Origin of the sequence: Roseibium denhamense, from assembly GCF_009711415.1 — a bacterium.
Lineage (GTDB): Bacteria > Pseudomonadota > Alphaproteobacteria > Rhizobiales > Stappiaceae > Roseibium > Roseibium denhamense.
The window spans coordinates 116,852-232,194 of the sequence record NZ_SMLZ01000114.1 but is presented as its reverse complement, the minus strand read 5'-3'; the positions used below and the strand labels follow the sequence as shown (position 1 = coordinate 232,194).

Below are 115,343 nucleotides of genomic sequence, written 5' to 3'. Positions count from 1 at the left end.
TTCGTTCGGCTTCACGAAGATGGGGAATTCATGAGCGTCTGCAAAATCGAGGATATGGCTCGGCGGACGCTGACGATTCCGCAGTGACTTGCTCTCCACGAACAGTGTTTCTGGCACCGGAAGGCCTGCGGCCTTCAAGAAGGAAAGCGCATATGCCTTGTCCGCCGCAATTTCAGCAGCGCCCTGCGGGTTGATATCGAAACGGGTGCCCTTGAAAAGCCAGCGCTTTCCGTCCGGATGATCGACCGAACCCGCATGGCCATGCGGATCGGCCGCTGACAGTCGTAGCCCGTTTTCCCGGCAGTAGTCCGACAGAAGCCGGAATACCAGAGATTTTCCGGCTTCGCTTTGGCCCTTGCCGGCCGGTTCCTGTCCCGCCGCGGTCAATTGTTTCCTTGATGCTGGCGCGCGTTTGCCAGGTAGTCGATCTTGAAAAGATCCGGATTGGTCGGCCCGTTCGAGACGACATTATAGACCGCGACCGAGGTGTCGTAGCCCTGTTGATCCGTAACGGTCCATTGCTTCAGGGAGAAGTCTTCCGCATCGAAGATCAGCGTTAGAGTGCCGGAGTTGAAGCGGGTGTCATCGAAAATCGTGATCGTCACCAAGTCTTCCTCAACCAGCACATTGGTGACGTTGGTGTCTTTCTGAAGATCAATATTGTCGGACAGGAGAAACCGGAGCGGTGTTTGGCCGAGCGGCCAGATGTCCTGGGTGTTCAGCTTGCGGTCCCGCACGGAGACCGACTTGCCGTCGGCAACAATGTCGAGAACCGAAGGCTTGTTGTAGTAAAACCGCACCTTTCCAGGCCGTGCCATATAGAACTTGCCGTCTGATTGGCTTCCGTCCGGCCCGAATTGAATGAAATCGCCATGCATCGTCTTCACGGAATTGAAATAGGCATTCAGGTCCGTCAGCGTTTTTTGTTCCTTGGCGGTGAGCGCATGGGCGGGCAGCAGCAAGGCGGCCATAAGAGCGGCAGTCAGCACCGGCCGGATGAAGAAATCGGACAGGCGATGTGCGAGGCGTTTCAGCATGTTGCTATGTCCCAGTCATTTTTGCGTCGATTTTCATCAGGCTTAATCCCGGTGTGTGGCAAAGCTTTGGCACCGCCCGCTCAGAATTCTTCGTCATTGCCGTTTTGAACTAGAATTTCGCGTTTCCCTGCGTGGTTTGCCGCGCTGATTAGCCCTTCCTGTTCCATCCGTTCAATGAGCGATGCCGCCCGGTTGTAACCGATGGAGAGTCGGCGCTGGACATAGGAGGTGGACGCTTTCTTGTCGCGCAGGACGATTGCGACGGCCTTGTCATAAAGGTCGTTGCCCTCCTCACCGCCTGCAAGGCTGCCGCCGTCATATGGGCTTTCCCCGGCCTCGTCCTCTTCAGTGACAGCTTCCAGGTATTGAGGTGTGCCCTGAACCTTGAGGTGTTTCACAACGTCTTCGACTTCGTCGTCGGAAACGAAAGGCCCGTGCACGCGCTGGATCCGGCCGCCGCCGGCCATAAACAGCATGTCACCCATTCCAAGAAGCTGTTCTGCGCCCATTTCGCCAAGGATGGTGCGGCTGTCGATCTTTGAGGTGACCTGGAACGAAATCCGGGTCGGGAAGTTGGCCTTGATTGTTCCCGTAATAACATCGACTGAGGGGCGCTGCGTTGCCATGATCAAGTGAATGCCCGCGGCACGGGCCATCTGCGCCAGACGCTGGATGGCGCCCTCGATATCCTTGCCGGCGACCATCATCAGATCCGCCATCTCGTCAACGATGACGACGATGTATGGCATCTGCTCGAGCGGCAGCTGTTCTTCTTCGTAGATTGGCTCGCCGGTATCGCGGTCAAAACCGGTCTGCACCGTGCGGGTGAAATCCTCGCCCTTTTCAAGCGCCTGCTTGATCCGGGTGTTGTAACCGTCAATGTTGCGGACGCCCATCTTGGACATCTTTTTATACCGGTCTTCCATCTCCCGGACGGTCCATTTGAGCGCGACAACCGCCTTCTTCGGATCAGTGACGACCGGCGTCAGAAGATGTGGAATGCCGTCATAGATCGACAATTCTAGCATTTTCGGATCGATCATGATCATTTTGCACTGGTCTGGTGTGAGCCGGTAGAGCAGCGACAGGATCATGGTGTTGATGGCAACCGACTTACCAGATCCGGTTGTACCGGCGACAAGCAGGTGTGGCATGCGTGCAAGATCGGCAACGACACCTTCGCCATTGATCGTCTTACCGAGGCCAAGCGCCAGTTTCGACTTTGATTTCTCAAAATCCTGGGCGGCAAGCATTTCCCGCAGATAAACGGTTTCCCTGCGGGCGTTCGGCAGTTCGATACCAATCGCATTTTTGCCCGGAATAACCGCAACACGGGCGGAAATCGCGCTCATGGAGCGGGCAATATCATCTGCAAGGCCGATGACGCGCGAGGATTTTATGCCCGGAGCGGGCTCGAGTTCGTACAAGGTCACCACAGGTCCGGGCCGGACCTCGATGATTTCACCGCGGACACCGAAGTCTTCCAGGACGCCTTCCAGAATGCGGGCATTTTGCTCCAGCGCATCTTCGGACAGGCCGGGCACCTTGCCTGCCGCCTTCGGTTCGGCGAGCAGCCGCAAAGGCGGCATTTCATATTCTTCCGGGGCGCCGAGGAAAGATGGCTGAGCTTCTTCCATGGCCCGCTTGCTTTGTTTTGGCCTTGGGGCCTGGGGAATGACCCGGCCGGTTTGCGGGTTTGGTGCGGCTTGGCGGATGCTGTTTTGCGCGGGAGCCTCCGGTGCGGCAATGCCGACCGGAACGGCAATATCACCCGGCAGCGGCTGGCCCGACACCGGGCCCTTGTCGATTAGAAGCTCATCGGGCGAAAAGCTTTCGCCCTCGTCAAAATATGGATCGCTGTCATGGAGCTCGTCACCGTCGTAGTGGCCGTCTTCGGTGTCGCTGCGGCCATAAAACGCATCAAGACCATCATCGTCCTCGGGCATGAGACGACCGGCAAGGGCACGCCGGATGGCCTTGAGCGGTCCGGGCTTCTGCGTTTCCTCGGTCTCAAAGTCTTCCTCTTCCGGATCCCAGTCCTCGCCTTCGTCGGCAGGACGGCGCTTCAGACCTGCCGTGCGGCGGAAAAGGCCAGCCCCTTGAAGACGCCAATGGTCCAGCTGGCCCATCACCATGCTGGCAAAGATGCTTAGACGGGTCTCTCCATCTTCGTCGTCAAGGCCGAGATCTTCCTCAAGCGACCGGCCGTGGCCTTTTGCCTTTTGAGCAGGCGCTGCTTCCGGCTCAAGGCGCGGCTGGGGTTCGCCGGCCGACCCAAGCCAACCGGCCGAGGCTAGCAGACACAAGGTTGCCGGAAGGCCAAGGCCGAACGCCCCGATGATTGTGGCTGCGCCGCCGGTCATGTTGGCGGTCAAAAGACCTGGAATATGATGCACATAGTCCCCGACGAACCCGCCAAGCCCTGTCGGGAGCGGCCAGCTTCCGGGTATCGGCAGCGCGGCCAGGGCACCGGCGGCAAGGCCGGTTCCAGCGCTCCAATACAGAATGCGCTTGCGGCCGATGCGAAGCTCGTGGCCGGTGACAAGGCGCCAGCCCCACAGGACGACAGGTACCAGGAAAATGGCCGTGGCCAGACCGATGGTCTGCATCAGGATATCGGCCAAAATGGCGCCGGGTGTCCCCAGCGCGTTTCGCACCGGGCCGCCCGTAGCGTGGTTCAGGCTCGGATCATTGACCGACCAGGTTGCAAGTGCCGCCGCAAGCGCCGCGACAAGAGCGATCAGGCAAAGACCGGCCGCGCCTACAAGGTTCCGCCGTAAGAAGCGCTTGAGCGGGCTTTCAGTATCCAGAAGATCGACCGAAGCGCGCCGGCTGTTGGCGCGCACTGCGTTCGCGCGTCTCATGCGGTGTCTCCCAACCAGTTTGCCAATCTTTCAAGAGCCGTTTCCGTTTGTGCCAGCGGCGCGCACAGCCCCACTCGGATGTAGTTCCGGCCTGGATTGCTGCCATCGCGTTGATCGGATGCCAGAAATGCCCCCGGCAGGACCTTGAGGCCCGTATCGCGCCACAGTGCCTTGGTCACCGAAATGCCGTCGCCCCATCTGGATACATCCAGCCACAGAAAAAATCCGGCTTCGGGCGTGACTTTTCCCATGATCGGTCCGAGATGCCGCTCGGCTGCTTCGAACTTTTCGTTGTAGAGCCGCCGGTTCTCGATGACGTGTGCCTCGTCCTGATATGCCTTGACGGCAACGGCCTGCGCGGGCAGCGGCACCTGCGGTGCTGCCAGTCCCCGGAACTTTGCCCATTTTTGAAGAAACTCCGGGTCACCGGCCGCGAAACCGCAGCGCAGGCCCGCCAGATTCGACCTCTTGGAGAGCGAATTCAAAACGATAATGTTGGCAAAGCCGTCGTCTGTTTGCTGGGCGGCCTGCAGGATCCCGGGAGGCGGTGTGTCGCGGTAGATTTCCGAGTAACACTCATCGGCAAAAACATAAAACCGGTGTTTCCGGGCAAGGGTTATCAGCTTTTGCCAGTAATCAAGCCCTGCGACATATCCTTCCGGATTTGTCGGCGAGGCGACGTAAAATGCCACGGTCCGGTCGAGCAACTCAGGATCCAGGCTGTCGAGATCCGGCAGAAAGTTGTTTCCGGGAACGGCGTCCAGTAGCACTGCCTCGCAATCGGCGACATGGGCTGCGGCGGCATAGGTCTGATAAAACGGGTTCGGGAGAATCACGACCGGATGTTCGATGCCCTTGGCCAGCTGATCGCGCGCGGCAATGGCGCCAAAAGAAAGCCCTTCCCGTGAGCCGTTCAGCGGCAGTACGCCCCGTTCCGGATCGATGGCGCCCGCCAGGCCATACCGCTTGTCCAGCCATGCAGCGATTGCGGCTCGAAACTCCGGGCTGCCATTGATCGGCGGATACCGGCGGAAATCGTTCATGTTTTCGGCCAGAACACCAGCCGTGAAGTCAGGAATGGCATGCTGCGGTTCACCAATTGTCATGACAATTGGTTCTTTTCCCGGCTCTTCACCTGACAGAAGCTCTGCAAGGCGCTGGAACGGGTTGGAGCTCGGCAAGACGGCGCCGCGGATATAGTGAGGTGAGCTGACAGTCATCAAGGGTCCGGCAGTCGTTACGCATAACTTTGCCCAGACCCTATCTCCGCCTTGGTAAATCTCTTATTAACCAAGCGGGCAGGGCGGTGATTTTCCGCCCGTCATCCACAATGGCGCGAGCTAAAAGCGAAGGCATGGAACCTTTGTAAATGCTGACGGCGGCCTTGGTGGGCATCAAGTCAATTGAGCCGAATAGCGCCTTGGTCTACTTTCCCTATCAATTACTTATTCGACCTGCGGGGGGCCTGATGGCAAACGAGCCGGTAAATGTCGTTTGTTTCGGCGATTCTTTGACCTGGGGTTTTAATCCAAGAGACAAATCCCGCTATGGCCACGATGTGCGCTGGACACGGCTGCTGCAGAAGGAATTGGGGCCGGGCCACTATGTCATTGAAGAGGGGTTGAACGGCCGGACGACCGTGTTCGAGGACCCTGTGCGCGGAGACAAATGCGGCTTGTCCCATCTGATGACGATCCGCAAGACACATATGCCGATTGACATCCTGATCCTCATGCTTGGGTCCAACGATCTTCAGGACCGGTTTGGCCTTAGCGCGGAGGCAATCGGCCTGGCCATGGCCCGCTTGCTTCATGCCGCATCTCTGCCAACCGATAATGTGGAAGGAAGAGCGCCCAAGCTGCTCTTGATGGCACCACCGCCCCTCGGAGATTTCACCGGAAAGGAATATGCAGGCGTTTACTCAAATGCGCATGGCGGGGTGCAATCAAAGCGTTTGGCCGCTGTCTACCGGCAACAGGCGCAGGTTTATGGTGCTGCTTTTTTCGATACCGGAACCGTGATCGCGGCCAGCGACATTGATGCCATTCATTTCGACGCAAAGCCGCAAAAGGACTTGGCTACAGCGATCGCAGAAGAAGTTCGCAGGCTGACCTGATCAAGTATGGATATTCCCACTTGGTTGTTTGTTTAATTTCAAAACCATTAAATTGTGCTGGCCGTCACAACGGTGCATGCGATTGAACCCTAAATCTGTCTTCCGCGGAGTGGTCATTTGTCACTCGCGTGCCATGCATTGGAGTTCAGGAGATCGCGGCTATGAGCGATATGGATGATGTTTTTTCAAGTGTTTCATTAGAGGAAATTCTAGAGAATACCGACCCAGAAGACTTGTTTAAGGAAGAGTATTTTTCTTCCAAACCAAAAGAGGAACTGGAAGGCTTTGTTTTCACTGCCGAACATTTGAGTTTGCTTCGAAATGCCAGATTTACCTGGGATGACTTGGAAAATGGAGCGCCGAAAATCCTTGCCGACAGGCCATTTGGTTACGAGAATCCGCTTGCGGCCATGACAGAATTTTTTGGCCAGGAAACGCTGGAAGGCCAAGCACATGCTTATGGCCGCCTGGAGCTGGCGATGAATTTTTTTCTAGATAACGGCGAATTAAAACCAGGATTTTACCCGCTTAAAAATATGCCGCCAGAACAACTTCTCATCAATTTCGAAGATATCGAGTTTGAGGGAAACATGATTGATCTGGGTATTAATGAGGACGGAACAATCACCGTCGATGAAGACAGTCTGAAGATCATCCGGAACATGCGGTTTTCTTGGGACAGCTTTGATAATATGGAGGATGGCCTGGATGAATTTGAATGGCCTGTCCCCCTTGTCAATGGCAAACGGCCTTATCTGGAATCCAGTTACCCGGAAACGGACATCTATGAAATACTAACCGGTGAAGAGCCCGGCTACTCCGAATCAGGAGCGCCTGTTTTCACGCTCATAGAGGAAGACATCCTGACAAGACTGCATCTGCGGACGCTGCCGGTCATGCAGGTGTTTTTTGAGCACGCAACACTTCGGACCAGTTCTTGAGCGTGCCGACCTGCCAAGAAATGCTCTCTAAAAATCGACCGTCAATCCCTTGATTTCCCAATCATCATAACGGGTTGGCTCCAGACCACCGCGGCCATCGACTTCCTTTTCCATCGAATTGTGGCGGTCATCTATTTCCTTGCGGCGGGCCTCCGCTTCCTTCAATGCGCGCTGCGCGGCAGGTGGGAGGTCCTCGAAGTTTTTTTTCGGAACCTCTGCAGGGTCGCTCTTTAACGAAGGCGCTTCGGCCGAAGTATAGTGGGGTGTTGTCACGTCTTTGCTGTCGGTCATGGGTCCGCTGTCAGGCAAAATTCAAAACTTTGACGCTATATAGGGTGAGCTTGCCAAGAATGGCAGTCATACCCATCTCAGGGAAGAGGTTTTTGTGGGGCCGCAGCGGTCCCGCTTCTTCAAACGAACGGAACCAACCAGCTATGAACTACATTCGGACAGCCATGTTGCTGGCGGCCATGACCGCTTTGTTCATGGGGATCGGATTTATGATTGGCGGCCAGTCAGGCATGATGATTGCCTTGGCGATCGCGGCGGCCATGAACCTGTTCAGCTATTGGAATGCGGACAAGATGGTCCTGCGCATGCATCATGCAAAGGAGGTCGATGAACGGTCCGCTCCGGATTTTTACCGCATGGTCCAGCGCCTGGCCCAGAATGCTGACCTGCCGATGCCGAAGGTCTACATCATCAACAATCCGCAGCCGAATGCCTTTGCAACCGGCCGGAACCCGCAAAACGCGGCCGTTGCGGCAACGACGGGCTTGCTTGATATGCTGACCCCGGAGGAAGTTGCCGGTGTCATGGCACACGAGCTGGCGCATGTGAAAAATCATGACACATTGATCATGACCATCACCGCGACGATTGCCGGTGCGATTTCCATGCTGGCCAATTTTGCCTTTTTCTTCGGGGGCAACCGGAACAATCCGCTGGGTTTCGTGGGGGTTATCCTGATGATGATCGTCGCCCCGATGGCGGCCATGATTGTTCAAATGGCAATCTCCCGGACGCGGGAATATGCAGCTGACCGGATGGGCGCCCAGATTTGCGGTGAGCCAATGTGGCTGGCGTCCGCTCTGGCCAAAATCTCCGGAGGCGTTGCGCGGATCCACAATCCGGATGCGGAAGCCAACCCAGCAACAGCGCACATGTTCATCATGAACCCGCTGTCCGGGGAGCGTATGGACAATCTGTTCTCAACGCATCCGAACACGCAAAACCGGATCGACGAGCTCCGGAAGCTCGCGCAATCCGGAATGGGAACCGGTGGCGGCAGCTCTTTTTCTCAAACACAGGCGGCTTCCAGCGGTCCATGGGGCGGGCAGCCGCGTCCGTCAGCCCGTCAGCCGGAAAGGCCGAAAGGTCCTTGGGGCTAGGCCATTTGGGCCGCGGACAAAAAGCTTTGCCACGGCGGTCTCTAGGTTTAGACTGCCAAAAATTCGCGCCGCAGCCGGTCACCCGGTCTGCGGCGCTCGGTTTTCAGTGCACAGCTGACTGATGTCCCGACGAAGGATCCCCTTTTGAGCAAGCCGCCGTTTAAGACCAAAAACAAGAAAACCGGACCAGAGCCTCAGGAAACGCGGGACAAGCCTGGCTTTGCGGCCCGCAAAGTGGCTGCCGACATACTCGGAAATGTGGTGCACAAAAAACGCCCGCTGGATGGGGAGCTTGATGTCGCTTCCGGGCATTCGGGGTTTCAAGCACTGGCCGGTAACGATCGCGCGCTTGTACGGGCAATTGTCGGCGCAGCGCTACGCCATCGCGGCGAGATCGCCGAAGTACTGAACCGGCTTCTGGATCGCGATATCCCGGAAAAGACGGGGCGTATCCTTGATATCCTGCATGTGGCGATTGCTCAGATGCTGTTTTTGGATATTCCCGACCGGGCTTCTGTTTCGCTTGCCGTTGATCACGCGGGCACCGACCGGCGAGCAAAACCCTACAAAGGCCTTGTGAATGGTGTGCTCAGGAGGCTGGGCCGTGAGCACGACGAGATTGTTGCAGATCTCGATCCCCTGCTCTTGAACACGCCGGACTGGCTCATGGAAAGCTGGACCACCGCTTATGGCGCGGAAACCGCCCGGAAAATCGCTGCCGCTCATGCCGATGGAGCGGCGCTCGATCTTACTGTAAAATCCGATCCCGAAACTTGGGCGGAGCGGCTGGACGGCCAGGTGGTCGGTTTTGGCAGTGTGCGGCTGCCGCGCAAAACGGTTGTTGAGACGCTGGAGGGGTTTGAAGCGGGAGACTGGTGGGTTCAAGACGCTGCCGCAGCTCTGCCTGCCCGGCTTCTTGGGGACATCAGCGGCAAAAAAGTTGCCGATCTATGCGCTGCTCCTGGAGGAAAAACAGCTCAATTGGCGGTAGCCGGGGCAGAGGTGACGGCCGTGGACATTTCGAGCGGCCGGCTTAAGCGTCTGTCTCAGAATATGGACCGGCTTGGCCTTTCCGTCGTCACAGTGACATCGGATCTGCGGTCTTATGAGCCGGAAGAGCTTTTTGATGCGGTGCTTCTGGATGCACCCTGCAGTGCGACCGGGACAATTCGGAGGCATCCGGACGTTCCGTGGATTAAGAAACCTTACGATATTGAAAAACTGACGGAAATTCAGTCTTCGCTGCTTGATCGTGCTATCGATTGGGTGAAGCCGGGCGGCATGATCATTTATTGCACATGTTCTTTGGAAGCGGCCGAAGGCGAGGCCCAAGCGGGCGCATTTCTTGCCCGTCATGAGGGCAAGGTGGCCCTGAAGCCTGTCGCCGCCGCTGAAATTGGCGGTCTCGATATGTGTGTCACACGGGATGGATATCTTCGGTGTTTGCCGGGCCATCCGGTGACCCTTGATGGCGAAACGATTGGCATGGATGGATTTTTTGCCGCGCGCTTTGTCCGGTCTTAACGCGGCATAAACCGTTCCATTGCAATGATTCTCTAAATGAAATGCTAACCTTAATGGTTCGTTTCCGCTGTTTTTGAACGGAGAAATCCCATAATCGCACGGATACCCTCAAAGCCGGGGGTGGTTTGGTGAATATAACAGCCTTGTCCGAAAGAGGCCGCATCTGGCGTCTGGTGGCACTGTATATTTGGCAACGCACCCTGAAATGGATGCATGGCGGACCCATTTTCCGCTTGCAGCCGTTTTCGGCCGTGCCGTCGCGACTGCTGATTGCGCCTCAGGATCTGCGGACCGCCGATGCGACCAATGCGGGCGATATCTATGGCGGACGGTTTCTGTTTTCAGGACATCTGGTTGAAACGCAGGGCCGGTCGCCGTTTGAACTCAATGCGGTGCACCCGGACTGGCAACGCCAACTGCATGGTTTCGGCTGGTTGCGGGACTTGCGGGCGGCCGACAGCCAGATCGCCCGCCAAAACGCCCGTGCCCTTGTAGAGGACTGGATCCGCTATTGCGGCAAGCGCCACCCTGTCGGGTGGGAGGCGCCGGTGGTTACCCGCCGAATCTTGTCATGGCTGGCGCATTCGCCCTTCATTCTCCAGGACGGCGAACATGATTTCTACCACGCCTTCATCAAGTCATTGGCCCGGCAAGTCCGCTTCCTGCGCCAGACGATCAATGAGACGAATGACGGGGTAGAGCGGCTGCAGGCGGCGCTGGCCATAGCTTCCGCCTGCATCTCCATGGCAGGGCAAGGCCGGTTTGCGCGTCAAAGCATCCGCCGTCTTGATCAGGAGCTGATGCGACAGATCCTGCCGGATGGCGGGCATGTGTCGCGCAATCCGAAGGCCATTATCGAGATCATGGCCGACCTTTTGCCGGTCCGTCAGGCCTTTGTCGCCCAAGGGCTCGAGATCCCGCAAGGAATGGTCGAATCCGTCGACAGGATGATGCCTTTGCTGCGCTTTTTCCGCCATGGCGACGGCGCTCTTGCCCATTTCAACGGCATGGGCTCAACACCAAGCGACCTGATCGCGACCATTCTGGCCTATGATGACGCGCGCGGCGCTCCGCCGAGCAACGCGCCCCACTCCGGCTACCAGCGCCTTACCGGCGGCGACAGTGTTGTTGTGATGGATACCGGCAGTGTGCCCGAGCTCACTCTGTCCGGCGATGCGCATGCTGGCTGTCTGTCTTTCGAGTTTTCTTCCGGAGCGCACCGCATTGTGGTCAATTGTGGCGTCTCCGCGAAATCAAATGCCATATGGCGCAAGGTGAGCCGGTCAACCGCTGCGCATTCCACATTGACGGTCGACGACACGTCCTCGTGCCGGTTTCTCGCAGAAAAGCCTTTCGGCCACTTCCTTGGTGCGCCCATTATCTCCGGTCCGACCCGCGTAGCCCTCGACCGGGAAGATGATCCTGCCGGGTCCCGTGTATCCGCATCGCACAATGGGTATGCGCCCGAATTTGGTATCAACCATGCCCGGGAGTTGCGGCTTGCCGCTGATGGAACCGTTCTGGACGGGATCGATTTGCTTGAGCTGGAAGGCGCCGTCGACCCAGACCTTTCCTTTGCGATCCGTTTCCATCTTCACCCGGCCACCCGTGCATCGGTTATAAGAGGCGGGACGGCAGTCCTTTTGGTGTGCCGGGATGGCGAAGCATGGGAGTTCGATGCGCCAGGCCTCGAACTGTCGCTTGAGGAAAGCATCTACTTGTCGGATGTCTATGGGCACCGCAAGACCGAGCAGATCGTGATTGCCGGTCTGGTTCAGGAGATTCCGTCGGTTACCTGGCAGTTCCGCAAAACGGCCACCGCTAAACTAAGCCGCCGAGGGACAAGCGATTTTGACGAAATCGGCGAACTGCCTTTAGAAGACTGACGCCAGAACCTTCCGATTTCCGCCAAGACGTGATAGGGCGACGCCACATTTCCCGGATCGATCCCAATTGCGAGGCAGAAGTCATGGCCATTGTGTCCAAAGCCGTTCCCGTTCCCGAACTGGTTCCTGTAAAACGCGCCCTATTGTCTGTCTTTGACAAAACCGGCCTGGTTCCGTTTGCGAAGGCCTTAAGCGAGCGGGGCGTTGAGCTGGTTTCGACGGGGGGGTCCTATAAGGCTTTGAAAGAGGCCGGGCTGACTGTGCTCGACATTTCCGAAGTGACGCACTTTCCTGAAATCATGGACGGGCGTGTCAAGACGCTGCACCCGAACGTTCATGGCGGTCTTCTTGCTATCCGGGACGATGCGGATCACGCAGCGGCAATGTCTGCGCACGGAATTACCGGGATCGACTTGTTTTGCGGCAATCTTTACCCGTTCGAGGAGGTTGTTGCGTCTGGTGCGGATTACGCCACGGGGATCGAAAACATAGACATTGGCGGGCCCGCCATGACCCGTGCCGCCGCCAAGAACCATGCCTATGTGACCGTCGTGACCGATCCGGCGGATTATGACACAGTCATTGGTGAACTCGACGCCAATGGCGGTCAATCGCCGATTGCGCTTCGTAAAGAGCTCGCATTGAAAGCATTTGCCCGTACGGCTGCCTATGATGCGGCCGTCTCCAATTGGCTGGCGGACCAGCTTAACGAGGCGACCCCATCGCACCGGGCCGTTGGCGGCCAGCTTGCTGAAGTCATGCGCTACGGTGAAAACCCGCACCAGACCGCGGGCTTTTACAAGACCGGTGAAAACCGGCCCGGAGTGGCGACGGCGACGCAACTTCAGGGCAAAACGCTTTCCTACAACAACATCAATGACACGGATGCGGCCTTCGAGCTGGTCAGCGAATTCGATCCTGAGCGCACAAGTGCGGTCGCAATCATCAAACACGCCAATCCATGCGGCGTTGCAGAAGGGGCCAGCCTGCGCGAAGCCTATGAAAAGGCTCTGCGCTGCGATCCGGTGTCTGCGTTCGGTGGCATTGTCGCCTTGAACCAGAAGCTGGATGCTGCTGCGGCCGAAGAGATCGTGAAGATCTTTACCGAGGTTATTATTGCCCCTGATGCGGATGATGCAGCCAAGGAGATTATTGCTGCCAAGAAGAACCTGCGCCTTCTGGTCACGGGCGGTCTTGCCGATGCACGGGCCAAAGGCTTGTTTGTCAAATCGGTTGCCGGCGGGCTTTTGGTGCAATCCCGGGACAATGGGGTGGTAGATGACCTTGATCTGAAGGTTGTGACCAAACGCGCTCCAAGCGACCAGGAACTTGCGGATCTGAAATTTGCATTCCGTGTTGCAAAGCATGTCAAATCAAACGCAATTGTTTATGCCAAGGACGGGGCAACGGTCGGGGTTGGCGCCGGTCAGATGAGCAGGGTTGATTCAGCGCGCATTGCCGCTCGGAAAGCACTCGATGCAACCGAAGCCGCCAGCCTCAAGGAACCACTGACAAAAGGCTGTGTTGTTGCATCCGATGCGTTTTTCCCTTTTGCCGACGGCCTTTTATCCGCGGCAGAAGCTGGTGCCACAGCGGTTATTCAACCTGGCGGCTCCATGCGCGATGAAGATGTGATTGCTGCGGCGGACGATGCAGGTCTTGCAATGGTCATGACGGGTATGCGTCATTTCCGTCATTAGGAGTGTCTGTACAGACACCAGACCTTTTTCCGGTCCGGCAGCCATGCCGGACCGTTTTTATTTGAAATTTTTTTAAAACATGCGGCATCCTGCGTGCCCATTTAAAAGCGCCACCCGTTTTACTGTCATAAGTACTGATATACGTCTTCTGAATGCATAAAATTTGAAGGGCTTGTTAACGGAACTTCGATAGCGTGAGGCAAGCCAGAACAGGTACCCACCTGTCTTCATTGATAATTTCGGAGCGCATCGGTGTTCAAAAAAGCCAAAGTTACAACAAAGCTTATCGGCGTAAGTGCGGCGACCCTGACGGTGGCGCTGGTCATCGGGATCAGCTTCATTGGTTGGCAAGCATCCAAGATCACGCAAGAACTTGCGCGTTCAGAGGCGGAAACAGTCGCCCGGGAGCAGGCCGAGTTCGTTCAACGCGGCCTCGAGAAGGGCCTGAAATCGGCTCAGGCGCTGTCCAGCGCCCTGGGCGGAATGAAAAACGCCAGCGTTACAGACCGTGAAGCCTGGAGCGCGGTTGTTGAAAATATCGCTCTTGAGAACAAAGATTTGTCTGGCGCATGGGGCGTCATTGTAGAAGATCAGCTGGACGGAAAAGACGAACAGTTTGTCGGCAACGAAAGATGGGGCGACAAAGGCGAATGGCGTCCATACTATTTCCGGAAAGCAGATGGAACATTAGCGTACCGGTCCATTGAGGCAATCGATGTCGGCAATATGAACGATGCTAGCCAGCTATGGTTCAATGGGGCGTTTGTTTCCGGCAAAGACTACATGACAGAGCCTTACAGCTGGGAAGCCGATGGAAAGACTGTCACTGGGGTGTCGTTTAGTATTCCGATCCGGCACAAAAATGAAGTTATTGGCGTAGCTGGCGGCGACATTCTTTTGACGCCGCTTTCGGATGTTCTGGGCCAGCAGAAACCATTGGATACGGGGTCAGTTCATCTTCTGTCACAAAATGGCGTTTGGATTGCACACACAGACCCTGCGGTTCTTGGAAAAGAGTGGGCCGAAGGAAGCCAGGAAACTGACTTGGCGTATAAAGACCAGCTTCTCGCTGCTGTGCAAGAAGGACGGCCCTTCGAGTATACCGGTTATTCTGCGACGCTTGGAGAGCCAGTTCAACGGATCGTCATGCCGGTTGCTGTTGAGGGAACCGATGCGAAACTGGCTGTAGTTGTCAATGTGCCGGTGTCCACCCTGCAGGCGGCTTCAACACAGATCCTGACACTCACAATCGCTGTGGGTATTGCTTTGTTGCTGGTCGTGGCTCTGTCGATCTATATGGTTGGGAACGCGATCGTGCGGCGTCCACTGGAGCGGGCCGTTAGAAGCATCCAGGCCCTTATCGACCGCCGTTATGAAGAGCCGATCCACGATACGGATCGTGAGGACGAAATCGGCGAAATCAGCAAGGCGCTTGAAGTCTTCCGTGAGAAGTCCAAACAGGCAGAAGCTCTTGCAGCTGAGCAGGAAGAAGCCCAGCGGCTGCAGCTTGCCCGCGCAGAGCAGATTAGCGAATTGTCTCAGAATTTTGATCGTCAGATTTCCGAATTGACTGGGACGGTCATGAGCCAGGTGCAGGACTTGAATGCAGCCTCTGTTACGCTGACCGCAGGTGCGGATGACACAAGCGACAAGAGCACGGCCGTGGCTGCGGCTTCCGAAGAAGCGTCTTCCAATGTCGAGACGGTTGCTTCTGCTGCCGAGGAGCTGCTTGCCTCCGTCGGCGAGATCACCCGGCAAATGCAGCAATCGACAGAAATTGCGGGCCATGCGGTGGACCAGGCGCAATCGACAAATGCCAAGATGGAAGGTCTTGCGGATGCGGCCAACCGGATCAGCGAGGTCTTGAAACTGATCACGGATATCGCTGAGCAAACGAACCTTTTGGCCCTGAACGCAACGATTGAAGCGGCACGGGCCGGGGAAGCCGGCAAGGGTTTTGCCGTCGTTGCTGCGGAAGTTAAGGAACTTGCCAATCAGACCGCAAAAGCGACCGAGGAAATCTCGCTGCAGATCCAGTCGGTTCAGACCGAAACAGCAGGTTCTGTCGAAGCGATCAAAGGCATTTCCAAGACGATCGAACGGATGAACGAAATTTCCGAAAGTATCCAGGATTCGGTCGAGCAGCAGGGTATGGCAACCAATGAAATTGCCCGGAACATCCAGGAAGCGTCCAACGGCACCCAGGAAGTTGCCCAAAACATCGTGAAAGTGGCGGCCTCTGCCGACGAGACCGGAACAGCCGCCCGTCAGGTCAGCGCATCCGCCAATGTTCTGCAATCGGAGGCCGACCGTCTCAAGCAGGAAGTCGAAGGCTTCCTTGTCGGTGTCCGGGACGTGGCCTGACCGCCGACCGACACTCAAACGGTTTCAAAGCGCTGGGCGTCACCGCCCGGCGCTTTTTTCTTTGACTGTCATTAGCAGCATCAGCCCGAGGCCAAAGAAAATGAGAACGACAGACATGCCCGCAGGCTGGCTGCTAGTCAGCGATGTGACGAGGCCGACGGCGAGCGGCGCCAAGAAGCTGGTGACCTTTCCTGACAATGCCAGAAGCCCGAAATACTGAGTGACTTGATTTGGCGGAGCCAGACGGATGAGCAGGCTTCGGCAGGAGGCCTGCAATGGGCCGGCAACGGCTCCGATAATTGCACCGAGGACGATGAACATCTGCTCTGGCAGGGAGCCGAACAATACGCCCTCCTCACCAGGCGGTGTTTCAATGACAAACAGGATCGTCGTTTTGTCGATCGAAATCATCCCGAGCCCGGATATCATCAGAACGATAAGGCAGAAGATGATGATGAGTTTGGCGCCGAAGCGATCATCGAGCCGTCCGCTCAGCAACAGTCCGAGTGTTCCGGTGATCGTAAGGATTATTCCGAAGGTGCCGATTTGGATCGACCCCCAGCCGAGCTGCCCGGCGGCGTAGATGCCGCCAAAGGCAAAAAGCGCGACCAGTCCGTCATTGTAAATCATGTTGGCGATCAAGAAGCGGAACACGTTCTTGTTGGCCCGCGCATGGGTCAGATTGGTCTTCAGATCGTTGAGGCCAGTGCGTAGTGCCTCGCCGAACCGGCTTCTTTTGGGAGCGTCCGGCACAAAAAGAAGCATGGGCAGAAGAAATACCACATACCAGATGGCTGAAAACGGCCCGACCGCGCGGTCTCCCTCCAAAGTGGTGGGGTCGAGACCCAGGACGGGCGTGAACCCAAGCAGCGTTTTGCCGGTTTCCGGACTGGCCGCAAAGAAGCCAAGTGCGATCACAAGCGTTGTCAGGCCGCTGGCATAACCAAGTGCCCAGCCAAGGCCAGATAGCCGGCCGATCCGGGCCGGGGGGACTAGGCTAGGCATCATGGCGTTGTTGAAAACCGTTGCGATTTCAATGGCCACGGTTCCGACCGCAAAGGCTATGAGAGCTATGAGAACGCCATTTTGTGCGCCTGGAGCGGCATACCAGAATGCCCAGCAGCAGATCACGAACGGAACCGAACAGACGAGGATCCAGGCTTTCCGGCGCCCGGTGGCATCTGCAACAGACCCAAGGATGGGTGCCAGAAGTGCGATACACAATCCTGCAGCGGCCGTCGCATATCCCCAAAGCGACTGCCCCTCGGCCGGCGTTGCTGCCAGCACTGAGGAGAAGTAGGGCGCGAAGACAAACGTCGTAATCAGGGTGAAAAACGGCTGGGCTGCCCAATCGAAGAAGGCCCATGAGAAAACGGCAAGCCGTCCGGAATAGACTGGCATACGATCAGCGTCTGTTGCCATGAGGCCAGCCTCTCTTTAAGGAACCATTGGGTGTCTGCCCGCGTTCCGGAGCTCGCGGGCAGTGTGGTAATGCCGCCGCGTCTTGGTGCGCATTCGGCCGGTTTCTTGTGGTGGTGTACCGCCGTAGCCCGTGGATCGGGCGGTACATTCACCTCCTTAATCGTGTGACCCGCTGATCTCGGCAAGCAAACTGGCTGCAACCGAAAACTTGGAGACGCTCAGTCCGCCGTCCATGATTTCAGCAATTGCCCTTTGCGTGCGTGAAATGATCTTTGCGTGTTTTTCGGACCAGATTTCAAAGCCGCCGCATTTAATGGCATCGACGGATACGGCGCGGTGCGCGGCCACCAGCGTTGCCCGTGCCCGGTCCAGTGCAAGCCCGTCATAATAGTCCTGAACATCGAGTTCGCCTGCGAGTTCATGCATTGCGCCAATCCGGAAACCATGGGCGACCTCAAAGAATGCCTTGGCAGCAGTCTCCAGATTTGCGTCCGTTTCTTCCGCGATTATGACGATATCCGGGATTGCGCTTTCTGCCGGAAGCCACGCAATTCTTTTGGCGAGCGCTTCTGGTACGCCCGCGATGGCGTAGGCTTCTGCCTTGCCGTTCAGAAATGCCGATTGTTCCTCCGGCAGGATTGTATCCAGCTGATCTCTAAGTGCCGTAATTCCGGTCTGGAAGCGCTCCACAACGGCGGACAGGCCGCTTTCAAACGAAGCATTCCGTTTGAACCAGACCACACGCTCCAGCAGCAATGTCTGGATTTCCGTGTAGAGTTCCAACTGCATGGCTCCGTCAATCTTGGTGTCCAGGGCATCGATCTCAGCATTTAGATCGGTCAAGTCAAAGCTGTTGCGGACGGCAACAAATCCTTGAGCGATTTCGGTTGGAGTGGCGCCGGTCTGGTCCATGAGGCGGGTCAGGAAGGTTGCTCCACCCCGGTTGATCATCGAGTTTGCCAGCATCGTTGCGATGATTTCCCGGCGGAGGCGGTGACCATTGATTTCGTCCGCGTAGGACGCGGCCATCTGATCCGGGAAATAGCGGAAGAGTTCGCGGTTCAGATAAGGATCATCCGGAACGGTGCTTTCCAGCAGCGAGTCGAACAGCGTGATTTTAGCGTAAGCCAGCAACACACCCAGCTCGGCGCGCGTCAGAAGTTGTCCGGCCTTGCGCATGTCGTCCAGTTTGGCTTCATCCGGCAGCTGCTCCACCACGCGATCCAGGTGCCCTTCTTGCTCCAGTTGGCGCATCATCCGGACTTGATAGCCAAAGTCCTCCATGCCGCGAAGGTGGGTCATGGAGATCGCCAGCGTTTGGAGATAGTTGTTCCGCAGGACAAGGTCGGCGACCTCATCCGTCATTTCGGCAAGCAGTTCATTGCGGTCCGCAATCGTCAGTTTGCCGGACTTTACCGCTGCGCCCAGCGCAATCTTGATGTTGACCTCCATATCCGACGAATTGACACCGGCGGAGTTGTCGATTGCATCGGAGTTGCTGCACCCGCCCTTCTTGTTGAATTCGATCCGGGCCAGCTGCGTGAGGCCTAGATTTGCACCCTCCCCGATCACTTTCGCTCCGACTTCAGGCGCAGTGATGCGGATCGGGTCGTTTGCGCGGTCTCCGGCATCGGCATCCGTTTCGGTTGTCGCGCGGATGTAGGTGCCGATGCCGCCGAACCAGAGGAGGTCGACGTTCATTTTCAAGATGGCCGTCATGACCTCCTGCGGCGTGGCGCTGGGCTTTTGCAGATCCAGTAAGTCCCGGATTTCCTGTGACAGCGAAATGGATTTCAGCTGCCGGGGGAAGACGCCCCCGCCCTTGGAAATCAGATCGGTGTTGTAGTCCTTCCAGGATGACCGGCCGAGGTCGAACAGGCGCTTGCGCTCGTCCCAGGTCTTGGCCGGGTCGGGATCGGGATCAATGAAAATGTCCCGGTGATCGAACGCCGCAACCAGCCTCGTTGCTTTCGACAAGAGCATGCCGTTTCCGAAAACATCGCCGGACATATCGCCGACGCCGGCGGCCGTGAACGGTTCGGTCTGGATGTCCCGGTTCATTTCCCGGAAGTGCCGTTTGACCGCTTCCCAGGCGCCACGGGCGGTAATGCCCATTTTCTTGTGGTCATAACCGGCGGACCCTCCAGAGGCGAACGCATCGCCAAGCCAGAAATTCCGGCTCTCCGATATTCCGTTGGCCGTATCTGAGAAGGTCGCCGTTCCCTTATCGGCGGCGACGACAAGATAAGGATCATCTCCGTCGAACCGCTGAACCCGCTCCGGCGCCAGGATCTGATCTTCTTCAAGGTTGTCGGTGACATCCAAAAGCGCGTTGATGAAGATTTTGTAGCTTTCCGTTCCTTCCGTGAACCAGGCGTCCCGGTCCGTCATCGGCGGAAGCTGCTTTGGAACAAAGCCACCCTTTGCGCCAACGGGAACGATCACCGCGTTCTTGACTTGCTGGGCTTTCACCAACCCCAGCACTTCCGTCCGGAAGTCTTGCGGCCGGTCAGACCAGCGCAATCCGCCGCGCGCGACCATGCCGAACCTCAAATGAACCCCTTCCACCCGCGGGCTATAGACGAAGATTTCGCGGAATGGGCGGGGTGCCGGCAGATCGACAATGCTCCTGCTGTCGATCTTGAAGGCAAATGTGGGTTTGGGCAGGCCCTTGTCGCTCAACTGGTAGAAGTTGGTGCGGAGAATGGACTCGATCGCATTCTGGAACCGGCGCAGAATCCGGTCGTCATCAAGGCTCGCGACTTCATCCAGTGAGGCTGTGATTTCTCCCTCGAACCGGTCCGTTCCCTGGCTCCGGTCTTCTTCAGTCACGTCCGGATTGAAGCGCAGGCGGAACAGCTCAACCAGTTTGGCCGTGATGGCTGGATAGTTGTTCAATGTGTTCCACATGTAGTCTTCGGAAAAGCGTATGCCCGCCTGCCGCAGATATTTGGACAGGGACCGGACAACAGCAATGTCCCGCCAGGCGAGATCTGCGGTCAGGACAAGACGGTTGTACCCGTCATCTTCGGCCTGACCTGTCCAGACCGCCATGAACATGCTTTCCAAGCGGGTTTGAAGAGGGCCGGTGAACTCGATGTCATTGCCAGACCGGGCCTCGAGTGTCATTTCGTGTAGATAGGAAAGCGGCGCGTCCGCCGGGGTAATCCGGTAGGTCCGCTCGTTGATGACCTTGAAGCCCATGTTTTCCAGGAGCGGCACGCGCGCGGACAGGGGAATTGGCGACCCGCGGTGATAGACCTTCAGCTGAAGCCTGTTAGCCGATGTTCCTTCACCCCTGTGGAATGTGATCGTGGTGTCGTGCGTGTCGGAAAGCGTTTCAAGCTGGACGATATCGAACAGCGCCGACTGTGCGTTGTAGACTTCCTTGTAGCCGCCATGAAACGACAGCGCATACCGGTCGGCGAGCTTACGGGCCTGGGCTGCCGCAAACTCGTTCTTCAAGGCATCGCGGACGCTGTCCGACCAGGTTCTCACCATATCTGCGACGGCTGTTTCCAGCTCGTCCTGGTCCGGTGCCGGTGTCTCTCCCTTGTCCCTTCCGATGATGTAATGAACCCGGGCCAACGGTCCTTCTGGATAGGTCACATACCAGGCGGACAAGCGGCCCTCGAAAATCGAGGCGAGATAAGTCCCGACATTCAGGCGGACTTCCGTCGTGTACCGGTCACGGGGGACAAACACCATGATCGAGACATACCGGTCGAACTTGTCTGCGCGCGCCAGGACACGGATCCGAGGCCTTTCATCCAGTTGAAGGATGGCAATTGCAAACTCGTATAGTTTCTCGCGGTCGATCTGAAAGAGTTCGTCCCTTGGAAAGGCTTCGAGCACGTTTTTGAGCGCGCGTCCGGAATGGCTCTCAGAATCATAGCCTGCACGTGCAAGTACACTTGCCACCTTGCGGCGCAGGAACGGAATTGTGTTCGTGGGCTCTGTATAGGCGGTTGAGGCGAACAGGCCGACAATGCGCAATTCACCAGCGAGTCTGCCGTCATCGTCATAGAGCTTGGCGCCCACATAATCCATGTGCACCCGGCGGTGAACCGTGCTCTTTACGTTGGCTTTCGCAATAATCAGCGGTTCGGGCTTCTTTAGGAATTCCCGGATTTCCGGAGTGATCTGCACAAACTCGGAGCCGCGGCGCAGAACGCGCACGTCCGGGTCGGACAACAATCCAAGCCCGGTCCCTTCATGTGGCGATAGCTCGCCTTCCTCTACGCCGCCATCAAAGGTGTATTCGCGCATGCCGAGGAAAATGAAGTTGTCGTTCTCCATCCATTCAAGGAAGTGGATAGCCTCCCACAGCTCGTCGCTGGAGCCGGGAATTTGCGTTGTTTTGTAGGTGTCGATTGCTTCGGCCAGCCGTTCCTGCATCGGCTTGAAGTCGTCGACCACAGACCGGACATTTTTTAAAACCCTGTCGAGTCGGTTTGTCAGCGCCTGGCGATCATCGTCGGATTCAATACGCGTCACATGGATGTGGATGACGCTTTCCTGCCGGTCCTTGCGCTTGGGCGGCTTCTTTCGGGCAACGGCTGACAGAAGTTTGCCGCCGCTGTCACGCTCCACAATGAAGATGGGATGAAGAACCAGATGAACTTCGAGCTTGCTGTCCTGGAGCTCGTCCATAACCGAATCGACCAGAAACGGCATGTTGTCATTCACAACTTCGATGACGGTTAGGTTTCTCGCCTTCGTACCCTTCGCCTTGAAGGCCGGATCCACAAGACTGACCCGGTGGGTCCCGAGATCGTGGGTCTGGAAATCCTGCCAGGCTTCCCGTGCGAACCCTTGCAGCTCTTCGGCCGAATAAAGGACCAGATCCTCGGCAGCGGCGCGGTCGTAAAAGGCAGCCGCGAAATCTGCGAGAGCCGGATCATCTTCGGCAAGGCTTGCGTGGACCGCGTCGATGAGTTGTTTTTTCTCGACGTCGTATTTGTCCGGCATGGTCATCCCCCGAGGCGGTTTATGGTTTGGCTCTGTCGCGTGGTAGTCTTTTGTAGAATAGCGACATCATTGGTTTCATGACGGGAGGAACAAATTGTCAAGCAAAGTCACAGCCTTGCAAATCGATTCAAATGAAAAATTGAGTGAAAAGACCCAGGCATATTTCGATTTGTGCAAGGAAAAGCTCGGTTTGGTGCCGAATGTGCTCAAGGCTTATGCCTTCGATGAGGTCAAGCTGCGCGCCTTCACGGATATGTATAATGACCTGATGCTGGCTGAATGCGGACTGTCGAAACTAGAGCGCGAGATGATTGCCGTTGCGGTTTCGGCGGCGAACCGCTGTTTTTATTGCCTGACAGCTCACGGGGCCGCTGTACGTGATCTTTCAGGCGACCCAGTTCAGGGCGAACTCATGGTCATGAATTACCGGGTGGCCGACTTGAGTGCACGCCAGCGGGCGATGCTGGATTTTGCGGTCAAACTGACCGAGCGCCCGGCGGAAATTCTTGAAGAAGACCGCCAGCTGTTGCGTGATGCCGGTTTTTCGGACCGGGACATTTGGGACATTGCATCTGTTGCCGCCTTCTTCAACATGACCAACCGGGTGGCGGCTGCGACCGATATGCGTCCGAATGATGAGTATCACTCAATGGCGCGTTGAGCTCACCGCAGTGCCGGAAGCGGTGACAAGGCGGGTATTTGGGTGTAAGAAGCGTCGCACTTTCAAACACTCGCACATGAGGAGAGGAGCGGGCCATGACCGCGCGCGTATTTATTGATGGTGAAGCCGGTACGACGGGTCTGCAGATCCGTGAGCGCCTTGCCATGCGCCGCGACATCGAGCTGCTCTCCATTCCGGACGAGTTGCGCAAGGATGCGTCTGCCCGCGCAGATTATCTCAACAAGGCCGATGTTGCGATCCTGTGCTTGCCGGATGCGGCCGCCAAAGAGAGCGTCGCCTTGATTGAGAACGACACCACAAGGGTGATCGATGCCTCCAGTGCCCACCGGGTCTCGGACGGTTGGGCCTATGGTTTTGCCGAAATGGACCCCGATCAGGGTGATGTCATTGCTGCGGCCATGCGGGTTGCCAATCCGGGCTGCTGGCCGCAAGGGCTGATTGCGTCCATCCGGCCGCTGATTGCAGGCGGACTGCTGCCTGCGGACTTCCCGCTCGTGTATCATGGCGTGTCCGGCTACTCCGGCGGCGGAAAAGGCATGATTGCCGACTATGACGCGAAAGGCCATGTGGCAAATGTGCTGGCGCCTTATGGGCTGGGCTTCAATCACAAGCATCTGCCGGAAATGACGGAGTATGGCCTTCTTGACCGAGCTCCGCTGTTCACCCCCACGGTCGGCAACTACTACAAGGGCATGATGACGGTCCTGCCCCTGAATCTCGCCGGCCTGGCAACGGTTCCGGCTGGCGCCCAGCTGCATGCTGCGCTTGCCGACCATTTTGCAGCGGCATCCAACGGTTTTGTTGAAGTGGCTCCACTGGAGGCGCTTGAGCGCTCCGACGGGCTTGATCCGCAGGCGCTCAACGACACGAATGGCTTGCGTCTGCATGTGTTTGCCAATGATGCACGTGCGCAGGCTGTGATCATTGCGGTCTATGACAATTTGGGCAAAGGCGCATCTGGCGCCGCGGTCCAAAATCTCAATTTGATGCTCGGTGTCGATCAGACCACAAGCCTGGCTGCTTAAGCCGCTTGAGGTGGCCGGCAGAGCAATCTGCTTTCAGGAGAGGAAAGAATGGAAAAATTTGAGACGCTGACCGGTGTCGCCGCGCCGTTGCCGATCATCAACATCGACACGGATATGATCATTCCGAAACAGTTCTTGAAGACGATCAAGCGCACAGGTCTTGGAACGGCTCTGTTTCATGAAATGCGGACCAACGATGATGGATCTGAAAACCCGGATTTCGTCCTCAACAAAGCCGCTTACCGGGACGCCAAGATTCTGATCGCGGGTGACAATTTCGGCTGCGGATCCTCTCGTGAGCACGCTCCATGGGCGCTCCTTGATTTTGGCATCCGCTGTGTGATTTCGACCTCCTTTGCAGATATCTTTTACAATAACTGTTTCAAGAACGGCATTTTGCCGATCCAGGTTTCGGAAGACGAGCTGGAGACGCTGATGCACGCCTCAGAGCGCGGTGCCAATTTCACACTGACCATCGACCTGGAGAACCAGGAAATCAAAGGCCTGGAAAGCGGTGACATTGCGTTCAAGATTGACCATTTCCGCAAGCATTGCCTGATCAATGGGCTCGACGACATCGGCCAGACCATGGAAAAGGCCGGTCAGATCGATACATTTGAAGGCAAGATGAGCGAAAGCCGTCCCTGGGTGTAAGGCCGGCGTCAGCCTTTGGAAAACACAACCTCGGCGCAATCCGCCGGGGTTTTTTGTTTTTGCGCGTGTCGCATCAATTAGAATTTATCATGTGTCGTCTTTTGCGTTGAAATCATTGATTTCGGACAGTGAAAGACGACACCGATTACATGCGATATGCGCTCGCTCAACAATTAGCAAGATCAGGTATAGCTGCGGGCTTCAGTTTTCGTCTTTGTCGAACCGGGATTCGTTGAGGAGATCGAGTTCGGCCATCTTGGCCCCCAGTGGTTTCAGGCGCGAGACTGTGGCGCGGAAACGGTAGGCATGCTGATCGAAAAGCTGCTGCGCCAAATCGGGGTACTCTGAGATCATCCGTTTGAAAAGCGCGCGGCGGATCCGGATGATCCGCACGCCCTCGAGGGCTTCGGCCCTGCAAGGGCGTTTTGCTTCGATCAGGAGCGCGCTTTCGCCTAGAAGCGTACCCGGCCCGGCCTGGTCGACGTCCTGAAAACCGTCCGGGGTGCGTTGTTTCAAGGCCACGGTGCCTGTGGTGATCACGAGCCCGCCGTCGGCGCGGTCGTCCTGATCGAACAACTGCTGCCCTTTGCTGAAGTCCATGCTTTCGGCACTGAAAGCGAGCAGCCGCAGCTGATCGTCAGAAAAATCCGAGAGCATCGGGACCTGTTTGAGAATCGCAATATCTTGGGCAAGGCTCATGCCCAAGATTTACGCCGAAACGGTGAGGACGCACAAGCACATAAGCGGTTAAGGAACGAGCTTATACCCACCGGCTTCCGTGACCAGAAGCTCTGCATTGGAGGGATCACGCTCGATTTTCTGCCGCAGCCGGTAGATATGGGTTTCCAGGGTGTGTGTGGTGACACCTGAATTGTAACCCCACACTTCGTGCAACAGCACATCCCGGGTCACGGGCTTCTCACCGGCACGGTAAAGAAATTTAAGGATCGAGGTTTCCTTTTCCGTCAGCCGGACCTTGGAACCATTATCTTCTTGCATCACCTTGGCAGCCGGCCGGAACGAGTAGCGTCCGATGGCGAAGGTCGCATCTTCGCTTTGTTCATGCTGGCGCAGATGCGCCCGCACGCGCGCAAGCAGAACTGCGAACTTAAACGGCTTGGTCACATAGTCATTGGCGCCGGCTTCAAGCCCAAGGATTGTGTCGCTGTCGCCGTCGTGGCCGGTCAGCATAATGATTGGCGCCTTGAAGCCGTTTTTCCGCAACAGCTTAACGGCCTCGCGCCCATCAATGTCCGGGAGCCCGACATCCATCAGCAGCAGATCGACGTGTTCTTCCTTGGCCATGGCAATGCCTGTGGCGGCGGTGTCGGCTTGGATGGTTTCAAATTCATCATAAAGCGAGAGCTGCTCGACAAGCGCCTCACGCAGTTCAGTATCATCATCGACAATCAGGATGGTGCGGGCGGTCATATTGTCGGGTCCTCGCCAAATTTCTAAGTGATCACGCGGGTTTGTATAAATTACACAACCACGTTCCGGTTCCTATGTGCGCGGGAAAGTGTCGCCTTACAAGCGGGCCTCCGTCAATTCTTCTTCACGCGGGCTTTAGCGCTGGTTTATCAAGGTCTCCTTGGGCAACAGGCAGGCAAAGGGTCGGTGATATGAGTGGCGGTGGAAAACTGGCGGATATCCTAGAGGTTCATGCACTCGCGCGGGATCGGCGTAAGGGTGTGCTGCACTGCGGCTCGATCACGGTTCCGTGTGCATTGGGCCGGTCCGGCGTGATTGTGCGCAAGAAAGAAGGTGATGGAGCAACGCCGGCCGGGTCCTTCGAACTCATGCACATTTACTACCGGATGGATCGTGGTCCGCGGCCGCGAACCCTGCTCCCGATGGAAGCGATAACGCCGGATCTCGGCTGGTGCGATGATCCGGCGTATGCCCGCTACAACCGCCCGGTCAAGCTGCCCTTTTCCCTAAGTCACGAGAAAATGTGGCGCGATGACCGGTTGTACGACATCGTTGTAGTGCTCGATTGCAATATGTATCCGCCGGTCAAGGGCCAAGGCAGCGCCATCTTCTTTCACATCGCGCGCGAAGACTACCGGCCGACCGAAGGATGTGTGGCCATCGCACCGGATCACATGCGCTTGCTGCTGTCCGTGATCGGACCCGGCGCCGTCATGACCATACGCCCTTGAGGGTAAACGACAGCTGCTCAGGAACCACCGTGCTTCACTTTTGAGGCCGGTAGATCGTGTACGACCCCGAAATCCTGACCGTAAACGGCTCATCGTCATAGATATCGGCTGTGCGGATGTAAAAACTGTTCCTTTGCACATTGTGGCTGCCATTCACGTTGGCTTCCAGAAAGGTGGCGTTGCCGAAGAGATCGACACGCACCAGTATGGCTGTGTGGCGGGGCGCGCCGCGTGTCTTAACCTCCCAGCTACCGTCTTCACGCTCGACGCGGCTGCGAAAGTTCCGGAACTGGAAAACATCGCCCGGGCGGGCGTCGCTTAGCCGGACTTCCCGGCCCCAAATGTAGGTCGCGCCGGGCTTGTGAAAATTCAGGTGCTGGAAACCGTTATTGACGAGCGTCCAGCACTCTCCGTTGCCTTCCACCTGATTGAGCCGTTGCTCGGCAAAGGCGATCAGACGCTGAGACTCTTGTGCGGTAACATCATTGGGCATGATTTCTTTCCTTAAGATGTGCCCCTTGACGCGAGATCTACGGGAAGTTGTCTTGCTGCGATGTAATGCAGGTCACAGCTTTACCCGCTAACCCTACGGCGCGCTGAATCCGTATCGGATCTGGTAATTCGCGATGATTTCAGCCATACAGAGCACAAGACAGGCGCTCCGCGCCGTTTACTCCCAAGAACACCCGAAGAAGTGCACACTGTAATGGCGTCTGACGTCAGACCCTTTTTGAAGATGAACGGCCTTGGCAACGATTTCGTGGTCTGGGATGCGCGGCAGAAGCCGTTGCAGCTGGCCAAGGATCAGATTGCCCAGCTCGGCGATCGCGGACACGGCATCGGTTTTGATCAAATGATCACGGTCGAGCGCTCGGCTTATGGTGTTGACGCCTTCATGCGCATCCACAACTGCGACGGCAGCCAGGTTGACGCGTGCGGCAATGCCACACGCTGTATCGGCCGTTTGCTGATGGAAGAAGCCGGCAAGGATATGGTGACCATCGAGACCAATGCAGGCTTACTCCATGCGTTTGATGCAGATGGCCCGCGCACCGTGACCGTCGATATGGGGGTGCCACGGCTCGAATGGGACCAGATCCCGCTGGCCGAAGAGTTTGCGGATACACGAGCGATTGAGCTGCAGATCGGCCCGATTGACGAACCAATCCTCCATACGCCGGCCGTTGTGAACATGGGGAATCCTCATGCGATTTTCTGGGTCGACGATGTCGAAGCCTACGATCTCGCGCGCGTAGGGCCGCTCCTGGAGCATCATCCGATTTTTCCGGAAGGCGCCAATATTTCGCTGGCCCATGTGTTCGATGAAAATCAAATCCGTTTGAAGGTGTGGGAGCGCGGAGCTGGCTTGACGCTCGCCTGCGGAACGGCGGCGTGCGCGACCGCAGTTGCCGCGGTCCGCGACAACAAGGCAGGCCGGAAGACCACCATTCATCTGCCCGGCGGGCCGATTGACATTGAATGGCGGGAAAGCGACGGACACGTACTGATGACCGGTCTCACCGAGATCGAGTTTGAGGGGGAGGTAGATCTGGCAACCCTCTCCTGGCGGCGGACGGAAGACGGCGATGTGCCGGTGGAAGCGGGTGCGGCATCATGAGCATTGATGTTGTGACGTTCGGCTGCCGCCTGAATTCCTATGAATCCGAGGTAATGAAGCGCGAGGCGGAGGCCGCAGGCCTCAAGGATGCGATCCTGATCAACACGTGTGCCGTGACCAATGAAGCAGTCCGTCAGGCCCGTCAGGCCGTGCGCAAGGCCAAGCGCGACAATCCGGATGCCAAGGTTATTGTCACAGGCTGCGCGGCTCAAACGGAGACGGAAACCTTCTCCAATATGGATGAAGTCGATTTGGTGCTCGGCAACACCGAAAAGCTGGAGCGCAAGTCCTACGCCGATGTCGCTGCCTTTGGCATTTCCGAGACCGAGAAGGTACGCGTCAACGACATCATGAGTGTCGAGGAAACTGCTGGTCACTTGATCGATGGCTTAACCGGCCGGTCGCGCGCTTTCGTTCAGGTTCAGAACGGATGTGATCACCGCTGCACGTTCTGCATCATTCCTTATGGCCGGGGCAATTCGCGCTCCGTGCCGATGGGCGTTGTCATTGATCAAATCACACGTCTGACCGGCAACGGCTACAATGAGATTGTGCTGACTGGTGTCGATATCACCTCCTATGGTGCAGACCTCCCCGGAACACCGAAACTTGGCACTTTGACCGCTAAGATCCTGAACATGGTTCCGGACCTCAAGCGCTTGCGCCTGTCGTCCATTGATTCCATTGAGGCCGATGAGGATCTGATGCAGGTGATTGCAGACGATCACCGTTTGATGCCGCATTTTCATCTGTCGTTGCAGGCGGGTGACGATATGATCCTGAAGCGGATGAAGCGTCGGCACCTTAGAGCCGATACGATCCGTTTCTGCGAAGACGTCCGCAAAATGCGCCCGGATGTGGTCTTTGGTGCCGATATCATTGCTGGCTTTCCGACCGAAACCGAAGAAATGTTCCAAAATTCTCTGCGGATCGTGGATGAGTGCGGCCTCACACATCTTCATGTTTTCCCGTTTTCTCCCCGTCCGGGCACACCGGCCGCGCGCATGCCCCAGCTTGACCGGAGCATCATCAAGGAGCGCGGCGCCCGTTTGCGCGAAAAAGGGGCGCAAGTCCTCGCGCAGCACCTGGCAACGGAAGTTGGTAAGGTCCGGCCCGTTCTCATAGAGAAGGAAGGCCTTGGCCGCACCGAACAGTTCACTCAGGTCGAACTAGCCGGTGGAACGGCTGGAGAGATTGTCGAAACGAGAATTATCGGCCATACCGGACGCCATCTGTTGGGCGAAGCCCTTTCCAAGGCGGCTTGAGCGGCGGCCGAGTTTTTTAAGGCGGATTTATGAGCGAGAAGAAGCGCGGGTTTTTTGGGCGGCTCTTTGGCGGTAAGGATGCGCCTGATGAGCCTGAAACCCCAGCTGTTGATGCGCTAGAGGAAACTTCTCCAGCCGCGGAAAAGTCGGACGAGACGCCGACACCGGTGGAGATGGAAGTTGCGCCCGTTGCCGCACTGGGCAGCGAGCCAAATGTTCTGTCTGCACAGACCGGCCCGGATTTGTCGCCGCAGATCGCTCCAACAGTTCCGCCGGTGCTGCCTGAGGTCGGTATTTCGACTGATCTTGGTGCAGATGAAAAAGAACCCGACCTTCCGGACGAACTGGTTGAAAGCCCCTCGGACGAAACAGCCTCTACCGACGCATCGGACGTTCCAGCGCCGGCAGAAGACGCTGAAGAGCCAGCTGAGATCGAACCGGAAGCAGAGGTTTCTGCACCCGGGGTGCCTGTCGCGGCTACACCTGCTCCGGCACCCGTTGAGGAAGAAAAACTCTCCTGGTTCCAGCGGCTGAAAAAAGGCCTTTCGCGCTCCTCCTCAGCACTGACGGACGGCATCTCTTCGATCTTCACCAAGCGCAAGCTTGATGCGGCCATGCTGGAGGAGCTGGAAGATATCCTTATCCAAGCGGATCTGGGTGTTGATACGGCGATGGCGATCACCGACCGCCTGTCTGATGGACGCTACAACAAGGAAATCTCTCCGGAAGAAGTGCGCGAGATCCTCTCCGAAGAAGTCGAGAAGGTTCTAGCGCCGGTTGCTCAACCTCTGGATCTGAATTCAGGGAAAAAGCCGCATGTGGTGCTGATGGTCGGTGTCAACGGCACCGGCAAGACCACGACGATCGGCAAACTGTCCAAGAAACTGCGCGAAGAAGGCAAAACGGTCATGCTGGCCGCCGGCGACACGTTCCGCGCAGCTGCCGTGGAGCAACTCAAGATCTGGGGGGAGCGCACCGGTGCTGAAGTCATTTCCCGCGATACCGGGGCGGACGCTGCTGGTCTTGCTTTCGACGCCATGAAGGAAGCGACTGAGAAGGGTGTTGATGTTCTCCTGATAGACACTGCGGGCCGGTTGCAGAACAAGGCCGAGCTGATGGATGAGCTGGAGAAGGTCATCCGTGTCATCAAGAAACACGACCCGGATGCGCCGCACACCTGTCTCCTGACTTTGGATGCGACAACAGGCCAGAACGCGCTCAATCAGGTCGAGATTTTCGGCAAGGTTGCTGGTGTGACCGGGCTGGTCATGACCAAGCTCGACGGCACGGCCCGCGGCGGCATCCTGGTGGCCATTGCCGCCAAACACGGCTTGCCGGTTCATTTTATCGGCGTCGGTGAAGGGGTCGAGGACCTGGAGCCGTTCTTGGCCAAGGACTTCGCATCGGCAATCGCCGGGCTGGCCTAACCCCTGTTTGCCCTTACGTCAAAAATTGTGTTTGCTGAAGGAAGCAGCCGGTTTTGGCGTTGGAGGGCGGAATGAAGGCCATCGTTTCATCTACCTTGTTTTTGATCGCTTCCACCCAAATGGTGGAAGCCGGTCCGTGTGCGGACAAATTCATAGCTCTGTTCACGCAGCCTGATCAGGGCGTTGCGACAAAGACTTTGGCGACGACGGAGTTCAAGGGAGCTCCGCCGATGACCAATGAGTTCCACTTTCTATCGCTAACCCACAACATGACTGTCCCCATCAGCCCGCCGCAACCTTGGGTCATGACCTATGAAACGGTGATGTATCAATCTTCCGACAAAGGTAATACCTGGACAAAGGTGCGGGATCTGGAGGCACCGGCACCCGAGGCGGTGCTGGAGCAGAAGCTCACGGACGCTCAAACCCTGCGCAACACGGACTGCGCCTTGGAGGAAATTGACGGTGTTGCCTATGAGCGGATTGCCGGTGACATCACCCTGTCACAGGGCATGGTGACCGAGAACCGTTACACTTACTTTGTGCGGCAGTCCGATGGGTTCATCGCCAAGGCCATCTACGATACCAAAGCGCCAAATTTCGAAATGGTGATTACCCAGGAGATCGAGCCGGCGCCCGATCTGCAATTGCCGGTTCCCGATTAGCATTCGCATCGGGACACGTCCTGATAAAATCAGTTGCGATTAGAGCTTATCCCGCTGGCCAACGTTCCATCTTTGACCGGTGGCGGTTGCCGTCTGGCTCGACTTGACGGCGGCACGTGATCACGTTCCCGGTTCCCACCCCTCCGGGGCCATTTCAAAACCCTCGAACTGGAATCCCGGCGCGACGGTGCAGCCGACCAGCGTCCACGCGCCGAGCGAGCGGGCCTGTTGCCAGGCATCGCGGGGGACAATGCCTTGGGGGCGTTCTCCTGCCATGAGATCAGTACCAAGGGTCAGGACGTCTTTGCTGGTGCCGTCCGTGCTGACGGACAGTTCAAGCGGGCTGCCCGCATAAAAATGCCAGGTTTCAACGGCATCGACCTTGTGCCAGCGGGAGAGAACTCCTTCCGGCAGCAAAAAATAAATCAAGGTGGAAGCCGCCCGGCCGGTTTCATCGGCAATCGGATCGCGAAAGGTCTCGACAAAATACCCGCCTTCGGGATGCGGCTGCATGCCCAGAAGGTCGATCACGGCATCGGCGGAAAGTGTGGTTGGCAAGGACATAACGGACCTATCAAAATTCGATTTTACAACCTTGTAACAGGTTCGATCCGGTCCGGTTTGAAAATCAATTGGATTTGCTGTCTGAGCAGAATGCGATGTCGTCAACAGTCTCGCGCAAGGCTGCGACCACTTCCTCGTAAAGTACCTGCATGTCCAGCTTGTGTCCGCCGCCATAGGTCACCGGAATTGGTTCCGCCTGACTTAAAATGCGTTGGACAACGTCCCGGGCGCGCTGTTCCGGTGTTCGTGCGGAAAAGGCATCGCGGTCTTCTAATGTCATGGTGACTGCCCCGTCATATTCGAGATGACTCCCATATGGGGGCAGTTTTCCTGATTTTAAGCGGGGAAATTGAAGAAATACTTGCGCATTTTCACCAATTCAGTGCCGCGCATTACGCATTGTCTTTTCTGGTGCGGATTTCCGCAAAGACTTCTGCTGCACCGGCTCCACGCATTCCAAGACTGTCCGCGACACTTGGCGCGGCGGCCCTGAGGAACGGATTGGTGGCTTTTTCCTGCGCCATTGTGGTCGGCAAGGCAGGCTTTCCGGCTGCCCGGAGTGCTGCCACCTCCTTGGCCCGTGCCTGCAAGGCCTCGTTGTCCGGCTCTATGGTGAGCGCGAATGCCGCATTGGATTCCGTATATTCGTGACCGCAATAAATTTCCGTGTCATCCGGCAGATGATGGGCAAGCTTTTCCAATGAGGACCACATCATCTCCATGTCGCCTTCAAACACGCGGCCGCAGCCGAGCGAGAACAGTGTGTCGCCGGTATGGGCCATCTTGATCGAAGGAATGAACCAGGAGATCTGATCGAGCGTGTGTCCTGGTGTTGCGACCGCCTTGATCTCGTAGGGGCCGCACATCACGTCGTCGCCGTCCTCGACGGTTTGCTCCAGTTCTGAAATCTGCTGCCGGGAGCGTTCCGGGCCGATGACAGTTGCGCCGGTCTGCGTTTTCAGGGCGCCCAACCCCTGAACGTGATCCCAATGATGATGGGTGATCAGGATATGGCTCAATGACCAGCCCGTCTCTTTCAGGACATTTGAGTAGGCATCTGCATCAGGAACATCAATCGCGATTGTGGTCCCGCTCTTCCTGTCATGGATCAGCACTCCGTAATTGTCGTTAAGGCAGGTGAACTGCCTGATTTCGGTGGTGTCGATCAAAGCCATGACGTTTGTTCCTCTCCGGTCATTGGATTCAGTGGCTAAAGTGGCAAAGACCGTTTCGCGCGGCAAGTTCCAGCCTTGCGCTTTTTGCATGTTCCATGTTCAATCGCCGCCCGGATTGGCTCCGCAAGGCAGGATTGATGTATCTCGACGTTGTGCATTTGCGCGCCTTTTATGATTTGCCGCTCGGGCGGCTCTTGCGCAGCCTCGTGGGCGCGCCCATTCGCAAGATGTGGCCGGACCTGAAAGGCCAAAGCCTGCTGGGGATCGGATATGCCGGGCCGTTCATGAGGCCGTATCTGGACAATGCAGAACGGGCTATTGCGGGCATGCCGGCACCGCAGGGCGCCATTCCCTGGCCGCCGGAACGGGACAGTGCCTGTGCCTTGGTCCAGGATGGGGCCTTGCCATTCCCGGATGCCTATTTCGACAGGGTAATGCTGGTCCACGCGATTGATCATTGTTCGGATCCCTCCTCCATGCTGAAGGAAGTCTGGCGGGTTCTTGCGCCCGGTGGGCGGGTCATCGCCGTCGTGCCGAACCGCCGGGGCCTGTGGGCCCGGTCCGAACATTCGCCGTTTGGATATGGCCGCCCTTATTCAAGCGGCCAGCTCAAGGAGCTGATGAAGAACAGCCAGTTCAATGTTCTGGACGACCGAGAGGCAGTGTTCATGCCGCCGAGCAAGTCGCGTTACATTGTTCAGGCGGCACGGACTTGGGAGAGCGTCGGACGTCGGATCTGGCCCGCTTTCGGTGGTATCCTTATCATGGAAGCTGAGAAAGTGATTTTCCGCAGCATTCCAACAGGGGGTGAGAAGGCGCGTCTTCGCGTCCTGCGTCCGGTCTTTATTCCCGAAGGCGTGGCAACCGGGCTCAAACCCGTTCGCGCCGCCCGCCCCAGGGTCATGAGTTTGTGATCAATCGCGCTTGAGCAGAAAAACGGCTTGCTCGGCGACAATGTTCCAGACCCACCAGGGCGCATTGATAGGGATCTTGTTTCCTTGTGCGCTCAAGGCGACCGCCTTTTCGACATCCGCATCCAGTTCCTTGCACAGATCAACAAAGTCGCGCAGCGAGCAAAAGTGGATGTTCGGGGTGTCATACCATTCGTAAGGCAGATATTTCGTGACCGGCATGCGCCCACGCAGCAGCAGCTGAACCCGGTTACGCCAATGGGCAAAATTGGGGATCGAGACCACCACCTGCTTGCCGATCCGCAGAAGCTCGCTCATCACCTTTTTCGGCTCCCGGGTCGCCTGTAGCGTCTGACTCAGGATCGCAACGTCAAAGGCCTGGTCCGGATAGTCGGTCAGGTCGGTATCAGCATCGCCCTGAATGGCGGACAACCCGCGGGCAACGCAGTTGTTCACACCTTCTTTCGACAATTCTATACCCCGACCGTCCACCTGGCGTTCACGCACAAGAAGGTCCAGCAGGGCACCATCCGCGGAACCCACATCCAGAACCCTGGCATTTTGCGGAATAAGGGACGCGACAACCTTGTGGTCGCCCCTGACCGTTCCGGCCAAAAGGGCATTGGGGTCCAAAATCATGATGTTGCCCCTTCGCCCGGAGCAGGTATCCCGCGTGCGTTGGCCGCACCGGTGATAAAGCCGCGAATGGTTTCAAACATTTCAGGCACGTCGAGCAGGAAGGCGTCGTGACCCCGGTCGCTGTCGATTTCAACGAACGAAACGTTCGCTGCGGCAGCGTTGAGCGCCTGAACGATCCGCCGGCTTTCCGACGTCGGAAACAGCCAGTCCGACGTGAAGGACATGACGCAAAACCGGGTTTTGGTCTCCTTGAAGGCGGCGGGGAGAGACCCGCCGAACTCGTGGGCCAGATCGAAATAGTCCATTGCCCGCGTAACATAGAGATAGGAGTTGGCGTCAAACCGGTCGACGAAGGTCATGCCCTGGTGCCGCAGATAGCTTTCGATCTGGAAATCCGCGTCAAATCCGAAGGTCAGGTTTTCCCGGTCCTGGAGATTGCGCCCGAATTTCTGATGCAAGGACTCGTCCGACATGTATGTGACGTGCGCGGCCATCCGGGCAACGGCAAGCCCTTTTGTTGGGCGCACCCCTTCTGAAATGTAGTTTCCGCCGCGCCAATCCGGGTCAGCCATGATGGCCTGCCTGCCGACCTCATGAAACGCAATGTTCTGCGAGGTATGGCGTGCGGCAGCGGCGATCGGAACTGCCGAGAACACCTTTTCCGGATAGCTCGCGGCCCATTGCAGGACCTGCATGCCCCCCATGGAGCCGCCAATGACTGAGAAGAGTGTCTGAATCCCCAAATGCTCAACAAGGCGGGCCTGAGCCCGCACCATGTCGCGGATGGTCACGACGGGAAGGTTGAGGCCATAGGGGGAGCCGGTGGCAGGGTCGAGTGTCGCCGGACCGGTCGTGCCCAGGCACCCGCCAAGCACATTGGCACAGATGACAAAATAGTGGTTGGTGTCGATCGGTTTGCCCGGGCCGACCATCAAAGACCACCAGCCTTGTTTTCCTGTGACCGGATTTGTTGAGGCGGCATATTGATCGCCTGTCAGGGCGTGGCACACCACAACGGCGTTGGTCTTGTCAGCATTCAGCGTGCCATAGGTTTCATAGGCAATCTGCCATGGGGCGAGCTCGACGCCCGAATCCAGTTCCAGCGGCTGATCGGCGCCAAACATGGCCAGTTTGCTGGAGGGAGATATGGCTTCGCTCGAAGCAACAGCCTCAGCCGTTTGCGGAATTGTCGTGTCTGAGGACATTGCTCACGCGGTAGTGGTTGACCGGACGAATGGTATGGGTGGATGTGCCAGCGCAGTTCGCGGTCTTGCCTTGAAACGAGACAGGACCGGGCTCAAGCCAATCCAGACAGGCGACCTAGCCGCGCAAATTGCCACGAGTCAATGTTTTCTTTTGCGTTTGGCCGATCACATGCCTATGACTAGCGGCCGCAAACCATGACAATTGCCGGAGATATCATGTCAGACATGCCCGACAGCGGACAGTCGCTTACGGAGCTGCGCCATCAGATTGATGTACTGGATGCGCAGATCCACGATGCACTGATTGCACGGGCCCGGGCGGAGGCCGGTGTTTATGCTGCCCGTCAGGCGGCTGGCGAGAGCGTGTCTCCGTTTTATCCCGACCGGGATGCGGACGTCATGCGGCATCTGATTGAGCGGCATTCCGGTGACCTGCCGCTTGTCACGGTCGAGCAAATCTGGCGCGGTACTGTAGGCGGTTGCACGAACACGCTCACGGACTACGCCGTCCATCTGGATGGCAGCGCAGAACTGACGGACATGCTGGATCTTGCACGGTTCTATTTCGGATTTTCAGTCGAACTGGTCCCGGCAAGTGACGCGGCCGATGTAGTGGGGGCGGTAACCGCCTCGCCGCACGATTTGGGCATTGTGGCTTTGACCGACCGTGCGGATCTGCCCTGGTGGCGCGGATTGAGCGACGCGGGTGCGCTTGTCAGTGCCCGGCTGCCGTTTGTGGTCATGGACGACCGCCCAGCGGACTTACCGGCATTGGTCCTGTCGAAATCGCCCGGTCTTGCTGAAACGGCAGATGTTTCGGTATTTGATGCGCGCTGGTCTGACATCTTGCCGGGGAAACTGATGGATCAGGGCATCGAGGTTTTGAGTTTCTTCCGCTCGGCCGCCGGTGTCGATGCCATGATTGCCGTCTCTGGCGATTTGACGGAAGAAGATGTTCAACGTGCCTGTGCCCTGGCCGGGGCGGCACCGGAAGTCTTGCGCCGGATTGGCGGATATGCCGCGCCAATCGATGGTGACGGCGCATCAGATGAGTTTGGGCCCGAGGATGAGGGGTCTTGAGGATGAATGAGATGACAACAATCGGCGACGCAGCAGTAGAAACGTCAAACCGGCCGCAGCCGAAACCCGGTGTGATGAGTATTGCGCCTTATGTTCCTGGAAAGTCCAAGGCGACGGGCGGCAAGACGCTGCACAAGCTGTCTTCGAATGAAACACCGCTGGGCGCGAGTCCGGCCGCTGCCGCTGCGATGAAAGACATTGGGCCATCTCGAACTTTATCCTGATGGCGGGTCCAGCGATTTGCGGGCTGCCATCGGCGACGTCTATGGCCTGAACCCGGACCGGATTATTTGCGGGGCAGGATCCGATGAAATCCTCAGCCTGATTGCGTATGCCTATCTTGGCGCGGGTGATGAGGCGATCTACTCCGAGCACGGCTTCCTCGTTTACGACATCGCGATCCGTGCGGCCGGTGCGGTGCCTGTCATTGCGCCGGAACAGGATCTCACCACGGATGTCGATGCAATCCTGGCGCGGGTGACGGCGAAGACCAAAATGGTTTTCATAGCCAATCCGAACAATCCGACTGGCACATACCTGCCGTTTGAAGAAGTGCGCCGCCTGCATGCAGGGCTGCCTGCCCATGTGCTTCTGGTGCTGGATGCCGCTTACGGTGAATATGTGCGCCGGAATGATTATGAAAGCGGCCTCGAACTGGCCGCGACGGCTGACAATGTCATCATGACCCGGACGTTCTCCAAGGTATATGGCCTTGCAAACCTGCGTCTTGGATGGGGGTTCGGCCCGGCTCACGTTATTGATGCGCTGAACCGTATCCGAGGGCCTTTCAATGTGTCTGGTGTTGCCATCGCGGCCGGAGTAGCTGCGGTCAAGGACCGTGACTTTCTGTCAAGAGCGGTCGAACACAATGACAAATGGTTGCCATGGGTCACTTCGGAACTGGAGGCGCTGGGCCTCAAGGTAACGCCGAGTGTCGGCAATTTCGTACTGGTGCACTTTCCGGACGAGCAGGGCAAACGGGCCGTTGATGCGGATGCCTATCTGCTGGACAATGGTTGCGTCCTGCGCCTTGTTGGCAATTACGGCCTCCCAAATGCGCTGCGCATGAGTATTGGCACTGAAGATGCCAACCGCACGGTTGTCGGCCTTCTCAAGTCATTCCTGGGACAAGCCTGAAAGAAGAAAAACAATAATGTCTGGTGCCCCTCTATTTGACAGGCTCGCCCTGATCGGGATTGGCCTGATCGGGTCCTCTCTGGCGCAGGCTGCCCGTCAGCGCGGATTGGTCAAGGAAATCGCGATTTCAACGCGCTCACCCGAAACCTTGCAGCGCGCTGAGGAACTCGGCTTGGGCGATGTCTACGAATTGGACGCCGCTACTGCCGTTGAGGGGGCGGATCTTGTTATTCTGTGCGTGCCGGTTGGGGCCAACGAGGCTGTTGCGAAATGGATCAAGCCGGCGTTGAAGCCGGGCGCAATCCTGACCGATGCCGGCTCTACCAAAGGATCTGTTGTCGATCAGGTCGGTCCGCATGTGCCCGATGGTGTCCATTTTGTTCCAGGTCACCCGATCGCGGGCACAGAGCAATCCGGTCCGGATGCCGGCTTTCCGACCCTATTTGACGAGCGCTGGTGCATTTTGACCCCGCCGGAGGGAACAGACCCCGCCGCAGTTGAGAAGCTGACCAAGTTCTGGGAGGGCTGCGGCTCAACCGTCGATATCATGGATGCCAAACATCATGACCTTGTTCTGGCGATTGTTTCGCATCTTCCGCATCTGATTGCTTATAACATCGTCGGAACCGCAGACGATCTTGAAGCGGTGACAAAATCGGAGGTGATCAAGTATTCGGCTTCCGGTTTCCGTGACTTTACACGCCTCGCTGCGTCCGACCCGATCATGTGGCGGGATGTCTGCCTGAACAATAAGGATGCGATCCTGGAGATGCTGGCGCGGTTTTCAGAGGACCTGTCTGCGCTGCAGCGGGCAATCCGCTGGGGAGATGGCGAACAGCTCTTTGATCTGTTTACCCGCACCAGAGGTATCCGCCGGTCTATCATCGAGGCGGGACAGGAAACTGACGCGCCCGACTTCGGGCGCCACGGCAAGCCGGGGTCGGCTAACTTGGCCGAGTAACAATAAACCCGGCCAGCGCGCGCAGAACACGGGCCCGCTCGCCGAACGGTTCCAGCAACTTGTTGGCATCGTCCAAAAGCTGGACGAGTTCCTGACGTGTTTTTTCCGGACCTAAGAGGCCGACCAGCGTGGCTTTTCCGGCCTCGGCATCCTTTCCGGTGGCCTTGCCCATGGCCTCCGGGCTTGCTTCGACATCGAGAAGATCATCGGCGAGCTGAAAGGCAAGCCCGATGATTTCGCCAAACCGGGTCAGGCTGTCCACGTCCTCAGGTGACGCTTGAGCGAGGATAGCCCCGGCGCGGCAGGCATAACGCAATAATGCGCCTGTCTTCATGGCCTGCAACTGCCGGATTTCGGCTTCCGTTCTCTGCCGGTGCTCGGACTCCAGATCGAGCATCTGGCCCCCTGCCATGCCGCCAATACCGGCCGCCCGGGCGAGTTCACGTGAAAGGCGAAGGCGGACCGCCGGATCCTGATGGATTTTTTCGTCTGCGATGATGTCGAATGCCAACGTCAGCAGGGCGTCACCGGCAAGGATCGCCGTTGCATCGTCAAATGCTTTATGAACGGTGGGCTGGCCCCGCCGCAGGTCATCATCATCCATGGCCGGCAGATCATCATGGACAAGGGAATAGCAGTGGATCAGTTCCAGGGCGCAGGCGGCTGGAACCACCTGGCCGGGATCTGCGTCAAACAGCGCCGCGCTCTCCATCATCAGGACCGGGCGCAGCCGTTTGCCGCCATTGAGCGCCCCATGGCGCATGGCTGCAATCAAGCGCGCGGGGCGGGTAATTTCCATCTCCCCAGCCTGATTGTGCAGGATGTCTTCAAGCGCGGTGTCGATACGCTTGGCGGCGCTTGCCAAATGCTGAACGAAATCAAATGTCACAAATGGCTCCGGCGGCTCAAAACATTGTTTGGTCTCATGGGGTTTCCGTGAAGCGGATTCGCTGTATCGTCAAGACCGCAATCCCAAATTGACGCTTACCTTATGATTTTTTGTCTCTCAGTTTTCCGAAAGCGGGAGTTCCTCATGAAATTACTGTCCGGCCTTTTACGTTCCTTCATCAAGAATGGCCGGATGCGGGTCATTGATGCCGCCGGAGAGCTTCACGAGTTCGGGTCCGGCGAGAACGGACCGACCGTGACGATCCGGCTGCACAGCAAGAAGCTCTATACGGCATTGTTCTTGAACCCGGAGCTTGCGGCGGGCGAAGCTTATATGGACGGCAGCCTGACCATGGAAGAGGGGTCAACCTGCTATGATTTTATGTTCCTCTTCTCCATTAACCGGGCCCCGCTCGGTGCGCATCCGGTGCAAAGCCTGCTGCGCAAAAGCTGGAAAGCTCTTCGGCGATACCAGCAGAAAAACAGCGTTGAGCGGGCAAAAGCCCAAGCCCGCCATCATTATGATCTCTCGACAGATCTTTACCGGCTGTTTCTGGATGATGGGCTGAACTACAGCTGTGCCTATTACCGCAGCGAGGACGACAGCCTGGAGGCGGCCCAGGCGCAAAAGCTGACCCATCTGGTCGCAAAACTTGATCTCCAACCGGATATGAGAGTTCTGGAAATTGGCGGTGGCTGGGGCTCTCTGGCGATCCGGATGGCACAGGCCGGAGCCCATGTCACATCCCTGAATGTGTCTCCCGAGCAGGTCAAAATTGCCGAACAACGGGTCAAGGCCGCAGGTGTGGAAGACCGTGTGGAGTTTGTCCTGAAGGACTACCGGGAGTTTGAGGGGCAATTTGACCGCATCATATCCGTTGGAATGATGGAGCACGTGGGCATAGGCCACCTGGACGCCTATTTCGGGAAGATCCGCGACTGCCTCACGGACAATGGATTTGCTGTTGTTCACTCCATCGGCCGCATGACCCCGCCTGGAACTACCGGGCCATTTATCCGGAAGTACATTTTCCCAGGCGGATATGTTCCCGCGCTTTCGGAAGTTTTTGCATCGACGGAACGTCTTGGGTTATGGGTCTGCGACGCGGAAATCCTGAGGTTGCATTACTACTACACGATCCGGGATTGGCGGATCCGTTTCGAAGAGCGCCGCGCGGATGCGGCTGCTCTTTATGACGACGCCTTTTGCCGGATGTGGGAGTTTTATCTCAGCGCGGTGGAGCTCGGGTTTCTGCACGGGTCCAATATGGTGTTCCAGCTCTTGCTGTCGAAAGAACGGGACGCGGTCCCCATCCTGAGAGACTTTATGGTCGATAACGAACGGATACTGAATGCCGCAGGCTAAATCGGCCTCCAAACCGGGTGCGTCTCAAAAACCGTCTCTAAGACAGCGGCTGCGGCGGCGGGCCGTGCAGATCCTCATCGCACTCCTTTTACTGCCGCCTGCCCTCACCGTTCTGTATTCGGTGGTTCCGCCCGTCAGCACGCTGATGCTCGGGCGTTATGTCCAGTTTTTGTGGGTGGACCGCCAATGGGTCTCGCTGAGCGACATCTCTCCGAACCTCATCAAGTCGGTCATCACGTCGGAAGACAGCGGGTTTTGCTCGAATGACGGTGTCGAGTGGGGCGCCTTACAAGATCAGGTTGAGGCCTTGAGCGAGGGCGAGCGCCCGCGGGGTGCAAGCACGATCACCATGCAGACGGCCAAGAACCTGTTCCTTTGGGGAGATAGGTCCTATGTCCGCAAAGCGCTGGAACTGCCGCTGGCCTTGATGCTGGATGCGATCCTGAGCAAGAAACGCATACTGGAAATCTACTTGAACATTGCTGAATGGGGCGAGGGGATTTTTGGGGCGGAAGCTGCCAGTCATGCCTGGTTCGGCAAGCCTGCGAAAGATCTTTCCCGGACCGAAGCGGCGCGGCTTGCGACGGCCCTTCCCAATCCACGCGGTCGTAATCCCGCCAAACCATCCGCCGGGCACCGGCGGCTTGCCGGTACCAATTTGGCGCGGGTCCGGCAATCGGGCAATATCTTTGGATGTGTGATCGAGTAGGAGCGGCGCGCGGGCGATTTTGTGAGGCGGTGGGGTCCGAATCAGGGCCGCGAACTGCGGCCCAACAAAAATTTCGCTGGTGGGGTGGAAAACACTGGACTTTGCCTGTATAACCCCGCGCATTCCAACACGCTGCGTGCCGCCACGCCCCGGGCTGACCCGGTCCGGGCCGCGCGGTTATGGACCACGGAGAAAAACAAAATGGCCGTTCCAAAGAGAAAAACCTCGCGCATGAAGCGCGGTTTTCGCCGTTCCGCGGACGCCCTGAAGCAGCCGACTTACGTCGAGGATAAGGATTCGGGCGAACTGCGCCGCCCGCACCACGTCGACCTGAAGACCGGCATGTACCGGGGCCGTCAGATCATGACCCCGAAAGACGACGCATAACGCGTTCTTTCCGGTTCGGATCGCCGTATGGCAACACCAAGATTGAGGCTGGCCTTGTTCCGACGGGCCGGCCTTTTTCTTTTCACGGATATCCGTTCTTGAATTGGCCCGAATGATCGTGTCAGGTGCAACCGCACCGGCTGTCGTGGGCCGATCCGCTTTGGAGCCTTTCATGCGTCTATTTTCCGCTGTTCCTTTCACCCTGATTACATTCCTGACCTACATTGGCCTTGCGTTCACCGCAGGTGCGGCCAATCCGGGCCTGTGGGCCGACCCGGTCATTACCGTCGCCATGGTGTCTGGCGCAACATTCCAGCTCCTGGTCAGCGATCTTCTGATCACCGCCGGATTGTTCTTTCTGTTCATTGAAATCATGAAGGCGACGCGGATCGGAACAACAGCTTTGATGGACCACATGCTGTCCGTGCTGGTGTTCATCGCTTATCTGGTTGCCTTCCTGGTATTGCCCCAGGCGGCAACCTCGCTCTTCTTTATTTTGATGGCGATCTCACTGATCGACGTGATTGCCGGCTTTTCGATCTCCATCACCGGCGCCCGCCGGGACGTATCCTTTGGCCACGGCGACGGGCATTAGGACCCGGCACCCAATCCGGGATGGCAGTTGTGCGACCTGAGGTTAAATCTCAGGCCTCTTTTTCTTCCTCGACGACCGCGTGTTTCTGGATCAGCGGCAGCTGTGTCAGTGTGAAGATCAGCGTGATCGGCATAACGCCGAAAACCTTGAAGTTGACCCAGAAATCGGTCGAGAAATTCCGCCAGACAATCTCGTTGATGGCAGCCAGAACAAAGAAGAAGACCCCCCATCGGAAGGTCAGCTTGCGCCAGCCTTCGTCTGTCAGCTTGAACGCGCTGTCAAATACGTAGCCAAGCAGGGACTTGCCGAACAGCAAACCGGCCAGCAGGACCGAGCCAAACAGACAGTTGACGATGGTTGGCTTCAGTTTGATGAAGAGCTCGTCGTGAAGCCAGAGCGTCAGCGCACCAAAGACAAGCACCACGACACCCGAGACCAGCGGCATGACCGGCAGGCGCTTGGTCAGCCATAGCGATACGGTGAGCGAAATCGTGATCGCCACCATGAAGGCAGCAGTGGCCAGGAAGATCGGCTCACCGATTGCCTGCAGGACCGGAAAGCTCGCGGCGATTTGCTCGCCCCTGGAATTGAACAGGAAGAATATCCCAAGCGGCCCGAGCTCCAGTGCCAACTTCAGGAGCGGCGACAGTTCCTTGCGTGCGGGATCATTCGGATCTTTTTCAAATTCCATGACGGTCTTTCGGGCCTTGTGCCATTTTGTGATCTTGTTTGCCACATAGGGATGTCTAACCTGCAAGGTCAAGGGGAGCATGGGTTGGAAAGGGCCGTAACCGGCGGAAATAGCATTGATCAGTGCAGCATCCCCGATGGTGCGGAGGGCTATGAACATGTCTCCGACGCGTGGATAGAACAGTCTGAGAGCTTTGACGTTCCCGCACTTTATGCGCCCGTTCTGGACCTTCTTCCGCGTGAGCCGGCGCGCGTTCTGGATATCGGAGCCGGGACCGGCCGGGATGCCGCATGGTTTGCGGGGCGGGGACACAAGGTGACCGCCGTTGAACCGGCCCGGCGACTTCGGGAAGCCGGGCGGCAAATTCATCAGGGCCGCGAGATTGAGTGGATCGAAGCCCATTTGCCAGACTTGCCGGGATTAAGGGCACGCGCTTCCTTCGACCTGATTGTTCTGATCGGTGTCTGGCAGCATTTGAAGGAAACAATGCGCTCTGCTGCCATGGCACGGATATTTGATCTTACGGCACCGAAGGGGCGTGTCATCCTGTCATTGCGCCATGGGCCGGGTGCGCCGGACCGGCCAGTGTTTCCAATTGACCCCAACGGCACAATTGCTGCGGCAGAACAATGTGGCTTCACCGTGTTGCGGGCAGCCAGGGCGTCCTCGCTACAGGCCGCAAACCGGAAGAAGGGCGTTGAATGGACCTGGATGGTCCTGGAAGCTAAGCCGGGTAGGTTGAGGTGATGACGACCATTGCTCATCAGACTATCGGACTGCCGTTTGCTGCCTGTCTTTCAAGGATAGAGACATGAGGCGGCTGCTCATCCTGGTGTCGTGTTTTTGGCTGGTGGCAGCGGATGTCCAGGCGGCAAAACGCGTGTCCTGGGAGGATTTGAAGGATCCGGCCTCACAGAATTTCGAAGATCCCTTCGAGGCTCTCAACATCCTGGAGCTGAGATCCCTTGCGACCGTAGTCCGTCTCCGCAAGCAATTGGACACGGGCAACGTTTCTGAAGACAATCTATTTGCTGTCATGCAGCAGCTCGAGGCCGCGGAAGCCAAACTGGCTGTGTCCGGGGTTGATACGGATGCGTTGCTCAGCCGGCGGCAGGAAATCGCGGACAAGAGGTTGACTGCAGCTATTACCGGAAATGCAGCGCTGGACAATCAGACGATTTCGATTACGGGATATGTCATTCCGGTCCTCGAGCCCGACGGGACCTCGCGCGGCGGATATCTGGTGCCGCAATATGGGATGTGCAGTCATGTCCCGGCACCCGATCCCAATCAGATGATCCGGTATCAGGCCGGTTCAAGCTGGCAGCCTGACAGAATCTACCAGCGGGTCCGGTTAACAGGCCGGATTGATCTCACGCTGACCCGCCAGACCATCAATCTTCTGGACGGTGAGGTCGATATGGTGGCGGCACTTAACATGACCGATGCGGTCTTGCATCCGGACAAGGCTTTCAGGCCCCGACCGCAGGATCGTACGCTCTTTTCCGCTCATTGAGGCATTTCCCGGCAGGCGCCGAACGAACTTCACTTTCACCACGCTAGAGGTGCTTTACGGGAAAAAGAAAGGGCGCTCATCGGCGCCCTTCCCAATCCCTTATATCACCAGCCCTGTTAGCCGTTCGCGACGTATTGGCCACCATTGATGGTCATGACGGCACCTGTCATGAATGCGGCTGCATCAGAGGCAAGGTAAACCACGGTCTGCGCGATTTCCTCCGGATGGCCAAGGCGGCCGACCGGGATGCCGGCGACGATGGATTCCAGGACCTTTTCCGGCATGGCGGCGACCATGTCGGTGTTGATATAGCCCGGGCAGACGCAATTCACGGTGATGCCCTTGAACGCGTTTTCCTGTGCGAGTGCCTTGGTGAAGCCGATCACGCCAGCTTTTGCAGCGGAATAGTTTGCCTGTCCCATCTGGCCCTTCTGACCATTGATGGAGGATATATTGATGATCCGGCCCGATCCGCGTCCACGCATGCCATTGATAACCGGATGGGTCATGGTGAACATGCTGTCGAGGTTGGTCGACATCACATCGCGCCATTGATCGAAAGTCATTTTGTGGAACATGCCGTCACGGGTAATGCCGGCGTTGTTGACCAGCACTTCCACCGGTCCGAGTTCGCTTTCGACCTGCGCAATGCCTGCAGCACAAGCTTCCGGATCGGACACGTCCCATTTGAAAACGTGGATCCCGGTTTCTGCTTTGAAAGCCTCTGCCTTTTCCGTGTTGCCGGCATAAGTGGCCGCCACGGTGTATCCTGCATCTTTCAAACCGCGCGAAATTGCCTCGCCAATTCCCCGTGTTCCCCCCGTCACCACTGCGACCTTACTCATTCCGTTCCTCCTAACTTCCAACTCCGGGCCTATTCCGGCCTTTTTGAAGTTCTCTTCCCAAGAAAGCACCGTACTCACGGGTCACATCTGATGAAATACCCCACAAGCGTCCGGCCGGTCAGCCGGGTTGCTTTTGTGCCCTGCGCTGATGAGCCCTAATCAATGCGTGCTGAAATCATGGCCGCTCCTTGCAGGTGCGGCCATGACAATTCTCAATGGAGTGCTTAACGCTCCAGGCACATGGCAACGCCCATGCCACCACCGATGCACAAGGTTGCCAATCCCTTTTTGGCATCCCTGCGGACCATCTCATGCAGCAGCGTGCACAGGATGCGGGCACCGGAGGCGCCGATCGGGTGGCCGATCGCGATGGCGCCGCCATTGACGTTTACAACGTCCGAGCTCCAGCCCATGTCCTTGTTAACGGCACACGCCTGGGCCGCAAAGGCTTCGTTGGCCTCTACAAGATCCAGATCTTCAGCCGCCCATCCGGCTTTCTCGAGAGCCTTGCGGGATGCTGGGATCGGTCCGGAGCCCATAATGGCCGGATCCACACCGGCCGTTGCCCAGGAAGCGATCCGCGCCAGAGGCTTCAAACCGCGTTTCTCGGCTTCCTCAGCGCTCATGACGACAAGTGCTGCGGCACCGTCATTGATGCCGGATGCGTTCGCGGCCGTAACTGTCCCCTCCTTGGTAAAGGCCGGGCGGAGCTTTGTGACACTGTCCAAGGTGGCGCCATGACGGATGTACTCGTCGTCCTCGACCACGATGTCGCCCTTGCGGGTTTTGACGGTGAACGGGGTGATTTCATCCTTGAACTTGCCGGCCTTTTGAGCGGCTTCCGCCTTGTTTTGAGAAGCGACTGCAAACTCATCCTGCTGTTCGCGGGTAATCTGCCACTTCTCGGCAACGTTCTCTGCTGTCTGGCCCATGTGGTAGCCGTTGAAGGCGTCCCATAGGCCATCCTTGATCATGGTGTCGATCATTTTGTAATCGCCCATTTTGTAGCCTGCACGCATCGGCGCGCAGTGGGGCGACTGGGTCATGTTTTCCTGTCCGCCTGCGACCATAATCGTCGCGTCGCCGGTATGGATCTGCTGCGCTGCAATGGCGACGGTTCTAAGGCCTGAGCCGCAAACCTGATTCAGCGCCCAGGCAGTGGACTTGTCTGAAATGCCGGCGGCAATCGCAGCCTGGCGGGCAGGGTTCTGGCCCTGGCCTGCTGTGAGGACCTGGCCGAAGACAACTTCATCAACATCGCCGCCGTCAACTTTGGCCTGCTCGAGTGCTGCTTTGATCACGTGAGCGCCCAGTTCGTGGGCGGGCGTATTGGCAAAGGATCCGTTGAAGGACCCGACTGGTGTGCGGGTCGCACTGACAATGACGACGTCTTTGGAAGCGCTCATCCTATTCTCCCGAACTCATGGCCCTGGCGGGCCTAGTGGTTTGGTGCCGCTAGGGCACTCTTTGATCCGTAATTATGCACAAACTAGAAACCGCAGCCGTAAATGTGTCAACCGTGACAACCCTTATCCGCGTCCTGTTTTCGCGTCTGCGGTATTATCCTTTCGTCAGTGCACATAAAAAGGTGGCATGACCCGATGCGATTGGCATAGTCTCTTAGCCGGAGGAGATGACAGGTCTGCGAAGGCCTTGTCGTCAAATGAAAAACAGCCACCCGGGCTCGACCCAGAGTGTGACATGCGGAAGTGACGAATGGCCAAGACCAGCGAGCCGACCATCATCAAGAAGTACGCCAACCGGCGTCTCTACAACACCGGTACGAGCACCTATGTCACGTTGGAGGACCTGGCGGTGATGGTGAAGGGCGAGGAGGATTTCGTCGTCTTTGATGCCAAAAGCGGCGATGACATCACCCGGTCGGTTCTGACGCAGATCATCTTCGAGCAGGAGGCTAAGGGCACAAACCTGCTGCCCGTGAGCTTCTTGCGCCAGCTGATCGGTTTTTACGGCGACAGCATGCAGGGGCTTGTGCCGAGCTTCCTAGAATACTCCATGACCTCGCTGACCAAGGAACAAGAGAAGCTACGCTCGCAAATGAGTGAAGCTTTCGGAGCGACGGCCTTTGACGCGATCGAGGATCAGGTGAAGCGGAACACCGAGATGTTCGAGCGGGCGATGAAAATGTTCATGCCGTTTCCGACCGCTGACAGTGGAGCCAATGCCCCAGCCGAAACTCCCGCCGCTAAACCGGACAGTTCCGATCTTGACGACATGAAAAAACAGCTGGAAGACATGCAAAAGAAGATCAACCAGCTGTCTGACAAAGCTTAAAGGCGCCAGGGGCGCCCTTTCTTTTTCACTTAGCCGCAATCTGTGCTCAGGCCGGTCTTCTCGATGCCGGCGACAGCGCACGCTTCGTCGTTGTCTGACGTATCGCCTGTAATCCCGACAGCGCCGAGAACTTCACCGTCATCGTTCTTAATGATGACGCCGCCCGGGACTGGGACAATCGCGCCGCCAGAAACGCCGTTCAAGGCATTCACGAAGTGGGGCCGGGTTTCAGCATTCGCGTTCAGCCAACGGGTTCCGGTGCCGACGGCAAGTGCGCCTGTCGCCTTGCCCATGGCAATCTGCGGCCGCATGATCGAGGACCCATCCTGACGCTGAAGGGCCACCAGGTGTCCACCTGCATCCAGCACCGCAACGGTCAACGGCTTCAATCCGAGCTCGGCCGCTTTTTCGAAAGCGGCAGAAATGATGGTCTCAGAGGTTGAAAGTGTAAGTTTGCGCATTCCGCCAGTTCTCCTTATGGTGCAGCCGGTGAGTGGGTTTGCTAACAGAACAACGTCTTGGTGGATAGCTTCCCGGATCGATAAGCAACTGGTGCGAAAAGGAAACAATCCTTCGCATCCGTGGTTGGAGGACATCTGTTGAAGCGCGATTTTCAAGCCCCTGGACGGTCTCCGGTCTATGCACGTGACGGGGCTGCGGCAACATCCCATCCCCTTTCAACGAGCACAGCGCTGGAAGTTCTGCAAGCCGGAGGAAACGCGGTTGATGCAGCGCTTGCAGCCGTTGCCGTTCAGTGCGTTGTGGAACCGCATATGACCGGCATTGGCGGCGATTGTTTTGCCATCGTCATGGAGCCGGACGGACAGCTGACCGGGTTCAATGGATCAGGCGCCGCGCCGCGTGCTGCATCGTCAAAGAAGCTGATGGAGCTTGGCGTAACCGAACTCACAGATACCTCCCCGCATTCTGTGACAGTTCCAGGTGCCGTCCGTGCATGGGAAACGCTGCACAAGGCCCATGGGTCAAAGCCATTCAAGTCCTTGTTCAAACGTTCGGTTCACTATGCGCGGGAGGGATTTCCGGTCGCCCCGCGCGTTGCGCGGGATTGGGCGCTCAATCTTGAAAAACTGGCGGCTGATCCGATCAGTGCCGCCCGTTACCTTCTTAAAGGCGCAGCGCCTGAAGCCGGAACCGTGTTAAAATATCCGCATCTGGCCGATACGCTTGAAGCCATCAGCGAAAGCGGAGCCGACGCTTTCTACACCGGTCCGGTTGCCGAGGATATTGTCGGCGCTCTGCAGGCAAGGGGCGGGGTGATGACAACCGACGATTTGGCGGCTTGCCACACGACGGCTGTGTCTCCGATCCTGCGCGATTACAACGGCTATACCATTGCCGAATTGCCGCCCAACGGCCAGGGCGTGATTGCATTGGTGATGCTTGGGCTGCTGGAGCGGTACGATCTGTCGTCACTGGATCCGCTGGGTCCGGAGCGGTTCCATCTGCAAATGGAGGCCGCGCGGCTTGCCTATGCCGTCCGCGATCAATTCGTGGCTGACCCCGGCTATATGGACATCTGCCATTCTAGGCTGATTGGCGGCGACTACCTGGATCAGCTCTCAAAGCTGATATCCGCCAAAAAGAGAATGGACTCCATTCCTGCCACGTCGCTGGCACCCCAGACCGACACCGTCTATGTCAGCGTTGTAGACAAGGACGGGTTGGCGGTCTCCTTGATCAACTCGCTGTTCAGCGATTTTGGCAGCGGCATTGTGGCGCCCGAAAGCGGTGTGCTGCTCCATTGCCGCGGTAAATCGTTCAAGGTTCAGCCCGGCGATGCGAATACGATTGAAGGCGGAAAACGGCCGCTTCACACCATTATTCCGGCCATGGTCCTCAAGGACGGCGCGCCCTTCCTGTCCTTTGGCGTCATGGGTGGTCACTATCAGGCCTGCGGGCATGGCCATGTGCTCACGAACATCATCGACTATGGCATGGATGTTCAGGCGGCAATCGACTTCCCGCGCATGTTCTTTGACCTGAATTCGCACGCCCTGCAGGCCGAGCGGCTGATCCCGCCGTCAACTTTGGACGGCCTGCGGGCGCTTGGGCACGAAGTGGTCCCGGCACCTGGCCCGATCGGGGGCGCGCAAGCCATCATGATCGACCGCGCGCGGCATGTTCTGACGGCGGGCTCCGATCCGCGGAAAGATGGGCACGCGGCCGGGTACTAGTCCCCAGTATAGCAAATGGAGTACTCGGCTGCGCTTTAAGTGTTGGCAGCCGGGGGCGCCTTACCATCAGCCGGCGAACGGCAGTGACGAATGATGTAGATTGATCCTCAGATTGCCGTCATCGTCGAGGACATACCCGAATGTGTATTCCACCTGGGTTTCCTCTCCGTCGGGGCCTGTGAAATAATAGTTCCCCATGGCCATCGCCGAATCCTGATCGGTGTAGATGCCGTGATTGTCCCACCTGACATTCGTCCAGCCCTTGATGGCAAAGCCTTCGTCCTCGGTCCCGTCCTGGCCGATAAAGTAAGACATGGCGTCGTCAAACGTCGCGCGGAACTGGTGCTCTGATGCGAGGGTCGGTTTGAACATCACCGGACCGGCATCGTAGCTATAAAGCGTGTTGATGTGGTCCGCAGCGCGGGCAGCGTAGTCCGCACCTGCCAGATAGTGGCCTGAAATATCGACGATACCTTCGCCCCAGGCGGCCTGCGCATCGAGCACGGCCTGCTCGGAGATTGTATTGATGTGGCTCGAGTTGGTCTCCGCAACTGCGGCGCCCGCCATTGGGACCATGGCGCCACCTGCGATCAAACCCGCCAACACACTCTTGAAATTTCTCATAGGACTTCCTTTCATCACAAGGTTTCTGTGATTGGCGACAAAGGGCACTTGTCTGAAAGGCCTCGTCTATCGACGCAAATAGCCATCAAGACAAAACACATATTTTTTCGCCTCTGCGTCCTACAGGTATGTATTTATGATTGTTCTCCAACGCGAATTCGCAGAGAATCATGTTAAATATGTGTAATGATCTGCGTGAGCGTAGTATCCCTGCGGCGTGTTGTTATTCTCGAAAAGAAAGTGCGGCAGTCGGCGGGGCCCGTGAAAACTCCACATAACCCGCCCGTTCGTCATGACTTCATAGGCTGAGTTTATCCGGCGGTGAAACCGCCGGACGGTTCGATTGCCCGCCCCGGATTTTCACACCGATACGGCTATGACGGAAACCGCCGCAGCATCGTTTTTTGGCGCCTTATATTCGGAAATGCGGGTGGTGCGCTCCATCGCGGTTTGCGCGGATGAATGACCGTCTGCCAAAACCTGGGTGTAATAGTCCGAACGGTCGCCGTAGTAGGAGCCGGTTCCTGTGGTTCTTGCAAAATATTGGTGGGCGCCAAACTCTCCGGCGACGAAAGGATTGCCACTCTGGCTGTCTTTTTCTTGCTCGTTCTGGGGATTGACTGTCGGGTTTTGGCGGATTTTCAGCGGACGGATCGCCGCGATAGGCTGTACTTGCATTTTAGTCTCCGTGGCGGGCCAGTCCGTGGCCAAATCTTGTCGGAGGTCCGGGAGAGTCCGGAGCTGCGGACAAATATGCCACCCGTGTCAATTTGAAACTGTGCTGGGCGTCACAATTTGCCGTTTCAGACGAGATCCATTCCGAATGGACACACAGTTCCCCTCTGCCGCGCTCAGGGAAAACTGGCCGCCGCAGGCGTTCCGGTTTGGCAATATCCGATTGGCTAGAAACGTTATCGTTCGGTTTTCAGAATGTGGCCTGCGCCGCGTTGGCGCGGTAGGGCCGCCGTTGCCCGGTAGCTCTGAATTCCGTTTTCCGGCTCCAGGGCCAGTCCAGACCGCTGGTCCAGATCAGCGTCGTGGGTTGCTATCAAATGGGCAAGGAAGGCCGAGTTGGGGCGGTAGCGCCGCGCGAACGCGTCTTGCTTACGCTCCAGAACAGGTTCGGCGGGTGTCGGCAAGTGGGCAGCGAAACTGGATTGACGTTCGCTGGTCGATTGTCCGCCTGCAGGACGTTTCCGCCTCACATTGGTACGGCCAGTTGATGTAACCCGGGTGACACGCACAGATGTTCGCCTCGTTTGTTTCAAAGTGGGACGCAAGACGCCTTTCCCGCCCGAACTCCGCAACACTCATGCCAATGTAGGGTTCCGTTAACCTTTTGTCCGCAGTTTTCTGTGATTTCATGATCACAAAAGTTAACGCATTGGTGCAAACGAGGACATTTAAAGGGGATTTTAGGGATAATGAGGAGATCTTTCAGGCCGATAGACCCGGGCCGATTCCCAAAATCGGAAGAGTTGCTGCCGCCGTGCCTTTTGGGCACACGGCTTTCTGCTTGTTTTGCAAGTGGGAAACTTAATCGTGACGGGTCACGAAATCGTCTGGCGCGAGACGACCGTTTCTTAAAAAATGTTGCAGCGTCCTTGCGATGGACATTGCGTCATCCAGCGCATCATGGAGCTTGCTGTCCGGCACTTGAAGCCCGAAATAGCCGGCGAGCTTGCCGCTCGTGGTTTTCATGACATCTTCTTCGGGCATGCCCGCTTTCAGAAGCAGGCGGCCTGCATGGCCAAAGCGGTTGGCCGGGATCGAGGGAGGGACACCGGCGATGTAGCAGCTGGTTCCCAACAGCGTCAGCTCATCCTTGCCCCAGGACCATAAGGAGCTGCCTGCTGCAAACCTGCTCAGCCGATCCAGCGCTTCGGCATGCGAAACACCATATGCCGCCAGATCTTTTTGTGTGATGCCCGTCAGTTCGGTAAAATAGGGGTCAGGCTTGATGGCCCGCCCGTTCCGGTCGGATGCTTGGATGTATATGCGCTCCGTTCCGATGATGTCGAAGCTCTGCTCAAGTGAGAGCTTCACGGCTCCAATCTGAGCAACTTGCGGATCCGGGTCGAAGGGCCCGCACCACATGCGGCTCATCGCACCTTCCGCTGTCAGATATTCGCAATCGAAAATGATTGTGCCGTGCATTGAGAGACTCCATCGCCGTTGTGGAGCCTAACAGCTGCTTGCATGCGTGACGATGTTTCAAGATCGCAGAACAGATACAAAAAACGCGGCCGATTGGCCGCGTTTTCAAAAATCAGAAGGTCAGGCTTCCAACTTAGGCAGCCAGAGCACCCTGTGCCTTGTCAACCAGTGCCTTGAAGGCATCCGGCTGGGAAATGGCAAGGTCGGACAGTACTTTACGGTCGACTTCGATGCCTGCTTTGTTCAGGCCGTCGATAAAGCGGCCATAGGTCATGCCGTGCTGGCGGGTCGCAGCATTGATACGCTGGATCCAGAGCGACCGGAAATTCCGCTTCTTGGCCTTGCGGTCGCGGTAGGCGTATTGACCCGCCTTCTCAACGGCCTGCTTGGCAACGCGGATGGTGTTCTTGCGGCGGCCATAGTAACCTTTGGCGGCCTTTAAAACTTTCTTGTGACGAGCGTGGGCCGTAACGCCCCTTTTGACGCGTGACATAGTGTGAACTCCTTGGGGCTGGCGTTATGCGTAAGGCAGGAACTGCTTCACGATCTTTGCATCCTGATCGCTGAGCGTGGTGGTGCCACGTGCGTTGCGGATGAACTTGCTCGTGCGCTTGATCATGCCATGACGCTTGCCGGCCTGTGCGGTTTTCACCTTGCCGGTCGCAGTCACTTTAAAGCGCTTTTTTGCGCCGGACTTTGTCTTCAACTTGGGCATTTTGCATCCTTTCTTTGGCGCATCCGCAAGCAGATGCTTCATTTGTTGGTGCATTCAGAGCCGACTCGGCATGCCCTTGGTTGTCTTGAATTGCCTTGCGTTAGAACGCAAAAACGCGATCCAAAACGAGCCGGACGACTCTGGACCGCGCGCTTATATGGTAACTGCGCGATTTTCGCAACAGGAAACCGTACGTTTCTGCAGGGTCTGAAATCTCAAGGGCAAATTGAAAGAAGCCACCGGTAATACTTTTTTGATTATTCATCGGTTTTCTAGTTAACGGGGCATTCTAAATTTCCGTACTCCAATAAACATGTACCCTTGATCATGGGAGTTATAGACGTGTTTCGGTTATCTATGTCAGTGATTGCTCTTTTTGCGATTGTTTTAATTGGCAATTCAACTAGTCAAGCTGAGCAGATAACGATCGTGACCGGGGAGTGGGTCCCATATACCGGATCTCGGCTTCCAGAAGGTGGGCCTTACGCAAAAAAAGTGGCTGAAGTGTTCGATCGGGTCGGGAGCGATGTGAAGTTCGAATTCTACCCTTGGAAACGAACGGCTGTGATGGTTGAAAACGGCCAGATGATTGCAGCAATGCCTTTTGTAAAAACGCCAGAGCGCGTTGAAAGGTTCCTTTTTCCAGATACGCCGGTCGTGACTCAAAGACTCTACGTTTACTTCCGCAAAGATCGATTCCCAAATGGGATTCATGCCAATTCGTTCCAATCATTGAAGGATCAAGACATCAGGCTTGTATCTGTTTTGGGGTATTCGCAGACAGAAGCGATGAAGAAGTTGGGTGGTGTGGTAGAGGAAGTTGCCACTGAAGACCTTGCCTGGAAGGTTTTGTTGGCGGGCCGTGTGGATGCCTTTACTTCGGTCGAAGGTGCTGCCGATGTCACGGCGCGTGCAGCGCTCGGAAACCGGTATGACGAAATCGGCCGTTCCTCCAAGCCGTTCTATGAGCGTGATCTATTCGTTGTGTTCAGCAAGAATCATCCCAGAGGGTTGCAACTTTTGAAGCAATGGGATGCAGCATTTGCAAATTGCATTGTCGATACGACCGTTGAAGAATCCGGCGGCGATCTGTGCGAGCCGGGCATCCGGTACTGAGACCCAATGCGGTGCAGTGGTCTGGCAGCCGATAGAAACTGGCTGCCAGTTGCAATCACTTATTCACGTCCACCACCACGCGGCCCTTTACGCCGCCTTTAAGAATCTGAGCGCCGAGCTCCGGCAGATCAGACAAGCTCGCCGGTTGAATCATGTCTTCCAGCTTGTCCATTGGAAGATCTTTTGCAATGGGTTTCCAGGCCGAAATCTCCCGCAGAAGGTGAAAGCGACGACACATTTTTGTCCAAAGCGCCAGGGATCGATCGCCAATAAATTGCAAAACTCCAATATTAGACATGCATTACATAGTCAAAATCACTTATCGAAACAATTTAAAAGGGAAAATTGCACTAAAAAGAGATGCATAATGTTGTTTTTCGCATAAGTTGCGTTACGCTGCCTTAGGTTACATTTTTCGAATCATGCAATTTATAAATACGGGCTTATCCGTTGATCGCGAGGTTATTGTGAACCCCAACATTTGCCATAAACGGAAGTTGATATTCGTTCACAATCCTAAGGCTGCGGGTATGAGTTTCCGGAAATGGTTGGGATTCAACGGGTTGGTCAATCATGGCTTTCCATCATATAACACGCCGCATCAGTTATGGGATCTCTATACGGTAGTGGTGTGTGTGCGGGACCCAATAGACCGGGCAGTGTCCCTGTACCGGTTCTTGACGCACGAATCCTATAATGGGGGCTTGCTAAGTGTTTATCCGGATCTGCACTCTTGGGACCCACCCAAGTTTTACCAAAACATAATTCATGAACAGCTCATTTTTTTGGCATGGCAATACAAATACACTCAGCATTTCCATACAAACAAACCGGCCGATTTTATTTTAAAGGTTGAAAACCTCGATGTGGGGCGGCTCGCCCGTAAAATGGGAATTCAAACACCATTTCCACGCGAAAACTTCGGAAAAAACAAGAACACAATAGATCTTGGTCAAAAGCTCTACGATGAGCTCGTAGAACATTTTAAAGCTGACTTTTTCTTCTTCGATTACAGTCCGAAATCCTACTTTCAGTATATGGATATGCAAAGCCAAGCGGCATAGCTCGTTCTTTGCTTAATCACAAAATATCGCTGCTACCGGCCACCATTAGCAGCGAATTACGTCGGCAGATTAAGATGCTGGCAGCCGATAGAGACTGGCTGCCAGTTGCAATCACTTATTTACATCCACCACCACGCGGCCTTTTACGCCGCCTTTGAGGATCTGAGCGCCCAATTCAGGGAGATCCGAGAGCGTTGCCGGTTGGATCATGTCTTCCAGCTTGTCCATTGGAAGATCTTTTGCAATGCGTTCCCAAGCCCGGATCCGGCCATCATAAGGCCGCATCACGCTGTCAATTCCCAGCAAATTGACGCCACGAAGAAGGAACGGAACAACGGTGGCCGGTAGGCTTGCCCCGCCCGCAAGACCAACTGCCGCAACAGACGCGCCGTATTTCATCTGGCCCAGAACCCGTGCGAGCATCGGCCCGCCGACGGCGTCAATGCATCCGGCCCATGTCTCGGCTTCGAGTGGACGTTTGACCGTTTCATTGACGTCATCACGGGGCACGATGGTGCTCGCGCCAAGAGCTTTCAGGTAATCCCATGTGCTCTCGCGGCCTGTAACCGCGGCCACTTCGTAGCCGAGATTAGCCAAAATGGCAGTTGCGACAGAACCAACACCGCCCGCAGCGCCCGTGACAAGCACCGGGCCGCTTTCCGGCTTCAGGCCATGGTCTTCAAGGGCCATCACAGCCAGCATCGCCGTAAAGCCAGCCGTTCCGACCGCCATTGCGTTCCGGGTTGTTAGGCCATCTGGGAGCGGGACGAGCCACTCGCCTTTCACACACGCTTTTTGGGCGTAGCCGCCCCACCAAATCTCGCCAACCCGCCATCCAGTGAGGACGACCTTGTCACCCGGCTTGTACCAATCGTCAGATGACTCTTCGACCGTTCCGGCGAGGTCAATTCCGGGAACATGCGGATAGGTTTTGACCAAACCACCCCCGGGGCCGATGCAAAGCCCGTCCTTGTAGTTCAAGGTGGAGTAGTCCACCGCGACCGTCACATTTCCGTCCGGCAGCCGGTTTTCTTCTATCTCTTGAACTGAGGCGTGTGTCTTGCCGTCTTCATCCTTGTCAACCAGCAGTGCTTTAAATGTCATGTGATCCTCCCCCGGGTCTGGCTCCATCACGTTGGTCGAAAGACATTGGCCATGTCAAACAGGTTCGGTCCATGATCTGATGTTCTTGCACCGTGGACCAGTAGGCTAAACGGTCAATTCGTCTTAGACCATCACAAGCATGACCGGCCTCTTGTTGCGGCCGCCAATATTCAGAGCCTGCGGTGCGGTTTGGAAAATAATGCGCTAGAGTTTCAACGGACCCCATACTGCAGCCCATAGCAACGCACCAGGAAAACATCGGAATTGTCAAAAGCCCCGGCACCCCTTTTCAGATTTACCTCCGGGCGCGTTCTGGCCGGCTTTGTGCTGCTTTCCGCGCTTATCGCGCTCTTGAGCGAACCTGCCATCGAAACCTATTTTCAAGAGCAAGCCGGTGCGCGCGGCAAGGATACGCTCCAGCTGACGGTCGAAGGATTGAAGGGAGCCCTGCAGCGGTATGAACCTTTGCCGTCCCTGATTGCCGAGCGGCCAAGCCTGGTTGCGCTATTGAAGTCTCCGGCGGACCCAGATTTGCTGAAACGCGTTAATGAGGACTTGAGGCTTGCCGCCTACCGGCTGAAAGCGTCTGATGTCTATGTCATGGATGCGTCGGGAATGACGCTTGCCGCCAGCAGCTATCAAAAAGAACTCTCATTTGTTGGCAGGAGCTTTGCCTACCGTCCTTATTTCACACAGGCTCTAGAAGGAGGAACAGGCCGGTTTTTCGCGCTCGGCACAACGTCGGGTGAGCGTGGCTATTTCTTCGCCGCACCGATTGAAGACAACGAGCGTGTGATCGGTGTTGTCGCCGTCAAGTTCACGGTCGATGGGTTCGAGCAGGCCTGGCGCAATGCGGACCATCAGATCATCGTATCGGATTTGAAGGGTGTTGTGTTTATGGCGAGCCGGGAGGATTGGCACTTCCGGACGCTGGAACCCCTGACACGGACTGCAATGGCTGAAATCCGGGCCAACCGCCAGTACCCGGAAGACCGTCTCGATTCCTTGGTAAATACGGTTAGTCCGCTCGGCGAAGATCTCAGCCTGATCACGATTGACGAGGATGGTAGTGGGGTCCGCTATATCAGCAGCGCGGCCTATATCTCCGATGCCGGCTGGAACGTGCGTATTTTGGTTCCGGCGAACCGCGCCAGGACCCAGGCCCTTGCAGCGGTTCTCATTCTCGTATTGGCGATCATGCTGATCGGATTGGCCGTTGCCTTTTACATCCAGCGCCGGACGCAATTACTGGAACGGCTATTAACGCAACAAGCAGCGCAAGAACAGCTTGAAGTGCGCGTTGCCGAGCGTACCGCGGATTTGAACCGCACCAATGCCCAGCTCCTGGATGAGGTGGCTGAGCGAAAGGCTGCAGAGACACGCTTGCGGAAAACGCAAACCGAACTGGTTCAGGCCGGAAAGCTTGCCGCGCTGGGCCAGATGTCTGCAGCCTTAAGCCACGAATTCAATCAACCGCTCGCGGCGGTCAAATCCTATGCGGACAACGCCCTCAAACTGCTGGACATCGGTCGCACCTCCGACACCCGGGAGAACATCAGCCGGATCTCTGAGATGGCGGACCGAATGGCCTCGATTTCGAAACACTTGCGAAACTTTGCCCGCCGTCCGATGGAAAAGGTACGCCCCGTCCCGCTGGTTCAAATTGTGAATGATGCCGTGGCTCTGCTTCAGCCGCGCCTGAGGTCGAGTGAGGCGCGTCTTGCGTTTTCGCCGCCGCTGGAAGACGTCTGGGTCATGGGCGGGCATATCCGGCTTCAACAAGTCGTGGTCAACCTTTTGACGAATGCGCTTGATGCAATGAAGGACGAGCCGTCCCCCCGGATCGACATAGCGATTGAGGAAAGTGCGGGAAAATGCCTGCTAACTGTCCGCGATTATGGCAAAGGCCTGCCGGATGAGGAGGCTGGACAGGTTTTCGACCCGTTCTTTACAACAAAACAGCCCGGGGAAGGCATGGGGCTTGGTCTGTCGATTTCCTATAATATCGTCAAAGACTTCGACGGCCATCTAAGGGCCCGCAATCATCCAGAAGGCGGTGCCGTCTTTGAAATTGAACTGGTGGATGCGCGTGGATCGGAGACGGATGCCAGTTCTAGGTACGCGCAGGAAACGGCCGCGGAATGACGGGTCAAAAAATTCTATTTGTCGATGACGAGGAGCATCTTCGCTTCGCTGCCAAGCAGAGCCTTGAGCTAGAGGGTCTGGAGGTCGACTGCTTTGCGGATGCGGATGGGGCGCTTCAACATGTGTCCCGTGATTTTCCCGGCATTTTGGTGACCGATATCCGCTTGCCCGGAACCGATGGGCTGAGCCTTATGCGCAAGGTTCTCGAGATTGACCCAAGTTTTCCGGTCATCCTGGTGACCGGCCATGGGGATGTCGAGCTTGCGGTCAGTTCCATGCGCGATGGCGCCTATGATTTTGTCGAAAAACCCTTCGCCCCAAGCCGCCTGGTGGAGACGGTCCGGCGCGCGCTCGACAAACGCCGTTTGACGCTTGAGAACCGGACACTTCGTCGGCAAGTCGGTGCCCGGGACAATGTGGAGGCTGTGCTGCATGGCCGGAGCGCTGCCATGCGTGCGTTGCGGGATCAGGTCGGCTCGGTCGCGGCCGCAGACGTTGATCTCCTGATCACGGGGGAGACCGGCGTCGGCAAGGAGGTTGCCAGCCGTGCGATCCATCAGGCGAGTGCGCGCGGATCCATGCCGTTCGTTCATATCAATTGCGGGGCACTTCCGGCAAATCTGGTTGAAAGCGAGCTTTTCGGCCATGAGGCCGGCGCCTTTCAAGGCGCCATGAGAACGCGGATCGGCCGCTTTGAAGCCGCGCGCGGCGGTACAGTGCTCCTGGATGAGATCGATAGCCTCTCACCCGCTTTGCAGACAAAACTGCTTCATGCGCTCCAGAACCGGATTGTGACGCGTCTGGGGTCGAATGAGCCGGTAGAACTGGATGTTCGTTTCATTGCGGCAACCAAGAAAGATCTGGACGCGGAAGTGTCGGCGGGCCGGTTCCGGCCGGACCTGCTCTATCGCCTGAACGTGGTGACCATCACCATACCGCCGCTGGAGGCCCGCCGCGAGGACATTCCCTTGTTGTTCGGGCAGCTTGTGGCCGAGGCCGCGGGCCGGTTCAAACGGGAACTGCCGGATGTTCCAGGCTCGGTCATGGCGGCGATTGCGGGCCGGGACTGGCCCGGAAACGTCCGGGAACTCAGAAATGCTGCCGACCGTTTTGTTCTGGGCCTCGGGCTTGGCAGCGATTTGGAGCTCCTGACCGGCGGCGAGCTGAGTTTGGCAGACAGGGTATCGCTGCATGAAAAGTCTCTCATTGCAGCAACCTTGGCCGCCCATGGCGGCAGCATCAAGGACACCTATGAGGCGTTGCGGATTTCGAGGAAGGCGCTTTACGAGAAGATGCAAAAATACGATCTCTCACGGAAAGCCTTTTCCGAAGAAGCCCAGTCCTGAGGTTCTTGTTTGCCCGGCGTGTTTCCGAAACGGAACACGGTCTGCCGCTTTTGTCACCGGATGCACACAAAGGGCGGTGTCCATTCGGATTAAATCCTAGACTTTCGCCATGGGCGCTTGCTTTTTCCCCCGTCCGCGCTTGATACCAATGCCGGTACGTTTTGGGAGGAGCGTCGACCCTTACCTGCATTTGGTTGGCCGGATCCCGGAAAAATCAGCGTGCTGGTTCCTGTCGGAACGAAAACCTAGGAGGAAGACATGAAAATTGCTGCAATGACCGGCACGTTTGTTGCCGTAGCAATGACAGCGACCGCTGCTTTTGCGCAGGACGAGGATCGCACAGGCTGGCCTGAAAGCTTCACCGTTGGAACAGCCTCACAAGGTGGCACCTACTTCGCATATGGGTCCGGCTGGGCAAACTTGGTCGCTGAAGAGCTGGGTATTTCCGGCGGCGGCGAAGTAACCGGCGGCCCGATGCAGAACATGGCTCTGGTCCATACCGGCGATGCTCAGTTTGGAATGACCACAATGGGTCCGGCAGCGGAATCCTTAGGCGGCACAAACCCGATCGCACCGGGCCTGCAGATGACCAATGCTTGCGCAATGTTCCCGATGTATCAGACACCGTTCTCGATCACTGCGCTGTCGTCTTCCGGGATCACGTCCATCGCAGACATTCCGGATGGTGCCAAAATCGGTTTCGGCCCGGCTGGCTCCACATCCGACACATATTTCCCGCGCATGATGGAAGAGCTCGGGGTGAATTTTGAGCGCCGGAACGGCGGCTGGTCCGACCTTGGCGGTCAGCTCCAGGACGGTCTGCTTGACGTCATCGCCTTTGCTGCCGGTGTTCCGGTGCCGGCTGTTAGCCAGCTCGAAGTGCAGACAGACATCAATATCATCGAGTTCACCGAAGACGAGCGGGCAAAAATCCTGGAAGCCTTCCCGGTTTCCGAGTTCGAAATCGCCTCCGATACCTACAGCACCTTGGAGAACGATGCGCGGTCCGTGTCCATGTGGAACTTTGCCGTAGCCAACTGCGACCTTCCGGCTTCTTTCGTGAAAGCCGCTGTGAACGTTGTCATGTCCGACAATGACCGGATGGTGAACATTCACAAGGCCGCACGCTCCACGCTGCCTGAGAACTGGACCAAAAACAACGTCCTGAAATGGCATCCGGGTGCAGCCGAGTGGTTTGCCGAGAATGCCGGTGCGGATATTCCGGCCGACATGATCCACGGTAACTAATCGCTACAGCATAGAATTGAGCGGGGGCCGCGCAACTTGCGCGGCCCTCACTTCAACGACAAGATATAATCTGGCTCACGCCGCTGGATGTGCGGGGGGAACATGACCGATAAATCAGCGACTGCAGACGACGACCATATAATTGCCCATGGCGTCGATGAGGAACCTGTCGAAATAAACCGCAGGCTTTTCGAGGGGGTATCCCTCAAATTCATAGTCACATTTGCCGCGGCTTATGCCGCATTCCATATGGCTGCGCTGAACGGTCTTTCGATCTCCGAATGGACCGGTATCGTGATCCCGTATCTTCCGTCATTTCCAATGGAGACGTGGAACTTCCGTATTGTCCACGTTGCCGGCGCACTGGCGCTCGGCTTTTTGTTGTTTGCGGGCCGGATTGATTTTCCTGAAAAAGGTCAGGAAACACCGGTGCTTGGCTACATCGCCTATGTGCTGATGGTCCCGGCGCTTTTTGCCCTTGGCATGGCGTTTTCCTTCGCCGTTGAAATCAGCAACGGGCGCATGTGGAACGGGATCGATGAAGGCATCAAGTTCAGCGAAACCTTTCTGTTCGGCTTGCCGCTGGTGGCCGCGACAGCCGGCGGCATTATCCTGTCCTGGTTCCACAAGCGGGTTCGCTCCGGTTTCTCAGCGCCTGACGTTGTTCTTGCCGTCTGTGGCGCGGCGGTCGCGGCCTATCTGATCACGATCTATGGAACCTTGATGCGGAACTCCACCGGCACACCGTTTGCGCCGATCGGAATTTCCCTTGCTGCCGTTGCTGGAACGGCGCTCATCATGGAGCTGACCCGGCGGGTTGCCGGTATGGCGCTTGTGGTAATCGCCGGTATCTTCCTTGGATATGTGTTCATCGGCGATCAGCTGCCCGGCTTCTTGAACTCGCCGCCCATCACCTGGCAGCGCTTTTTCAGCCAGGTCTATACGGATGCCGGGATCCTCGGCCCGACCACAGCGGTGTCTTCAACCTACATCATTTTGTTCATTATCTTTGCGGCGTTCCTGCAGGCCTCGAAGGTCGGAGATTACTTCGTCAACTTCGCCTTTGCTGCCGCAGGGCGCGCACGCGGCGGCCCGGCCAAGGTTGCCATCTTCGCATCCGGTCTGATGGGGATGATCAACGGCACATCGGCCGGCAACGTGGTCTCCACGGGCTCACTGACGATCCCATTGATGAAGAAGGTGGGCTATCATCGCAAAACCGCGGGCGCGGTGGAAGCCGCTGCCTCCACCGGTGGCCAGATCATGCCACCAATCATGGGGGCAGGCGCCTTCATCATGGCCGAGATCACGGGGATCCCCTACACGGAAATCACGATTGCCGCGGTCATTCCGGCCGTGCTCTATTTCGTGTCGGTTTACTTCATGGTGGACTTTGAAGCCGCAAAGCTGGGCATGCGCGGCATGCGGCAGGATGAACTGCCGAAATTCGCCAAGATGCTCCGGCAGGTCTACCTGTTTATCCCGATCATCATCCTGATCTATGCATTGTTTATGGGCTATTCGGTAATCCGGGCCGGTGCGCTGGCAACCATTTCGGCCGCTGTCGTATCTTGGCTGACGCCGTACCGCATGGGGCCGAGAGCGATCTTCAAGGCGTTTGAGCTTGCCGGGATCATGTCGGTCCAGATCATTGCCGTGTGTGCCTGTGCCGGCATCATTGTCGGGGTCATTTCGTTGACCGGCGTCGGCGCGCGGTTCTCCGCGCTTCTGCTCAGCTTGGCGGATACCAGCCAGCTTCTGGCCCTGTTCTTTGCCATGTGTATCTCGATCCTGCTGGGGATGGGGATGCCGACAACGGCGGCCTATGCGGTCGCCGCCTCGGTGGTGGCGCCAGGCCTTGTCCAGCTTGGTATTCCGCTCCTGACCGCGCACTTCTTTGTCTTTTATTTCGCGGTTCTGTCGGCCATCACGCCGCCGGTTGCCCTGGCAAGTTACGCAGCTGCAGGGATATCCGGGGCCAACCCGATGGAGACGTCGGTCGCCTCGTTTAAAATCGGCATTGCCGCGTTCATCGTACCGTTCATGTTCTTCTACAATTCGGCCCTGCTGATGGATGGAAGCCTTGTTGACATCATCCGTGCAGGCCTTACGGCGATTGTCGGTGTGTTCCTGCTGTCATCTGCGGTCCAGGGCTGGTTCCTGGGCGCGGTTGCGGCCTGGTTCTTGAGGATCGGACTGACGGCCTCGGCGCTCATGATGATTGAAGGGGGACTGATTTCGGATCTTATTGGATTGGGCATTGCGGGGGCCGTGTTCGCGGTCCAGCGCATCTTCCACCCAAAACCCGATGCAACGATCCCTGTCCGGGGCGCTGATTAAAGCAGAATATCGACCAAGCAAAAAAGAAGCCGGGCGATCTGCCCGGCTTTTTTTACTGCCACAATTCGTCATGTCCGGCATACAAACTTATGGTGACCCCGACAGGACGGGTCCCGCTATGGGTGAAAAGCCCAATAACATCAATAATTCAGTAGGTTGCCGCTTACCAGAGGGTACGAATCTGGGGTACGAGCAACCTTATGACCAACTATCTTCTCCGCAAGAACGGAACCTTCTATGCCGTGCTCGATGTTCCAGCAGATGTGCGGGACAAAATCGGGAAGACAAAGTTCAAACGTTCCCTGAAGACCGGGAATAGGCAGGAAGCGCTGGGCGAGGTCGGGCAGGTCATCTCTGGATGGAAGAGCGAAATCGAGGTCGCACGTGGGAATGGTTCCATTGCAGAAGAGGCGGCAGTTTGGGCTTCTATGCGGAGCAAGGCCCAAGACATTGAAGAGCTCAACTTGATCGAAGAGCTGATGGCGGATCATGCCTATGACATAGAGGCTAGTGGTCGATCTATCAGTCCCGCAAACGGGCGAGATCCAGAGACAACTAAGTCTGAAGATGCATTGCGGTTCACGAAGCTGGCACTTGGCAAACTTACGCCCCTCATGAGGCACGTGGATCGCTGGCTGGCGGACCAATCCGTTAGTGAGTTCACCGAATACGAATACCGCCGCGAACTGGTTGGGCTTGAGAAGCGCTTCAAGCAGATCGAGGATGTGACGCGCCGTGCCGCATCAGACTATATCGAAGAGCTGAAGCATGGCGGACGGAGCAGAGATACCATTGGAAAGCGACTTTCCGCTTACAAAGGTTACTGGGACTGGCTCGCTAGGCATGACTACATCAGCGACGAAGTCAAAAATCCTTGGCAGGGCCTGATGCCAAAGAAAAAGCAGGTTAGCGCGTCCCTCAAACGCAGGGCGATCCCAGATCAGGTGGGGTCCGAACTCTTGAGTTCAATTAAGGCCAACCAAAAGCGGCAACCAGATGATTATGCGGTCATGCTGACCATGGCGGCCACCGGGATGCGGCTTGGAGAGGTGGCGTCTTTAAAAAAGGAAGACGTGCGCACAGATGCAGCAGTCACTTGGCTTGATGTAAAGGACAGTAAGACACTTGCCGGGATTCGTCGGGTGCCGATTTCAGATCTTCATGTTCGTTCGGTGCTGAGGAATAAGGCAGAACAGGTTCAACCCGGCGAGTACATCTTCCAAAGCCTGAAGACTGATGAGCGAGGGAAGCGGACACATCAGATATCTAAGCGTTTCGGGATTGCTCTGAGGCGCATAAGTGACGATGAGAGAATAGTTGCTTCGCACAGTTGGCGTTACCGGGCACGAACATTACTTGAGCGAGGAGGGGTGTATGTAGCGACTTCAGATTGGTTGATAGGGCATGAGCGACCGGGGGAGGGTCTTGGGCGGTACTCTGAGGGTCCAAGCGATGATCAATTGATCGACGGGGCGCGGCATATCTTTGTCCCGGAGCACTCCTGAGTGGGTCTCTCCTCAATATGGGGAATCTTGAGGGAGTGCATTTTTCACGCCCTCTCACCTAACAATGGAGCCCGTTTATCACCCAGTCCGTTCAGGTGGCTTAGGAAGCTGACAGAGCCCTGTAGACAGTCGCCTTGGACAAACCGGTCTTAGCCATAATCTCGGGGATGGTTCGTTCTTCGTCTACCCGCATGGATTTGATCGAGCTGATGACCTCTGCAGTCAGCGCCTTCTTTCGACCAAACTTGGTGCCCTTGGCCTTGGCCTTTGCGATCCCGTCCATCTGCCTTTCTTTGCGAATGTTGGTCTCGAACTCAGCGAACACAGCCAGCATGCCCAAAAACGCCTTTCCAGCAGCGTCACGGGTGTCGATAGACTGATCTAGCACCTTGATGGTGACCTGCTTCTCTTCAAGCTCCCTGACGATCCTGAGGAGGTCCTCAGCGCTCCTTGCCAGTCGGTCAATGCGGGATATGAGCAACGTGTCTCCCTGACGAAGGTAGTCCAGGCACTGCTTGAGTGCTGGGCGGTTGGCATCCACGCCTGACTTCTTTTCCTCGAACACCTTGTCGACGCCTGCTGCCTCAAGCTTCTGCAGCTGCACTTCGAGAGACTGTCCTAACGTCGACACACGAGCATACCCAACCAATGCCATTCTCAATACCTCTTAGGTGATAGGAGAATCTCTTTATGAGACATAAAAAGAGACGCGTCAAGAGTCTGTCTCAGAACGTATGCTTAATGATACTTCTTTCACAGTTTCGGATTGTCGATGACCTCATGGTCGTCGGAAAGCGAACCAGCGCAGTTGGCGTTTAGAATGGCCGATCTGGCCCAGACAATATACGCCCAGATAATGGCGGGCACTGAGCAGGGGGCAGTAGTTTTTGGGACCTGCTATCCACACTCTATGTATTCGCGCGGGCCGGTTCAGTCGACCAAAATTCCCAACAATTTGCCACATTCGATCAACGACCGGACTGAGAGTGCCGTCACCTCTCGTACAGTCTCGACAGCCGGCGAGAGCGGTGCCGACGGAAGCCAGCCGAGCGAGTGGACCCGCGAGACCTTGGGCGCAACCAGGGGACGTGCCATCACCTTTCCTGACGCGATCCTTGGTAGCCAGAACGTCGGTGGCACGATGGAACAGGCGAGACCTTCTTCGACGAGTTCACCGATGACATTTATGCTGCCCGTCTCGTACTTAACTTTCAGCGCCGTCCCAGAATTTCGTGCGGCTTCCTCCAGCCTCCGGCGCAGGTCATAGCCATAAAAAGGCAGGGCTAAGGGGTAGGATGCGGCTTCGGAAAATGTGATCTCGGTCGCCTTCGCTCCGGGCGCCGCCCGACTAAGGAAGACGAACGTTTCCTCGAAGAGCGGACGACTCTGCGCGTGCGGCATGTCGGCAGCGGTGTTGGGGATGACCGCGAGATCGGCTTCGTGCTGCAATAGGCGGGCGGCGGCGGTGTCCGACGGGTGATCGATGACCCTGAGACGGATATTGGGATAATCGCGCTCGAAGCGGGGGTACAACTCTACCGCCAGGGCCGAGGCGATGGACGTGATGACGACAAGCGTCACGTCACCGGACACGTCGCTGGACTGCTGCTTTACTCTCAGCTTGAGATCGTTCATGCGGCGGAGGAGGTCTGCCGCCTCTTCGCGAAGCGCCTGCCCGGCGCGGGTCAGCGTTACGCCCTGTGAGTGCCGGATGAAAAGCTCGGCCCCCATGTCGTGCTCCAGCCGCGTGATCTGACGACTCAGCGCGGATTGGGCAATGTTCAATTCTGCTGCTGCGCGGGACACGGACCGGTTCCTGCAGACCGCCAGAAACTGCGAAAGTTGCCGCTGCCGCATGAGCATCTCCATACCCTCAATGTCATACCAAGTATGCTCAATAAATATAACGAGGTCTAGCAAGTTGCTGATAGCTTGATCTTAACAAAAACAGAATCCTATGGGAGGAACCATGAAAATCCTTGCAGCCACGGCCGCCGTTGCGGCTCTTCTGACGGGCGCGGCCCAGGCGGACTGGGCCCCCTCTGGCCCAATCGACTTCGTGATCGGCTTCGCCGCGGGAGGTGGGACAGACACGCTCGCCCGCTTGATCGCCGAGGACATTCAGGCACAACAAGGATGGACGGTGGTCCCCAAGAACGCCGAAGGCGGCGGGGGCGCCGTCATGGCGCGGGAGGTCATGGCAGCGGAACCGGACGGGCAGACGATCGGGTTCGGTATCACCGACACCTTTGCCTATGGCATGCTGGCGAGCCGCGATCCCGGTTACGGCGCCGACGACTTCACCTATCTGGCAACCATCGCAGGCACGCAGATGGCTGTCGTCGCGAAGGCGGACCGGGGCTGGACCACGATGACAGACGTCTTTGAGGCTATGCGCGGAGGCGAATCGATTTCGTTTGGGACCATGACGCCTCGGTTGGCCGATGGCGCCTACTACATCGGGCTGCAGAACGACGTGGAGTTCAATATCGTGTCCAGCTACAAGGGTGGCCGTGCGGTGCTGAACGCTATCAACGCTGACGATGTGGACATTGGCTGGGTCGCCGGTCCCCAGGCGGGCGGCGTAGCCGCGGGAGACCTGGTCAACCTCGTGAACGGCGAGGACATCCCGCTCTCCGTATCGCCTGACGCACAGTCGCTCTCGGACATCGGCGTGGAGTATTTCTTCGGCGCGACATTCCTGGCAATGGCCCCGGCCGGACTGCCAGATGATGCGCGGGAGGCCCTGACGGAGGCCATTGTCGCGGCGATCCGCACGGAAGGCACGAAATCCAACGCGTTCATCGAGCGGGTCTTCGTTCTGAAGGTTGCTGCCGGTCCCGACGCAGCAGCCTATGTGGCGAAGGAGGCCGCGGACGCCGAAGCCTTGCTCGACGCGACGTCCCAGTAACGACCGGGCACGGGAGGGCGTGGCCATGGAACGGCCGGAGCGACTGCGCGACATCGCGATCGGGCTCGGCTGTGTCGGCCTCGCCCTCTTGATCTTGCTGATCTGGATCCCGGCAGACGTGGATACCGGCATCGTGGACGTCTGGCGTAGGAACGTTCGCATTGGCGACGCCATGCTGCCCAGCTTTGCCACCGCGGGTGTGCTCTTCGCCGGCGTCGGGGTAATGATGCGGGCGCTGCTTGGCCTGCCGGGCACGCCGATCCGGCCAGTCTCGCCGGCCTTCGGGCTTGCCGTCGCCGCAATCCTGGCTGCAACGATCCTTCTGTTTCTGTACACCGGTCCGCTGCTGACCGCTCTTTTCCACGATGCCGAGACGACCTACCGGGAGATCCGTCACCTGGCCCCATGGAAATATGCCGGCGTTGTGGCGGGTGGCACGTTTCTGGTCTTTGCGCTGATCTGCCTTGTGAGACATGAGATCCGGCTGCGCAGTCTGGTGATCGCGCTGGTCTCCACGCTCGTGATGGCAGCCGTCTACGATTTGCCCTTCGACGGCCTTCTGCTGCCGCCGAACGGAGACTACTGATGGGTGTCCTCGACTATATCCTAGCCGGGATCATGGAGGCGCTGGTCGGCAATCCGGCGCTGACCCTCGGGCCGCTCGTGCTGTCCTGGCCGGTGCTGATGGTGGCCGCGGGATTCTTCACCGGTGTCTTGATCGGTGCGACGCCCGGCCTCTCTGGCCCCTTTGTTATGGCCCTTTCGCTGCCGATCCTGATCTCGAGCTTCGGCTACACGCCCGAGGCGCTGTTGCCGGTGCTGGGCTTTCTGGTGGGGGTGATGAAGGGCGCGACCCTGGGCGGCGCTGTTCCGGCGATCCTGTTCAATACCCCCGGCACGCCAGACGCGGTGATGACGGCGCTTGACGGTTACCCGATGGCGCAGAAGGGCCAAGGCGGCAAGGCGCTGCGGGTGGCGCAGTTCGCCTCGGTGACGGGCGACACCTTCTCCGACATCGTGCTGTTCGTTTGCGCGCCCTTTCTCGCTCTCTCTATCGAGGCCTTCCTCGGTTTGCCCGAGAAGGCGGCACTGATGATCCTGTCGCTTTCCTTTGTGGCGGCAGTGGTGGGCGGCGACCCGTTCAAGGGGCTGCTCGCGGCCTGCCTCGGCCTTTTCATCGCCTCCATCGCCACCGGGACGAACACCTATCCGAGGCTTTCGCTGGGCAGCGACGTGTTGGCGGCAGGGTTGCCGACCATCGCCGTGGTGATCGGTCTTCTCGTCGTGGGCGAAATCTTCGCCGCGCTTGAGGATATCTGGCACGCCGCCCGCCGAAACCTCGACCGGATCGAGATCACCGACCCGGCGACGCGACGCTCAGCATGGCCGAACGGCGCAGGCTCATGCCGTTCATCGGCACGTCCATGGCGATCGGCACGGTGGTGGGCGCGCTTCCGGGTATCGGCACGACGCTGGCGGCGGCGCTCGGCTATACCGCCGGCCGGAAGATGCACAGGGGCGACACGCCCTTCGGCAAAGGCGCGCCCGAAGGCATCGCGGCCACCGAGGCGGCCAACTCCGCCGTCTCAGGCGCCAACCTGATCCCGGCGCTGTCGTTGGGCATCCCGGGCAACGTCGCGGCCGTGTTCATCATCCTCGCGGCCGACACCATCGGCGGCTTCAACCCCGGCCCGTCGGTTTTCCGCTTCACGCCCGACGAGGTGAACCCGGAATTGGTGATGGCCTTTGGGCTCTTCACGCTGATGGTGGTCGGCAATCTATTGAACTGGTGCTTTGGCGCGTCTTTCATGCGGCTGCTTGGCAGCCTGATCCGGATCCCCAAATCGGTGATCCTTCCCGTTGTTCTGCTGCTGACGATCGTTTCCACCTATGTGCAGGGCGGCGCTATGACGGACGTCTACATCCTGCTGGCTCTTGGCGTCCTTGGTTATCTCCTGCGCAAGGGCGGCATCCCCGTGCTGCCGCTCGTGATCGCCTACATCTTGGCGGAACCGCTGGAGACCACGATCCGGACCGCCTTCGAAGGCTCCGGCGCCGACCCGTGGTTCCTGTTCCGGGGCGTCGTGTCGCCGCTGTTCCTGACCCTTGCCGCTCTGATCGTGCTGTCCTCCGGCTGGCTGCGGCGCGACGCCCGGGCCGGGACCAAACTCAAGACCTCCAAAGGAGACGCGCCATGACTGCCGCCGGCAAACGCCCCAACATCCTCTTCATCACCTCCGACCAGCAGCGGGGCGATTGCTACGGCTTCCGCGGGCGGCGGGTGCAGACGCCGCATCTGGACATCCTCGCCTCAGAAGGAACCAGCCTCGAGACCGTGATCACGCCTTGCGTCGTCTGCCAGCCGGCACGCGCTTCGATCCTGACCGGCCTGCTGCCCCGCACCCATGGCGTCCACGACAACGGTATCGACCTGAACCCGGCACTCGGCGAGAAGGGCTTCGCCGGGTCGCTGTCGACAGCGGGCTATCACTCCGCAATCATTGGCAAGGCACATTTCTCGACCTACCACACTTTTGGCGAGACCGGCCGACCGGAGAGCATTCCTGACAGTTCCCGGGTGCCGCCGGGCTGGCGCGGCCCCTATATGGGCTTCGACCACGCGGAGCTTGTTCTGGTGGGCCATAACTGGTGGCTGCCAGAAGCGCCGCCAGGAGGTCTGGCGTATGAGGAATGGTACTACGCCGACGGGCGCGGAGAGCTGAAGAACCGGCTTTTGTGGGAGAGCAACCGCGACCATGGCGGCGCGCCGCAGGTCTGGTCGTCGAAGCTGCCGGTGGCCTGGCACAACTCGACCTGGATCGCAGACCGGGCAATCGCCTACCTGCGGCAGGAGCGGCGCGAGCCCTTTTGCCTGTGGGTGTCCTTCCCGGACCCGCACCATCCCTTCGACGCCCCCGAACCCTGGGCATCGCTGCATCGGCCAGAGGACGTGGACCTGCCGGAGCACCGTCAGCGCAGTTTCGAGGGCCGGCCCTGGTGGCACCGCGCCGCGGTTGAAACGGAGATCCCCGCCGAGCATCGCGCGCTTCGCGAGTCCTACTCTCGGATGCCGGAGGTGTCTGACGCGCATCTGCGCGAGATCATCGCAAACACTTACGGTCAGATCGCCCTGACCGACCACTCTGTAGGCCGGATCCTGACCGAACTGGAACATCTTGGCCTGGGGGAGGAAACCTATGTCGTCTATACCTCTGACCACGGCGATTGGCTGGGCGATCACGGGCTGGTCCTGAAGGGGCCGATGCCGTTCGAAGGTTTGCTGAACGTCCGCGCCATCGTGAAGGGGCCGGACGTACCCGCCGGGCGCCAGGTGTCCGAGCCGCTTTCAACCCTCGACTTCGGGGCAACATTCCTGGACTGGGGCGGCGCCGACAGCCTGATGCCGATCCACGGGCGATCTATGCGGGAGGTCATCTCGGGCGACGCCACGCGGGACGCAGCGCTCTCGGAATGGGAACTGCTTCCGGGGCGGGTTGGGGTCGGTCTCAGCCTGCGCACGGTGCGGACCAGGTCGGCCAAGCTGACGATGGACCTCGCTTCAGGCGCTGGGGAGATGTACGACCTCGACACGGACCCATTTGAGTTGATCAACCTGTTCGACGATCCGGACCATGCCAAGATGCGGGAAGACCTGACCGCACATCTGATGGCGCGACCGGACGACATTGCGCCCAATGGCGTCCAAGTCGGGATGGCCTGAGAGATTCCCCCTGTTACTTGCGTTATCGTCACGTCTACTTCGAAATCGCAATGAGGGACGAGGAGATGCGGGCATGAAACGGACATTCGCTGCGATTTGCACGAATGCCCGCAAAGGGCCGATTTTGTTTCTGAACGGTCCTTTCTGTTTCGATGCACTTTAGGTTGGGGCCGACCTACGCCGGCCCTTGTAGTTAGATCTCGACACTCTCCGAGATCGACAGTGCGTCTTCCAGATCAACGCCGAGGTAGCGAACCGTACTGTCCATCTTCGTATGGCCAAGAAGTAATTGGACTGCCCGCAAGTTGCCTGTCTTTTTATAGATTTGTGCAACTTTGATCCTGCGCATGGAATGGGTGCCATAAGCACTGGGTTCCAATCCGATCGATTTCACCCAGTGTTTTAAGAGACGCGCATATTGCCGGATCGAGATTTGAAGACGGTCATGAAATCGGCCGGGCCACAGATACTCATGCCCGATCATCATCGGGTGTGAGATCCATTGCAGAAGGGATTTCCGGGTTCCATCGCAGATTTCAAACCGGACAGGTGTCTTAGTTTTCCTTTGTGCAATCGACACCCGTTCTTTGACTGCACCCGCAGCGAAAACATCCGCAACCCGGAGACACACTAGGTCGCAGCCTCTCAGCTTGCTATCGATGGCTAGATTAAACAGTGCCAGATCGCGAACGGCTCCTGCCAACTCCAATCGTACTCGAATAGCCCAAACGTGTTTTGGCAACAGCGGACGTTTCTGACCTACCAGTCGGCCTTTGTTCCACGTCTTCCGAGCCGGAATGATCATAGGTAGATTTGTACAGGACATAGCAGTCTCCCTGACCGCTCCATCCCGCCTCAACGTTCAAGACAATTGAACGCTCAAGCATACAAAAAACGCCACCAGATATTTAATAACGGCCCGAACATGACTTGGTTGAAAACGGCCCGAAACGGACATTGGAGCCGATTGCAACAAATGTCCGCAACGAGCCTCAAGCGCTTGTCCGCTTGTGAAGATCATCCCTCTGCTTAAAGAGATTTTGGATACCTAATATCTAAAAACTTGGGTCAATGCCGCCCGGAGTTACCCCCGGGCAGCGGTGTGTCGGTTTCGTGGCGAGAGACTAGCGCCGCTCATCCTCCGAACCGGAGCCGAGCATTTCCATCAATTGATCGAAAGTGTTCGACTGAAAGTTGTCGCTGGTGTCAATCATTGATGACAGACCGCCGCCTTGTTCCTGAAGCGACAGAAGCTGCGGCAACATGCTTGCAGCAAGGCCGTTACCAGACCGGGAATTGAACCGGTCCTTGAACTCGTCACCGGTCACTTCTCCGTTGCCGTCGGCATCCAACTCGGCAAACAGTTCCTCGCTGGACAGCCCGGAGGCAGAACTTGCCCGGTTGAGCGGACTGTCCTTGGAGGCTTCGTTGAACTCCTCAAGGGACAGTCCATTGCTGCCGTCCGTATCGGCAGAATTGAACCTCTCGGTCATTCGCTCCTTGATCTGGGCTTGAATGGATGAGAAATCCATCATTCCAGACGATAAACCACCTATAGACATCAGTTTAGGTTCCTTCTCTTAAACAAGATAGGCAACCTTGGCAGTGCGTGCCGGCCGATCCGGCATGATTTGTTAGGCAAGTAACGGGCCAAAAGCGGTCGCCCTATGGCTGAAACGCAAGAACGGTTGTCGTCGCGGGGCTCGCCAGCTTATTTTCGAGGATCAAACCGCGGCAGCGTGACAGATACCCTGGCGCCTTTTAGCGGCGTCCGTGCATCGGCAATGAGGAGTTGACCTCCCTGTTGCGCCACGAGTTTCGCGACGATCGCCAGACCGAGGCCAAACCCGCCGGTCGCACGCGATCTCGATTTTTCGAGCCGCACAAACGGTTCAAGCACCAGATCCCTTTTGTCTTCTGGAATGCCCGGTCCGTCATCATCAATATGGATGATCACCTCGGTTTCTGTACCGAGAATTTCGATTGCGGCACATCCGCCGTAGACCAGAGCATTCTCAATCAGGTTCGAGACGATCCGGCGCAGGGACAACCGATCACCAAGGACGTGAAGCTCCTTGAGGTCGCTTTGGTTCCCCTGTTTCAAGGTAACCGTGTCTGTGGACCTCGCCGCGATCTCGGAAGCAACCAGATCAATCAGTTCGACCATTTCGTCAGGACGTTTGTCTGCCAAAACCTCGCCCTGTGTGGCCAGCAATGCATCGTCCAGCAGACGCACAATGTCCTCAAGGTCCGCCGTCGCGCGGTCCCGCAGTGACGTATCGCTTGACCGCTCGAGGCGCAGGCGGAGCTTCGTTGCAAACGTCCTGATGTCGTGTTGTAGACCGGTGATCAGCGAGCTGCGGGCCTGTTCGGCCCGGGCTAGGCGTACCTGCTGTTGGTTGAAGGTTCGAATGAGCGCCCGGATTTCCGGAGCCGTTGCCAGCCGCTCGGGGATCTTATCGGCAGTCCTGCCATAGTCGTGGTTTTCGAGCGCGCGGGACAGGTCCCTGAGGGGGCGGATCTGGTTTTGTAGAAAGATGAACATGGCCAGGGCAATGACCGCCCCCAGCAAGCCAGCGAGGAGGACGAACGGAATGCGCCAGACCGTGCGCACCGGCAAAAATGCCTCGAATACCAGTACTCCGCCGGTCTTAAGGTCCACTTGCAGCGTTACCGTATCCAGAAGGGCTGGCATAACGGTTGTGTTTGCATCGCCACGGTCGGAAGAAATCGACACAAGCCGGCCGGCCAGGGCCCGTTCATAGTCTTCCAAACGTGGGGTTCCGTTTGCGGTCCGACCTTCTGTCATCTTGCGGATACTTGTGTTCTGGTCCTTGAAGGAAACGGACAGGAGCCGAGAGGAAAAGGACGTCAACGCAAACGACCGGTCCGCGTCCGGCAGGCCTTCAAAAAGCCGAACCATCGCAGCCAGTCGCTCTGGGTTCGGAAGCGGGCTCGCAGCGGGCAACTGATAAACGCGTGCCATAAAGACCGAAAAGGTCAACATCAGGACAAGAAAAACAAGGATGAGTGCAAGACTTATCCTAAAGCCGCTGACAGCTTTCATTGTGCAGCTGGTTCGACTTTGGGGGTGAAAAGGTAGCCTTGCTGCCGGATCGTCGCAATTATTTTTTCGTCATCTTCCGGCCGTTCGATTTTTTTCCTGAGCCTTGAAACGAGTGTGTCGACCGATCGATCAAACAGATCGGATTTGCGCCGCAAGACGGTCCGCAAGAGATGGTGTCGTGACAGCACCTTTTGTGGAGCGCCGACAAAACAGGCCAGAAGATCGAACTCCGCACTGGTGAGCGGGATCAGCTCCCCTGCGACTGTCTTGAGGGTTCGGGAGTCCAAGTCTATAAAAAGATCCCTGAATGCAAACATGCTTTGTTGAACCTTCAACTCATGCGCGCCGCGGCGAAGGACTGCCCGGACTCTGGCGATCAGTTCCCTTTTCGAAAAAGGCTTAGTGATGTAGTCATCCGCGCCGATCTCCAAACCGACCACCCGATCAATTTCGGATGCCTTTGCCGTCACCATGATGATCGGTGTTGCTATCCTGGTCCGCAGGCGTTGGCATATGGTAAGTCCACTCTCATTCGGCAGCATGAGATCAAGCAAGATCAAGTCCGGTCCGAACTGGGCGATGGCCGCGTCAATTGAAACCGGATCGCTTACAGACTGGGTTTGAAAGCCTTCTTCATCCAGTAACTCGCTAAGCATTTCCCGGATGTCTGGATCGTCGTCAACGATCAGTATTTTATTGGTGTCAGACTGCATACGCTCATTGTGCGAAAGGCTCATAATCTGTGCAAGCAAGATTACGCAGATGTACAATTTGACACAAATCGACAAATAGCGTCGCATCCGGGTTGATAGGAATCGACTGCACTTGGCAGTGCAAACCCGTTGTGTGGGGTCCGGCCCCCATCAACTATGGATCCCACACAACACCATCCGCCCGTGCCTTGGTCTTTCTCCATATCCCTTTCCGGAATTGTTAGCGAAAGTACTGTCGCAGCGCCGATGCCAAATCTGTGAGGGCGCAGAGTCCCGACCCTTGCACTGTTTCCGGTTGTCTGCCAAGGCGCGCATGAGTGTCACAAAACGTCAAAAAACGTTTCAGTGCATCGATACCATTCGCCGGCCTGACGGATATCTTCAGCGTGAACAAACAGGTTGAGGCGGCGAGCCCAATGGCCGAAGCGGTACTGTTCACCGCACGATAAACCGATATCGAAGACAGGCAGAGGTCTAATCAAGATGAGAGCATATGCGAATGTATTTGGGGCGATTGGGTTATTGGCACTGGGCGTACTGCCCGCCAACGCAACGTCCCAGACCGCCGAAATGGCCGCGCGCAACTATCAGGCAGCCGACCAAGACGGGGATGGTGTCCTAGTTTATGATGAGTTTGTCTCCTTCATCGATATGAACGCCGCCGCCAACATTGGCAATGCCGGGCGGGTCCAATCCCGCGGACTGTACGCTCGCGCGTTCAAACGGCTTGACGGCAATGGCGATGGATTTGTGTCGCCCGCGGAACTGCAAAACGCGGCCCGATGAAACACCGTTGCCAGCGCGGTACCGTCCGCCAGGTACCGGCAACGGGACACCCGCACCGGAGGGCATGCAAAGCACGCCTCCAGCATTTGCTTGTGGCCTTCCGGTGCGGCGCTTTCATAAAGCAATCGTAGTCAAAACAACCGATTAACGCTGACGACGGACACTGGACATTCGCATGAACGCCATACCCAGATACGTTTCCTTTGTTGCCTTTGCGCTTGGAAGTTACGATGTCGTGCGCGGGATCGCCCATACGGTTTTCGCTGGCTATGCCGCGACCGAAAAAGCGGGGGTGGATCTGACGGGGCCAGCAGGCCTGGATCTGCTCATCCTGATGCTGGCCTTTGGTGCCTCCAATTTGGTCACGGCAAGTGCACTCATCTACCTGGCGCTGACCGACAGGCGCGGATCGCTTCTCTTGCTCGGGCTTATCCCCTTTGCCTATTTCGCTGCCCACATCGGACTTGAATTGCATGGCGTTGAACTTGTCGGACAAGGCGTGTTTCCCGGCCGCTTCTATATGATGGTTTACCTGACAGTTTGTGCCTTGACGGCCACGTCCGGCGCTCTGGTGGCGTTGAGGCGCATGAGAGCCGCCTCCGAAGCCGCGAATTCAGCAAGACCGCACCTGGATCATCAGAGCTAGGGTATTCCATGGATCCGGACCAGATAGAGATCACGTCACGCCTCAAGCAGTCGAGGTCGCGCCGGCGCGGAGCAAAGGCCTGGTTGCTGCTTCTGATTATCGGGCTCGGGGCTGGCGGCGGCTGGCTGCTTTCCCTCCAAGACGAGGCATCAAAAAGCATCCAGTTCCGGACCGAGACTCTTTCACACGGCGATCTGACGGTCACCATCAGCGCGACGGGATCAGTCGAGCCGACAAACACGGTCGATGTCTCCAGCGAATTGTCGGGAACCATTTCAGCGGTCGCCGTCGACTTCAATGATCCGGTCAAGGCCGGTGATGTCCTCGCCCGGCTCGACACCTCGAAACTGGAGGCGATGAAAAAGGTTCAGGAAGCCAACCTTCGCGCGGCAGAGGCACGGCTGGTGAAGGCTCAGGTCAATCTGGAGGAGGCGCGCGAGGAGGCGCAGCGCGCGCGCACGCTCAAGGACCGGAACGTCAGCAGCGCTTTGCAAGTGATCACGGCAGATGCGGCTTTCGAGCGCATGAAAGCCGATGTCGTGATAGCACGCGCGGACATTGCCCGGGAGCGCGCCAATCTTGCGGTCACGGAGGAGGATCTCGCCGATGCCTGTCTTCGCTCGCCTGTCGACGGGGTTGTTCTGGAGCGCAAGGTAAACCAGGGCCAAACGGTTGCCGCATCGATGTCAGCGCCGGTTCTTTTCACGATTGCTGAAAGCCTCAGCGAAATGGAGCTTCAACTGTCGATCGACGAAGCGGATATTGGCCGTCTCAAGGAAGCGCAACGGGCAACCTTCACGGTCGACGCCTATCCGGCCCGCGAATTCCCTGCACAGGTCAAAACAGTGCGGTTTGCACCTGAGGTGATCGACAACGTTGTCACCTATCTGGCAAGTCTCGAGGTCGATAATCCGGACCTAGTGTTGCGGCCCGGCATGACCGCATCCGCCGACATCTTGGTCAACGAGGTGGCGGATGCTCTCTTGGTTCCGAATGCTGCCTTGAGGTTCGTGCCGGACCCGACCGGTTCCGCCGACGATGGACCAACGGGGAGCACCGGTATGCTCGGGCTCCTATTTTCCGATCAGCCGTCCATGGTTCCGCCGCGGCCCACAACCAACACGCTCTGGGTCTTGCGGGACAACGGAATGGCCGAGATCGAAATCGTGCGCGGCGACACCAACGGACGGTACACGGAAATTCTGGGCGGCGATGTGCAGCCCGGGGACCGGGTGATTGTCGGCGTGGAGAACTAGATGCCACACTCGGAACCCTACATCTCGCTCAAGGATATCCGCCGCATATATGGCCAAGGCGATGCGGAGGTCCGCGCGCTTGACGGTGTCGATATCGATATCAAGCGGGGTGAATTCGTTGCGATTATGGGGCCAAGCGGATCCGGAAAATCGACGGCCATGAACCTTATCGGCTGCCTCGACCGGCCAACATCCGGCACCTACCGGTTCAACGGGCTTGAGATTGCCGGTCTGGACGGCGATGAACGAGCGCTGATCAGACGCCACTACCTTGCCTTTATCTACCAGGGCTACAACCTTCTGGCCCGCACATCGGCACTCGACAATGTGGAACTTCCCCTCATCTACAAGGGCATTGGCAAACGGGAACGGCGGGAACGCGCCCTTCATGCGCTGGATCTGGTCGGGCTCAAGGGACGGGAGACGCACGATCCGTCCCAATTGTCCGGCGGGCAGCAACAAAGGGTCGCTATCGCCAGGGCCTTGGCCGGCGATCCGCATGTTGTGCTGGCGGATGAGCCGACCGGGAATCTTGACACGCAGCGGTCGCGGGAGATCATGGAGCTTATTGTTGAGCTTCGCCGCAAATCAGGGCTTACGATCATCATGGTGACACATGATGAGGAGATTGCCGAGTACGCGAGCCGCCTGATCTGGATGGTCGACGGGCGTGTTCAGCAAGACCGCGAGCTACAGGATGCGGCCTAGAATGCTCTGGGATATGACCAAGCTCGCCCTTAAATCAATCTTCCGCAATGCACTGCGGTCCTGTCTGACGGTGCTGGGTGTGGTCATCGGTGTCGCGTCGGTTATCGCCATGCTTACGCTTGGACAAGGCTCCTCCGAGCAGGTTATTGCCGATGTCGAGAAAATGGGAACCAACGTCATCGTGGTGCGTCCCGGGCAGCGTGGCATGGGCCCAAGAGCCCACAGTACCGCAGCACGGCCCTTCAACATCAAGGACGTCGACGCCCTTGAGGAAGCACTCCCGGAGATTGATACGGCGGCGCCAATTTCCTCGCAGCAAGGGACGATTGTTGCTGGCACCGAGAACCACCGCGCGAAAATTACGGCGACGGACCAGCGCTATCTCGTGGCATCCGACTGGCCGCTCGCGCTTGGCCGAAATTTCAATGCCAGCGAAACCCGGAGCGGGAAACCGGTCTGCATCCTGGGTCAGACCGTACGCCAGGAACTGTTCGGCACCGCAGACCCGCTCGATCAGCCGGTGCGGATCAAGAAAATGTCCTGCAACGTGATCGGCGTCCTCACCGAAAAAGGCGCTTCGTCTATCGGTGCGGACCAGGACGATGTCGTCCTGGTTCCCTTGCGGACTTATCAAAGACGCCTCACGGGCAAGGACGATGTCTCCGTCATCTACATGTCGGTGGTTGACGGGGCCTCAACCGGCCAGGCGATCCGGGACGTTGAAAACCTGATGCGCGAGCTGCGCCGCATCGCTCCGGGCGACGAAGACGACTTCTCGGTGATTGACATGAAGCAGGTGGCATCAATGCTGACGAGTATTACCGGCGTTCTCACCGGATTGCTGTCGGCGGTGGCCGCCGTCAGTCTGCTGGTCGGAGGCATCGGAATCATGAATATCATGCTTGTGAGCGTTACGGAACGAACCCGTGAAATTGGCATCCGACTTGCGGTGGGTGCGCAAACACATCAGGTCCTCATGCAGTTTCTGATTGAGGCGGTCGCATTGTCTCTGCTTGGCGGTCTTGTCGGCATCATCCTGGGATTGGGTCTGGCCGCGATCGGTGCTCATTGGATCGATATCCCGTTTGTGCCGGACCCAGGCATAATCCTGCTGGCCTTCGTATTCTCCGCCATTGTCGGTGCCGCATTCGGCTACTATCCAGCACGCGCAGCCGCCAATCTCGATCCAATCGAAGCACTCCGGCACGAGTAGCGTTCAAGCAACAGCTTCAGCGCAAGACCAACGCCGCTGAAAGTTGCCTCCACCGTTTCAACCGGTCGTTTTCATTGAACCCACTAGCAGTTCAGTTGCCATGCGGTTATTCGTTCGCCACGCAGCGAACGTCTGCTTCCCGCCCAAACCAACAAACGGACAGATGCTTCAAATTCCAATGAAAAGTTTGCAGTGTTTGGATCCGTGGACATTTTTTTGAAGCTGTAATGATGGTATTATCGGACAGGCTTGAAGTTGAAATGCTCTATCTCAATCGTCTCGAAGTGTTTCTTGCCTTGTCGGCCGAAACGCCATCTTTCCTGACAACCCATGGCTTGCCGCATCTGTCTTACGATCCGAAAGCGGCGTTCCTATCGGTGTCGGACAGCCTGAGGTGCAAAGGTCCCGGCGGAACCAAATTGATCAAGGCTCTGAACCAGCTTCTTGAGCGGGGCTAAACCGCTGACTTTATGAGAAATTCTATCGTTATTGTTTCGATCGGTCTGGTGATCTGGATTCGGCGATCTCTCACGAGTTCAAAAAGCTCGTGTTTCTCGAGTCAACTGAAGGTCTTTTGACTTCGACGCCGGCTAGTGTTGAGGGCATATGATCGGGCAAATTGCGCATAGTTGCCCTATCAAGAGTAGGTTAGATTCGCTTATACGCCTGCTTTGTAACCTCATATGAGATTTTAAGTTGACACTTTATAAATCTCATGTGAGGTTTTGAGTGTGAGTAATCGAGTCGACATTGAGATCCCTGAGTACACCCAGGCGGACGTAATTCGCATCACTTCTGTGAGCGCGAAAACGCTCCAGAATTGGACGGACCCCAATCGCGGGATCCTGCGTCTCAGTCAGGGCAGTGTCGGCAAGGGGCGGCGGCGTTTGTATTCCGCGCTCGACATCATGGCGGTCACAATGATTGCGCATCTAAGCGGGCTTGGCGTGTCGCCGAACCTTGTTTCGCAATTGTTTTATGAGCGGGAGGTAAAGCTTGGCGACTGGTTCAAGTCAGCGGTTGAAGACCCGGAGAGTGAACACATTTGCAGGATCTACTTTGATGCAGACGGACTGTATGCAAGGCTGATCACAAGTAAATTTGAAAATGACCGATACGCGTTTGAGGACTTTTGGGAGGGCGCGCGCTTTGCCTTTATCCAATTATCCCTCTCAAAGATTGCGAGCTTTGTGTCGTTCGGAATTCGAGACATTTACTTCGAGGAAACCCCCGAAGAGCACGAAACCGAAGGTGCAAAAAAGCTGTTTGATGCCAGCAAAGCAATGCTGAACGAAATAAGAAGGGCAAAGCTGCGATAGGTTTTGAGTAAAGCTTGCCAGAGCACAAATAAAAGAGATGGCAATGCCTAACCAAAAACTGCGCCCTTCAGACGCGAGTCGCTATCTAAAGGCCGTCCGCGATGCAGGCTTTCAAAATGGTCGCCTTATCAAGCACCCCGATGGCCGAATTGAGTTGATAGGCGAAGACAGTCCGTCAAAACGTTCTTCGTCACCGCTTTCACCATTCGAGCAATGGGAAGCCGACAATGCGAACACATCTTAAAGGCATCAACATCATTCACCGCAGGCTCGCTACCGGTGAACTGCGGACCTATTATTATCATCGCGCCACAAACACGCGGCTTCTAGGTGAGCCTGGCTCTCCGGAGTTTTTGAGCAACATAGCAGCGGCCGTTGAGCAATTCCGGCAACGCGACACCGGAACACTCGGGGGTCTTATTCGAGAGTTTCAGCAAACGGCCAAATGGCGACGGTTGGCAGAATCCACACAGAGCGAATACCGCAGGATTTTCAAGTTCTGGGAAGATCAGTATGGCACATGCCCCTATGTTGCCTTGGAGGACAAGGCTTTTCGCAGGGCGGTCATTAAATGGCATGATGCGTTTTCTGAAGCCAAACCAAGGGAAGCTGATAACAGAGTTACGGTTTTGGCCCGTGTTCTTTCCAGGGCGACACGGGATGGCCCCTTAAGACGCAATGTCATGGATGGGTTCGAACGGGCTTATCAGAGCGATCGTTCTAACAAGATTTGGCTGCCGGAACATGTTGAGGCCTTTATGGCAGTGGCGAGCCCGGAAATGAAGCTGGCGATGGTGCTTGCGCTGCACACGGGTCAACGCCGTGGAGACCTGCTTCAGCTGAATTGGAACAACTACGACGGTGAGCGGATTTCTCTTCATCAGGGCAAATCGCGGCGCGGGAAACTCAAAGGCCGTTTGGTGACGATCAAATGCACCAAGGCGTTGAAGGAAACCCTGGACGGTCTTAAACGGCAATCGACCTTGATTCTGACGACCAAAACAGGGCGCGCCTTTCAGAAACGTTATTTTGCCAATCAATGGGAAAAGACCTGCAAAGAAGCTGGGATTGAAGGGCTCCATTTTCACGATATCCGTGGAACGACTGTAACGATGTTGTTCCAAGCAGGCTGCAATCTTGGTGAGATCGTCTCAATCACCGGCCACTCGCTTCGGCGGGCACAGGATATTCTGGACAAATATCTCGCCAGAACATCAACGATGGCCGATAACGCGATCGCCAAGTTTGAGAACGTTTTGGAAACAGATTCTGCAAAACACACTGCAAAACAGGATAGGCAAAACCATGCTAAGTAGTGGTGACCCCGACAGGATTCGAACCTGTGACCCTCAGATTAGGAATCTGATGCTCTATCCTGCTGAGCTACGGGGCCGGTTAGGGTCGACTAGCATGATTTGGTGCGGTTTGCGAGCCCTCACAAAAAGGAGCGGGGCTTTGGGGGCGTCCGGTCTTCCGCTTGCCTTATTCTGCTTTTAGCTCATGGTTTGAAGATCGTGACGAGGGGCAGGCCACTTCGGTGAAAGAGACGGTTTGGGTGAAAATCTGGTGTTTTGTAGCCAGGGCGGTTCTGCCGTCCGGGCAGCAATTGGCACCCAGACTGCGTTTTGTTTTTGCCCTTCCCGTGGCGCTCTTTCTGTCAATGACGGCTGCTGTTGTGCGGGCGGAGCCGGTTTTTCTGTCAGATGATCAAATGCCGTTCGACGGTGCATTCGCACGGACCGCCTGCGCCGTGTCTTCTCCTGATGGGGTGCCGGTATCCCAGTCTGCGCCTTTAGGGGTTTTTCAGGCGGCGGATGGGAGCCGCTATTTTGCCAGCGATGTGATTATGGATCGGCATCTGCCGTTGGATGATCTCGCGATGCCCGGACCCCTGATTGCCGTCAGCACCGGGACGGAAAACCGCTGGGGAGAAGTGCCCGCCTGGATCCTGGGAACGGGACCGGACGCGGGTCTTTATCAGGAACAGATGTTGCGCAAGGGGGCGGCAATCTTTGAACCCCGACAGGCGAAAGGACAATGTGCAGAGGCCTTGTGGTCGGCAGAACACGACGCACGGGTTGCTGGGCGCGGGCTATGGTCGGGAACGGCTCCTTCTGTCCGTTACGGAAGCCGAACCCTGGGCCGTTTGGTAGAGGCGGCTGGCCGCTATGTAATCGTTGAGGGCCGGATTGTTTCTGTTGGAAAAACCCGCAGCACCCGTTATCTGAATTTCGGACGGTATTGGAAGGAAGACTTTACAGCGACCTGGCCGGCGGACGAAGAAGCGGTGTTCGAAGCTCATATCCAGCGGTTCGGCCAATCGGTCGATGATCTGGGCGGAGCAGCCGTTGAAATCCGCGGCACATTGCAGATCAGGGACGGGCCGTACATTGCGCTCTTGCGGCCGGAGCAATTGAGGCTACTTGAGACGAAGAGGGCCATACGTGACGGCCGTAATCAGGATTAGCAGGATGAGCAGGGACAAACGGCTGGAAGGAAACCCGGCCAGACAGCGCATGAGACGCCTCGCCGGCGTTTTCGGCCTGTCCTTGTTGCTTGCCTCCTGCCAGCTTCTCGGTGATGGCACCAGTATCGGTACCGTCGCTCCAGGGACATTGCGGCCGGGTCTTGCTGCCGATATCGGCGCAAAGGAACACCCGCGCGTGGTCGCAACCTATGGCGGTGTCTATGAGGATCCAGGCGCGGAGAGGGCCGTTGCCAGCGTCGTCGGTCGTCTTGTCGCCGCCTCGGACGATCCCTCGCAGAGTTATCAAATCACGATCTTGAATTCTCCGGCGATCAATGCTTTCGCCCTGCCTGGCGGTTATCTATATGTCACCCGTGGTCTTCTGGCGCTGGCCAATGACACGTCGGAAGTGGCCGCAGTCCTGGCGCACGAAATGGCGCATGTGACCGCAGACCATGCCATCAAACGCCAGCAAAGGGCGGAAGCCAAGCAGTTCGCCAATCAGATCCTCAGTGATGTGGTGCAGGACAGTGAGGCGGCCCGGAAGGCAATTGTCTCCTCGCAGCTGTCCTTTGCCCGGTTCAGCCAGGTTCAGGAACTGGAGGCCGATGCCATTGGCGTGAAGACACTTGCCCGCGCCGGTTTCGACCCTTATGCGGCCGCAAGGTTTTTGGAATCCATGGCAGCCTTTGCCCGCTACCAGTCAGCAGACAAGAGTTCCAGTTCGGCGCCTGACTTCCTGTCGTCTCACCCCTCTACACCCGAACGGCTTCAGATCGCCGTCCGCTCCGCGCGCCAGATCGGCGCGCCGGGGATTGGTGAGCGCGACCGGGACCGGTATCTTAGCCAGATCAACGGCATGCTGTTCGGTGATGACCCGCTGGAGGGGTTTGTCCGGGGACGGTCTTTCCTGCACAAAGCCCTGGGAATCGGGTTCACTGTGCCGCCCGGATATATTCTTGAAAATTCGCCCGAGGCGGTTCTGGCCAGCAACGGGTCGGGTACAGCGATCCGCTTTGACGGAGCGGACGTCAGCAGTTATGCGAATTTATCCGACTACATGACGTCTGGGTGGATCAATGGCCTCTTGCCCGAAACGGTGCGCCAAACCACCATCGGCGGTGTTCCGGGCGTAACAGCCGCTGCAATCACCCAGGGCTGGTCGTTCCGGATCGCAGTATTGCGGATCGGCAAGACCGGTTACCGCTTTATCTTTGCAAGCCGTTCTCCCAATGCTGCCTTTGATCAGGAGTTCCGTCAGACTATCGAGAGTTTCCGGCAGTTGACACCGACCGAACGGGCCCGGCTTCGTTCGTTGCGGATCAAGGTCATCAAGACCAGCCCGGGCGATACGCCGCGCAAATTGGCAATCGGCATGAGTGGTGTTGAGGCATCGCGGCGGCTTGAGTTCTTCTCAATCCTCAATGATTTGGATCCCAACCAAGCAATCCCCGCCGGGACCGCTGTCAAACTGGTCGTAGATTGACCTGCACAAAGAAAGACCGGCGAGCGCACCAAAATTCGCGCGCGCTAGCCGGTCCGTATGTGTTGTGATCCTCGGCTTTCTGATCGTCCTGGATCAGATCGAATAAGCCGTCTGATCCGGTTGACGGGTCAAAAGCGCTGTCTTGAGCTTCTCAAGTGCCCGGCTTTCAATCTGTCGGACCCGCTCCTTGGATATTCCCAGTTTTTCGCCCAGCGACTCCAGTGTCGCGCCGTCTTCTGAGAGGCGCCGTTCCCGGACAATTTTCAGCTCGCGCTCGCTCAAGACATCCAGGGCTGAAGTAAGCCAGCGGCTGCGCCGCTCGGCGTCGATGCTATCGGATACAATCTCGTCTGGCTGAGGTGCTTCAGACACAAGGAAATCCTGCCGGTCGGCACTAGACCCTTCGGTATCCGTTACAGGCGCATTCAAGGATGTGTCCGGCCCCGAAAGCCGCGCATTCATCAAGGCAACATCTGCCTGCTTCACGCCAATCGCATCTGCGATTTTCTGATGCAGCTCGCTATCGGTAAGGGGGGTCTGGTTGTTGGAAAGCTTTGCGCGCAGGCGCCGAAGGTTAAAAAACAGCGCTTTTTGGGAAGAAGATGTTCCGCCCCGGACAATGGACCAGTTCCGCAAAATATAGTCCTGGATCGATGCACGGATCCACCAAGTCGCATATGTCGAAAACCGCACCTCGCGTTCCGGTTCAAATCTGGCGGCGGCTTCGAGAAGTCCCACGTGCCCTTCCTGAATCAAATCGCCAAGATTGAGTCCGAAGTTCCGGAACTTTGATGCGACCGCGATCACCAAACGCATGTGTGAGAGAGACAATTGTTCGAGCGCTTTCTCGCATTTGTCATTTCTCCAACGGAGCGCAAGCTCGAGCTCTTCTTCCCGGGTAAGGTAAGGGGCTTTCATCGCCGCCCGAACCAACTGCCGCTTCTCGTTCATGGACATGATTGACGCTCCGATGTTGTATCAGCTGTGATACGTATCAGCGCGTAGGGTAGATCACTTACGGTTGCCGTAGGGGCATATTTTGTGCACATCTGCGTGATGCGTGAGTGTGTTATGCCCGGTTGGCTGGTTGTGGAACGACCTGGATCAGCGCGCTTATCACCCGAGATCATGGACGGGGACGCTTGCCCTTATGGCAATTGCGGCCACCAGATTGGCAAGGCTTGTGGCAACAAAAAAGGGCCCGGCCAATGGCCAAGCCCTTTGATATAGAGACGAGCGTTTGGTGTGTTACGCGGCTTCTTCCGCGTCCCCGTCATCATCTCCCGCTTCCGCTTCAGCTGCCGCTTTCAGGCGGCTGGGCGACTTTGCGAGGTTTTGCTCAATTTGCTTGATCGCTTCTGTCTCAGAACATTTGTTCACGGCGGCGATTTCGCGTGCCATCCGGTCCAAAGCGGCTTCATAAAGCTGCCGTTCCGAGTAGGACTGTTCCGGCTGGTTTTCCGAGCGGAAAAGATCCCGGACGACTTCCGAGATCGCGATCAGGTCGCCGGAGTTAATCTTGGCTTCGTATTCCTGCGCCCGGCGGCTCCACATGGTGCGCTTTACGCGAGGACGGCCACGAACGGTTTCCAGAGCTTTTTTGACAGCTGCCGGATCGCCCAGCTTGCGCATACCGACGGACGCGATTTTCGCGACCGGGACGCGCAGTGTCATTTTGTCCTGTTCGAAAACGATGACCAGCAACTCCAAAGAGTGACCTGCAACGTTTTGCTCTTCAATCGCGGTAATTTGTCCGACGCCGTGAGCCGGATAGACGATGTATTCGCCGGTCTTGAAACCCTGACGCTGCGCGGTCTTCTTGGTATTCGTTGCCATGCTTATATTCTCTCCTGCGCAGTTAACGGCTCTGCGTAAAGCCGTTCCGGGCCCATTCGGCCCATACTGTTCTGTTGTGACACGTTTCGGCTTCGGCGATCCGATATGGAACGCCTGTTGATATGCGGCGTGTCAGGCTGGTCAGTCGATTACTTCCACTTTAAAACCTTCGTCGGGCAGTAGGGCTGCCGGTGTCCATGGCGCGGTCCGGTGTGTTGGGGCCGTGCGCTTGAGGAAGACTCCATGTACGGGGTTGTTCTCGTGGTTGGCGACTAGCCGTAATCAATAACATAGTTTTGTGGAAAATTAAAGTGTTGTGCTTTCACAAAGCACAGCGACGCGCTAACGGCCTGCTTTGCCCCCAGCACGAAACACTTAATTTACGCAGCGGTTTGCTGGCGTTTTTTGCAGCAATGGGTCTGGTTGCCCCGCTGCCGATTCATTTGTCATCAGGATGGCGGGTTAGGCGAAAAATACTTCTCGAGTTTGTTTTTTTCACCGTCGAACTTTTCCGCATCCGGCAGTGGCTCTCTTTTCTCGGTAATATTCGGCCACTTCTCTGAATATTCGGCGTTCAGTTCAATCCACTTTTCAAGTCCGGGATCCGTGTCCGGCAGGATGGCTTCGGCCGGGCATTCCGGTTCACAAACGCCGCAATCAATGCACTCATCCGGGTTGATTACGAGGAAGTTCTCTCCCTCATAGAAACAGTCAACCGGGCATACTTCGACACAATCGGTGTATTTGCATTTGATGCAGTTATCAGTGACGACGTAGGTCATCGCAGTCCTCGCTTGAAACCGGTGGCCGCTACGCGGGTGAAGCGCTCATCCGGTCGGCCGGTCCGCTTTCGCCAGTTCCTGGAAGCAGTGGGCCTGAAAATCTCTCCAACCGGTTGGGTATCGCTTTTGCTTTCAGCGCGCAAGCGTTCAGCATGCCGCAGATCCTGGTTATTGGAGAAAGATATTCTGTTTTCGGCTGGCTTGTGAGATCGGGGCTAAGTGTCGTTGCGCCAGGCATCCAATTTCCGGCGATCCCGTTTTGTCGGCCGTCCCGCCCCGGCATCCCGAACCGCAACGGCTGGTTCAGCGTGCTTTTTGGGCGGTGGCGGCGGGGACAGGTCTTCATAAAGGAGCCGGGCTTCCTCGTAAGGACCCCGGCGCTTGCCAAGTGCAACGACCTTCAGGACCAGTATTCTGCGCTCAAGGGCAATGGTCAGGACATCGCCGGTTTTAACGGTTTTGCTTGCGGACGAAATTTTGTCCTTGTTGACCCGGACATGCCCGCCTGTTGCCAATTTTTGCGCAAGGGATCTAGATTTCGTGACCCTGGCGTACCAAAGCCACTTATCGATGCGCAAATTTGCAAAAGCAGTTGGTTCTGTCGCCGCTATTAGGACTTGTCCTTGTTGTTCATGCCTTCTTTGAGCGCAAGCAGCGCCGCGAAAGGTGAATTCGGATCAATCGGTTTGTCTTTCGGTGCCTTATCTCTGCGCGCACCACCGTCGAATCCCTTGTGCCCGCCACGGCCCTTATTGGGGCCGCCTTTCCCGCCCGGCTTGCCATGGCGTTTTTCGCCCTGGCTGCCTTTCGGGCCATGGGATTGGCCTTTCCGGTTGTCGCCCCGGCGTTGATCCTGGCGTGGACGCGGCCTCCGGTCATGACGCCCCGGACGCCAGATCTCGATGGTAACCGTCTCCAGCTCAACCGGTTCGGACAGCGCATCACTGTTTGCTGCGGCTTCCGGTTCGCCGTCAGCAGCGGCTGATGCCTCAATTGCTGTTTCTGCGTCCGGCCCGGTCTCTTCGGCGGTTTGTGCAGCAGTGTCCGGGCCTTCGTTCGCGGCTTCGCCGGTGGCCGCCGCCGTTTCAACGTCCGGTGAGGTTTCAGATCCTTCGGAAACGGTGTCGGCTGCCACCGGCGTTTCCGTCTCTTGTCCGGCCGGCTGATGCTCCGGTTCGGCGCTAGGTGCGTCAGCTGCGGGGCTGTCCGCCGTTTCAACTGCAGCCTTCGCGGCGACAGGGCGTTGAACTTGTTTGGTCTCCAAGCGGTAGCCAAGAGACTTGAGGACAGCGGAGAAGTCTTCGCCCGCGCAGCCCAGCAAAGATGTCATGGCAACGGTCACGGTAAAGCCGCCGCCGGTCTCAATCGCACCTTCCGGGGGTGCTACCTCCGCGTCCAGCGGTTTCCATGCGATCAGCGGCCGGATCAGATCGGCCAGGCGCTCGAGGATGTCGACAGGGACGGCGCGCGGGCCGCACACGCGGAAGCCGACCACCTTGTAAAGTGCCTTATCGATTGTCTCATCGACCGGGATGGATGTCCGTCCGGATGCGGACAGTTGCGGCAACTCCTCCATGCCATTCATGTCGAGCGAGCCATGCTTCAGCGCCCAAAGTTGCGCGAGCAATTGGCTGGGTGCCGGTTTCAGAAGGGCCGGGACAAAAATTGTGTAAGCGCCGAAGCGGACACCGTGCTTGCGCAACGAGGCGCGCATATCCTGGTCAAGCTGACGGATTTCATCCGCTGCGTCCTGCCGTTCAAGAATGCCGAGACCTTCGACGATGCGAAATGCGATTCCGCGTGCAAGACCCTCCAGGCCTTCGCCGCCTTTCAGATCCGCAAGCGGTTTCAACAGCGTCTCGATCTGTGCTTTGACCCAAAGATCCAAACGGTTCTGGACCGCTTCGCGCGCTGGACCTGTGAGATGCTCATCGGCCAGAAGCAGCACTGAAGGGGCAAGCACATCCTCACTGGGGGCAAGTTTGGCCACCGGTTCGCCGCGCCAGCGGATCGCAGCCTCTGAGGTGAGCACAAAATCAGTGTTTTCGGACTTGCCGAGTTTCTCGGCCCGGGATTCGATCTCGGTGGTCAAGGCCTTTTGGGCAGCAGCGCGAACGGTCTTTCCGTCCGGGCCCTCGGCTGCCGCATCTGGGGCAAACCGGAAGCCAAGCAGATTTCCAATGTGCTGACCTTCTACGAGCACATCTCCGCTCGATGTAATTTCCGCTTCCAGCATTGCGTTCTCTCTCAAACGTCTCATCAATACACTTGTCCGCCTATCCACAAAGCGCTGCGTTAACCGCTCGTGGAGGGCGTCAGATAATTTGTCTTCTATGCCGCGCGTTACGCCCTGCCAGTGCGCCGGGTCGGTGAGCCAGTCCGGGCGGTTGGCGACATAAGTCCAGGTCCGGATATGTGCAATCCGGTTTGCGAGTGTGTCGATATCACCATCTGTGCGGTCTGCGAAGGCCAATTGACGGGAGAACCAATCGTCGGCGATTGCGTCATCTTCCATCAAGTGTGTGTAGATGGTGTTTAAAAGCTCGGCGTGATTGGCCGGTGCAATCTTGCGGTAATCGGGGACCTGACACACATCCCATAGCAATTCTACCGCTTTTTGGCCGTTCGCCATGCCTTTTATTGCGTTGTCGCGCAACAAAAGATCAAGCGCGGTCAAGTCATCGCCTGTCGGTGCCCTAGCGAGACCCTGTTCGCGCGGGGCAACGTCGAGGCTCCGGCGCAGGGCGGTGGTCGATGAAAAATCCAGCGCAGTGTTGCGCCATTGCAGCACTTTAAGGCTGTCAAACCGGTGGCTTTCCAGCTGTTCGACAAGATCATCGTCAAGTGGATCAACTCTGCCGGTGACCCCAAATGTCCCGTCACGTGTATGCCGGCCGGCCCGGCCAGCGATCTGACCCATTTCGGATGCGGTCAGCTGGCGGTACTGGTAGCCGTCATATTTCCGGTTGCCGGCAAAGGCTATGTGGTGGACATCAAGATTGAGCCCCATTCCAATCGCATCAGTTGCGACCAGGTGATCGACATCGCCGTTCTGGAAAAGTTCGACCTGCGCGTTCCGGGTCCGCGGGCTCAAGGAGCCGAGCACCACGGCGGCACCACCGCGCTGGCGCCGGATCAGCTCCGCAATCGAATATACCTCATCAGCTGAAAATGCGACTACGGCCGAGCGCGCGGGCAGCCGGGATACCTTTTTCGAGCCGGCATAGGCCAAGACAGACATGCGCGGCCGGGTGACGACGTTCAACCCGGGAATAAGCCGCTCCAGAAGCGGCCGTGCAGTCTCTGAACCGAGGAGCAGCGTTTCGGACCTGCCGCGCAAATTCAGGATGCGGTCCGTGAAAACGTGACCCCGGTCCAGATTGCCCGCAAGCTGGACTTCGTCGATTGCGACAAACTCTGTGCTGAGATCCAGCGGCATCGCCTCGACGGTGGACACCCAGAAGCGGGGCCGTTTTGGAATGATTTTTTCTTCGCCGGTAATCAGGGCAACGGTGTCGGTACCGGCCCGCTCCGCGATCCGGCCATAAACCTCGCGGGCCAAGAGCCGCAAAGGCAGTCCGATCAGGCCGCTCGGCTGGGCGATCATCCGCTCAATGGCCAAATGGGTCTTGCCAGTGTTGGTCGGTCCAAGCACAGCGGTGACGGTTTTTGACCGGGCCGCAGGCGGCAAGGGCAGGGGCTGAGGACGGGACATGAATTCGGGTGCGTTGGCTCTAGCGTCGTAATGCGGCCTGGCCGGCAGCCAGCGCTGGTCATCATCTCTGGTGATGCCGAGTGTCTAGCATAGGCCTTACGGCGCTGTCCTACTCTTTTTTCTGAGGCTGGAGAGCGGTTCAGTCCTGAAATAATCTGTGGAGAACGACTCTGGAACAAAAGGGAACCGAATCGCTGACTCGCATTGATTCAGGATTTGTTCCCTACGACATGTAGTCGGGTTTGCGATTCCGGCACAAAATCATGAGTCTGTTCAGTAATTTATCTTATTCTCCAGATTTCATATCGAATCGGCTCGAAAGCCTGTCAAGGATTAATAATCCGTAAACGGTTCCGTCTGCCATCAGGCTGAGGCTGTTAACCTAAAGACACAACGGGAACGAACGCCGGACGAATCGGTGTTTTGTCAGGATTCAGTATTTGTTCTGTCCAGGTCTTGTGGCTGATCCAGCTGCCCGGACACAAGGCGCTAGGCTGAGCGGCTGCCAAAAAGGCATACTGAAAGTCGTTCAACGCTATCGTGTCCCAACTTGATGCAAGCCGAAAACACCCTTCTGACTGCGCGATCGGAAAGCCGGAATTGCTGCGATGCACACAAATAAGCGTCCCCAAGCGTCAAGCCTGCGCAAAAAACAATGTTGTTTTTCCGAGGCTTATTGCGGAATTGGAACAATTCTTTTTCAAGATTGGAAAAGGACAAGCATGCTGCCCCTTTTCAATTGCCTTCGCCCAAAGTAGAAATCTTGCAAATTCAGGGGCAAGATTTGCGCATTGTTAGGGGAGAGAGCCTTTGGCGATAACAAAAATTCTCGTTGCGAACCGGTCTGAAATCGCGATCCGCGTGTTCCGCGCCGCCAATGAACTCGGCTTGAAAACCGTTGCGATCTTCGCGGAGCAGGACAAACTGGCACTGCACCGGTTCAAGGCCGATGAAGCTTATCAGGTCGGCAAGGGTCTTGGTCCGATTGAGGCCTATCTCTCCATCGACGAGATTTTGCGCGTTGCCAAGACCTCTGGCGCCGATGCCATCCATCCAGGATATGGACTGTTGTCGGAAAGTCCTGAGTTCGTAGATGCCTGTGAGCAGGCGGGCATTACCTTTATCGGCCCGAAATCCGAGACGATGCGCCGGTTGGGCAACAAGGTGGCAGCTCGTAATCTTGCCATTGAGGCTGGCGTCCCGGTGATGCCGGCAACCGATCCGCTTCCTGACGATATGGCGGAGATCAAACGGCAAGCTCTTGAAATCGGGTATCCGGTCATGCTCAAGGCCTCCTGGGGCGGCGGCGGGCGGGGCATGCGCGTCATTCCGGACGAAGCCACGCTGGAAAAGGAGGTTCTGGCGGCCAAACGGGAAGCCAAGGCAGCCTTCGGGAAGGACGAAATCTACCTGGAAAAGCTGGTCCAGCGGGCCCGTCACGTTGAGGTTCAGATCCTGGGCGACGGGGAAACGGTTGTGCATCTTTTCGAGCGCGATTGTTCTATCCAGCGCCGTCACCAAAAGGTGGTTGAACGGGCTCCGGCACCGTATCTCGATGACGCCAAGCGGGCAGAGCTTTGCGAATACGGTCTGAAAATCGGCCGGGCCGTGAACTATCGCGGCGCGGGCACCGTCGAGTTTCTGATGGACGCCGACACCGGCTCTATCTACTTCATCGAAGTCAATCCACGGGTGCAAGTGGAGCACACGGTGACCGAAGAGGTCACCGGCATCGACATCGTCCAGGCGCAAATCCACATTGCTGATGTAAACAAGATCGGAACGCCGGAAAGTGGTGTTCCAGCGCAAGAGAACATCCGGCTCAACGGTCATGCCCTTCAATGCCGCATCACGACAGAAGATCCGGAGCAAAACTTCATTCCGGATTATGGACGCATCACGGCCTATCGCGGTGCGACCGGCTTTGGTATCCGCCTTGATGGCGGGACGGCTTATTCCGGTGCCGTGATTACGCGGTTTTATGACCCATTGCTTGAAAAAGTAACGGCTTGGGCGCCGACGTCCGAAGACGCGCGCAAACGGATGGACCGGGCACTCCGTGAATTCCGGATCCGGGGCGTTGCCACTAATCTTGTCTTCCTGGAAAACATCATCAGCCATCCGGACTTCAAGGCCAACAAGTACACGACGCGATTTATTGACGAGACGCCTGCGCTTTTTGAGCAGACAAAACGTCAGGACCGGGCAACGAAGCTGCTTACCTACATTGCCGATGTGACTGTAAACGGCCATCCGGAGACCAAAACCCGGGCCCGGCCTCCCAAGGATGCTGCGTTGCCGGTCATCCCGGATTTTGGCGACGAAAAACCGGCAGGCACCAAACAACTGCTCGATCAGCTTGGTGCCAAGGGTTTTGCCGACTGGATGAAGGCGGAAAAACGGGCACTTATCACCGACACCACCATGCGGGATGGCCATCAGTCCTTGCTGGCGACCCGCATGCGGTCGCACGACATCGTCAATATCGCTGATGCCTATGCAGCCGGGCTGCCGAGCCTTTTTTCCCTGGAATGCTGGGGCGGTGCGACCTTCGACGTGTCCATGCGCTTTCTGACCGAAAGCCCCTGGGAACGTTTGCATCAAATCAGGGAAAAAGCGCCAAACATCCTGCTTCAAATGTTGCTGCGGGGATCGAACGGGGTCGGCTACACCAACTATCCGGACAATGTGGTCAAGTTCTTCGTTCATCAGGCTGCGGAAAACGGCGTGGATCTCTTCCGCGTCTTTGACTGCCTGAACTGGGTCGAGAACATGCGGGTTTCCATGGACGCCGTTCAGGAAACCGGAAAACTGTGCGAGGGCGTGCTTTGCTACACCGGCGATATGCTGGACAGTGCCCGGCCGAAATACGATCTGAAGTATTACGTCAATCTGGCCAAGGAACTGGAAGCCGCTGGTGCCCATATCCTCGGCATCAAGGACATGGCCGGTCTTTTGAAGCCTGAAGCTGCGAAAGTCCTGATCAAGACATTGAAGCAGGAGGTCGATCTTCCCATCCATTTCCACACGCACGACACGTCGGGTATTGCCGCGGCAACCATCCTTGCGGCGGTGGAAGCGGGGGCCGATGCGGTTGATGCGGCCATGGATGCGCTGTCCGGCCTGACGTCCCAGCCGTGCCTAGGCTCCATAGTAGAAGCTCTGCGTGGCTCGGAGCGGGACACCGGCCTGGACGCAAAAACGATCCGTCAGATTTCCTTCTACTGGGAAGCGGTGCGGACGCAGTACCGGGCATTTGAGAGCGATCTGCGTTTCGGGGCCTCTGAGGTCTACCTTCATGAAATGCCCGGTGGCCAGTTCACCAACTTGAAGGAGCAGGCACGGTCGCTCGGACTTGAGACCCGGTGGCACGAGGTCGCGCAGGCCTACGCTGATGCCAACCAGATGTTTGGTGATATCGTGAAGGTGACGCCGTCTTCAAAGGTGGTCGGCGACATGGCGCTGATGATGGTCAGCCAGGGCTTGAGCGTTGCCGATGTGGAAGATCCGGCGAAGGATGTCGCGTTCCCGGACAGTGTTGTCAGCATGCTTCATGGCGACCTTGGGCAATCTCCGGGCGGCTGGCCCGAGGCGCTGCAAAAAAAAGTCTTGAAAGGGTCGGATCCCATCATCGTCCGGCCGGGGTCGCTTCTGAAAGATGCTGACCTGGAAGCAGAGCGGGCTGTGGCTGCCGAAAAGACCGGACACGAGATCAGTGATACCGAGCTGGCCTCCTATTTGATGTACCCGAAGGTGTTCACCGATTTCGACAAGGCCCAGCAGCAATATGGTCCGACCTCGGTCTTGCCGACGCCGGTGTATTTTTATGGCTTGGAAGCAGGTGGAGAAATCTTTGTTGATCTCGAGCCCGGCAAGACACTTGTGGTGCGCTGCCAGGCCGTTGGCGAAACCGATGTGAAAGGCGAGAAGAAGGTCTTCTTCGAGCTTAACGGCCAGCCGCGCAACGTGAAGGTGCCGGACCGGGCCCATGGGGCGACCGGTGCCGCCGCCATGCGCAAGGCGGAAGACGGCAACGCGGCCCATGTGGGCGCGCCGATGCCGGGCGTTATCTCAACGGTTGCGATTGCGGCCGGGCAGGAGGTGAAGGCCGGTGACGTGCTGGTTTCCATCGAGGCCATGAAAATGGAAACCGCCCTTCACGCGGAAAAAGACGGAAAGATCAAAGAGGTTCTGGTGCGTCCGGGATCTCAGATCGATGCCAAGGATCTGCTCGTCGTTCTGGAAGCGTAAGCAAATGAAACCCCGGTCCTTGCTGTATTTGCTTGGACCGGGAACACGCTCCAATTGATTACTCCGCCGCTTTCAGCGTTGTGTGCTGCGCCGGGGCGTTCGCTGTTCCGATCCATAAATCGAGAAAGCGGTCAAGCCATTTCTTTACGGCAGCATCGTAAATGAAGCGTCCGGCAAAGTGGTCGCGCCGTTGCTGCGCTCCGGGCAGGGCCATGCGGGGCGCGCCTTTTGTGGTCCATTTGACCATCATCTGATGGGTCAGTTCCGGGTGGAACTGGATACCATATGCGTTCGGTCCGACCCGGATGGCCTGGTTTTGATAGGTCGGGCTGGTCGCCAGCAGTTCTGCATCGGATGGCAGGTCGAACCCTTCCCGGTGCCATTGATAGACCTTCTGCGGCCAATCCATCATGCATTTGCCGCGCTCGGTCGGCCGCAGCGGATAATAGCCAATCTCGACAAGCTCATCCTTGTGCCCGGTGACCGAGCCGCCAAGCTGCTTGACCATCATCTGCGCCCCGAGGCAAATCCCCAGAAACGGTTTTTGTTCCTTGAGGGGCACCCCAATCCAGTCGATTTCCTTTTGGACGAACGGGTCCGGGTCGTTTGCACTCATGGGGCCGCCGAAAATCACAGCTCCGGCATGCCTGTCCATAGACTCCGGTAGGCTGTCGCCGAAACGCGGTTTACGGATATCCAGACCAAAGCCGCGCTTAACGAGTTCCTGACCGACGCGGCCGGGCGAGGAGTGCTCCTGATGCAGGACAATCAGAATTTTCGGTCGGGCGTTTCGCGGGTCGTATGGCGTAATCATGGGTCCAATATGAGGGACAGATTGCAGGAAATCGAGTCCTTCGATGTTCAGTAGTGAGGCGGTGCAAACTCAGACGGGCACGCCACCTCAGTCTGTTTCGCCTTCTTCCGGCGCTGTTTGCGCGACCTTGTGCCTTAAATTCATCCGGTCCCGTGTGGAGACCCCCAAAAGCTCCGCAACACGCCAGATGGTGTTGTCCTCGAACTCATGGACATGACCGTCCGCGTAGACAATTTCCCACATCATTTCGACTATGGCCAAGCGTTCGGCCTCATCGGTTGTGCGTTTCAAGACAGACGTGAAACCGTAAAGGTCAACGGCTTCCTCGTCCCTCTGTTTGGCAGCGGCAATGAGTTCCGTAGTTTCTTTGTCGGTCAATTCATACCGGCTTTGAAGAATCTGGCGGAGCTTCTCGCTTTCGCTGTCTTCGATAATTCCGTCAATATCGATCAAGTGAAACAGCAGGGCAGCGGCCGCGAGCCGCTTGTCATCCTCTTCAAACGTCTTTTTTCCATCATCGCCGAAGGTGATTTCACGGACGAAACTCTTCAATGCGTTGAGCATTCATCTGGTCCCCGTTGCTGGTTGCACGATTAGCAATCTGACCGCCCTAAGGTGTACTACTTAGTTGCTGTTTTCCAGTCTTCCCTGACTTGATCCATTCCTTGTTTAGCATCAAAGCGTTGTGAAGCGGTCAAAAAATTTTTCCAACCATCGGAAAAGCTGTATCCAAGGCTCATATTTATTAGAATCGTTCTAAGCTATTGTAATTTATGAATTTTAAAACTTGACTTTCAGATGCAGGAAATGTTTCACCAGCAGGCAGTCAGCGATCTCCCGCTGCTCGAATTCAATTTTGGCATTGATGACCACGAACCGTCCGGCAGCAATGCCATGGACACGGGACAGACCTATGAAATCCTTGAAAATCGGACTTCTGGCAGCAACGGCCGCTTTCGCGGCGCCGGCATATGCAGCCACGCCTGCGGATATTTTGTCGAACTACAGCAACATTGCTGAAGCAAAATATGCGGATTCACTTAAAGCCGCCAAAACCCTTCAGGCAGCGGTCGATACTCTTCTTTCCGCTCCGACAGAGGAAAACCTCAAGGCCGCCCGGGATGCGTGGATTGCCGCACGCAACCCTTATCAGCAGACCGAAGTCTACCGTTTCGGCAATGCGGTTGTGGATGACTGGGAAGGTAAGGTGAATGCCTGGCCGCTCGACGAAGGCCTGATCGACTATGTCGATGCGTCTTATGGCGAGTTTTCCGAAGAGAATGATTTCTATGCTGTCAATGTTGTTGCCAATCCGTCGCTGAGTGTTGGCGGCACAACAATCGATGCTTCGACGATCAATCCTGAGCTTCTGGAAAGCCTTCATGAAGCCGGTGAAGTCGAGGCCAATGTGACCACTGGCTACCATGCGATTGAGTTCCTGCTTTGGGGTCAGGATCTGAATGGGAGCAAAGCTGGGGCCGGGAACCGTCCGGCAACGGATTTTGACGCTGCCAACTGCACTAATGGCAACTGCGATCGCCGGGCCCAGTACTTGAAGGCGGCGACCGACCTACTGATCTCCGACTTGGAATTCATGGCGGCGGCATGGGCTCCGGACGGTGACGCACGCAAGGAACTTGCCGCAAAAGGTGAGACCGGGGGGCTGGCGACGATCCTGACCGGGATGGGCTCTCTTTCTTACGGCGAGCTGGCCGGTGAACGCATGAAGCTGGGCCTGATGCTTCACGATCCGGAAGAAGAGCACGATTGCTTCTCAGACAACACGCATATGTCTCACTACAACGACGTTGTCGGGATCCGGAACGTTTATTTCGGCGAATACGCGAGCACGCTCGGCAACGATATAAAAGGTGCATCACTGGCTGAATTGGTCGAAGCCAAGAACCCGGCCCTGGCAGAAGAAATGAAAGCCAAGCTGGATGCCACGCTGGCCGCGTTCGAAGCCATGAAAGCGCGTGCTGAAGCCGGGGAAGCCTACGATCAGATGATCGGCGAAGGCAACGACGAAGGCAACGCAGTTGTTCAGGCGGCTGTTGATGCTCTTGTCGACCAGACCGCATCGATCGAGCGTGTCGTGAAAATTCTCGAACTTGATGAGATTGCTTTTGAAGGCTCCGACAGCTTGGACAACCCGTCCTCTGTGTTTGAGTAAGACCCTCTTGGCGGGTGGCTGTGCTGCCCGCCATTTTACCCGCCGGAATTGGGGCTCTGCCGGGCTTAAATCAGGATGCGACCCTTATGACAGTCCCAACACAATGCGCTATTTTGGGCGCTGCTGTTTTTTTCGCGGGCCTCATTGGCCACGCTGCCTTGGCCGATGACACCCTGAGCCATCGCGACGATCTGTCGGGGCAGGACCGGGCCAAGGTTTCAAAGGTGCTCCAGCTTGCCGATGATTTTTCCAAAGCGGAAGCCTTCGAGCTGATGCAAGGCGGCGCCGGAACGTCCCGCAAGCGGATCAACCGTGACGCTTTTTCTCACTCCAATGCCAATCTGACATTCGAAGAAGAGCAGACGTTCAAGGTTGGCAACGGCCTTTTCAAGAAACTTTGGGCTTCTTCGCCCGCGTCCACCAAAGCGTCCGATGGTTTGGGCCCGCTTTACAATGCGCGCTCCTGCCAAGGCTGCCACCTCAAGGATGGCCGCGGACGGCCGCCGCGCCAAGGCGATGAGGCGGTGTCGCTCTTCCTGCGCCTTTCCATTCCGCCCCAAACCGATGAAGATCTGTCAGCCCTGCAAAACAAAGAGCTGCTCAGCATTCCCGAGCCGACTTATGGCGGTCAGTTTCAGGCTTTTGCCGTTCCAGGCCTTGCGGGCGAAGGGCGCTTCGATATTGGGCATGAAGAGATTGTGGTGCCGCTTAATGGCGGCGAGACGGCGATCCTGCAAAAACCCATCTACAAGATCCGGGATCTCGGATTTGGCGGCATGCACCCGGATACGCTGATCTCGCCGCGGGTCGCACCACCGATGATTGGTCTCGGATTGCTGCAGGCCATTCACCCTGGAGACATAGAAGCTTTGGCGGATCCTGATGATCTGAACGGGGATGGTATCTCCGGCAAAGTCAGCTGGGTTCGGGACGGCCGGACGGGTGCATTGACCATCGGCCGGTTTGGCTGGAAGGCGTCCAACCCGAATATCCGCGATCAAACGGCTGGTGCTTTCTCCGGTGATATCGGCATCAGCTCTCCGGACAAGCCCGACAATTATGGAGATTGTACGCTACGCCAAACCGAATGCCGAGCTCTGCCGCATGGCGAACAAGCCCATATTGGTGTGTCGGAAGCGCCCGACCCAGTCATGGACCTAGTAACATTCTATTCGGAGAACCTTGCGGTCCCGGCCCGCCGCGATGTGTCTGATCCGGAAGTCTTGCGCGGCAAGGAGCTATTTTATGATGTGGGCTGCACCGAGTGCCATCAGCCTAAATTTGTCACGCGCCGGGATGCGGACACAAAGGCGCATCAGTTTCAGCTGATCTGGCCCTATACGGATCTGTTGCTGCACGACATGGGCGATGGCCTGGCGGACAACCGCCCGGTGGGCGATGCGTCGGGCCGCGAATGGCGCACGCCGCCGCTGTGGGGCATTGGCTTGACCGAAACGGTCAACAATCACACCCGTTTCCTGCATGATGGCCGGGCGCGAAATTTGCTCGAAGCGGTTCTGTGGCACGGCGGTGAAGCGCAGTTTTCCCGGGACAAAGTGGTTGGCATGCGCCCGAAAGACAGGCAGGCACTCATTCGTTTCCTGGAGGCTTTGTAATGCGAATTTTTATCGCCAGCTTATTGGCTGTTCTGTTAGGCCAGCCGCTCGCGGCAGCGTCGTTTGAAAAGCCTCTGGAACGGTTGACCAGTGGATACATCGTACCCTCAATGGCCGATTTTTCGCAGAGAGCATCCGGCCTGTCCGGAGCCGTTGAAGCTGTTTGTGACACGCCCGGCGAGGAAACACGGCACGAATTCGAAAAGGCCTTCGGCGAGACCGTTTCGGCTTTTGCCAGAATAAATTTTCTGCGCTTTGGCCCCTTGGTTGAAGACGACCGTCTTAGCCGCCTTGCCTTCTTGCCCGATACGCGCGGTATCGGCCTTCGCCAGATCCGGAAGATCCTAGCAGCCAAAGATCAATCCGCGCTTTCGGCCCAAACCCTTGGTGAAAAGAGTGTGGCTGTTCAAGGTCTGACCGCGCTGCAGCTTCTCGCCTTTGACCGGGACAGTTCTGTAAAACTTGGGAAGCCCGGCGAGCTGAAAGACTTTACCTGCCAATATGCATTTGCAATTGCAGAAAATGTTGCCGCCATCGGAGCCGAATTGGAGCGAGCGTGGACCGCTCCCGACGGATACCGGCGGACGCTTGTGACGGTTGGCCCGGGAGATCATCCTTTCCGCACATCCCAGGAAGCGTTCGAAACCGTATTCAATGCCCTGACGACCGGGTTGCTGGTCGTTCGCGATCAGAACCTTTTGCCGGTCCTTGGAACCTCACCGGACAAAGCCAAACCGCAGCGCATGCCGTTTTCGCTTTCGAAAAACGGTTTGATTTTTGTCGGATCTGAGCTTGATGGCCTGCATGCAGCGCTTCTTAGCATGGAGCTTGATGCGGCCACTGAAGCGGACCTCAGCCGAGGGCTAGACACACTCGCCTTCGAGTTTTCGAACGCTCAAAAGATCATTGACCGGATTGATGGTCCTATCCGCGAGTCCTTGGGTGGCGGGAACGCGTATCAGCAGATTACCTTGCTGGCGATTTCAACAAAGGCGATGCGGGATATCATGGGCTTGCGGCTGGCAGAGCCGCTGGGTCTGACCGGAGGCTTTAATGCGCTCGACGGAGACTAAGCTCACCGCAGTTTCCCGGCGCGGCTTTCTTGCCGCGCTGGGAGGGCTTGCGCTGAGCCCTGCCTTTGCCAGAACGCCGCTTGCCGAAAATCTCACGCAATCCACCTTCGAGGGTGAGGGGCAACTGTTCGCAAGCGCCTACAAAAAGACATCTGGCCACTATGGCATCGGTCTCCTTGACGAGTTCGGGCAGGTCCTTGCTGAAATCGGTTTGCCGGGCCGCGGGCATGGTGTTGCCGTGTCTGAGGACAGAAGCTGCCTGGTCGCATTTGCCCGACGGCCCGGCACCTTTGCTGTCGTCATCCGCGCTATTGCGCCACAGGACCCGGAGTTGATCACAGCTGCGCCGGGGCGTCATTTTTTCGGTCATGGAAGTTTTTCAGCGGACGGACAGCTGCTTTATGCGGTGGAGAACGACTTTCATGCAGCCCGCGGTGTGATCGGTGTTTACGATCTGACCGGTGCCGGTGTGCGGAGGATTGGAGAACTGGACAGTCATGGCGTCGGGCCGCATGAGATGGTTATGGCCCCGGACGGCAAGACGCTCGTGATTGCCAATGGCGGGATTGAAACGCATCCGGACAAGGGACGCGAGAAGCTCAATTTGGCGACAATGGCGCCAAGTATCGTTTATCTGGATGCGGAAACCGGCGACCTCTTGAGCGAACATCGTCTGGATGCGGCGCTTCATCAGGTCTCCTTGCGCCATATGGCGTTGGATGGCGACGGGCATGTCTGGGTCGGCGGCCAGTATGAAGGGCCGGCGCATGACACGCCGCCGCTTGTCGCCAAGTTCACCATGGACGGCGCCCCGGAGCTCTTGGAAGTGCCGGGTGTTATCGCTTCAACTTTGCAAAATTACATCGGCTCTGTCGCCGCCAACAAAGATGGGTCCGTTATCGCAACATCGGCCCCGCGTTGCGGGCAGACGCTTTTCTGGGATGCGCAGGCGGGCGCTTTCCTGGGCAGCCAGCGGATTATCGATGGCTGCGGTGTTGCCCCGATCGATCAGGGCAGCTTCCTAATCTCAGATGGCAATGGCGGCCTGTCAATTGTCGATGATCCTGGCACGCGGGCAGACATCATCGCGCGTTCTCCCGGTTACGCCTGGGACAATCACATGAGCGCCTTGACCGGCTAATCGTCGTTTTTGGGCCTGAAAATCGGTTTTCTTCTGAACCAACCGTGCTTTTGTCAAATTCGCCCGCCACGCTACTGTCGTAATTGGGTAAGTTGCTACCGATTCGTGGTAAGGGGATACGCGTGATGCGCCGGCTTTTGATCGGACTGGGTGGTTTCTTTTTCGTGCTGGTGACGATCATCATGGTCGTTCCCTTCTTGCTGCCGAAAGAGGAGATCAAGCGCCAGGTCATTGCGGAAGTCGACAAGCGCTTCGGCTGGCGTGTCCGGCTGGATGGTCCGGTTTCCCTGTCCTTGTTTCCAAATTTCTCCCTGACTGCCGAAAACATCGGTCTGTCCGGCGAAGCTGGGGCGGACGGTATCGAATTCGCCAAGGCTGACCGGATGGACTTCGCCCTTGCTTGGGGCGGACTTCTATCGGGGGATGTCCAGGTCAACGGGATTGGACTGGCCGGTCCGCAGATCCTTTTGGAGACCGGGCCGAATGGTGTCACGAGCTGGGAGCCACGCCGCGATCTGCCAGGACCGGGCTCTGGCGAAGGTGCGGCTGCGCCGGCTGAAACGGCGTATGCCGGAACTGAAGTCACATCCCCGGAGCAAAACGGGCTTAAAAATGCGCCGACCGGTGGAGGCCAAGGCTATTTAAAACGGATCGGCGTTGATCGCGTTGCGATCACCGATGGCACACTGACCTACAAGGACCCTGAAAGCGGCGAGACGTACGTTATTCGGGACCTGGATCTCACGCTCTTGGCCCCGGATTTGGAGGGCCGCGCCGAACTGGATTCAAGTTTTACGTTCCAGGACACCCCTTTGACCGTTGCCGGGTCGCTCACCAATCCGATTGGGCTTGCTTCCGGCGATCAAGTTCCTTTTGACATGACGGCCGCCAGCGGCGAAAACACCCTTGCCATCTTTGGAGATGGCGGTTTGTCGCCTGCCCGTGTGAATCTCAAACTGACGGCTGGTGGTCCGTCTCTAGCGGGGCTGGCTGCATTGGCAGGCCAGGATTTGCAGGCTGACACGGGCGCGTATTCCCTTGAAGCCCAGCTTGCAGGAAGCGCCGCCGCTCTATCGGTCGCTGATCTTCACCTCACATTGGGAGCCTTGTCTCTTGGCGGGGCGGCCGATGCAGATCTCTCCGGTCTTGTTCCGGAAGTGTCCGGCCGTCTTGTGTTGAAAGAAGGGTCCGTTGCAGACCTTATGGCACTTTCCGGACAGGATTTGCCTGCGAGCGGGACCTTGAGCGCCGATCTTGCCTTTGAAACGGTCGGGATGACGGCAGCCGAGCTGATGGCCGGTCTCGATCTGAACGGATCGGTATCCATCGCCGGCGGAGAAGTCGGTGGGCTTGGGCTGAGTTCGGCGGTTGGCGGTGATCCGGAAGCCGACCGCATCACCAACCTTGCGATGGATGTCGAGTTGCAGGGATTGGAAGCGCCCATCGCGGCAACGGGCACTCTTTCCTGGCGCGGCGAAGGCTTCAGTCTGACAGGCCGCGCAGACACCGGGAAACTGCTGGCCGGATCGGCTGCGCCGGTTTCCATGACCATCAAAAGCAGCCGTGTTAGTGCTGGATTTGATGGCCAGGCAACCGTCACCGGAGCTGTGGACGGGGCTGTCCGGGTTGAGACGGCGGATTTACCAGGTTTAATGGCCTGGATGGGCCAACCGGTTGGTGCCGGAAACGGCCTTAAGACATTCAAGGCCTCTGGCATATTCGGTGTCCAGGGGGAAACCATATCCTTTGAGGAAACCCGGTTTACGCTCGATGAAACATCCGGTGAAGCCAATGGCCGAATCCAGCTGGGCGCCAAACCGAAAGTGACCGCCCGGCTTGCCCTGCGGGAGCTTGTGCTTGATCCGTATCTCGGCAGTCAGTCAGCTGCCGGGAAAGCGCAGCCCGGCGCAGCGGGTTCGGCCGGGCAGGCAAATACGGCCACCCAAACGGCGGCCTTAAGTGGCTGGAGCACCGCGCCGATTGATTTTTCCGGACTGTCCGCCATCGACGCCGACTTCAGCCTCACCACACAGGAGCTCCGTTGGGACAAGATCAAGGTCGGTGAAAGCGCGCTTGCGCTTACGATCCAGAACGGGGTTCTCAATGCAAGCCTGGACCGCCTTGCGCTCTATGGCGGCGCCGGCACAGGGGCTGTCACGCTCAACGGCACCGGCGCGGCACCAAAGGTAACGGCCAAATTTTCCTTGTCGGGCCTTGATGCCTATCCGCTGTTGCGGGACGCGGCCGATTTTGAGTGGATTGAGGGCAAGGCAGCAGTAATGCTTGATGTTTCGGCCTCCGGCGGAAGCGAAATGGCACTTGTGCAATCCCTGTCTGGAACGGCGAACTATCAATTTGCCGATGGGGCGATACGCGGGATCAACGTGCCAAAGATGGTCCGTGGGCTGTCCGTCGAAACCCTGCTCGGCTGGCAAGAAAATCCATCGGCCAAGACGGATTTTTCCTCCCTTGGCGCGACGTTCCAGATCGAAAGCGGGATTGCGCGAACCGATGACCTGTCACTCATTGGGCCGCTTGTCCGTATGTCTGGCAAGGGCACAACGGATCTGCCAAAGCGCACTCTTGCGTGGCGCGTGGAGCCCAGGATTGTTCCGACCCTGGAAGGCCAGGCCCCCACACCCCGGCGCAAGGGTGAAGACAAGAAACTGGCCGGGCTCGGTGTGCCGATTGTGATCGACGGCTCCTGGGACAATCCTAGGATCTACCCCGACATTGCGGGCATCCTGGAAAATCCGGAGGCGGCTTACAAGCAGCTGCAGCAGGTGGGCGGAGAGTTGCTATCAGTCCTGAAAGGCGACAAGCCTGCATCCGAACAACTCGTCGATACTGCGAATGAAGTCATTCAGCAGGCTACCGGAGGCCGGACGCAGATTGATGTCCAGAAGGTTATCGAGGGCGATGTCGACGATGAAGAGATTCTGAAGGCGGTCGAGGAAGGTTTTGGCCTGCCCCAGGGTCTGCTCGGCAATGTTTTTGGCGGTCAGAAAAAGAACGACAACTAGAGCATCGGGTGTTTGTTTGAAACGCTCAAAGATTCTCGACCAGTGCATCACCGATCAGCTCTGGGCCGGAAATCGGGGCCGAGTAATCGCCCGCTGATCTAAAGCCTCAGCCCTTTTATCATGGCCCCGACCCCGCTGGCGACGGTGCCGGTATTCTCAATCCGGATGAGATTGGCAATGGGGTCTGGTTCAAGGTTCGCGCGGCTCAAACGCCGCTCGATTTCTTCTGCCGTCTCCCGGCTGCGGGCCGCCAATCGTTCCGCAAGAACCGGTATCGGGGCGGTCACAAGCACCACATGAGCGTTCTGATACTTGTTGGAGGCATGGTTCAAAATCCTGCGAGACCCATTGGCGATCACCGTGGCCCCCGCTTCAATAAGCCGGTCGTAGCTTTTTGGGATCACATAGCCATGACCATGGGCCTGCCAGTGCAATGCCGTGTTTTCCGTTGCCGCCAGTTGGTCGAATTCGGCCGGTGTCAGGCTGTCATGGTCTTCAGCATCAGTATCGGCTTCGCGTGTGATCAGTCTGCGGGCAAAATGAATGTCCACGCGGCCTGCCAGCCGGCTTTTAAGGCCGGACATTAAGGTATCCTTACCCGCCCCGCTGGGACCGACCACAAGAACCATGCGGCCGGGCCCGATTTTCTGGGCGGGTGCCTTTGTGACCATATCAGGCAACCCGGCGGCCTTCCCGCCAAACACCCCGGACAATGGGCACGTTGCCAACCAATTTGACCTGAACAAGGTCAGCACGCTTTCCAGGCGCCAGCACGCCGCGATCCGTAAGCCCGATTGCTTTTGCCGGTGTCGAGGTGACAGTTGCAACTGCCTGCGGCAAAGAGATCGTCTCGACCTCTTCCGGGATCTGAAACGCTGCCTGCAAAAGGGACGCGGGAATGTAGTCGGAAGACAAGACGTCCAAGTATCCCGCCTGGGCCAGTTCCCGCGCAGACACGTTGCCGGAATGGGACCCGCCCCGGACAACATTCGGTGCGCCCATCAAGACCGCCATGCCAGCCTCATGCGACGCCTTGGCCGCTTCGACCGTGGTTGGGAACTCTGCAATCTTGGTGTTCAGCGAAATCGCCTCGTCGACATGGGCGGTGGTCGCGTCATCATGGCTTGCAACAGCAATCATGTTGGCACTGGCATGAGCAGCAATCGATTTGCGGTTGCCCGGCGCATTCTTGTCGGCTCTGGCTCTCCGGTGTTCGATGAAATCGGCCATCTGCTGATCGCTGAAGCCGCGCTTCCCCTTGTAGTAACTGATGTAGGAATCAAGTGACACGAACTGGCGCTGACCGGGCGTGTGGTCCATCAGCGACACCAGTTTAACCCTGTCATCCCCTTCAAAATATGCGTAGGCCTTCAAGACATCCGGTGCGGAGACTTCGCAGCGCAGGTGAATAAAGTGATCAGCCCGCAGCCGGTTTTCCCTTTGCCCGGTTTCTATCGCGTCCGCCAGCGCCCGCATGTCGGTGACCTTGAGGGTGTCATTTTGATCATCGTCCTCATCCATCCCAACCCGCAAGGCGTCGAAGACAGTGGTTATGCCCGCACAGGCAATCTGCGCATCATGGGCCTGGACGGCTGCAACCGGGTTCCAGCGAACCCTTGGGCGCGGGGCATAGTGGGTTTCCAGATGATCGGTATGAAGCTCAATCAGGCCGGGCAACAGAAAATCGCCATCGCAATCATGTCCGTCCGCCGCCGTTGGGCTGCCGATACCGGTTATCGTGCCGTCGTCGGCAAGTGTCAGCGTTCCATCAATCACTTCATCCGCCAGAACCAGGCGGGCATTCTTGAAGGTTTTCGGATGCGAACTCATACGGTCTCCTTGCGCGTTGGGGCTGGGCCTGGGGTTTGCGCATCTGCCGGAGACGTTGTCCCGGTCAAGTCAAACACCGTGTGGATTTCAAAGGGGGAGCCGCGTTCGGCTTCTGCATAAAGAGCGAATTGGCGGCAAAGCCGGGGTTGGCCGGTTACGCTTTCAAAGTGGTTTGCGGCCGCTACCGCAAGGCGCTCGGCCTCGGCGTCATTGTCCAGCTTTTCGGACAAGGTCATGTGAAAGCGGAACTCATCGAATATGTAGGGGTACCCCCACTGTGTGACATAGGCGTCTTGTTTTTCGGTCAGATTGGCGCGGCGGCGGCGCTCAAGATCTTCGGCGCTCAACGGTCCACGGAACGGTTCGAAATGGCGGACGCAAAGCGCGGCAAACGCATTGAGCAGCGGTTCATCTCCCTCTGGGGTCAGCGCGAGAAACCGGCCGAGCCGGTTTACACCAAGTCCGTTTGTTTCAAAGGGTGAAATTGTGCTTGAAAACCCGGCGCATGCAGCCACCAGATCGGCTTCTGAAGCAGTTTCAGCGAGGGAAAATGGGGCTTTCAGAGTGCCATGGAAACCGTAGCGGCGCGGGCTTTCGGTCAGGGCGTGAAGCCGTTCCTGGCTGATGTCCGGAATGAATGGCTGCGGGATCTCTTGCCCGGTGAATGGATCCCGGCCAAGCCAGGCGTTGCCAAGCTCCATGAGCTTGTCATTGCTGTCAGCGGCAAAATAGAGAGCGTAGCGCATGAGGTCTTCGCGAATTCGGGAAAGGCCGGAGAGATGGCCATAAAGGTGAGCGGTGACTGTTCTGTGACAGTTTCCGCCCACCGGCAAGACATTTGACGTCAGGCCGCTGCATCTGCTGCAAAGGATGTGACGTCGATAATGCGGTTGGCAATTTCGTCGCGCACATCCTGGTCATGAAGAATGCCCACCATGGCAACGCCCTGTGCCTTCTTTTCCTCGACCAGCCGGATGACAACGGCTCTGTTGGCAGCATCAAGAGACGCTGTCGGCTCATCCAGCAAAAGCACCGGATAGTGCGCAATGAAACCCCGGGCTATGTTGACCCGCTGCTGTTCACCGCCGGAGAAGGTGGCCGGTGGAAGCTTCCAGAGCCGCTCCGGCACATTCAGCCGTGCCAAAAGAGACCGGGCTGTTTCCAGCCCCTCCGTTTCGCTGGTTCCCTGCGCAATCAGCGGTTCGGCGACAACGTCTTCCGCGCTGACCCTTGGGATGGTCCGCAAAAACTGGCTGACATAGCCGATTGTGCGATCCCGCAGGCTCAGCATTTGCCGGGGTTCTGCGGTTGCGACATTAATGATCTCATCACCGGCGGTCACCAGGATCTGGCCTTCATCGCAGCGGTAGTTGCCATAGATCATCTTCAAAATTGAGCTTTTGCCGGCGCCGGAAGGGCCGCCAAGCACCACACATTCGCCGGAGGCAACGGAGAATTCGACATTGCTTACGACCGGAATAACCATTCCCCCTTGCAAATGCATGGTGAACGACTTGCCGACATTATTCAGATAAAGACGGACGGGCATGGGCGTGTCCTCAAACCTGCAAAATGGATGAAACGAGCAGCTGGGTGTACGGCTCGCGTGGATCGTCAAGAACCTGATCAGTCAGCCCGGCCTCGATAACGTTGCCATGGCGCATGACCATAATCCGGTGCGACAAAAGCCGTGCAACGGCCAGGTCATGTGTCACGATGATGACCGACAGTCCGAGATCCGCCACCAGGCGGCGCAGCAGATCGAGCAGCCGGGCCTGCACAGATACGTCAAGCCCGCCGGTCGGCTCATCCATGAACACGAGGCGCGGGTGGGTGACCAGATTTCGGGCGATCTGAAGACGCTGGCGCATGCCGCCGGAGAACGAACGTGGATCGTCATCGATCCGGTCACTGGCTATTTCCACCCGGCCGAGCCAATCATCTGCCTTCTCCCGGATCTTGCCATAATGCCGGTCGCCAACCGCCATCAATCTTTCCCCGACATTGGCGCCGGCGGAAACATTCATGCGCAAGCCGTCAGCCGCGTTCTGATGCACGAAGCCCCAATCCGTCCGCATGAGTAGACGGCGCTCGGCTTCCGACAATTGATAAAGATTGCGCATGGCGCCGTCCCGCATGCGGTATTCAATTGCCCCCGCTGTCGGCGCCAAACGTGTCGACAGGCAATTGAGCAGGGTCGTTTTGCCCGACCCGCTTTCTCCAACAATCGCAAGAACTTCGCCCGGCCAGAGATCGAAAGAGACGTCGGAACACCCGATGCGGTCGCCATAGTAGCGGGTCACATTGTGCACCTGCAGGAGCGGGTCTTCGGATTGATACACACTCATTCGCCTGCTCCTTTCGGGCTGCCGCCAATTTGGCTTGCCGCAGGATCTGCGGCCATGGGGCCGACATGCCCTTTGGCCCGCCGGTCTTCGCAGTAATCGCTGTCCGAGCAGACAAACATCCGCCCGCCCTTGTCATCGAGAATGACCTCGTCGAGATACACATTCTCTGCACCGCACAGCCCGCAGGGCTTGTCAAAGGTCTGCACTTCGAAGGGGTAATCCTCGAAATCCAGGCTTTTGACCTCCGTGTAGGGCGGAATGGCGTAGATCCGCTTTTCCCGCCCCGCGCCGTAGAGCTGCAATGCGGCCATCTGATCAATTTTGGGGTTGTCGAATTTGGGCGTCGGGGAGGGATCCATAACGTACCGGCCATTGACCTTCACCGGATAGGCGTAGGTGGTTGCGATATGGCCGTTCTTGGCAATGTCTTCATAGAGCTTCACATGCATGAGGCCATAGTCCTCCAGCGCATGCATCTTGCGTGTTTCCGTCTCGCGGGGCTCCAGAAACCGCAAAGGTTCAGGGATCGGCACCTGGAAAACGAGTATTTGGTCTTCGCGCAAGTCCTGCTCCGGGATGCGGTGCCGGGTCTGGATGATAGTTGCCTCGCCCGTTTCGGTGGTTGTCTTTACGCCTGCTGTCTTTTCAAAGAAACCGCGCAAGGAAACCGCATTTGTCGTGTCGTCCGACCCCTGGTCGATCATTTTCAGGCAATCGTCTTGCCCGAGGATCGATGCGGTCACCTGCACGCCGCCGGTTCCCCAGCCATAGGGCATCGGCATCTCGCGAGAGGCGAATGGAACCTGGTAGCCCGGAATGGCGATTCCCTTGAGAATAGCGCGCCGGATCATGCGCTTGGTCTGTTCGTCGAGATAGGCAAAGTTATAGGCACCATCATGTGTACCGGTTTCCAAGGCCTGATCCATAACGGTCATGTTGCGGCCCTCCGTTCTTCAAGGATCCTGGCATAGCTTTCCAGCCGCATTTCAAGCGTGCCGGTATGCAGTTCAAAAAGATGATTGTCGTCGTCATAGAAGTAGATCGACCGGCCTTCGCCCTCGACGCGCGGGCGCGGCGGCTTCAATTCCAGACCAAGGCGTTTGATGGCGTCCAAACGGGTTTCGAACTCCGCCTCTTCAATCTTGAAGGCAACGTGGTTATAGCTGCGCCGCGGCAACGGTTCGCCCTCCATTGCCGCGAGCCAGGCGTCTCCGACCAGAAAGAATTTTTCCCGGGAACTGGAAAATGTGTCTTCGCCACTTGAATAAACCTCCCGGCCGCAGAGAACACCGGTGACGATGTCCGCCATCCGGTCGAGATCTTTGACGACAAAGGTGATATGGCTGATTGCGGCGCTCATTCGGCGGCCTCTTGACTGGCTTCCTCGGCCCGCTCGCGTTTTTCGAACCATTCGGCACGCATCTGGCGGACCAGACCGAGTTCGGCCTGAAAATCCACGTAATGCGGCAGCTTCAGGTGTTCGACAAAGCCGGTTGCCTGGATGTTGTCGGAATGGGACAGGACGAATTCAGTATCTTGAGCGGGGGCTGCCTGTTCTTCGCCCAATTCTTCCCAGCGCAAGGACCGGTCGACCATGGCCATCGACATGGCCTTGCGTTCGACCTGTCCGAACACGAGGCCATATCCGCGCGTAAAGGTCGGCGCGGTTTTCGCCGATCCCTTGAATTGATTGACCATCTGGCATTCGGTGACCTTGATGGATCCGAGCGTGACAGCGAACCCCAATTCTTCGGCGAAGAACTCTATGTCCACTTCGCCATAGCGGATTTCACCGGCAAACGGATGCGTGCGGCCATAGCCGCGCTGCGTTGAATATGCGAGCGCCAGCAAAAAGCCTTCGTCACCACGGGCCAGGTTTTGCAGGCGGATATCCCGGTCTGCGGGGAAGGACAAAGGATCGCGGGTGAGGTCTCCGACCTGGGCATCCTCGTCGCCGGCCGGATCCGCTTCCATCAGGCCCTCGTCGCCCAAAAGATCGGTTACGCGCGGCATCGAGGTCTCTTCCGCCGGCGCGGTTTCGACCGCGAATTCGGGATCCCCCTCTTCTTCGGCGGCAAGTGTGAAGTCGAGCAGCCGGTGGCTGTAGTCGAAGGTCGGCCCTAACACCTGGCCGCCGGGCAAATCTTTGTAAGTCGCGGAGATGCGCCGCTCGACTAGCATCTTGGCTGTGTCCACCGGCTGGCTGTACCCGAAGCGCGGCAATGTGGTCCGGTAGGCACGCATCAAGAATGCGGCTTCGATCAGATCACCACGGGCCTGTTTGATGGCGAGCGCAGCCAGTGTTTCGTCATAAAGCGAGCCTTCTCCCATGACCCTTGCAATCGAATGCGCCAGCTGTCCGGCAATTTGCTCAAGAGTGAGTGCCGGTACGGATGTGTCGCCACGGCGGCGTTTTGCCGTCAGCTTGTGTGCATTACGGATGGCCTTCTCGCCGCCCTTTACAGCTACATACATGGCTTACCCTTCCAGCTGGTTGATACGGGAGGAGCGCGGCAGGGCAGCGACCTCAGCGGCTCCGGCAAATATGAGATCAACACCCCGGGGAAATTGCGCGTTGTTGGATTGAATCTGGGTCCAGAACACCGGCGGGAGGGGAGCACAGGCAATTGCCTGCTTTACCTTTATTCCAGGTCCGGTGAGCTCCACTGAGGGCCCCTGCCCAAGCAGCTGAACCATTAGAATAATCGTCGTTGAGCGGTCGGGATATTCAGCCGAGCCCTGATTGAAGGCCGCCAGAGACGGCATTTTTTCCGGTTCGGCCACAAGTGCAAAGGCGGCATCGACTGGTTCCGTTACGATTGGGGCACCGGTGTGGAACCGCAGGAAGCTTTTCACGGCTTCATTGCTCATCAACGGACGGTCCAGCCAAATGGGGGTGTCATAGTCAAACAAGGTCAAGGCAATGGCTGCGCCCGAGGCTGTCAGGGGTTCCGGGGGACTAAGATCGGCACATGTCAGTTTCCGGGTGGTGCCTGGACGTGCCATCGCGTCCATAATGCTCCGGAAGTTTGCTTGCGCATCGTGCACCGGGTCTTGGAAACCCGCGGCGAGCGCGGTGGCTGGTTTCGTTTGAAGCGCCATCAATCGTCACCCCGCACCATTGTGAAGAAATTGACCTTGGTGGCCTCGGTTTCCTGCCGCACCGTTTCCGTATCCGATGCCTTGCTGGCAGCCAGCGTGGAGATGATCTCGGTTTCAATCCGCTCGCGGTCTGCGGGACGTTGCCAAAGCGCATCGATCACAGCGGATTGAACCGCTTTCTTCTTGTTGCGCCCGAGACTGTAGGCACTGCCGGTTTCACCTGTTTCCAGCCGGACGACACAGCGCGTCACGGTGACTTCGCCGAGATTGAAGGGACTGCCGGTACCGCCCATGCGGCCCCTGACCATCACAAGGCCGGTTTCCGGTTGGCGCACCATGTCAAATTCAGGCGGTGACAGGGTTTCAAACTTTTCTGCAACTGCTTCGGGGGAGGCGGCAGCCAAAGTTGCCATCAACGCCTGCCGTGAAGCCGTTATATCGTCTGGTGTTTGGTCGGACGGGTGTTTGCTTTGAATCATAGCGCGCCTTTTGCGTTGGGCGGAGGCCGGGAAAGCGTCTGGATCGATTGTCTAGTGAATATTTGTATATTTGTCTATACAAATAAACTGATTGACTCTGTCGTACCGAAATTTGATGACGGTCGCATGACGAAATCTTCTTCTCTTGACCGCAGCGCGGGGATCGCGGTTTGGCGGCAGATCCTGGAAACACTGAAGGCCGAAATTATTAGCGGGGCGCTTGAAAAAGGCAGCCGCCTGCCGCCGGAGTCAGACCTTGCCACCCGGTTTGGCGTGAACCGGCATACGGTGCGCAGGGCAATTGCGGCCTTGACCTCAGAAGGGATTTTGCGGGCGGATCAGGGGCGGGGAACATTCGTCGCAGCAGCGCCGCTCACCTATCCGATCGGGCCGCGCACCCGGTTCTCCGAAATTGTATCCGGCCAGAACCGCGCTCCAAGCGGGCGACTCATCGGTTCCAGTCTGGAAGAAGCCGACGCGATGTTATCTCATCACCTGGAAGTCCCAATCGGAACTGTCCTGGTACGGATCGAAACATTGCGGGTTGCTGATAGTTTGCCGATCATGGTGGGCAGCAGCTGGTTTGAACATGCCCGCGTGCCCAACCTGGTGACGGACTATGCCGACAGT

Annotated in this window: 104 protein-coding genes, 1 tRNA gene and 3 pseudogenes (2 of these 108 running past the window's edge); 56 read left to right on the top strand and 52 right to left on the bottom strand. The window is 57.3% G+C overall.

All coding sequences use genetic code 11. The annotated features are described in order from the left end of the window. From E1180_RS18630 to E1180_RS18615, 4 genes are all read right to left on the bottom strand, one after another. Nucleotides 1-387 carry the 5' end (the start) of an ATP-grasp domain-containing protein gene (locus E1180_RS18630; protein WP_155193512.1) on the bottom strand. The gene continues 609 nt to the left of window position 1, outside the view, so only the first 387 of its 996 coding nucleotides appear in the window; its start codon is at nt 385-387; the stop codon falls past the left edge of the window. Continuing rightward, nucleotides 384-1,037, bottom strand: a complete 654-nt coding sequence (locus tag E1180_RS18625; RefSeq protein ID WP_155193510.1) for an outer-membrane lipoprotein carrier protein LolA — start codon at nt 1,035-1,037, stop codon at nt 384-386. Before E1180_RS18625 ends, E1180_RS18630 begins: the two co-directional genes overlap by 4 nt. Before the next feature lie 80 nt (nt 1,038-1,117). Continuing rightward, nucleotides 1,118-3,901, bottom strand: coding sequence for an FtsK/SpoIIIE family DNA translocase (locus E1180_RS18620; protein ID WP_155193509.1), 2,784 nt, complete (start codon nt 3,899-3,901; stop codon nt 1,118-1,120). Beyond that, nucleotides 3,898-5,121 carry an aminotransferase class I/II-fold pyridoxal phosphate-dependent enzyme gene (locus E1180_RS18615; protein WP_155193508.1) on the bottom strand — a complete coding sequence of 408 codons (1,224 nt, stop codon included), beginning with the start codon at nt 5,119-5,121 and terminating at the stop codon, nt 3,898-3,900. The genes E1180_RS18620 and E1180_RS18615 overlap by 4 nt, the downstream gene beginning before the upstream one ends. 248 nt (nt 5,122-5,369) lie before the next feature. On the opposite strand from E1180_RS18615, the gene E1180_RS18610 reads away from it, so the two are divergent. Together E1180_RS18610 and E1180_RS18605 are read left to right on the top strand one after the other, a co-directional pair. Further along, nucleotides 5,370-6,017, top strand: a complete 648-nt coding sequence (locus E1180_RS18610) for an SGNH/GDSL hydrolase family protein (RefSeq protein WP_155193507.1) — start codon at nt 5,370-5,372, stop codon at nt 6,015-6,017. 161 nt (nt 6,018-6,178) lie between these two features. Beyond that, a complete protein-coding gene (locus E1180_RS18605; protein ID WP_155193506.1) occupies nt 6,179-6,958 on the top strand; it encodes a hypothetical protein in 780 nt (259 codons plus the stop codon). 27 nt (nt 6,959-6,985) lie between these two features. Here the strand turns inward: E1180_RS18605 and E1180_RS18600 are convergent, their stop codons facing one another. Next, nucleotides 6,986-7,249, bottom strand: a complete 264-nt coding sequence (locus tag E1180_RS18600; protein WP_155193505.1) for a DUF1674 domain-containing protein — start codon at nt 7,247-7,249, stop codon at nt 6,986-6,988. A 143-nt stretch (nt 7,250-7,392) separates the two neighbouring features. On the opposite strand from E1180_RS18600, the gene htpX reads away from it, so the two are divergent. The 5 genes from htpX (at nt 7,393) to E1180_RS18575 (ending at nt 15,823) form a co-directional block, all read left to right on the top strand. After that, nucleotides 7,393-8,349, top strand: a complete 957-nt coding sequence (htpX, locus tag E1180_RS18595) for a zinc metalloprotease HtpX (RefSeq protein ID WP_155193504.1) — start codon at nt 7,393-7,395, stop codon at nt 8,347-8,349. Nucleotides 8,350-8,493: 144 nt separating this feature from the next. Beyond that, nucleotides 8,494-9,873 carry an RsmB/NOP family class I SAM-dependent RNA methyltransferase gene (locus tag E1180_RS18590; protein WP_208997240.1) on the top strand — a complete coding sequence of 460 codons (1,380 nt, stop codon included), beginning with the start codon at nt 8,494-8,496 and terminating at the stop codon, nt 9,871-9,873. 209 nt (nt 9,874-10,082) lie between these two features. Next, a complete protein-coding gene (locus E1180_RS18585) occupies nt 10,083-11,759 on the top strand; it encodes a heparinase II/III family protein (RefSeq protein WP_155193601.1) in 1,677 nt (558 codons plus the stop codon). A gap of 83 nt (nt 11,760-11,842) precedes the next feature. Then, on the top strand, nt 11,843-13,459 hold the full coding sequence (gene purH, locus E1180_RS18580; protein WP_155193502.1) for a bifunctional phosphoribosylaminoimidazolecarboxamide formyltransferase/IMP cyclohydrolase: 1,617 nt from the start codon (nt 11,843-11,845) through the stop codon (nt 13,457-13,459). Nucleotides 13,460-13,711: 252 nt separating this feature from the next. Next, complete coding sequence (locus E1180_RS18575; RefSeq protein WP_208997238.1) at nt 13,712-15,823, top strand: methyl-accepting chemotaxis protein; 2,112 nt, start codon at nt 13,712-13,714, stop codon at nt 15,821-15,823. A gap of 39 nt (nt 15,824-15,862) precedes the next feature. Here E1180_RS18575 and E1180_RS18570 read toward each other — a convergent pair whose 3' ends face one another. Beyond that, complete coding sequence (locus tag E1180_RS18570) at nt 15,863-17,245, bottom strand: MFS transporter (protein ID WP_155193501.1); 1,383 nt, start codon at nt 17,243-17,245, stop codon at nt 15,863-15,865. Between the two features lie 156 nt (nt 17,246-17,401). Then, nucleotides 17,402-22,216 (bottom strand): NAD-glutamate dehydrogenase, encoded by a 4,815-nt coding sequence (locus E1180_RS18565; protein WP_155193500.1) that lies wholly within the window; start codon nt 22,214-22,216, stop codon nt 17,402-17,404. Between the two features lie 94 nt (nt 22,217-22,310). Here E1180_RS18565 and E1180_RS18560 point away from each other — a divergent pair, with 94 nt between their 5' ends. From E1180_RS18560 to leuD, 3 genes are all read left to right on the top strand, one after another. Further along, the gene (locus tag E1180_RS18560) at nt 22,311-22,877 is read left to right on the top strand and encodes a peroxidase-related enzyme (RefSeq protein WP_155193499.1); all 567 of its coding nucleotides are present in this window, start codon (nt 22,311-22,313) and stop codon (nt 22,875-22,877) included. Between the two features lie 95 nt (nt 22,878-22,972). After that, nucleotides 22,973-23,923, top strand: coding sequence for an N-acetyl-gamma-glutamyl-phosphate reductase (gene argC / locus E1180_RS18555; RefSeq protein ID WP_155193497.1), 951 nt, complete (start codon nt 22,973-22,975; stop codon nt 23,921-23,923). Between the two features lie 48 nt (nt 23,924-23,971). After that, nucleotides 23,972-24,577: a 3-isopropylmalate dehydratase small subunit gene (gene leuD / locus E1180_RS18550; protein ID WP_155193495.1), complete on the top strand. Its 606-nt coding sequence runs from the start codon at nt 23,972-23,974 to the stop codon at nt 24,575-24,577. A gap of 201 nt (nt 24,578-24,778) precedes the next feature. Here the strand turns inward: leuD and E1180_RS18545 are convergent, their stop codons facing one another. Both E1180_RS18545 and E1180_RS18540 read right to left on the bottom strand, forming a co-directional pair. Further along, nucleotides 24,779-25,276 carry a Crp/Fnr family transcriptional regulator gene (locus E1180_RS18545; protein WP_155193493.1) on the bottom strand — a complete coding sequence of 166 codons (498 nt, stop codon included), beginning with the start codon at nt 25,274-25,276 and terminating at the stop codon, nt 24,779-24,781. A gap of 48 nt (nt 25,277-25,324) precedes the next feature. Then, nucleotides 25,325-26,008, bottom strand: a complete 684-nt coding sequence (locus tag E1180_RS18540) for a response regulator transcription factor (protein WP_155193492.1) — start codon at nt 26,006-26,008, stop codon at nt 25,325-25,327. Between the two features lie 191 nt (nt 26,009-26,199). On the opposite strand from E1180_RS18540, the gene E1180_RS18535 reads away from it, so the two are divergent. Next, nucleotides 26,200-26,739: a L,D-transpeptidase family protein gene (locus tag E1180_RS18535; RefSeq protein WP_208997236.1), complete on the top strand. Its 540-nt coding sequence runs from the start codon at nt 26,200-26,202 to the stop codon at nt 26,737-26,739. A 34-nt stretch (nt 26,740-26,773) separates the two neighbouring features. On the opposite strand, the gene E1180_RS18530 is transcribed toward E1180_RS18535, so the two are convergent. Continuing rightward, nucleotides 26,774-27,232: a hypothetical protein gene (locus E1180_RS18530; RefSeq protein WP_155193490.1), complete on the bottom strand. Its 459-nt coding sequence runs from the start codon at nt 27,230-27,232 to the stop codon at nt 26,774-26,776. 213 nt (nt 27,233-27,445) lie between these two features. Between E1180_RS18530 and dapF the strand changes: the two genes are divergently transcribed. From dapF to E1180_RS18510, 4 genes are all read left to right on the top strand, one after another. Continuing rightward, entirely contained in the window at nt 27,446-28,357 is a 912-nt protein-coding gene (gene dapF / locus E1180_RS18525) for a diaminopimelate epimerase (RefSeq protein WP_155193488.1), read from the top strand. Next, complete coding sequence (gene mtaB, locus E1180_RS18520; RefSeq protein ID WP_155193486.1) at nt 28,354-29,622, top strand: tRNA (N(6)-L-threonylcarbamoyladenosine(37)-C(2))-methylthiotransferase MtaB; 1,269 nt, start codon at nt 28,354-28,356, stop codon at nt 29,620-29,622. Before dapF ends, mtaB begins: the two co-directional genes overlap by 4 nt. A gap of 29 nt (nt 29,623-29,651) precedes the next feature. After that, complete coding sequence (gene ftsY, locus E1180_RS18515; RefSeq protein ID WP_155193485.1) at nt 29,652-31,049, top strand: signal recognition particle-docking protein FtsY; 1,398 nt, start codon at nt 29,652-29,654, stop codon at nt 31,047-31,049. 71 nt (nt 31,050-31,120) lie between these two features. Next, on the top strand, nt 31,121-31,714 hold the full coding sequence (locus E1180_RS18510; protein ID WP_155193483.1) for a hypothetical protein: 594 nt from the start codon (nt 31,121-31,123) through the stop codon (nt 31,712-31,714). A 120-nt stretch (nt 31,715-31,834) separates the two neighbouring features. Here the strand turns inward: E1180_RS18510 and E1180_RS18505 are convergent, their stop codons facing one another. The 3 genes from E1180_RS18505 to gloB all read right to left on the bottom strand — a co-directional run bounded on the left by E1180_RS18505 (nt 31,835) and on the right by gloB (nt 33,453). Further along, the gene (locus tag E1180_RS18505) at nt 31,835-32,278 is read right to left on the bottom strand and encodes a cupin domain-containing protein (RefSeq protein ID WP_155193481.1); all 444 of its coding nucleotides are present in this window, start codon (nt 32,276-32,278) and stop codon (nt 31,835-31,837) included. Between the two features lie 64 nt (nt 32,279-32,342). Then, on the bottom strand, nt 32,343-32,558 hold the full coding sequence (locus E1180_RS18500; protein WP_155193479.1) for a hypothetical protein: 216 nt from the start codon (nt 32,556-32,558) through the stop codon (nt 32,343-32,345). Between the two features lie 112 nt (nt 32,559-32,670). Then, entirely contained in the window at nt 32,671-33,453 is a 783-nt protein-coding gene (gene gloB, locus E1180_RS18495) for a hydroxyacylglutathione hydrolase (protein ID WP_155193476.1), read from the bottom strand. 95 nt (nt 33,454-33,548) lie between these two features. On the opposite strand from gloB, the gene E1180_RS18490 reads away from it, so the two are divergent. Further along, nucleotides 33,549-34,367: a class I SAM-dependent methyltransferase gene (locus E1180_RS18490; protein ID WP_208997235.1), complete on the top strand. Its 819-nt coding sequence runs from the start codon at nt 33,549-33,551 to the stop codon at nt 34,365-34,367. Here E1180_RS18490 and metW read toward each other — a convergent pair whose 3' ends face one another. Both metW and metX read right to left on the bottom strand, forming a co-directional pair. Then, nucleotides 34,368-35,003 carry a methionine biosynthesis protein MetW gene (gene metW, locus E1180_RS18485; RefSeq protein ID WP_155193473.1) on the bottom strand — a complete coding sequence of 212 codons (636 nt, stop codon included), beginning with the start codon at nt 35,001-35,003 and terminating at the stop codon, nt 34,368-34,370. After that, nucleotides 35,000-36,208: a homoserine O-acetyltransferase MetX gene (metX, locus tag E1180_RS18480; RefSeq protein WP_155193472.1), complete on the bottom strand. Its 1,209-nt coding sequence runs from the start codon at nt 36,206-36,208 to the stop codon at nt 35,000-35,002. Before metX ends, metW begins: the two co-directional genes overlap by 4 nt. 216 nt (nt 36,209-36,424) lie before the next feature. On the opposite strand from metX, the gene E1180_RS18475 reads away from it, so the two are divergent. The 3 genes and pseudogenes from E1180_RS18475 to E1180_RS18465 all read left to right on the top strand — a co-directional run bounded on the left by E1180_RS18475 (nt 36,425) and on the right by E1180_RS18465 (nt 39,386). Then, nucleotides 36,425-37,288: a chorismate mutase gene (locus E1180_RS18475; RefSeq protein WP_155193469.1), complete on the top strand. Its 864-nt coding sequence runs from the start codon at nt 36,425-36,427 to the stop codon at nt 37,286-37,288. Between the two features lie 11 nt (nt 37,289-37,299). Beyond that, nucleotides 37,300-38,425: pseudogene (locus E1180_RS18470) on the top strand (pyridoxal phosphate-dependent aminotransferase). Between the two features lie 16 nt (nt 38,426-38,441). Continuing rightward, on the top strand, nt 38,442-39,386 hold the full coding sequence (locus E1180_RS18465) for a prephenate/arogenate dehydrogenase family protein (protein ID WP_155193467.1): 945 nt from the start codon (nt 38,442-38,444) through the stop codon (nt 39,384-39,386). Here E1180_RS18465 and E1180_RS18460 read toward each other — a convergent pair. Further along, entirely contained in the window at nt 39,370-40,275 is a 906-nt protein-coding gene (locus tag E1180_RS18460; protein WP_425280928.1) for a polyprenyl synthetase family protein, read from the bottom strand. The two genes, E1180_RS18465 and E1180_RS18460, sit on opposite strands and share 17 nt — an antisense overlap. 144 nt (nt 40,276-40,419) lie before the next feature. Between E1180_RS18460 and E1180_RS18455 the strand changes: the two genes are divergently transcribed. The 4 genes from E1180_RS18455 (at nt 40,420) to E1180_RS18440 (ending at nt 43,331) form a co-directional block, all read left to right on the top strand. Then, nucleotides 40,420-41,640: an SAM-dependent methyltransferase gene (locus E1180_RS18455; protein ID WP_155193465.1), complete on the top strand. Its 1,221-nt coding sequence runs from the start codon at nt 40,420-40,422 to the stop codon at nt 41,638-41,640. After that, nucleotides 41,627-42,349 carry a monofunctional biosynthetic peptidoglycan transglycosylase gene (gene mtgA, locus E1180_RS18450; protein ID WP_155193463.1) on the top strand — a complete coding sequence of 241 codons (723 nt, stop codon included), beginning with the start codon at nt 41,627-41,629 and terminating at the stop codon, nt 42,347-42,349. Before E1180_RS18455 ends, mtgA begins: the two co-directional genes overlap by 14 nt. Before the next feature lie 201 nt (nt 42,350-42,550). Further along, the gene (gene rpmF, locus E1180_RS18445) at nt 42,551-42,736 is read left to right on the top strand and encodes a 50S ribosomal protein L32 (protein ID WP_155136158.1); all 186 of its coding nucleotides are present in this window, start codon (nt 42,551-42,553) and stop codon (nt 42,734-42,736) included. Between the two features lie 172 nt (nt 42,737-42,908). Next, nucleotides 42,909-43,331 carry a hypothetical protein gene (locus E1180_RS18440; protein ID WP_155193461.1) on the top strand — a complete coding sequence of 141 codons (423 nt, stop codon included), beginning with the start codon at nt 42,909-42,911 and terminating at the stop codon, nt 43,329-43,331. Between the two features lie 49 nt (nt 43,332-43,380). Here the strand turns inward: E1180_RS18440 and E1180_RS18435 are convergent, their stop codons facing one another. Beyond that, entirely contained in the window at nt 43,381-44,022 is a 642-nt protein-coding gene (locus E1180_RS18435; RefSeq protein WP_155193458.1) for a septation protein A, read from the bottom strand. An 84-nt stretch (nt 44,023-44,106) separates the two neighbouring features. On the opposite strand from E1180_RS18435, the gene E1180_RS18430 reads away from it, so the two are divergent. Both E1180_RS18430 and E1180_RS18425 read left to right on the top strand, forming a co-directional pair. Beyond that, the gene (locus E1180_RS18430) at nt 44,107-44,769 is read left to right on the top strand and encodes a class I SAM-dependent methyltransferase (RefSeq protein ID WP_196220644.1); all 663 of its coding nucleotides are present in this window, start codon (nt 44,107-44,109) and stop codon (nt 44,767-44,769) included. A 64-nt stretch (nt 44,770-44,833) separates the two neighbouring features. Then, nucleotides 44,834-45,538: a DUF3299 domain-containing protein gene (locus E1180_RS18425; RefSeq protein ID WP_155193454.1), complete on the top strand. Its 705-nt coding sequence runs from the start codon at nt 44,834-44,836 to the stop codon at nt 45,536-45,538. Between the two features lie 116 nt (nt 45,539-45,654). Here the strand turns inward: E1180_RS18425 and phbB are convergent, their stop codons facing one another. Continuing rightward, entirely contained in the window at nt 45,655-46,383 is a 729-nt protein-coding gene (gene phbB, locus E1180_RS18420) for an acetoacetyl-CoA reductase (RefSeq protein ID WP_155193452.1), read from the bottom strand. A gap of 224 nt (nt 46,384-46,607) precedes the next feature. After that, entirely contained in the window at nt 46,608-47,789 is a 1,182-nt protein-coding gene (locus tag E1180_RS18415; RefSeq protein ID WP_155193449.1) for an acetyl-CoA C-acetyltransferase, read from the bottom strand. A 310-nt stretch (nt 47,790-48,099) separates the two neighbouring features. Between E1180_RS18415 and phaR the strand changes: the two genes are divergently transcribed. Next, on the top strand, nt 48,100-48,678 hold the full coding sequence (gene phaR, locus E1180_RS18410; RefSeq protein ID WP_155193447.1) for a polyhydroxyalkanoate synthesis repressor PhaR: 579 nt from the start codon (nt 48,100-48,102) through the stop codon (nt 48,676-48,678). A gap of 29 nt (nt 48,679-48,707) precedes the next feature. Here the strand turns inward: phaR and E1180_RS18405 are convergent, their stop codons facing one another. Next, complete coding sequence (locus E1180_RS18405; RefSeq protein ID WP_155193445.1) at nt 48,708-49,139, bottom strand: GlcG/HbpS family heme-binding protein; 432 nt, start codon at nt 49,137-49,139, stop codon at nt 48,708-48,710. Nucleotides 49,140-49,277: 138 nt separating this feature from the next. Here E1180_RS18405 and ggt point away from each other — a divergent pair, with 138 nt between their 5' ends. Next, nucleotides 49,278-50,873 (top strand): gamma-glutamyltransferase, encoded by a 1,596-nt coding sequence (ggt, locus tag E1180_RS18400; RefSeq protein WP_155193443.1) that lies wholly within the window; start codon nt 49,278-49,280, stop codon nt 50,871-50,873. 66 nt (nt 50,874-50,939) lie between these two features. On the opposite strand, the gene E1180_RS18395 is transcribed toward ggt, so the two are convergent. From E1180_RS18395 to rpmI, 6 genes are all read right to left on the bottom strand, one after another. Beyond that, nucleotides 50,940-51,497 (bottom strand): hypothetical protein, encoded by a 558-nt coding sequence (locus tag E1180_RS18395; protein ID WP_208997234.1) that lies wholly within the window; start codon nt 51,495-51,497, stop codon nt 50,940-50,942. 360 nt (nt 51,498-51,857) lie between these two features. Beyond that, nucleotides 51,858-52,175, bottom strand: a complete 318-nt coding sequence (locus E1180_RS18390; protein WP_155193441.1) for a hypothetical protein — start codon at nt 52,173-52,175, stop codon at nt 51,858-51,860. 233 nt (nt 52,176-52,408) lie between these two features. Then, nucleotides 52,409-52,741, bottom strand: a complete 333-nt coding sequence (locus E1180_RS18385; RefSeq protein WP_208997233.1) for a hypothetical protein — start codon at nt 52,739-52,741, stop codon at nt 52,409-52,411. A gap of 292 nt (nt 52,742-53,033) precedes the next feature. Continuing rightward, nucleotides 53,034-53,654 (bottom strand): exonuclease domain-containing protein, encoded by a 621-nt coding sequence (locus tag E1180_RS18380; protein ID WP_155193439.1) that lies wholly within the window; start codon nt 53,652-53,654, stop codon nt 53,034-53,036. A gap of 133 nt (nt 53,655-53,787) precedes the next feature. After that, nucleotides 53,788-54,147, bottom strand: a complete 360-nt coding sequence (gene rplT, locus E1180_RS18375; RefSeq protein WP_155193437.1) for a 50S ribosomal protein L20 — start codon at nt 54,145-54,147, stop codon at nt 53,788-53,790. 24 nt (nt 54,148-54,171) lie between these two features. Beyond that, on the bottom strand, nt 54,172-54,369 hold the full coding sequence (rpmI, locus tag E1180_RS18370; RefSeq protein ID WP_155193435.1) for a 50S ribosomal protein L35: 198 nt from the start codon (nt 54,367-54,369) through the stop codon (nt 54,172-54,174). Between the two features lie 342 nt (nt 54,370-54,711). Here rpmI and E1180_RS18365 point away from each other — a divergent pair, with 342 nt between their 5' ends. Continuing rightward, entirely contained in the window at nt 54,712-55,485 is a 774-nt protein-coding gene (locus E1180_RS18365; RefSeq protein ID WP_196220643.1) for a substrate-binding periplasmic protein, read from the top strand. Between the two features lie 55 nt (nt 55,486-55,540). Here E1180_RS18365 and E1180_RS22555 read toward each other — a convergent pair. Further along, a pseudogene (locus E1180_RS22555) lies at nt 55,541-55,693 on the bottom strand (oxidoreductase); the annotation flags it as partial. A gap of 322 nt (nt 55,694-56,015) precedes the next feature. Between E1180_RS22555 and E1180_RS18355 the strand changes: the two are divergent. Continuing rightward, complete coding sequence (locus tag E1180_RS18355) at nt 56,016-56,549, top strand: sulfotransferase family protein (protein WP_155193430.1); 534 nt, start codon at nt 56,016-56,018, stop codon at nt 56,547-56,549. A 111-nt stretch (nt 56,550-56,660) separates the two neighbouring features. Here the strand turns inward: E1180_RS18355 and acuI are convergent, their stop codons facing one another. Beyond that, the gene (gene acuI / locus E1180_RS18350) at nt 56,661-57,653 is read right to left on the bottom strand and encodes an acryloyl-CoA reductase (protein WP_155193428.1); all 993 of its coding nucleotides are present in this window, start codon (nt 57,651-57,653) and stop codon (nt 56,661-56,663) included. 264 nt (nt 57,654-57,917) lie between these two features. Here acuI and E1180_RS18345 point away from each other — a divergent pair, with 264 nt between their 5' ends. From E1180_RS18345 to E1180_RS18325, 5 genes are all read left to right on the top strand, one after another. Continuing rightward, complete coding sequence (locus E1180_RS18345; RefSeq protein WP_208997231.1) at nt 57,918-59,798, top strand: sensor histidine kinase; 1,881 nt, start codon at nt 57,918-57,920, stop codon at nt 59,796-59,798. Then, a complete protein-coding gene (locus tag E1180_RS18340) occupies nt 59,795-61,144 on the top strand; it encodes a sigma-54-dependent transcriptional regulator (protein ID WP_155193426.1) in 1,350 nt (449 codons plus the stop codon). The genes E1180_RS18345 and E1180_RS18340 overlap by 4 nt, the downstream gene beginning before the upstream one ends. A gap of 258 nt (nt 61,145-61,402) precedes the next feature. Further along, nucleotides 61,403-62,392, top strand: a complete 990-nt coding sequence (locus E1180_RS18335; protein ID WP_155193425.1) for a TAXI family TRAP transporter solute-binding subunit — start codon at nt 61,403-61,405, stop codon at nt 62,390-62,392. A gap of 102 nt (nt 62,393-62,494) precedes the next feature. Further along, nucleotides 62,495-64,732 carry a TRAP transporter permease gene (locus E1180_RS18330; protein WP_155193423.1) on the top strand — a complete coding sequence of 746 codons (2,238 nt, stop codon included), beginning with the start codon at nt 62,495-62,497 and terminating at the stop codon, nt 64,730-64,732. A 200-nt stretch (nt 64,733-64,932) separates the two neighbouring features. After that, complete coding sequence (locus E1180_RS18325) at nt 64,933-66,237, top strand: DUF6538 domain-containing protein (protein WP_155193420.1); 1,305 nt, start codon at nt 64,933-64,935, stop codon at nt 66,235-66,237. A 100-nt stretch (nt 66,238-66,337) separates the two neighbouring features. Here the strand turns inward: E1180_RS18325 and E1180_RS18320 are convergent, their stop codons facing one another. Both E1180_RS18320 and E1180_RS18315 read right to left on the bottom strand, forming a co-directional pair. Continuing rightward, nucleotides 66,338-66,892: a recombinase family protein gene (locus E1180_RS18320; protein WP_155193418.1), complete on the bottom strand. Its 555-nt coding sequence runs from the start codon at nt 66,890-66,892 to the stop codon at nt 66,338-66,340. 275 nt (nt 66,893-67,167) lie between these two features. Beyond that, entirely contained in the window at nt 67,168-68,094 is a 927-nt protein-coding gene (locus tag E1180_RS18315; RefSeq protein WP_196220642.1) for a LysR family transcriptional regulator, read from the bottom strand. A 112-nt stretch (nt 68,095-68,206) separates the two neighbouring features. On the opposite strand from E1180_RS18315, the gene E1180_RS18310 reads away from it, so the two are divergent. The 5 genes and pseudogenes from E1180_RS18310 (at nt 68,207) to E1180_RS18295 (ending at nt 72,869) form a co-directional block, all read left to right on the top strand. After that, nucleotides 68,207-69,148: a tripartite tricarboxylate transporter substrate-binding protein gene (locus E1180_RS18310; RefSeq protein ID WP_196220641.1), complete on the top strand. Its 942-nt coding sequence runs from the start codon at nt 68,207-68,209 to the stop codon at nt 69,146-69,148. Nucleotides 69,149-69,173: 25 nt separating this feature from the next. Further along, a complete protein-coding gene (locus E1180_RS18305; RefSeq protein WP_155193411.1) occupies nt 69,174-69,734 on the top strand; it encodes a hypothetical protein in 561 nt (186 codons plus the stop codon). Next, nucleotides 69,734-70,465: pseudogene (locus tag E1180_RS22550) on the top strand (tripartite tricarboxylate transporter permease); the annotation flags it as partial. The gene E1180_RS18305 and the pseudogene E1180_RS22550, both read left to right, overlap by 1 nt. 65 nt (nt 70,466-70,530) lie before the next feature. Next, nucleotides 70,531-71,346: a tripartite tricarboxylate transporter permease gene (locus E1180_RS22290; RefSeq protein WP_341873564.1), complete on the top strand. Its 816-nt coding sequence runs from the start codon at nt 70,531-70,533 to the stop codon at nt 71,344-71,346. After that, the gene (locus E1180_RS18295) at nt 71,343-72,869 is read left to right on the top strand and encodes a sulfatase-like hydrolase/transferase (protein WP_155193409.1); all 1,527 of its coding nucleotides are present in this window, start codon (nt 71,343-71,345) and stop codon (nt 72,867-72,869) included. The genes E1180_RS22290 and E1180_RS18295 overlap by 4 nt, the downstream gene beginning before the upstream one ends. Before the next feature lie 193 nt (nt 72,870-73,062). Here E1180_RS18295 and E1180_RS18290 read toward each other — a convergent pair whose 3' ends face one another. From E1180_RS18290 to E1180_RS18275, 4 genes are all read right to left on the bottom strand, one after another. Beyond that, nucleotides 73,063-73,674 carry a tyrosine-type recombinase/integrase gene (locus tag E1180_RS18290; RefSeq protein ID WP_196220645.1) on the bottom strand — a complete coding sequence of 204 codons (612 nt, stop codon included), beginning with the start codon at nt 73,672-73,674 and terminating at the stop codon, nt 73,063-73,065. Between the two features lie 319 nt (nt 73,675-73,993). Next, nucleotides 73,994-74,362, bottom strand: a complete 369-nt coding sequence (locus E1180_RS18285) for an EF-hand domain-containing protein (protein WP_196220640.1) — start codon at nt 74,360-74,362, stop codon at nt 73,994-73,996. Between the two features lie 218 nt (nt 74,363-74,580). Beyond that, a complete protein-coding gene (locus tag E1180_RS18280; RefSeq protein ID WP_155193403.1) occupies nt 74,581-75,936 on the bottom strand; it encodes an ATP-binding protein in 1,356 nt (451 codons plus the stop codon). Continuing rightward, entirely contained in the window at nt 75,933-76,673 is a 741-nt protein-coding gene (locus E1180_RS18275) for a response regulator (RefSeq protein ID WP_244314114.1), read from the bottom strand. The genes E1180_RS18280 and E1180_RS18275 overlap by 4 nt, the downstream gene beginning before the upstream one ends. 459 nt (nt 76,674-77,132) lie before the next feature. Here E1180_RS18275 and E1180_RS18270 point away from each other — a divergent pair, with 459 nt between their 5' ends. From E1180_RS18270 to E1180_RS18235, 8 genes are all read left to right on the top strand, one after another. Further along, complete coding sequence (locus E1180_RS18270) at nt 77,133-77,435, top strand: EF-hand domain-containing protein (protein ID WP_155193400.1); 303 nt, start codon at nt 77,133-77,135, stop codon at nt 77,433-77,435. A 175-nt stretch (nt 77,436-77,610) separates the two neighbouring features. After that, complete coding sequence (locus E1180_RS18265; RefSeq protein ID WP_155193398.1) at nt 77,611-78,081, top strand: hypothetical protein; 471 nt, start codon at nt 77,611-77,613, stop codon at nt 78,079-78,081. Between the two features lie 8 nt (nt 78,082-78,089). Then, on the top strand, nt 78,090-79,337 hold the full coding sequence (locus E1180_RS18260; protein ID WP_155193395.1) for an efflux RND transporter periplasmic adaptor subunit: 1,248 nt from the start codon (nt 78,090-78,092) through the stop codon (nt 79,335-79,337). Further along, the gene (locus E1180_RS18255; RefSeq protein WP_155193393.1) at nt 79,338-80,045 is read left to right on the top strand and encodes an ABC transporter ATP-binding protein; all 708 of its coding nucleotides are present in this window, start codon (nt 79,338-79,340) and stop codon (nt 80,043-80,045) included. A 1-nt stretch (nt 80,046) separates the two neighbouring features. After that, the gene (locus E1180_RS18250; RefSeq protein WP_155193391.1) at nt 80,047-81,258 is read left to right on the top strand and encodes an ABC transporter permease; all 1,212 of its coding nucleotides are present in this window, start codon (nt 80,047-80,049) and stop codon (nt 81,256-81,258) included. Between the two features lie 227 nt (nt 81,259-81,485). Next, nucleotides 81,486-81,716, top strand: a complete 231-nt coding sequence (locus tag E1180_RS18245; protein ID WP_155193389.1) for a hypothetical protein — start codon at nt 81,486-81,488, stop codon at nt 81,714-81,716. A gap of 273 nt (nt 81,717-81,989) precedes the next feature. Continuing rightward, nucleotides 81,990-82,577, top strand: coding sequence for a MerR family transcriptional regulator (locus E1180_RS18240; protein ID WP_208997229.1), 588 nt, complete (start codon nt 81,990-81,992; stop codon nt 82,575-82,577). Nucleotides 82,578-82,804: 227 nt separating this feature from the next. Continuing rightward, nucleotides 82,805-83,893 (top strand): tyrosine-type recombinase/integrase, encoded by a 1,089-nt coding sequence (locus E1180_RS18235; protein WP_155193384.1) that lies wholly within the window; start codon nt 82,805-82,807, stop codon nt 83,891-83,893. On the opposite strand, the gene E1180_RS18230 is transcribed toward E1180_RS18235, so the two are convergent. Beyond that, a tRNA-Arg gene (locus E1180_RS18230) sits at nt 83,894-83,970 on the bottom strand. 144 nt (nt 83,971-84,114) lie between these two features. On the opposite strand from E1180_RS18230, the gene E1180_RS18225 reads away from it, so the two are divergent. Next, complete coding sequence (locus tag E1180_RS18225; protein ID WP_155193382.1) at nt 84,115-85,044, top strand: hypothetical protein; 930 nt, start codon at nt 84,115-84,117, stop codon at nt 85,042-85,044. A 4-nt stretch (nt 85,045-85,048) separates the two neighbouring features. Next, the gene (locus E1180_RS18220) at nt 85,049-86,530 is read left to right on the top strand and encodes a M48 family metalloprotease (RefSeq protein ID WP_208997228.1); all 1,482 of its coding nucleotides are present in this window, start codon (nt 85,049-85,051) and stop codon (nt 86,528-86,530) included. A gap of 93 nt (nt 86,531-86,623) precedes the next feature. Here the strand turns inward: E1180_RS18220 and E1180_RS18215 are convergent, their stop codons facing one another. The 5 genes from E1180_RS18215 to E1180_RS18195 all read right to left on the bottom strand — a co-directional run bounded on the left by E1180_RS18215 (nt 86,624) and on the right by E1180_RS18195 (nt 92,863). Next, nucleotides 86,624-87,487, bottom strand: coding sequence for an RNA polymerase factor sigma-32 (locus E1180_RS18215; protein WP_208997227.1), 864 nt, complete (start codon nt 87,485-87,487; stop codon nt 86,624-86,626). A gap of 291 nt (nt 87,488-87,778) precedes the next feature. After that, nucleotides 87,779-88,366 (bottom strand): CarD family transcriptional regulator, encoded by a 588-nt coding sequence (locus tag E1180_RS18210; RefSeq protein ID WP_155193380.1) that lies wholly within the window; start codon nt 88,364-88,366, stop codon nt 87,779-87,781. A 449-nt stretch (nt 88,367-88,815) separates the two neighbouring features. Continuing rightward, entirely contained in the window at nt 88,816-89,148 is a 333-nt protein-coding gene (gene fdxA / locus E1180_RS18205) for a ferredoxin FdxA (RefSeq protein ID WP_155193377.1), read from the bottom strand. 215 nt (nt 89,149-89,363) lie between these two features. Then, nucleotides 89,364-89,759 carry an RNA-binding S4 domain-containing protein gene (locus tag E1180_RS18200; RefSeq protein WP_425280929.1) on the bottom strand — a complete coding sequence of 132 codons (396 nt, stop codon included), beginning with the start codon at nt 89,757-89,759 and terminating at the stop codon, nt 89,364-89,366. Further along, nucleotides 89,759-92,863 (bottom strand): helicase-related protein, encoded by a 3,105-nt coding sequence (locus tag E1180_RS18195; RefSeq protein ID WP_155193372.1) that lies wholly within the window; start codon nt 92,861-92,863, stop codon nt 89,759-89,761. The genes E1180_RS18200 and E1180_RS18195 overlap by 1 nt, the downstream gene beginning before the upstream one ends. An 810-nt stretch (nt 92,864-93,673) precedes the next feature. Here E1180_RS18195 and pyc point away from each other — a divergent pair. Continuing rightward, entirely contained in the window at nt 93,674-97,114 is a 3,441-nt protein-coding gene (pyc, locus tag E1180_RS18190; protein WP_155193370.1) for a pyruvate carboxylase, read from the top strand. Nucleotides 97,115-97,172: 58 nt separating this feature from the next. Here the strand turns inward: pyc and E1180_RS18185 are convergent, their stop codons facing one another. Both E1180_RS18185 and E1180_RS18180 read right to left on the bottom strand, forming a co-directional pair. Next, the gene (locus E1180_RS18185) at nt 97,173-97,928 is read right to left on the bottom strand and encodes a glutamine amidotransferase (RefSeq protein ID WP_155193368.1); all 756 of its coding nucleotides are present in this window, start codon (nt 97,926-97,928) and stop codon (nt 97,173-97,175) included. An 87-nt stretch (nt 97,929-98,015) separates the two neighbouring features. Continuing rightward, on the bottom strand, nt 98,016-98,492 hold the full coding sequence (locus tag E1180_RS18180; RefSeq protein WP_155193366.1) for a tellurite resistance TerB family protein: 477 nt from the start codon (nt 98,490-98,492) through the stop codon (nt 98,016-98,018). A gap of 349 nt (nt 98,493-98,841) precedes the next feature. On the opposite strand from E1180_RS18180, the gene E1180_RS18175 reads away from it, so the two are divergent. The 5 genes from E1180_RS18175 (at nt 98,842) to E1180_RS18155 (ending at nt 106,954) form a co-directional block, all read left to right on the top strand. Then, the gene (locus tag E1180_RS18175; RefSeq protein WP_155193363.1) at nt 98,842-100,101 is read left to right on the top strand and encodes an imelysin family protein; all 1,260 of its coding nucleotides are present in this window, start codon (nt 98,842-98,844) and stop codon (nt 100,099-100,101) included. A gap of 86 nt (nt 100,102-100,187) precedes the next feature. Beyond that, on the top strand, nt 100,188-101,717 hold the full coding sequence (locus E1180_RS18170; protein ID WP_155193361.1) for a di-heme oxidoreductase family protein: 1,530 nt from the start codon (nt 100,188-100,190) through the stop codon (nt 101,715-101,717). Beyond that, nucleotides 101,717-102,790 (top strand): imelysin family protein, encoded by a 1,074-nt coding sequence (locus E1180_RS18165; RefSeq protein ID WP_155193358.1) that lies wholly within the window; start codon nt 101,717-101,719, stop codon nt 102,788-102,790. The genes E1180_RS18170 and E1180_RS18165 overlap by 1 nt, the downstream gene beginning before the upstream one ends. After that, nucleotides 102,771-103,931 carry a DUF1513 domain-containing protein gene (locus tag E1180_RS18160; protein WP_155193355.1) on the top strand — a complete coding sequence of 387 codons (1,161 nt, stop codon included), beginning with the start codon at nt 102,771-102,773 and terminating at the stop codon, nt 103,929-103,931. The genes E1180_RS18165 and E1180_RS18160 overlap by 20 nt, the downstream gene beginning before the upstream one ends. A 125-nt stretch (nt 103,932-104,056) precedes the next feature. Then, nucleotides 104,057-106,954, top strand: coding sequence for an AsmA family protein (locus tag E1180_RS18155; RefSeq protein ID WP_155193351.1), 2,898 nt, complete (start codon nt 104,057-104,059; stop codon nt 106,952-106,954). 98 nt (nt 106,955-107,052) lie between these two features. Here the strand turns inward: E1180_RS18155 and phnN are convergent, their stop codons facing one another. From phnN to phnG, 10 genes are all read right to left on the bottom strand, one after another. Then, nucleotides 107,053-107,583 carry a phosphonate metabolism protein/1,5-bisphosphokinase (PRPP-forming) PhnN gene (gene phnN / locus E1180_RS18150; protein ID WP_280115262.1) on the bottom strand — a complete coding sequence of 177 codons (531 nt, stop codon included), beginning with the start codon at nt 107,581-107,583 and terminating at the stop codon, nt 107,053-107,055. A gap of 43 nt (nt 107,584-107,626) precedes the next feature. After that, nucleotides 107,627-108,784, bottom strand: coding sequence for an alpha-D-ribose 1-methylphosphonate 5-triphosphate diphosphatase (locus E1180_RS18145; RefSeq protein WP_155193347.1), 1,158 nt, complete (start codon nt 108,782-108,784; stop codon nt 107,627-107,629). Further along, the gene (locus E1180_RS18140) at nt 108,781-109,530 is read right to left on the bottom strand and encodes a DUF1045 domain-containing protein (protein ID WP_155193345.1); all 750 of its coding nucleotides are present in this window, start codon (nt 109,528-109,530) and stop codon (nt 108,781-108,783) included. The genes E1180_RS18145 and E1180_RS18140 overlap by 4 nt, the downstream gene beginning before the upstream one ends. 98 nt (nt 109,531-109,628) lie before the next feature. Next, entirely contained in the window at nt 109,629-110,333 is a 705-nt protein-coding gene (gene phnL, locus E1180_RS18135) for a phosphonate C-P lyase system protein PhnL (RefSeq protein ID WP_155193343.1), read from the bottom strand. A gap of 10 nt (nt 110,334-110,343) precedes the next feature. Then, nucleotides 110,344-111,132: a phosphonate C-P lyase system protein PhnK gene (gene phnK, locus E1180_RS18130; protein WP_155193341.1), complete on the bottom strand. Its 789-nt coding sequence runs from the start codon at nt 111,130-111,132 to the stop codon at nt 110,344-110,346. After that, nucleotides 111,129-112,058, bottom strand: coding sequence for an alpha-D-ribose 1-methylphosphonate 5-phosphate C-P-lyase PhnJ (locus E1180_RS18125; protein ID WP_155193577.1), 930 nt, complete (start codon nt 112,056-112,058; stop codon nt 111,129-111,131). The genes phnK and E1180_RS18125 overlap by 4 nt, the downstream gene beginning before the upstream one ends. Nucleotides 112,059-112,063: 5 nt before the next feature. Next, nucleotides 112,064-112,492, bottom strand: coding sequence for a FosX/FosE/FosI family fosfomycin resistance hydrolase (gene fosX, locus E1180_RS18120; RefSeq protein WP_155193338.1), 429 nt, complete (start codon nt 112,490-112,492; stop codon nt 112,064-112,066). Continuing rightward, a complete protein-coding gene (locus tag E1180_RS18115; RefSeq protein WP_155193335.1) occupies nt 112,489-113,607 on the bottom strand; it encodes a carbon-phosphorus lyase complex subunit in 1,119 nt (372 codons plus the stop codon). The genes fosX and E1180_RS18115 overlap by 4 nt, the downstream gene beginning before the upstream one ends. A gap of 3 nt (nt 113,608-113,610) precedes the next feature. Next, nucleotides 113,611-114,234 carry a phosphonate C-P lyase system protein PhnH gene (gene phnH, locus E1180_RS18110; protein ID WP_155193333.1) on the bottom strand — a complete coding sequence of 208 codons (624 nt, stop codon included), beginning with the start codon at nt 114,232-114,234 and terminating at the stop codon, nt 113,611-113,613. Beyond that, nucleotides 114,234-114,713 carry a phosphonate C-P lyase system protein PhnG gene (phnG, locus tag E1180_RS18105; RefSeq protein WP_155193331.1) on the bottom strand — a complete coding sequence of 160 codons (480 nt, stop codon included), beginning with the start codon at nt 114,711-114,713 and terminating at the stop codon, nt 114,234-114,236. The genes phnH and phnG overlap by 1 nt, the downstream gene beginning before the upstream one ends. Before the next feature lie 126 nt (nt 114,714-114,839). Between phnG and phnF the strand changes: the two genes are divergently transcribed. After that, on the top strand, nt 114,840-115,343 hold the 5' portion of the coding sequence (gene phnF, locus E1180_RS18100; RefSeq protein ID WP_155193329.1) for a phosphonate metabolism transcriptional regulator PhnF. 234 nt of this gene lie beyond the right edge of the window; only the first 504 of its 738 coding nucleotides appear in the window; the start codon lies at nt 114,840-114,842; the stop codon falls past the right edge of the window.

Coding starts and splice junctions, on each gene's coding strand:
- E1180_RS18255 (WP_155193393.1), top strand. CDS start 79,338: ATGCCACACTCGGAACCCTACATCTCGCTCAAGGATATCCGCCGCATA.
- E1180_RS18195 (WP_155193372.1), bottom strand. CDS start 92,863: ATGTCCCGTCCTCAGCCCCTGCCCTTGCCGCCTGCGGCCCGGTCAAAA.
- E1180_RS18160 (WP_155193355.1), top strand. CDS start 102,771: ATGCGCTCGACGGAGACTAAGCTCACCGCAGTTTCCCGGCGCGGCTTT.
- E1180_RS18535 (WP_208997236.1), top strand. CDS start 26,200: ATGAGTGGCGGTGGAAAACTGGCGGATATCCTAGAGGTTCATGCACTC.
- E1180_RS18465 (WP_155193467.1), top strand. CDS start 38,442: ATGTCTGGTGCCCCTCTATTTGACAGGCTCGCCCTGATCGGGATTGGC.
- E1180_RS18175 (WP_155193363.1), top strand. CDS start 98,842: ATGAAATCCTTGAAAATCGGACTTCTGGCAGCAACGGCCGCTTTCGCG.
- phnH (WP_155193333.1), bottom strand. CDS start 114,234: ATGGCGCTTCAAACGAAACCAGCCACCGCGCTCGCCGCGGGTTTCCAA.
- E1180_RS18455 (WP_155193465.1), top strand. CDS start 40,420: ATGAAATTACTGTCCGGCCTTTTACGTTCCTTCATCAAGAATGGCCGG.
- E1180_RS18155 (WP_155193351.1), top strand. CDS start 104,057: ATGCGCCGGCTTTTGATCGGACTGGGTGGTTTCTTTTTCGTGCTGGTG.
- E1180_RS18600 (WP_155193505.1), bottom strand. CDS start 7,249: ATGACCGACAGCAAAGACGTGACAACACCCCACTATACTTCGGCCGAA.
- E1180_RS18425 (WP_155193454.1), top strand. CDS start 44,834: ATGAGGCGGCTGCTCATCCTGGTGTCGTGTTTTTGGCTGGTGGCAGCG.
- E1180_RS18315 (WP_196220642.1), bottom strand. CDS start 68,094: ATGCGGCAGCGGCAACTTTCGCAGTTTCTGGCGGTCTGCAGGAACCGG.
- E1180_RS18540 (WP_155193492.1), bottom strand. CDS start 26,008: ATGACCGCCCGCACCATCCTGATTGTCGATGATGATACTGAACTGCGT.
- E1180_RS18215 (WP_208997227.1), bottom strand. CDS start 87,487: ATGTCCATGAACGAGAAGCGGCAGTTGGTTCGGGCGGCGATGAAAGCC.
- E1180_RS18325 (WP_155193420.1), top strand. CDS start 64,933: ATGACCAACTATCTTCTCCGCAAGAACGGAACCTTCTATGCCGTGCTC.
- rpmF (WP_155136158.1), top strand. CDS start 42,551: ATGGCCGTTCCAAAGAGAAAAACCTCGCGCATGAAGCGCGGTTTTCGC.
- E1180_RS18245 (WP_155193389.1), top strand. CDS start 81,486: ATGATGGTATTATCGGACAGGCTTGAAGTTGAAATGCTCTATCTCAAT.
- E1180_RS18340 (WP_155193426.1), top strand. CDS start 59,795: ATGACGGGTCAAAAAATTCTATTTGTCGATGACGAGGAGCATCTTCGC.
- rplT (WP_155193437.1), bottom strand. CDS start 54,147: ATGTCACGCGTCAAAAGGGGCGTTACGGCCCACGCTCGTCACAAGAAA.
- E1180_RS18285 (WP_196220640.1), bottom strand. CDS start 74,362: ATGACCGAGAGGTTCAATTCTGCCGATACGGACGGCAGCAATGGACTG.
- htpX (WP_155193504.1), top strand. CDS start 7,393: ATGAACTACATTCGGACAGCCATGTTGCTGGCGGCCATGACCGCTTTG.
- gloB (WP_155193476.1), bottom strand. CDS start 33,453: ATGGCTTTGATCGACACCACCGAAATCAGGCAGTTCACCTGCCTTAAC.
- E1180_RS18170 (WP_155193361.1), top strand. CDS start 100,188: ATGACAGTCCCAACACAATGCGCTATTTTGGGCGCTGCTGTTTTTTTC.
- E1180_RS18330 (WP_155193423.1), top strand. CDS start 62,495: ATGACCGATAAATCAGCGACTGCAGACGACGACCATATAATTGCCCAT.
- E1180_RS18585 (WP_155193601.1), top strand. CDS start 10,083: ATGCATGGCGGACCCATTTTCCGCTTGCAGCCGTTTTCGGCCGTGCCG.
- rpmI (WP_155193435.1), bottom strand. CDS start 54,369: ATGCCCAAGTTGAAGACAAAGTCCGGCGCAAAAAAGCGCTTTAAAGTG.
- E1180_RS18570 (WP_155193501.1), bottom strand. CDS start 17,245: ATGGCAACAGACGCTGATCGTATGCCAGTCTATTCCGGACGGCTTGCC.
- E1180_RS18435 (WP_155193458.1), bottom strand. CDS start 44,022: ATGGAATTTGAAAAAGATCCGAATGATCCCGCACGCAAGGAACTGTCG.
- E1180_RS18180 (WP_155193366.1), bottom strand. CDS start 98,492: ATGCTCAACGCATTGAAGAGTTTCGTCCGTGAAATCACCTTCGGCGAT.
- E1180_RS18395 (WP_208997234.1), bottom strand. CDS start 51,497: ATGAGAAATTTCAAGAGTGTGTTGGCGGGTTTGATCGCAGGTGGCGCC.
- argC (WP_155193497.1), top strand. CDS start 22,973: ATGACCGCGCGCGTATTTATTGATGGTGAAGCCGGTACGACGGGTCTG.
- E1180_RS18275 (WP_244314114.1), bottom strand. CDS start 76,673: ATGAGCCTTTCGCACAATGAGCGTATGCAGTCTGACACCAATAAAATA.
- E1180_RS18145 (WP_155193347.1), bottom strand. CDS start 108,784: ATGAGTTCGCATCCGAAAACCTTCAAGAATGCCCGCCTGGTTCTGGCG.
- dapF (WP_155193488.1), top strand. CDS start 27,446: ATGGCGTCTGACGTCAGACCCTTTTTGAAGATGAACGGCCTTGGCAAC.
- E1180_RS18335 (WP_155193425.1), top strand. CDS start 61,403: ATGAAAATTGCTGCAATGACCGGCACGTTTGTTGCCGTAGCAATGACA.
- E1180_RS18490 (WP_208997235.1), top strand. CDS start 33,549: ATGTTCAATCGCCGCCCGGATTGGCTCCGCAAGGCAGGATTGATGTAT.
- metW (WP_155193473.1), bottom strand. CDS start 35,003: ATGATTTTGGACCCCAATGCCCTTTTGGCCGGAACGGTCAGGGGCGAC.
- leuD (WP_155193495.1), top strand. CDS start 23,972: ATGGAAAAATTTGAGACGCTGACCGGTGTCGCCGCGCCGTTGCCGATC.
- E1180_RS18310 (WP_196220641.1), top strand. CDS start 68,207: ATGAAAATCCTTGCAGCCACGGCCGCCGTTGCGGCTCTTCTGACGGGC.
- E1180_RS18620 (WP_155193509.1), bottom strand. CDS start 3,901: ATGAGACGCGCGAACGCAGTGCGCGCCAACAGCCGGCGCGCTTCGGTC.
- E1180_RS18220 (WP_208997228.1), top strand. CDS start 85,049: ATGAGCAGGGACAAACGGCTGGAAGGAAACCCGGCCAGACAGCGCATG.
- E1180_RS18295 (WP_155193409.1), top strand. CDS start 71,343: ATGACTGCCGCCGGCAAACGCCCCAACATCCTCTTCATCACCTCCGAC.
- E1180_RS18250 (WP_155193391.1), top strand. CDS start 80,047: ATGCTCTGGGATATGACCAAGCTCGCCCTTAAATCAATCTTCCGCAAT.
- fdxA (WP_155193377.1), bottom strand. CDS start 89,148: ATGACCTACGTCGTCACTGATAACTGCATCAAATGCAAATACACCGAT.
- E1180_RS18605 (WP_155193506.1), top strand. CDS start 6,179: ATGAGCGATATGGATGATGTTTTTTCAAGTGTTTCATTAGAGGAAATT.
- E1180_RS18405 (WP_155193445.1), bottom strand. CDS start 49,139: ATGCGCAAACTTACACTTTCAACCTCTGAGACCATCATTTCTGCCGCT.
- E1180_RS18140 (WP_155193345.1), bottom strand. CDS start 109,530: ATGCGCTACGCTCTCTATTTTGCCGCTGACAGCAATGACAAGCTCATG.
- E1180_RS18415 (WP_155193449.1), bottom strand. CDS start 47,789: ATGAGCGCTTCCAAAGACGTCGTCATTGTCAGTGCGACCCGCACACCA.
- E1180_RS18165 (WP_155193358.1), top strand. CDS start 101,717: ATGCGAATTTTTATCGCCAGCTTATTGGCTGTTCTGTTAGGCCAGCCG.
- mtaB (WP_155193486.1), top strand. CDS start 28,354: ATGAGCATTGATGTTGTGACGTTCGGCTGCCGCCTGAATTCCTATGAA.
- mtgA (WP_155193463.1), top strand. CDS start 41,627: ATGCCGCAGGCTAAATCGGCCTCCAAACCGGGTGCGTCTCAAAAACCG.
- phbB (WP_155193452.1), bottom strand. CDS start 46,383: ATGAGTAAGGTCGCAGTGGTGACGGGGGGAACACGGGGAATTGGCGAG.
- E1180_RS18125 (WP_155193577.1), bottom strand. CDS start 112,058: ATGGATCAGGCCTTGGAAACCGGTACACATGATGGTGCCTATAACTTT.
- E1180_RS18440 (WP_155193461.1), top strand. CDS start 42,909: ATGCGTCTATTTTCCGCTGTTCCTTTCACCCTGATTACATTCCTGACC.
- E1180_RS18390 (WP_155193441.1), bottom strand. CDS start 52,175: ATGCAAGTACAGCCTATCGCGGCGATCCGTCCGCTGAAAATCCGCCAA.
- E1180_RS18290 (WP_196220645.1), bottom strand. CDS start 73,674: ATGATCATTCCGGCTCGGAAGACGTGGAACAAAGGCCGACTGGTAGGT.
- purH (WP_155193502.1), top strand. CDS start 11,843: ATGGCCATTGTGTCCAAAGCCGTTCCCGTTCCCGAACTGGTTCCTGTA.
- E1180_RS18260 (WP_155193395.1), top strand. CDS start 78,090: ATGGATCCGGACCAGATAGAGATCACGTCACGCCTCAAGCAGTCGAGG.
- phaR (WP_155193447.1), top strand. CDS start 48,100: ATGGCCAAGACCAGCGAGCCGACCATCATCAAGAAGTACGCCAACCGG.
- phnG (WP_155193331.1), bottom strand. CDS start 114,713: ATGATTCAAAGCAAACACCCGTCCGACCAAACACCAGACGATATAACG.
- E1180_RS18500 (WP_155193479.1), bottom strand. CDS start 32,558: ATGACATTAGAAGACCGCGATGCCTTTTCCGCACGAACACCGGAACAG.
- E1180_RS18510 (WP_155193483.1), top strand. CDS start 31,121: ATGAAGGCCATCGTTTCATCTACCTTGTTTTTGATCGCTTCCACCCAA.
- phnL (WP_155193343.1), bottom strand. CDS start 110,333: ATGCCCGTCCGTCTTTATCTGAATAATGTCGGCAAGTCGTTCACCATG.
- E1180_RS18265 (WP_155193398.1), top strand. CDS start 77,611: ATGAACGCCATACCCAGATACGTTTCCTTTGTTGCCTTTGCGCTTGGA.
- E1180_RS22290 (WP_341873564.1), top strand. CDS start 70,531: ATGGCCGAACGGCGCAGGCTCATGCCGTTCATCGGCACGTCCATGGCG.
- E1180_RS18305 (WP_155193411.1), top strand. CDS start 69,174: ATGGAACGGCCGGAGCGACTGCGCGACATCGCGATCGGGCTCGGCTGT.
- metX (WP_155193472.1), bottom strand. CDS start 36,208: ATGTCCTCAGACACGACAATTCCGCAAACGGCTGAGGCTGTTGCTTCG.
- E1180_RS18355 (WP_155193430.1), top strand. CDS start 56,016: ATGAGTTTCCGGAAATGGTTGGGATTCAACGGGTTGGTCAATCATGGC.
- E1180_RS18115 (WP_155193335.1), bottom strand. CDS start 113,607: ATGTATGTAGCTGTAAAGGGCGGCGAGAAGGCCATCCGTAATGCACAC.
- phnN (WP_280115262.1), bottom strand. CDS start 107,583: ATGGTTCTTGTGGTCGGTCCCAGCGGGGCGGGTAAGGATACCTTAATG.
- ftsY (WP_155193485.1), top strand. CDS start 29,652: ATGAGCGAGAAGAAGCGCGGGTTTTTTGGGCGGCTCTTTGGCGGTAAG.
- E1180_RS18210 (WP_155193380.1), bottom strand. CDS start 88,366: ATGGCAACGAATACCAAGAAGACCGCGCAGCGTCAGGGTTTCAAGACC.
- E1180_RS18545 (WP_155193493.1), bottom strand. CDS start 25,276: ATGAGCCTTGCCCAAGATATTGCGATTCTCAAACAGGTCCCGATGCTC.
- E1180_RS18625 (WP_155193510.1), bottom strand. CDS start 1,037: ATGCTGAAACGCCTCGCACATCGCCTGTCCGATTTCTTCATCCGGCCG.
- E1180_RS18380 (WP_155193439.1), bottom strand. CDS start 53,654: ATGCACGGCACAATCATTTTCGATTGCGAATATCTGACAGCGGAAGGT.
- acuI (WP_155193428.1), bottom strand. CDS start 57,653: ATGACATTTAAAGCACTGCTGGTTGACAAGGATGAAGACGGCAAGACA.
- phnK (WP_155193341.1), bottom strand. CDS start 111,132: ATGAGTGTGTATCAATCCGAAGACCCGCTCCTGCAGGTGCACAATGTG.
- E1180_RS18280 (WP_155193403.1), bottom strand. CDS start 75,936: ATGAAAGCTGTCAGCGGCTTTAGGATAAGTCTTGCACTCATCCTTGTT.
- E1180_RS18320 (WP_155193418.1), bottom strand. CDS start 66,892: ATGGCATTGGTTGGGTATGCTCGTGTGTCGACGTTAGGACAGTCTCTC.
- E1180_RS18505 (WP_155193481.1), bottom strand. CDS start 32,278: ATGTCCTTGCCAACCACACTTTCCGCCGATGCCGTGATCGACCTTCTG.
- fosX (WP_155193338.1), bottom strand. CDS start 112,492: ATGAGCGCCGCAATCAGCCATATCACCTTTGTCGTCAAAGATCTCGAC.
- E1180_RS18235 (WP_155193384.1), top strand. CDS start 82,805: ATGCGAACACATCTTAAAGGCATCAACATCATTCACCGCAGGCTCGCT.
- E1180_RS18530 (WP_155193490.1), bottom strand. CDS start 27,232: ATGCCCAATGATGTTACCGCACAAGAGTCTCAGCGTCTGATCGCCTTT.
- E1180_RS18270 (WP_155193400.1), top strand. CDS start 77,133: ATGAGAGCATATGCGAATGTATTTGGGGCGATTGGGTTATTGGCACTG.
- E1180_RS18475 (WP_155193469.1), top strand. CDS start 36,425: ATGTCAGACATGCCCGACAGCGGACAGTCGCTTACGGAGCTGCGCCAT.
- E1180_RS18185 (WP_155193368.1), bottom strand. CDS start 97,928: ATGATTACGCCATACGACCCGCGAAACGCCCGACCGAAAATTCTGATT.
- E1180_RS18615 (WP_155193508.1), bottom strand. CDS start 5,121: ATGACTGTCAGCTCACCTCACTATATCCGCGGCGCCGTCTTGCCGAGC.
- E1180_RS18565 (WP_155193500.1), bottom strand. CDS start 22,216: ATGCCGGACAAATACGACGTCGAGAAAAAACAACTCATCGACGCGGTC.
- E1180_RS18610 (WP_155193507.1), top strand. CDS start 5,370: ATGGCAAACGAGCCGGTAAATGTCGTTTGTTTCGGCGATTCTTTGACC.